Annotated in this window: 90 protein-coding genes and 4 tRNA genes (2 of these 94 cut by a window edge); 66 read left to right on the top strand and 28 right to left on the bottom strand. The window is 42.2% G+C overall.

Going from position 1 to position 115,343, the window contains the following annotated elements; all coding sequences use genetic code 11:
• The 5 genes from glmM to J3P37_RS16280 form a co-directional block, all read left to right on the top strand.
• Positions 1-1,078 carry the 3' portion of a phosphoglucosamine mutase gene (glmM, locus tag J3P37_RS16300; RefSeq protein ID WP_256012414.1) on the top strand. It extends 305 nt beyond the left edge of the window, so the window shows 1,078 of its 1,383 coding nt (coding positions 306-1,383); the start codon falls outside the window, past its left edge; its stop codon occupies positions 1,076-1,078.
• 152 nt (positions 1,079-1,230) lie between these two features.
• Positions 1,231-2,370: a cysteine desulfurase family protein gene (locus J3P37_RS16295; RefSeq protein ID WP_256012413.1), complete on the top strand. Its 1,140-nt coding sequence runs from the start codon at positions 1,231-1,233 to the stop codon at positions 2,368-2,370.
• A gap of 258 nt (positions 2,371-2,628) precedes the next feature.
• A complete protein-coding gene (locus tag J3P37_RS16290) occupies positions 2,629-3,204 on the top strand; it encodes a hypothetical protein (RefSeq protein ID WP_256012412.1) in 576 nt (191 codons plus the stop codon).
• A 10-nt stretch (positions 3,205-3,214) separates the two neighbouring features.
• Positions 3,215-3,394, top strand: coding sequence for a hypothetical protein (locus tag J3P37_RS16285; protein ID WP_256012410.1), 180 nt, complete (start codon positions 3,215-3,217; stop codon positions 3,392-3,394).
• A gap of 71 nt (positions 3,395-3,465) precedes the next feature.
• Positions 3,466-4,374, top strand: a complete 909-nt coding sequence (locus tag J3P37_RS16280; protein ID WP_256012409.1) for an MBL fold metallo-hydrolase — start codon at positions 3,466-3,468, stop codon at positions 4,372-4,374.
• 34 nt (positions 4,375-4,408) lie between these two features.
• Here J3P37_RS16280 and accD read toward each other — a convergent pair whose 3' ends face one another.
• Complete coding sequence (gene accD / locus J3P37_RS16275; protein ID WP_256012408.1) at positions 4,409-5,260, bottom strand: acetyl-CoA carboxylase, carboxyltransferase subunit beta; 852 nt, start codon at positions 5,258-5,260, stop codon at positions 4,409-4,411.
• A 141-nt stretch (positions 5,261-5,401) separates the two neighbouring features.
• On the opposite strand from accD, the gene fbaA reads away from it, so the two are divergent.
• On the top strand, positions 5,402-6,481 hold the full coding sequence (gene fbaA / locus J3P37_RS16270; protein ID WP_256012407.1) for a class II fructose-bisphosphate aldolase: 1,080 nt from the start codon (positions 5,402-5,404) through the stop codon (positions 6,479-6,481).
• Between the two features lie 207 nt (positions 6,482-6,688).
• Here fbaA and J3P37_RS16265 read toward each other — a convergent pair whose 3' ends face one another.
• The 4 genes from J3P37_RS16265 to J3P37_RS16250 form a co-directional block, all read right to left on the bottom strand.
• Entirely contained in the window at positions 6,689-7,993 is a 1,305-nt protein-coding gene (locus J3P37_RS16265) for an NAD(P)/FAD-dependent oxidoreductase (RefSeq protein ID WP_256012406.1), read from the bottom strand.
• A gap of 286 nt (positions 7,994-8,279) precedes the next feature.
• Positions 8,280-11,264: a protein translocase subunit SecDF gene (secDF, locus tag J3P37_RS16260; RefSeq protein WP_256012405.1), complete on the bottom strand. Its 2,985-nt coding sequence runs from the start codon at positions 11,262-11,264 to the stop codon at positions 8,280-8,282.
• A gap of 118 nt (positions 11,265-11,382) precedes the next feature.
• Positions 11,383-11,874 (bottom strand): dihydrofolate reductase, encoded by a 492-nt coding sequence (locus J3P37_RS16255; protein ID WP_256012404.1) that lies wholly within the window; start codon positions 11,872-11,874, stop codon positions 11,383-11,385.
• 10 nt (positions 11,875-11,884) lie between these two features.
• The gene (locus J3P37_RS16250; protein ID WP_256012403.1) at positions 11,885-12,679 is read right to left on the bottom strand and encodes a thymidylate synthase; all 795 of its coding nucleotides are present in this window, start codon (positions 12,677-12,679) and stop codon (positions 11,885-11,887) included.
• A 100-nt stretch (positions 12,680-12,779) separates the two neighbouring features.
• On the opposite strand from J3P37_RS16250, the gene ispE reads away from it, so the two are divergent.
• Positions 12,780-13,583 carry a 4-(cytidine 5'-diphospho)-2-C-methyl-D-erythritol kinase gene (ispE, locus tag J3P37_RS16245; RefSeq protein ID WP_256012402.1) on the top strand — a complete coding sequence of 268 codons (804 nt, stop codon included), beginning with the start codon at positions 12,780-12,782 and terminating at the stop codon, positions 13,581-13,583.
• Positions 13,584-13,585: 2 nt separating this feature from the next.
• Here the strand turns inward: ispE and J3P37_RS16240 are convergent, their stop codons facing one another.
• From J3P37_RS16240 to tgt, 5 genes are all read right to left on the bottom strand, one after another.
• The gene (locus tag J3P37_RS16240; protein ID WP_256012401.1) at positions 13,586-13,879 is read right to left on the bottom strand and encodes a hypothetical protein; all 294 of its coding nucleotides are present in this window, start codon (positions 13,877-13,879) and stop codon (positions 13,586-13,588) included.
• Positions 13,880-13,927: 48 nt separating this feature from the next.
• Positions 13,928-16,573, bottom strand: coding sequence for a TolB-like translocation protein (locus J3P37_RS16235; protein WP_256012400.1), 2,646 nt, complete (start codon positions 16,571-16,573; stop codon positions 13,928-13,930).
• Positions 16,574-17,222: 649 nt separating this feature from the next.
• A complete protein-coding gene (locus J3P37_RS16230; RefSeq protein WP_256012399.1) occupies positions 17,223-18,146 on the bottom strand; it encodes a DMT family transporter in 924 nt (307 codons plus the stop codon).
• Between the two features lie 5 nt (positions 18,147-18,151).
• On the bottom strand, positions 18,152-19,240 hold the full coding sequence (locus tag J3P37_RS16225) for an LptF/LptG family permease (protein ID WP_256012398.1): 1,089 nt from the start codon (positions 19,238-19,240) through the stop codon (positions 18,152-18,154).
• 4 nt (positions 19,241-19,244) lie between these two features.
• Positions 19,245-20,375, bottom strand: a complete 1,131-nt coding sequence (gene tgt / locus J3P37_RS16220; protein WP_256012397.1) for a tRNA guanosine(34) transglycosylase Tgt — start codon at positions 20,373-20,375, stop codon at positions 19,245-19,247.
• Between the two features lie 107 nt (positions 20,376-20,482).
• Here tgt and J3P37_RS16215 point away from each other — a divergent pair, with 107 nt between their 5' ends.
• The 4 genes from J3P37_RS16215 to dprA are packed head-to-tail and all read left to right on the top strand — an operon-like array spanning position 20,483 to position 23,919.
• The gene (locus J3P37_RS16215; protein ID WP_256012396.1) at positions 20,483-21,598 is read left to right on the top strand and encodes a glycosyltransferase; all 1,116 of its coding nucleotides are present in this window, start codon (positions 20,483-20,485) and stop codon (positions 21,596-21,598) included.
• A complete protein-coding gene (locus J3P37_RS16210; RefSeq protein ID WP_256012395.1) occupies positions 21,589-22,203 on the top strand; it encodes an RNA polymerase sigma factor in 615 nt (204 codons plus the stop codon). The genes J3P37_RS16215 and J3P37_RS16210 overlap by 10 nt, the downstream gene beginning before the upstream one ends.
• Positions 22,193-22,825: a 16S rRNA (guanine(527)-N(7))-methyltransferase RsmG gene (gene rsmG, locus J3P37_RS16205; protein WP_256012394.1), complete on the top strand. Its 633-nt coding sequence runs from the start codon at positions 22,193-22,195 to the stop codon at positions 22,823-22,825. Before J3P37_RS16210 ends, rsmG begins: the two co-directional genes overlap by 11 nt.
• Positions 22,825-23,919: a DNA-processing protein DprA gene (gene dprA, locus J3P37_RS16200; RefSeq protein ID WP_256012393.1), complete on the top strand. Its 1,095-nt coding sequence runs from the start codon at positions 22,825-22,827 to the stop codon at positions 23,917-23,919. Before rsmG ends, dprA begins: the two co-directional genes overlap by 1 nt.
• 11 nt (positions 23,920-23,930) lie before the next feature.
• On the opposite strand, the gene J3P37_RS16195 is transcribed toward dprA, so the two are convergent.
• From J3P37_RS16195 to J3P37_RS16185, 3 genes are read right to left on the bottom strand one after another with little or no spacing between them, the layout of a single operon-like run.
• Complete coding sequence (locus J3P37_RS16195) at positions 23,931-24,431, bottom strand: SixA phosphatase family protein (RefSeq protein WP_256012392.1); 501 nt, start codon at positions 24,429-24,431, stop codon at positions 23,931-23,933.
• A gap of 33 nt (positions 24,432-24,464) precedes the next feature.
• Positions 24,465-25,421 carry a glycosyltransferase family 9 protein gene (locus J3P37_RS16190; RefSeq protein WP_256012391.1) on the bottom strand — a complete coding sequence of 319 codons (957 nt, stop codon included), beginning with the start codon at positions 25,419-25,421 and terminating at the stop codon, positions 24,465-24,467.
• Entirely contained in the window at positions 25,418-27,100 is a 1,683-nt protein-coding gene (locus J3P37_RS16185; RefSeq protein WP_256012390.1) for a DNA polymerase/3'-5' exonuclease PolX, read from the bottom strand. The genes J3P37_RS16190 and J3P37_RS16185 overlap by 4 nt, the downstream gene beginning before the upstream one ends.
• 105 nt (positions 27,101-27,205) lie before the next feature.
• Between J3P37_RS16185 and J3P37_RS16180 the strand changes: the two genes are divergently transcribed.
• On the top strand, positions 27,206-28,285 hold the full coding sequence (locus J3P37_RS16180) for an AI-2E family transporter (protein ID WP_256012389.1): 1,080 nt from the start codon (positions 27,206-27,208) through the stop codon (positions 28,283-28,285).
• Positions 28,286-28,331: 46 nt separating this feature from the next.
• Here the strand turns inward: J3P37_RS16180 and sppA are convergent, their stop codons facing one another.
• The gene (gene sppA, locus J3P37_RS16175; RefSeq protein WP_256012388.1) at positions 28,332-30,098 is read right to left on the bottom strand and encodes a signal peptide peptidase SppA; all 1,767 of its coding nucleotides are present in this window, start codon (positions 30,096-30,098) and stop codon (positions 28,332-28,334) included.
• A 78-nt stretch (positions 30,099-30,176) separates the two neighbouring features.
• Here sppA and folK point away from each other — a divergent pair, with 78 nt between their 5' ends.
• Complete coding sequence (folK, locus tag J3P37_RS16170) at positions 30,177-30,656, top strand: 2-amino-4-hydroxy-6-hydroxymethyldihydropteridine diphosphokinase (protein WP_256012387.1); 480 nt, start codon at positions 30,177-30,179, stop codon at positions 30,654-30,656.
• Positions 30,657-30,720: 64 nt separating this feature from the next.
• Positions 30,721-31,098: an Hpt domain-containing protein gene (locus J3P37_RS16165; RefSeq protein WP_256012386.1), complete on the top strand. Its 378-nt coding sequence runs from the start codon at positions 30,721-30,723 to the stop codon at positions 31,096-31,098.
• A 27-nt stretch (positions 31,099-31,125) separates the two neighbouring features.
• On the opposite strand, the gene pssA is transcribed toward J3P37_RS16165, so the two are convergent.
• Positions 31,126-31,848 carry a CDP-diacylglycerol--serine O-phosphatidyltransferase gene (pssA, locus tag J3P37_RS16160; protein ID WP_256012385.1) on the bottom strand — a complete coding sequence of 241 codons (723 nt, stop codon included), beginning with the start codon at positions 31,846-31,848 and terminating at the stop codon, positions 31,126-31,128.
• A 100-nt stretch (positions 31,849-31,948) separates the two neighbouring features.
• On the bottom strand, positions 31,949-33,595 hold the full coding sequence (rho, locus tag J3P37_RS16155) for a transcription termination factor Rho (protein WP_256012384.1): 1,647 nt from the start codon (positions 33,593-33,595) through the stop codon (positions 31,949-31,951).
• Between the two features lie 230 nt (positions 33,596-33,825).
• Between rho and pyrF the strand changes: the two genes are divergently transcribed.
• From pyrF to J3P37_RS16140, 3 genes are read left to right on the top strand one after another with little or no spacing between them, the layout of a single operon-like run.
• Positions 33,826-34,653: an orotidine-5'-phosphate decarboxylase gene (gene pyrF, locus J3P37_RS16150; RefSeq protein ID WP_256012383.1), complete on the top strand. Its 828-nt coding sequence runs from the start codon at positions 33,826-33,828 to the stop codon at positions 34,651-34,653.
• A gap of 60 nt (positions 34,654-34,713) precedes the next feature.
• Complete coding sequence (locus J3P37_RS16145; protein ID WP_256012382.1) at positions 34,714-35,994, top strand: DUF2851 family protein; 1,281 nt, start codon at positions 34,714-34,716, stop codon at positions 35,992-35,994.
• A gap of 2 nt (positions 35,995-35,996) precedes the next feature.
• Complete coding sequence (locus J3P37_RS16140) at positions 35,997-36,218, top strand: PspC family transcriptional regulator (RefSeq protein ID WP_256012381.1); 222 nt, start codon at positions 35,997-35,999, stop codon at positions 36,216-36,218.
• A gap of 86 nt (positions 36,219-36,304) precedes the next feature.
• Here J3P37_RS16140 and J3P37_RS16135 read toward each other — a convergent pair whose 3' ends face one another.
• Positions 36,305-36,958 carry an ankyrin repeat domain-containing protein gene (locus J3P37_RS16135; protein WP_256012380.1) on the bottom strand — a complete coding sequence of 218 codons (654 nt, stop codon included), beginning with the start codon at positions 36,956-36,958 and terminating at the stop codon, positions 36,305-36,307.
• Between the two features lie 126 nt (positions 36,959-37,084).
• Here J3P37_RS16135 and J3P37_RS16130 point away from each other — a divergent pair, with 126 nt between their 5' ends.
• The 6 genes from J3P37_RS16130 (at position 37,085) to J3P37_RS16105 (ending at position 43,665) form a co-directional block, all read left to right on the top strand.
• A complete protein-coding gene (locus J3P37_RS16130) occupies positions 37,085-39,796 on the top strand; it encodes an FtsK/SpoIIIE family DNA translocase (RefSeq protein ID WP_256012379.1) in 2,712 nt (903 codons plus the stop codon).
• Positions 39,797-39,868: 72 nt separating this feature from the next.
• Complete coding sequence (gene lolA1, locus J3P37_RS16125) at positions 39,869-40,519, top strand: outer membrane lipoprotein periplasmic chaperone LolA1 (RefSeq protein ID WP_256012378.1); 651 nt, start codon at positions 39,869-39,871, stop codon at positions 40,517-40,519.
• Positions 40,520-40,639: 120 nt separating this feature from the next.
• Positions 40,640-40,915, top strand: coding sequence for a hypothetical protein (locus J3P37_RS16120; protein ID WP_256012377.1), 276 nt, complete (start codon positions 40,640-40,642; stop codon positions 40,913-40,915).
• Positions 40,912-41,679: an MBL fold metallo-hydrolase gene (locus J3P37_RS16115; RefSeq protein WP_256012376.1), complete on the top strand. Its 768-nt coding sequence runs from the start codon at positions 40,912-40,914 to the stop codon at positions 41,677-41,679. Before J3P37_RS16120 ends, J3P37_RS16115 begins: the two co-directional genes overlap by 4 nt.
• Before the next feature lie 181 nt (positions 41,680-41,860).
• The gene (locus J3P37_RS16110; protein WP_256012375.1) at positions 41,861-43,189 is read left to right on the top strand and encodes a PQQ-dependent sugar dehydrogenase; all 1,329 of its coding nucleotides are present in this window, start codon (positions 41,861-41,863) and stop codon (positions 43,187-43,189) included.
• Positions 43,190-43,197: 8 nt separating this feature from the next.
• A complete protein-coding gene (locus J3P37_RS16105; RefSeq protein ID WP_256012374.1) occupies positions 43,198-43,665 on the top strand; it encodes a TspO/MBR family protein in 468 nt (155 codons plus the stop codon).
• A gap of 46 nt (positions 43,666-43,711) precedes the next feature.
• On the opposite strand, the gene J3P37_RS16100 is transcribed toward J3P37_RS16105, so the two are convergent.
• The 5 genes from J3P37_RS16100 to J3P37_RS16080 form a co-directional block, all read right to left on the bottom strand.
• A complete protein-coding gene (locus J3P37_RS16100; protein WP_256012373.1) occupies positions 43,712-44,287 on the bottom strand; it encodes a DUF4256 domain-containing protein in 576 nt (191 codons plus the stop codon).
• A gap of 19 nt (positions 44,288-44,306) precedes the next feature.
• Positions 44,307-44,717, bottom strand: coding sequence for a DoxX family protein (locus J3P37_RS16095; RefSeq protein WP_256012372.1), 411 nt, complete (start codon positions 44,715-44,717; stop codon positions 44,307-44,309).
• Positions 44,714-45,181 (bottom strand): SRPBCC family protein, encoded by a 468-nt coding sequence (locus J3P37_RS16090; RefSeq protein WP_256012371.1) that lies wholly within the window; start codon positions 45,179-45,181, stop codon positions 44,714-44,716. Before J3P37_RS16090 ends, J3P37_RS16095 begins: the two co-directional genes overlap by 4 nt.
• Positions 45,182-45,187: 6 nt before the next feature.
• Positions 45,188-45,511 (bottom strand): ArsR/SmtB family transcription factor, encoded by a 324-nt coding sequence (locus tag J3P37_RS16085; protein WP_256012370.1) that lies wholly within the window; start codon positions 45,509-45,511, stop codon positions 45,188-45,190.
• A gap of 86 nt (positions 45,512-45,597) precedes the next feature.
• Positions 45,598-46,581: a GlxA family transcriptional regulator gene (locus tag J3P37_RS16080; protein ID WP_256012369.1), complete on the bottom strand. Its 984-nt coding sequence runs from the start codon at positions 46,579-46,581 to the stop codon at positions 45,598-45,600.
• A gap of 146 nt (positions 46,582-46,727) precedes the next feature.
• Here J3P37_RS16080 and J3P37_RS16075 point away from each other — a divergent pair, with 146 nt between their 5' ends.
• From J3P37_RS16075 to J3P37_RS16060, 4 genes are all read left to right on the top strand, one after another.
• Positions 46,728-47,663, top strand: a complete 936-nt coding sequence (locus J3P37_RS16075) for an SRPBCC family protein (protein ID WP_256012368.1) — start codon at positions 46,728-46,730, stop codon at positions 47,661-47,663.
• 108 nt (positions 47,664-47,771) lie between these two features.
• Entirely contained in the window at positions 47,772-48,644 is an 873-nt protein-coding gene (locus tag J3P37_RS16070) for an alpha/beta fold hydrolase (RefSeq protein ID WP_256012367.1), read from the top strand.
• Positions 48,645-48,694: 50 nt separating this feature from the next.
• Positions 48,695-49,201 (top strand): DinB family protein, encoded by a 507-nt coding sequence (locus J3P37_RS16065; protein ID WP_256012366.1) that lies wholly within the window; start codon positions 48,695-48,697, stop codon positions 49,199-49,201.
• Positions 49,202-49,291: 90 nt separating this feature from the next.
• Positions 49,292-50,179, top strand: coding sequence for a hypothetical protein (locus tag J3P37_RS16060; protein ID WP_256012365.1), 888 nt, complete (start codon positions 49,292-49,294; stop codon positions 50,177-50,179).
• A 112-nt stretch (positions 50,180-50,291) separates the two neighbouring features.
• Here the strand turns inward: J3P37_RS16060 and J3P37_RS16055 are convergent.
• Positions 50,292-50,367, bottom strand: a tRNA-Lys gene (locus tag J3P37_RS16055).
• 66 nt (positions 50,368-50,433) lie between these two features.
• Positions 50,434-50,506 (bottom strand) — tRNA-Lys (locus tag J3P37_RS16050).
• 291 nt (positions 50,507-50,797) lie between these two features.
• Between J3P37_RS16050 and J3P37_RS16045 the strand changes: the two genes are divergently transcribed.
• The 4 genes from J3P37_RS16045 (at position 50,798) to J3P37_RS16030 (ending at position 52,519) form a co-directional block, all read left to right on the top strand.
• Complete coding sequence (locus J3P37_RS16045; protein ID WP_256012364.1) at positions 50,798-51,115, top strand: hypothetical protein; 318 nt, start codon at positions 50,798-50,800, stop codon at positions 51,113-51,115.
• A gap of 97 nt (positions 51,116-51,212) precedes the next feature.
• A tRNA-Leu gene (locus J3P37_RS16040) sits at positions 51,213-51,299 on the top strand.
• Positions 51,300-51,327: 28 nt separating this feature from the next.
• Positions 51,328-51,411: transfer RNA gene (locus J3P37_RS16035), tRNA-Leu, on the top strand.
• Between the two features lie 262 nt (positions 51,412-51,673).
• Complete coding sequence (locus tag J3P37_RS16030) at positions 51,674-52,519, top strand: SRPBCC family protein (RefSeq protein ID WP_256012363.1); 846 nt, start codon at positions 51,674-51,676, stop codon at positions 52,517-52,519.
• Positions 52,520-52,591: 72 nt separating this feature from the next.
• On the opposite strand, the gene J3P37_RS16025 is transcribed toward J3P37_RS16030, so the two are convergent.
• Positions 52,592-53,467: a hypothetical protein gene (locus tag J3P37_RS16025; protein ID WP_256012362.1), complete on the bottom strand. Its 876-nt coding sequence runs from the start codon at positions 53,465-53,467 to the stop codon at positions 52,592-52,594.
• 457 nt (positions 53,468-53,924) lie between these two features.
• On the opposite strand from J3P37_RS16025, the gene J3P37_RS16020 reads away from it, so the two are divergent.
• From J3P37_RS16020 to J3P37_RS15995, 6 genes are all read left to right on the top strand, one after another.
• Positions 53,925-55,424, top strand: a complete 1,500-nt coding sequence (locus J3P37_RS16020; RefSeq protein ID WP_256012361.1) for a phosphodiester glycosidase family protein — start codon at positions 53,925-53,927, stop codon at positions 55,422-55,424.
• Positions 55,425-55,435: 11 nt separating this feature from the next.
• On the top strand, positions 55,436-56,173 hold the full coding sequence (locus J3P37_RS16015) for a T9SS type A sorting domain-containing protein (protein WP_256012360.1): 738 nt from the start codon (positions 55,436-55,438) through the stop codon (positions 56,171-56,173).
• 32 nt (positions 56,174-56,205) lie between these two features.
• On the top strand, positions 56,206-56,880 hold the full coding sequence (locus J3P37_RS16010; RefSeq protein ID WP_256012453.1) for a family 10 glycosylhydrolase: 675 nt from the start codon (positions 56,206-56,208) through the stop codon (positions 56,878-56,880).
• Positions 56,881-56,927: 47 nt separating this feature from the next.
• Positions 56,928-57,314, top strand: a complete 387-nt coding sequence (locus tag J3P37_RS16005; protein ID WP_256012359.1) for an alpha amylase family protein — start codon at positions 56,928-56,930, stop codon at positions 57,312-57,314.
• Between the two features lie 124 nt (positions 57,315-57,438).
• Complete coding sequence (locus J3P37_RS16000) at positions 57,439-58,614, top strand: copper amine oxidase (RefSeq protein ID WP_256012358.1); 1,176 nt, start codon at positions 57,439-57,441, stop codon at positions 58,612-58,614.
• 28 nt (positions 58,615-58,642) lie between these two features.
• Complete coding sequence (locus J3P37_RS15995; RefSeq protein WP_256012357.1) at positions 58,643-60,535, top strand: beta-N-acetylhexosaminidase; 1,893 nt, start codon at positions 58,643-58,645, stop codon at positions 60,533-60,535.
• Between the two features lie 8 nt (positions 60,536-60,543).
• Here J3P37_RS15995 and J3P37_RS15990 read toward each other — a convergent pair whose 3' ends face one another.
• Complete coding sequence (locus J3P37_RS15990; RefSeq protein ID WP_256012356.1) at positions 60,544-61,755, bottom strand: ROK family transcriptional regulator; 1,212 nt, start codon at positions 61,753-61,755, stop codon at positions 60,544-60,546.
• A 546-nt stretch (positions 61,756-62,301) separates the two neighbouring features.
• Here J3P37_RS15990 and J3P37_RS15985 point away from each other — a divergent pair.
• From J3P37_RS15985 to J3P37_RS15905, 17 genes are all read left to right on the top strand, one after another.
• Complete coding sequence (locus J3P37_RS15985) at positions 62,302-65,448, top strand: SusC/RagA family TonB-linked outer membrane protein (protein WP_369414089.1); 3,147 nt, start codon at positions 62,302-62,304, stop codon at positions 65,446-65,448.
• An 11-nt stretch (positions 65,449-65,459) separates the two neighbouring features.
• Positions 65,460-67,265 (top strand): RagB/SusD family nutrient uptake outer membrane protein, encoded by a 1,806-nt coding sequence (locus tag J3P37_RS15980; RefSeq protein ID WP_256012355.1) that lies wholly within the window; start codon positions 65,460-65,462, stop codon positions 67,263-67,265.
• A 27-nt stretch (positions 67,266-67,292) separates the two neighbouring features.
• Positions 67,293-68,201, top strand: coding sequence for a DUF5017 domain-containing protein (locus J3P37_RS15975; RefSeq protein WP_256012354.1), 909 nt, complete (start codon positions 67,293-67,295; stop codon positions 68,199-68,201).
• Between the two features lie 92 nt (positions 68,202-68,293).
• Positions 68,294-70,120, top strand: coding sequence for an FAD-dependent oxidoreductase (locus tag J3P37_RS15970; protein WP_256012353.1), 1,827 nt, complete (start codon positions 68,294-68,296; stop codon positions 70,118-70,120).
• A gap of 119 nt (positions 70,121-70,239) precedes the next feature.
• Positions 70,240-72,072, top strand: coding sequence for a sodium:solute symporter family protein (locus J3P37_RS15965; protein WP_256012352.1), 1,833 nt, complete (start codon positions 70,240-70,242; stop codon positions 72,070-72,072).
• A 131-nt stretch (positions 72,073-72,203) separates the two neighbouring features.
• Positions 72,204-72,860: a GDSL-type esterase/lipase family protein gene (locus tag J3P37_RS15960; RefSeq protein WP_256012351.1), complete on the top strand. Its 657-nt coding sequence runs from the start codon at positions 72,204-72,206 to the stop codon at positions 72,858-72,860.
• A 9-nt stretch (positions 72,861-72,869) separates the two neighbouring features.
• Entirely contained in the window at positions 72,870-73,541 is a 672-nt protein-coding gene (locus tag J3P37_RS15955; RefSeq protein WP_256012350.1) for a GDSL-type esterase/lipase family protein, read from the top strand.
• Between the two features lies 1 nt (position 73,542).
• Complete coding sequence (locus J3P37_RS15950) at positions 73,543-74,493, top strand: DUF4434 domain-containing protein (RefSeq protein WP_256012349.1); 951 nt, start codon at positions 73,543-73,545, stop codon at positions 74,491-74,493.
• Positions 74,486-75,673 (top strand): n-acyl-d-glucosamine 2-epimerase, encoded by a 1,188-nt coding sequence (locus J3P37_RS15945; RefSeq protein ID WP_369414088.1) that lies wholly within the window; start codon positions 74,486-74,488, stop codon positions 75,671-75,673. Before J3P37_RS15950 ends, J3P37_RS15945 begins: the two co-directional genes overlap by 8 nt.
• A 403-nt stretch (positions 75,674-76,076) precedes the next feature.
• The gene (locus tag J3P37_RS15940) at positions 76,077-79,127 is read left to right on the top strand and encodes a SusC/RagA family TonB-linked outer membrane protein (protein WP_256012348.1); all 3,051 of its coding nucleotides are present in this window, start codon (positions 76,077-76,079) and stop codon (positions 79,125-79,127) included.
• Between the two features lie 10 nt (positions 79,128-79,137).
• Positions 79,138-80,598, top strand: coding sequence for a SusD/RagB family nutrient-binding outer membrane lipoprotein (locus J3P37_RS15935; protein WP_256012347.1), 1,461 nt, complete (start codon positions 79,138-79,140; stop codon positions 80,596-80,598).
• 11 nt (positions 80,599-80,609) lie between these two features.
• The gene (locus tag J3P37_RS15930; protein ID WP_256012346.1) at positions 80,610-81,050 is read left to right on the top strand and encodes a hypothetical protein; all 441 of its coding nucleotides are present in this window, start codon (positions 80,610-80,612) and stop codon (positions 81,048-81,050) included.
• A gap of 583 nt (positions 81,051-81,633) precedes the next feature.
• Positions 81,634-84,396 (top strand): alpha-d-galacturonidase, encoded by a 2,763-nt coding sequence (locus J3P37_RS15925; protein ID WP_256012345.1) that lies wholly within the window; start codon positions 81,634-81,636, stop codon positions 84,394-84,396.
• A gap of 22 nt (positions 84,397-84,418) precedes the next feature.
• The gene (locus J3P37_RS15920; protein ID WP_256012344.1) at positions 84,419-85,966 is read left to right on the top strand and encodes an MGH1-like glycoside hydrolase domain-containing protein; all 1,548 of its coding nucleotides are present in this window, start codon (positions 84,419-84,421) and stop codon (positions 85,964-85,966) included.
• A 13-nt stretch (positions 85,967-85,979) separates the two neighbouring features.
• The gene (locus tag J3P37_RS15915) at positions 85,980-87,566 is read left to right on the top strand and encodes a glycoside hydrolase family 28 protein (protein ID WP_256012343.1); all 1,587 of its coding nucleotides are present in this window, start codon (positions 85,980-85,982) and stop codon (positions 87,564-87,566) included.
• Positions 87,566-90,367 (top strand): glycoside hydrolase family 95 protein, encoded by a 2,802-nt coding sequence (locus tag J3P37_RS15910; RefSeq protein ID WP_256012342.1) that lies wholly within the window; start codon positions 87,566-87,568, stop codon positions 90,365-90,367. The genes J3P37_RS15915 and J3P37_RS15910 overlap by 1 nt, the downstream gene beginning before the upstream one ends.
• Before the next feature lie 117 nt (positions 90,368-90,484).
• Entirely contained in the window at positions 90,485-94,003 is a 3,519-nt protein-coding gene (locus J3P37_RS15905) for a malectin domain-containing carbohydrate-binding protein (RefSeq protein WP_256012341.1), read from the top strand.
• Positions 94,004-94,180: 177 nt separating this feature from the next.
• On the opposite strand, the gene J3P37_RS15900 is transcribed toward J3P37_RS15905, so the two are convergent.
• A complete protein-coding gene (locus tag J3P37_RS15900; RefSeq protein ID WP_256012340.1) occupies positions 94,181-94,759 on the bottom strand; it encodes a 2'-5' RNA ligase family protein in 579 nt (192 codons plus the stop codon).
• A gap of 234 nt (positions 94,760-94,993) precedes the next feature.
• On the opposite strand from J3P37_RS15900, the gene J3P37_RS15895 reads away from it, so the two are divergent.
• The 4 genes from J3P37_RS15895 (at position 94,994) to J3P37_RS15880 (ending at position 98,636) form a co-directional block, all read left to right on the top strand.
• On the top strand, positions 94,994-96,502 hold the full coding sequence (locus J3P37_RS15895; protein WP_256012339.1) for a sodium:solute symporter family protein: 1,509 nt from the start codon (positions 94,994-94,996) through the stop codon (positions 96,500-96,502).
• 40 nt (positions 96,503-96,542) lie between these two features.
• A complete protein-coding gene (locus tag J3P37_RS15890; RefSeq protein WP_256012338.1) occupies positions 96,543-97,475 on the top strand; it encodes a dihydrodipicolinate synthase family protein in 933 nt (310 codons plus the stop codon).
• Between the two features lie 342 nt (positions 97,476-97,817).
• Positions 97,818-98,243 (top strand): hypothetical protein, encoded by a 426-nt coding sequence (locus tag J3P37_RS15885; protein ID WP_256012337.1) that lies wholly within the window; start codon positions 97,818-97,820, stop codon positions 98,241-98,243.
• Positions 98,244-98,273: 30 nt separating this feature from the next.
• On the top strand, positions 98,274-98,636 hold the full coding sequence (locus J3P37_RS15880; RefSeq protein ID WP_256012336.1) for a hypothetical protein: 363 nt from the start codon (positions 98,274-98,276) through the stop codon (positions 98,634-98,636).
• Positions 98,637-99,085: 449 nt separating this feature from the next.
• Here J3P37_RS15880 and J3P37_RS15875 read toward each other — a convergent pair whose 3' ends face one another.
• Positions 99,086-99,976: an AraC family transcriptional regulator gene (locus J3P37_RS15875; protein WP_256012335.1), complete on the bottom strand. Its 891-nt coding sequence runs from the start codon at positions 99,974-99,976 to the stop codon at positions 99,086-99,088.
• A 298-nt stretch (positions 99,977-100,274) separates the two neighbouring features.
• Between J3P37_RS15875 and J3P37_RS15870 the strand changes: the two genes are divergently transcribed.
• From J3P37_RS15870 to J3P37_RS15835, 8 genes are all read left to right on the top strand, one after another.
• Positions 100,275-101,891 (top strand): fucose isomerase, encoded by a 1,617-nt coding sequence (locus J3P37_RS15870; RefSeq protein ID WP_256012334.1) that lies wholly within the window; start codon positions 100,275-100,277, stop codon positions 101,889-101,891.
• 25 nt (positions 101,892-101,916) lie between these two features.
• Positions 101,917-102,579: a DUF3826 domain-containing protein gene (locus tag J3P37_RS15865; protein ID WP_256012333.1), complete on the top strand. Its 663-nt coding sequence runs from the start codon at positions 101,917-101,919 to the stop codon at positions 102,577-102,579.
• A 334-nt stretch (positions 102,580-102,913) separates the two neighbouring features.
• Positions 102,914-106,138, top strand: coding sequence for a SusC/RagA family TonB-linked outer membrane protein (locus J3P37_RS15860; protein ID WP_256012332.1), 3,225 nt, complete (start codon positions 102,914-102,916; stop codon positions 106,136-106,138).
• A gap of 13 nt (positions 106,139-106,151) precedes the next feature.
• Positions 106,152-107,957: a RagB/SusD family nutrient uptake outer membrane protein gene (locus J3P37_RS15855; RefSeq protein ID WP_256012331.1), complete on the top strand. Its 1,806-nt coding sequence runs from the start codon at positions 106,152-106,154 to the stop codon at positions 107,955-107,957.
• 73 nt (positions 107,958-108,030) lie between these two features.
• Positions 108,031-109,647 (top strand): DUF5123 domain-containing protein, encoded by a 1,617-nt coding sequence (locus tag J3P37_RS15850; RefSeq protein ID WP_256012330.1) that lies wholly within the window; start codon positions 108,031-108,033, stop codon positions 109,645-109,647.
• Between the two features lie 314 nt (positions 109,648-109,961).
• A complete protein-coding gene (locus J3P37_RS15845) occupies positions 109,962-111,617 on the top strand; it encodes a pectate lyase family protein (RefSeq protein WP_256012329.1) in 1,656 nt (551 codons plus the stop codon).
• Positions 111,618-111,693: 76 nt separating this feature from the next.
• Positions 111,694-113,319 carry a polysaccharide lyase domain-containing protein gene (locus tag J3P37_RS15840; protein ID WP_256012328.1) on the top strand — a complete coding sequence of 542 codons (1,626 nt, stop codon included), beginning with the start codon at positions 111,694-111,696 and terminating at the stop codon, positions 113,317-113,319.
• 266 nt (positions 113,320-113,585) lie between these two features.
• Positions 113,586-115,343, top strand: the 5' portion of a protein-coding gene (locus tag J3P37_RS15835; RefSeq protein WP_256012326.1) for a DUF6298 domain-containing protein. Its footprint extends 1,395 nt past the window's final position; the window shows 1,758 of its 3,153 coding nt (coding positions 1-1,758); it begins with the start codon at positions 113,586-113,588; its stop codon lies off the right edge, out of view.

Here is a 115,343-nt window from a genome sequence, read left to right as displayed (position 1 = left end):
TGCGAGTCATAATCCAAAACAATGGAATGCCCTGAAACTGTTGAACGAAAAGGGTGAATTTATAAACGATGCCGATGGAAGGTTAGTATTGGAAATGGCTGAAGATACGGATCTCGTATTTTCAGATGTCAACTCTTTAGGTACACTTACTTATAACGAATCTTACCTTCAGAAACATATTGATAAGATCTTAGCACTTCCGCTGGTCAATGTGGAGGCAGTTCGCAACGCGAAGTTTAAAGTGGCTATCGATTGCGTAAACTCCAGCGGTGGCATCTATGTTCCTGCTTTACTGAAAGCATTAGGGGTGGAAACCGTTTATGAACTCTACTGCAAACCTGACGGTCATTTCCCTCATAATCCTGAACCCCTGCCAGAAAACCTTGTGGCCCTTTCACAAGAGGTGCTGAGCAAAAAGGCAGACCTTGGAATTGCTGTAGACCCTGATGTTGACCGCCTTTGTTTTGTATGCGAAGATGGCACTATGTTTGGCGAGGAGTACACCCTGGTGGCTGTGGCTGATTATGTTCTGAAGAATACGCCCGGAAACACCGTTTCAAACCTGTCTTCGACCCGTGCTTTACGTGATGTAACAGAACTTGCCGGTCAGACATATAACGCTTCTGCTGTTGGAGAGGTAAACGTTGTTACTAAGATGAAAGAAAACAAGGCTGTGATAGGAGGCGAGGGTAATGGCGGTATCATTTACCCGGAACTGCACTATGGCCGTGATGCTTTGGTTGGCATAGCTTTGTTTTTAACGCATCTTGCTCAATCGGGCAAAACCATTTCAGCTTTACGAAGCTCATATCCTAACTATTTCATTTCCAAAAACAAGATCACTCTTACACCGGAAATGGATATCGATGGCTTGCTGAAAAAAGTAGAGGAAAAATACAAGAATCAACCGTATTCTACGATAGACGGATTGAAGATCGAGTTTGACAAACAATGGGTACACCTGCGGAGGTCTAATACCGAACCTATTATCCGTATATATTCAGAAGGCAGCTCCGAGACGGTGGCGGACAGCCTTGCCAACAAAATAATAGCTGATATTAAGGAAATATTACAATAATATCATATACCCACAAAAGTTATGGCTTAATTTAGCCATAACTTTTGTGTTTTATACGCTAGCTAACGTATGTTTGCGGCTGGTTGGCGCACGCGTGCCGCGTGTGCCAACCAGCCGCAAAATTTGTTGGACGTCTTTTTTATTCATATATAATGCCCAGGATCTATCTCGATAACGCAGCCACAACTCCTATTGATAATGAGGTTTTACAGGAAATGTACAATGTGATGGAAACCCACTTTGGAAACCCTTCGTCAATACATGCGCATGGACGCGAGGCGCGGACTGTTCTCGAGAAAGCCCGCAAAACCGTAGCTGGTCTTCTGAAAGTTTCGCCGGCAGAGATATTTTTTACTTCAGGAGGAACAGAGGCCGATAATATGGCCATAAGATCGGCGATTGTCGATCATGGCATCCGGCATGCCATTACCACCCGGATTGAACACCACGCGGTATTGCATACCCTGCAGGCCTTGGAGAAGGCTGGAAGTATCAGCCTGAGTTTCGTGGGAGTTGACGCTAAAGGCAATGTCAACATGGAGCATCTTCAGGATCTGCTTGCTACCAATGAACGAAGCTTTGTTTCCTTGATGCAGGCTAATAACGAGATTGGAACACTTACAGACATAGAAGCTATTGGAGAGCTATGTTCTCAATACGGAGCAATCTATCATTGTGATACGGTACAGACAATGGGTCACTACCACCATGATCTGAGGAAGTTAAAAGTGCATTTTATCACCTGTGCTGCACATAAGTTCCATGGTCCTAAAGGGACAGGTTTTTTGTATGTCAATCCTGCTATAAGAATTAACCCGATGATCTATGGCGGAGCTCAGGAAAGAAACATGAGGGGAGGGACAGAGAACCTGTATGGTATAGCTGGTTTGGCCAAAGCCCTGGAAATCGCTTACAGAGATATGGATCAGCATCAGGCTTATATCCAGGAACTGAAATCTTACATGATCAGCCGGCTCGTAGAGGATGTCCCAGGGGTCGAATTCAATGGCGAGATCGGCCCCGAAAAAAGTTTGTATACGGTGTTGAATGTTTCATTTCCAGTAATGGAGATGGCGGATATGCTATTGTTTAACCTGGATATCTCAGGGATCTCATGTTCGGGAGGAAGCGCATGCAGTTCAGGAACCAATATCGGCTCGCATGTGCTTGAGGGAATTGTTGCAAACCCTGACCGCCCTGCAATCCGTTTTTCTTTTAGTAAGTTTAATACCAGGGAAGAGATTGATTTCACAGTATCCAGGCTAAAAGAAATCAGTTCATCTCTTATTTAGCTCTGTCCAGAGGCTTTTGATGAATGTCTGAGATCTGCTCTTCAGAACTTACGTTCCGCTCTCGAAATCCCCTGCTCTCCAGAAATTACATTTCCTGCTGCTCCTGCTGTTCGAAGAATTGCCTGCTCTTCGGAAATTACATTTCCGAGCCCCTGTCGTAGGTTCTGTGAACCGATGACAGCACACCAGTTAAATTTTCTATAATTTTAAAACAAAGAGTATAAGGCCGGGTGTTTATAGATTAAAAGCTAAACACCTATGACATTATTTCGCGACGAATTTTTATCTATTCAGGATGAATATGTAAAAGTAGACCCTTCAAGAGACGAGCCTGAAGAAGACGATGATTTGGACTATAGCAATGACGATCTTGGCGAAAATACCGAAGTCACTCCATTGGGGGATGAAGTTGACGAAGACGACATTGATGATATGTACATAAATCCCGGGGAAGACGATGATGATCTCGTCGAAGACGACGATGATTTACTGTTGGATGATGATTTAGAAGAAGATGATGATGAGATTGTTGATATGCAATCCATTAATTCAATCGATGAAGATGATGATCTGGACGCTGACGACGATGAGCTCTTCGATGATGATGAGGAGGAAATTGAAAACCCTGATGTGATTCCTGTGGTACCTGATCCCGACGAAGACGATGAAACATGGACAGATGACGACGATGAGGATACGTATTTGGAGGATGGCGACGATGATGAAGATACAGGATCAACTACTGCAGGCCTGGACCCCAACTTTGAAGTTCGTCACCCTGAACGCCAAACCGGGCGTATGACAGACCATGAGCCGGGCACCGGCGGTATTTAAAAGAAATATAATGGAAGATAAAAAGGATTTGCATAATCATACGGGCCAGACTCCTTCTGATGTTCCCGGAAAAGATTTAATTAATCCACCCAAAAGAAAGGCTTCTAATAAGAAACCTGACAAGAGGAGCAACTTCAATACAACCGCCAAGGATCACAACCTTGGTAAGCGTAATGAAACCGGACGATAAAGCAATTAGAGGATATTCATAATTTTAATTAAATTCGAATATCCTCTTTTGATTTAACCCCCAGCTTCAAGATGGAAAGAAGACAATTTATAAGAACAGCAGGACTCTCCCTCGGACTTCTTGGACTGTTGCAGAATAATGCTTATTCTGAGTTTTTTAAAAGGGCTTATAACCTTAGGCTTCTTCGAAGAAATGTCGGTATTTTTACCGAACAAGGTGGAACAATTGCCTGGCTCGTAAATAAGGAGGGTATAGTAGTGGTCGATTCTCAATTCCCTGAGCCTGCAGGTCATTTAATATCCGAATTAAAGAAGCAGTCGGAAAAGCCTTTCAAATGCCTGATCAATACCCATCATCACGGTGACCATACGTCTGGAAATATTGCATTTAAAGGACTGGTCTCAGAAGTAATTGCACATGATAACGCTCTGAAGAATTTAAAGAGAGTGGCAGAAGAGCAAAAAACAGAAGATAAGATGTTATTCCCATCGAAAACTTTTAAAGATGATATGGACCTTAGGGTGGGAGATGAGAATATTAAATTATATTATTTTGGCCCTGGGCATACTAATGGCGATGCTTTGATCCATTTTACAGAAGCGAATATAATACACGTTGGAGATCTTGTATTTAATCGTCGTTTCCCATTTATAGACCGTCCAGGTGGTGCCAGTATCCGCAGCTGGATTAAAGTGTTGGATCGTACGTTAAAGACCTTCGATAAAGACGCTTTATATGTTTTTGGCCATGCTCTAAATCCCGAGAAAGTAACGGGTGATGCCGACGATCTGAAAGCATTCCAGAACTATCTGTCGCGGTTGTTAGTTCATGTCGAATCGGAGATAAAAGCCGGGAAATCTCTGGAAGAAATATTAAAAACCAAAGTAATTCCGGGAGCTATTCAATGGCAGGGGGCAGGGATAGAGCGAAGTTTGACGGCTGCTTATGAAGAGCTTAGCGCTGATGTAAGCAAGCCCTGACAAGAGATTTATCCTGTCAGAGGTTGCATTAAATTTAATTCCTGTAGTAAACCATTTTGATAAAGGACGCAAGACGCTCTTTCATTTGTCTACGATCTACAATGAAATCAAGGAATCCATGCTCCAGAACAAACTCTGAAGTTTGAAATCCTTTAGGAAGATCTTTCTTAATAGTTTCTTTAATAACCCTTGGTCCTGCAAAACCAATTAAAGCGCCAGGTTCTGCTATGTTAATATCCCCGAGCATAGCATATGAAGCTGTAACTCCACCGGTTGTTGGATCAGTCATTAGCGAAATGTATGGTATTTTAGCTTTCGATAACAAGGCTAGTTTCGCAGAGGTTTTAGCCATCTGCATCAATGAAAATGCAGCCTCCATCATCCGGGCGCCGCCGGATTTCGAGATTAACAGGAAGGGGATCTTATGTTCAATACAATAATCAATAGAACGAGCGATTTTTTCGCCTACTACCGAACCCATTGAACCTCCGATAAAACTAAAATCCATACAAGCTATCACCAGGTCCATACCGTTTATCTTTCCATGACCTGATCTAATAGCATCGGTAAGGCCGGTTTTAGCATAACTTTCCTCAAGGCGTTTAGTATATGATTTTGAATCGGTAAATGTCAGGGGGTCTCCTGAACGCAAACCGGGAAAGAGTTCCGTGAACTCGTTATTGTCGAACAGTATTGAAAAATATTCTTTTGAACCGACCCTTAAATGATAGCTGCAGTAATGGCAAACATATTTGTGCTCTACCTGCTCGGCATAGTGTAATGGCTTTTTGCATTGGGGGCATTTATTCCAGATGCCATCCGGTGCTTCTTTCTTTTCTTCCGTAGAAGTTATAATCCCTTTTTTCTCTCTTTTAAACCAAGCCATGTTTTTAAAATAAGCGGTACAAATAAACGAATTTTTTGAGAAACCGGGGCGATATTCTTGGATGTACTTAAATTTCTGATTTATATCATTTATACTCGGACTAAAATTTCTATTTTCGGCTTTTGTAAAGAGGAAATAAAAATGAATTTAAAAAATTACAAAGGCGTACTGTACGGGGATGCTGTTCAGGAGCTATTTGAACAAGCAAAAAAGCATCAGTTTGCTTTGCCTGCAGTAAATGTTATTGGAACTAACTCCATTAACGCAGTGATGGAAACAGCAAAAGCTGTTAATTCTCCTGTGATTATCCAGTTATCTAATGGCGGCGCTCAGTTTTATGCTGGAAAAACATTAGATAACTCTAAACTTGAGGCATGTATTTTAGGAGCAGTTTCTGCTGCTCGTCATGTTCATTTATTGGCTGAGCACTACGGTGTTGCCGTAATACTTCATACAGATCATGCCGCTAAGAAATTATTACCATGGATAGACGGCTTGTTGGCTCATGGCGAGCGTTTCCATCAGCAAACTGGTAAGCCATTGTTTTCTTCGCATATGCTCGACCTTTCTGAGGAATCCATAGAAGAAAACCTTGAAATAAGCAAGAAATACCTTGAGCGTATGAAAGCTCTAGGTATGACAATTGAAATTGAATTAGGTGTAACCGGAGGGGAAGAAGACGGTGTTGATAATTCAGATGTCGACAGCTCTAAGCTTTATACCCAGCCTGAAGAGGTTGCCTATGCTTACAAAGAATTAAGCAGCGTAAGCCACAGATTCACTGTTGCCGCCGCTTTCGGTAATGTCCATGGTGTTTACAAACCTGGGAATGTAAAACTTCAGCCGGTGATCCTTAAAAATTCACAGGATTATATTAAGAAGGAACTTGGTTTATCTGAAGAGAAACCAATCAACTTTGTGTTCCACGGCGGTTCCGGATCATCCCAGGAGGAGATCAGAGAAGCTATTTCTTATGGTGCAATAAAAATGAATATTGATACCGATATGCAATGGGCATTTTGGGAAGGTATTCGTGATTATTATGAAGCGAATAAAGATTATCTTCAAGGACAAATCGGTAATCCTGGAGGAGCTGATTCTCCCAATAAGAAATATTACGACCCACGCGTTTGGTTGCGTAAAGGAGAAGAAACTTTTGTTAAGCGCTTATCAAAAGCATTCGAGGACTTAAACTGCCTTGATGTTAATTCTAAGCTTTAAGAAAGAAAGATTGCTTATTTCTGTCCGCGAGAGTTAGCGTAGCGCTCTCCGGATTTAGCAATGAAAAAGAGTCTCTGACTCGCTAAGCGTTAAGAATGGCGCTTTAACGAGGCAGAGACTCTTTTTTTATAAATGAATCCATAGAAACCCTTCGGAATTCTATGGACAGTATATGTGCCTCTATGCACTTTTGAGTTTCAATCCCAATTATTTACCGGAAGTATCCTCCCGCATAGATTCCCGGTTAAATCTCCGAATGATCAATCTTGTTCCCCTGTCAAGGCTGAAATAACTCCATATCCAGTTCACAAGCACCACCAGTTTATTTCTGAAGCCTACAAGGCTCATCAAATGCACAAACATCCATACAAACCAGGCAAATACCCCCTGGAAACGGATCTTGCCAAGATCGACCACTGCTCTGTTTCGGCCGATAGTCGCCATCGATCCCTTGTCAAAATATTTGAACGGTTCGGGAGGTTCATTGTTGAGCACCTTAATAAAGTTTTTGGCCAGATGTTTACCCTGCTGAACTGCGGCCGGTGCCACGCCCGGATGGCCGTTAGGATATTCTTCGGTTTGCATAGAAGCAACATCGCCAATGGCAAAGATGTCTTTATATCCCTCTATCCTGTTGAACTGGTCAACTTTAATCCGTCCACCCCTCACAATTTTATCTTTTGGCACACCTTCAGGGACCTCTCCCTTAACGCCTGCCGACCACAATACGTTCTTGGTGATGATCTCTGTATTGTTAGATAGCTTGATCACCTGGCCGTCGTAAGAGGTCACAGTAACTCCGGTAATGACGTTTACTCCCATCTCTATAAGAAACTCTTTTGAGTGGCGTTGCGACTGAGGAGACATTGGTCCAAGCAATACAGGAGAGCCTTCGATTAGATAGATGTTGATCTCTGAGATATCAAGCTCCGGATAATCCTTTTTAAGGACATGCCTTTTCAATTCAGATAACGATCCCGAAAGTTCAACTCCGGTAGGACCACCACCCACAACAACGAAGTTCAAAAGTCCTTTTTTTACATCGGGATCGGTTTCTATCAGGGCTTCTTCCAGGTTCTGAAGGATCATACTCCTCAAATTCAAAGCCTCAGGGATGGTCTTCATGGGCATGGTAAAATGCTCCAGTTCCCGCGATCCGAAATAGTTCGAATCCGAACCCGTAGCCAGTACCAGGTAGTCATAACTATAGTCTCCTATATTGGTTGTGACGATTTTTCTTTCAGGATTAATAGATGTCACCTCTGCATTCCTGAAAAGGAAATTCTTCTGCCCTTTAAAGATTTTTCTTAAAGGAAAAGCGATAGAATCGGCTTCCAATCCGCCTGTCGCAACCTGGTACAAAAGGGGCTGGAAGGTGTGATAATTATGCCTGTCGAGCATTAAGATCTGTACTTCCTGATCACGTAATTTTTTAGCGAGCTGAATTCCACCAAAGCCACCACCCACTATAACTATTTTAGGGAAATTTACTGAAGGGCTATTTTTCTCCATTTTATATGTGCAATATATATCATAACCGGATTTTTAAGCTAAATGTTAGGCAAAAGGAGAAGCTTTTTTTGAGACCCGGAATTTTGGTGCAAGGTTAAGGAAATTTTTACAAATAACCGTCATGAGTAAGCACCGGGATGGTTGGTGTTTTGCAAGGGCGAGGATTGGCAAAGACATATAGAAACACACAATAGGCACACGCGGCACGCGTGCGCTTTTTAGACAATTATTCCATAAAAAAAGGCCTTTGCTTTTGCAAAGACCTTTTTTATGGAATAAAATATGATTATTTCTGCAATGCGGGAACTTTAGCACTTCTTTTTTCTCTGATAAGCTCAACCACAAACGGTGTAGCCACAAAGAGAGATGAATAGGTACCGAAGATCACACCTATAAGCATCGCAAATGAGAAACCTCTTAATATCTCTCCACCGAAAATGAAGATCACAATTAAAACGGCTATTACACAGACACCGGTTATTACAGTCCGGCTTAATGTGCTGTTTAGTGCGTTATTAATAACCGAAGGCATGTTTTCATCTTTTGAGTGATGCTGGTCGATATATTCCCTTACCCTGTCGAACACAACTACTGTATCGTTAATAGAGTAACCCATCACCGTCAGGATTGCTGCAATGAAGGCCTGATCAATATCTAAAGAGAAAGGAACGAAGCCATTCAAAAGAGAAAAAATTGATAAAAGTACCAGAACGTCGTGTGCCAAGGCTACAATTGCTGATACACCAAACTGCCATTTCCGGAAACGGATAAGGATATAAAGGAAGATTACAATAATAGAGAATATGACGGCGTAAATAGCTGAAATCTTAATATCGTTAGCGATTGTAGGACCTACTTTCTGTGAATCCTTTATCTCATAGTTAGGGCTAACCTTTTTTAAGCCCTCATTTAGCTTTTGCGATACCAGTGCTTCCGCTTCTTCAGACGTTTCGTCTATTTTGTAAGAAGTAGTGATCTTCACCTCGTTGCTTGAACCATAGGTTTTTACTTCAGGTGCCGATTCAAATTCATCTGATAGTGCTTCCCGTACATCGTTTGTACTTACCGGCTTATCAAACTGAACGAAATAAGAGCGTCCTCCTTTAAAGTCCACTCCAAGGCTGAAGCCGCGGGTAAACATTGATATAAGTCCCGCAACGATGATAATGCTTGATAAAGCGTAGAACTTCTTCCTTCCGGAAATAAAGTCAAATTTTGAATCTTTAAAAAGGTTTTGAGTTGCCTTTATCGAGAAGCTGATATTTTGTTGTTTTTCAAGGAACCACTCAAAAATAAGACGTGTGATGAAGATAGCCGCAAATAATGAGGTGATAATACCGATCATCAAAGTTGTTGCGAAACCAACAATAGGGCCGCTACCGAAGATGTATAAAATAACACCGGTTAAGAAGGTTGTGATGTTGGAATCAAGGATTGACGACATCGCTTTTCTATAACCCTCTGCTATCGCCAAACGCATTCCTTTGCCCTCGGCCAGCTCTTCACGAACACGCTCGTAGATTAGTACGTTGGCATCTACCGACATACCAAGGGAAAGTACGATACCGGCGATACCTGGCAGTGATAGTACGGCTCCCAGCGATGCCAGGATTCCCATAAGGAAGAACAAGTTGACAATTAAAGCGATGTTGGCAACCCATCCTGCTTTATTATAGTAAAGAGCCATGAAAAGAAGGATAATGATCACTCCCGCAATAGAGGATATCAAACCACTTTGAATAGACTCTAAACCTAAAGAAGGTCCGACAACGTATTCACTTACAATTTTTGCAGGAGCAGGAAGACGACCGGCTTTTAATACGTTGGCTAAATCTTTTGTGTCGTTAGCGGTGAAGTTCCCGCTGATTGACGAACTTCCGCCCGGAATCTCGTTTTGCACAGTGGGGGCAGAGTACACATATTGATCAAGTACAATAGCAATAGATCTGTTGTCATTTTTGTTTCCAGGATCTCCGGCTGCCTGAGCAGTAAGCCTTTTCCATTGCTGCGCTCCTGTAGCATTCATGTACATTAGCACTTCATTGTTACCACGTTGATCTACATCGGCTCTTGCATCTGTGATCACATCACCTTCCAAAGCAGCAGCGTTACCAAAACCGCTGGTCTTAAGGGCGTATAATTCGAGAACCTTGCTCTCATCACTGATCGGCTTAACAGCCCACAAGAACTTTACATTTGAAGGAATGATTGCTTTTACTTCTGGTAATTCCAAGTAGCGGTTAACCTTTGCTGTATCTTTCTGAGCTGAGTATCCTACCACCGGTCCCGGACGAAGACTTTGCTGTCCACCCTCTGCCTGATAAGTGGCAGGAGCAAGGTAAGTGAACAGCGGATTTTGTTTAGCTTGTTCGGCCTGGTTAAGTGCTAAGGAATCCTTTCCTTTAGCAGCACCTGGCTTTGCTCCAAGATTTGCAAGTTTTCCTCCGGCAGTATCCGCTTTTGCAGTTCCAGCTTTTGCAGTGGTATCAGCTGCTTTTTGTGTTGAAGCGATAACTTTGTTAATGTTTTCGATCAGAGGGAATATCTCCATGTTTTCATGAGTTTCCCAAAACTGCAACTTAGCGGAACCTTGTAACAGCTTGCGTACACGTTGTACGTCGGAAACACCCGGAAGCTCAATCAGGATACGATTGGTTCCTTGCTGGCGCTGGATATTTGGAGACGTCACACCGAATTTATCGATACGTGTGCGAAGAATGTTAAATGAACGGTCTATAGCATCGTTTGCCTGATTCTGTAAGAATGTAAGAACTTCTGAGTTGCTTGCATCTGGTTTAATAAATGAAGCATTTTCTTTAGTTGCAAAAAGGGCTGCAAGTTTTCCGTTAGGATTTAATTTTTCGTATTCTTCACCGAAAAGAGAGATGAAATCTTTCTGAGAAGACTTCTGCCTGTTGGTTGCATTTGTTAAGGCTGTATTAAAAGCCTGTTCCTGGCTATTGTTAGCCAGATTCCTCACGAGCTCGTTTAACGAGATCTCCATGGTAACGTTCATACCACCTTCAAGATCCAGTCCCAAAGGAATTTCATTTTCCTTTACGTACTGATAAGTGAATTTGGTGAATCCCAGGTTGTACACTGGCTGGGTAGCCATAGAGTCAAGATATGCTCTTTCCTTTTCGGGATCTCCTTTGGCGTACTCCTTCGCATCTTTTTCAACCTTGTTAGCCACCCACGTAAACGAAAGAGAATACAGACATCCAATCGTTAATGCTATCGCGGCGAATTTAATCAATCCTTTACCTTGCATTTTAAATTTAAGTATATTAATGTATTATATATGTGATATAGTTCTGATAAGACGGCAAATCTAAGTAAATTTTTAATTTATAAAATTCTTTTAGTATAGAAATCGTCGGAGGCTTATATTACCGCTTTTGGTAAGTAATAAAGGAGTAGGAAAATGGCGTTTTTTCATCAGGTTGAAAGTCGGTTCTCTCTGCTTCCCGCCAGCTCCGATTGCTTATATCCGGGAAAAAGGTATCGGCTTCGAAGCTTTTATGGATTCGTGTAAGGTATATCCTGTCGGTGATAGCGAACGCCTGTTTAAATATTTCGGCTCCTCCTATAATGAACACCTCATCCTCATCCCTGCATAAATTCAAAGCCTCTTCCAGCGAGCGGGCAATTTCGGCTCCTTCGGTTACCAGATCGGCTTGCCTGCTTATCACAATGTTTCTACGGTTTGGCAGTGCACGTCCCATACTGTCAAAAGTTTTCCTGCCCATAACAATGCTATGTCCAGTAGTAATATTCTTGAATCGCTTCAGATCAGCCGGGAAATGCACTAACAGTTTATTCTCTTTTCCGATGCCATTATTGGCATCTACAACAACTACTGCAGATATGATTTTTGACATTGTCTTTTTACTAAACGGCAACCGGCGCTTTGATATGAGGGTGATGTTGGTAGTTCTCCAATGTAAAGTCTTCAAATTTAAAATCAAAGATATTTTTGACTTCGGGGTTGAGCTTCATTGTCGGCAATGGTTTCGGTTCGCGGCTTAACTGGAGCCTGGTTTGCTCAAGATGGTTATTATACAAGTGTGCATCCCCCAGGGTGTGAATGAACTCTCCAGGTTTTAGGTTACAAACCTGAGCAACCATTAAAGTGAGCAAAGCATAAGATGCGATGTTAAAAGGTACGCCCAAAAAGATGTCTGCACTTCGTTGGTATAACTGGCAGCTGAGTTTTCCATCAGCCACATAGAATTGGAAAAAACTGTGGCAGGGAGGGAGTGCCATGTTTTCAATTTCGGCTACATTCCAGGCCGAGACGATTAGTCTTCTTGAATCAGGAGTGTTTTTAATCTGGGTAATCACCTGCGTGATCTGGTCGATATGTCTTCCATCCGGAGTTGGCCACGAACGCCACTGGTATCCATATACAGGGCCCAGTTCCCCCTTTTCATTTGCCCATTCGTCCCAGATACTTACGCCATTTTCTTTAAGGTACCGGATATTGGTATCACCCTTTAAAAACCAGATCAGCTCATGGATAATAGAACGGAGATGAAGTTTTTTGGTAGTAACCATCGGAAAACCTTCTTCGAGGTTAAAACGCATCTGATATCCAAAAACACTAATCGTTCCTGTGCCTGTACGGTCATGTTTTTGTGTGCCCGTATCCAGCACATGCTGCATTAAATCAAGATATTGTTTCATGTATTAGGGAAAGCGAATACAACCCGCTCTTGGCTACAAAGGAAATAAATGTATTTTTACCGTCCTACAATTATGGAAAAAACATTTATTGTTGAAAAAAATGATCGTCTTTCCCAACGCTAAAATAAATATAGGTCTGAATGTTATAAGCCGGAGAAGTGATGGTTATCACAATCTGGAAACGGTTTTCTATCCTGTAAAAGTTAAGGATGCGCTCGAAGCGATTGAATCAGATGAGTTTGCATTTACTTCAACAGGAATCGAAATTCCGGGCTACGCTAATGAAAATCTCTGTCTTAAAGCCCTCGATCTGATCCGTAAAGACTATTCTGTTCCCGGGTTGGCAATCCATCTTCATAAGGCAATTCCAATTGGGGCGGGTCTGGGTGGTGGATCGGCAGATGCGGCTTTTTTTATTAAACTCTTAGACCAGAAGTTTAATCTCTGTTTGAGCATCGAGAAAATGGAAGACTATGCAAGGCAACTCGGAGCAGATTGTGCCTTTTTTATTCGCAATCAACCTGTATTTGCTAGTGGAAAGGGAGACGAGTTTACTTCTATAACACTCGACTTGTCTAGATACTACATCATTCTGGTGATGCCTCCTGTACATGTATCTACAGGAGAGGCATATCGTGGTGTAAAACCTGCGACGCCTCCTTTTAGTTTAAAGGATCTGATCGGCCTGCCGATAGATCAATGGAAGGGGCAGATCAAAAATGATTTTGAGGAATCGGTGTTTAAAAATCACCCATCCATTCGTGGGATAAAATCGGCGCTATACGAAGCAGGTGCTTTATACGCTTCGATGAGTGGTAGCGGCGCTGCTGTATACGGAATATTCAAGGATCCGGCAGAGCTTCCCGGCCTTGAAAAAAACAACCAGGTTTTTTACGGGATGTAAGCCTAATTAATATAATCCCTGTCTTCGTCGCTTAACTTTGACCGGTTATCAGGTAATTCTTCCATTTCCTCTTCAGAATAGGCATTTGCTGGTCCAGCCTGTCTGGATTGTTTTCTACCCGGCGAACGCGCGACCATCCCCAACACAAAGCCAACCCCGAAAACAGAGGCAAGAACAACCAGCTTAGAAAACTTGTAAGTGCCAAATAGCCAAAAGTCCATTTCATCAGCATTCTGCGCCAGGATAAGAGTCAGCAATGCTGTTGTTGCTATAATAAAAATTGTTTTTGCGTTCATACACTCTGTGATTATAATGGTCCCATTTTAAAAATACGTAAATAAAACTTAAAAACTGTAAGTGCTGATTAATTCGAATACAGGTTTGTGATTGGCCTTCTCATTAATGAAAACCAGTTTGCCCCCCAGGTCAAAATTTGGCAGGTAGAATCGCAGCAGGTTCATGTCTCCTCTTAACTCCACTCCGTATGAGCGGGGAGAAAATGAATTGCCATGACCGACGTTTTCAAAATCAGCAAACAGGCCCGCTTTAATACGCTTGATGTATGCAAGCGGACCAAGTTCCCAGTCAGGGTAAAACAGAGGCAACCTGTAATTTAAAAACAAAGTATTGTAAGGATTACCAATAGCGCTCATGTAAGTGTATCCACTTACCCTTGGAATATCAATAGTGTTTTGATAATCGCCGGCTCCATGCTGCCAGTTGAATGCTGCCTGAAAGGAGTGATTCTTGTGAATTCCCGGGAAAAAGAACGAGCTTTTGAACACTAGCAGATCTCCCACTAAAACGTTGTCGAACGGAAAGTGCCGGTAGGTAAGGTTGAAACTTTGCCCCCATTTAGGCGCCAGGTCCCTTGCGCTTCTTCTGCTGCTTCTGCCAGCGTATATCTGGTAGTGCATAGGGAAGCTGATCTTTTCTACAAGCGCCGGAAAGGGCTGACTTACGGCATACCTGTTGGTATAACTCGTGCCTGCTTTAATTCCGGTTGAATAGGTATAGTTAAAGCGGTTGAAGGTGAAAGGAACGTTCGTCTCAGTTTTGATTTCGTTTTCCCGCCATGTTACAGGCGTTAGCACTGTCTGCCCATTAACCACAGCTCTTCTGTTTATCAGCCTTGCCCGGTTGATATAATCCACATTAAGAATAGGGTAGAAGCGTCTGTACGAAAATCCTGCAATATACTCGCTTTTTCTAAGCGAGGTATTGAACTGGTAGCCTGTATAGAAATTAAGGGTATTGAGTTTGTTATCTGACTGGATCTGTAAGCCCCTGGCATTGTCGTCCGTTACAGGATAAAAACTGTGAAAATAAAAGAGGTTAGAAAGTTCCCTGTATGGTTTGGACTTAAAATCTAAACTTGGAATAGAGTCAAAAACATTTGATCCACCCTCCTGAGAACTAAGCGGAGCTGCATAATTAACATAAGTGGTCGGGATTTTAGAGATTTTTTCCCCACCGTCCGGCTGCCATTTGACTGAGGCAATATCATAACCCTGAACCTGATAATCGTTAAAAAGTAACCGCTGTTGTCCCTCATCATATGAAGGATGATGAATTCCGAACCTGGCTGAAGTGATCTGATAGATCTCTTTGTCTGCGGGATTAAACCGGTAAAGGTTATCGATTCCGTTGAAGTGAGCTTTAAAGACAATCTGATCTTCTGCGTATACAGGCTTTAGTATCTCCTGGAGCTGGATAGGAAGTACCTGGGTGAATTCTCCGCTGCTGCGGTTAAGTTCAAGTAATGTTTTTCCGGTGCTTGCCACGCTTACTACAACGATCTTTTTTCCGCTGGCATCGAATGAAGGCATCTGAAGCATATTGTTTCCTGGACTGGTATACTGTCGGATTTCGTCTCCCGTTTCTGCATCTATTTCAACCAGCTGGACCTGGTTATTGAGCGCTACCTTGATCGCCGCTATTATTTTTCCGTCGGGCGATAATACCGGAGCGAAGAGTCTGCTTTTATGCGTAAGCTGCCTTGCTTTGGATGTGCTAAGATCGTAGATGTTTATGACGTTAAAAGATCTCTGCTGATACCGCTTATCATACCGGAATTCATCCCAGACAACTTTTCCCGCAGCATAATTGAACCAAGGTACTTCCTGGTATCCAATCCGGATAAGGTTGCTGACTTTGTCACTTTTATCCAACAGGCAAATCGCCGGAGGATTTGCTTTGCTGTCGAGAAGGAACAATACTTTGTCCCCTGGAATTGATACCGGCAAAAGGTAGCTTTCGGGTGTTTTATTTTTTCTTCCATTCAGGGAAACATATGTCTGATATTGTACCTTACTTAACTGTTGCTTCCAAAGGCTTTCTAAGTCGCTTACTGTCGAGTCATGCAGCAGCCGTGTGTTTAACCCAGTGAATTTTTTTATTGAGTTACTCAGGTTATAAGGGCGGATAGGGAACTGAGAAATACGGGTAAATATACTATCCATAATTCCTCTTCCATAATCTCTTCTGAGCTTACTGTTCATAAAGAATCCCAGTTGATAATAACCGGGGGTGAAGTCTTTTAAAGAACCGAAGAAGTCTTTTGAATAGCTGAATTTTTTCTCGCTTAAGGTGTTTGTCCGGATAGCTAAACTCCACTCCGGAAGTCGTCCTCTTCCCGCGCCACTTAGTGCCGTTTCGATAGTTACGGCATCCCCTTCATAGAACCATGGAGGAAGTATAATTCCAAAAACAGCGAGCGCAATTGACTCAAAAGGAGGACTGTTATATTTACCTGTAAGTTTGTCAAATTGCACTACATGACGTAGCTCATGTACGGCCAGACTGTTCAGCCAATTTTGATAATCAAAGCTCTGAGAAGGTGTCGTGAAAAACTCGGAGCGCCTTGGTGCCAATTGAACAAAACCGTTAGAACTCGTGCCCTGATTTTGTAGGAATATACTTATTTTTTTGGGGTCTTTATTTAGAGAATAGCTAACTCTTAAAATTAGTTTATCTAAAACATTTGCCATTCTTTTTGCTTCCGGTTCAAACTCTGACGGGTAAACTATTTGAAAGTTTTTTGTGTTTATTTGACGCCAGTTGAGAGTAGGAGGGTTCTGATTTGCAGAAAAAATTTGGGCGATTGCTTCGTTTGATAGAATAATTGATATGATAATGGTTAATTGTTTGATTTTTAGGTTTTTATATGTCGATTTAAAAGTCATTTTACTTGATTGCTAACTTTGTTAGTAATTTGCTGGTTTTGGATGTATCCTCTATTGTAGTTTAAATTCAGGTTGATTCGATTAAATATTTGATTAAGAGAATCGTATTATAAAAATTATTCGAAAATGTATCGATTTAAAGCACTTAAATTGTTACAGTCTAGGCTGCATATTTACCAAATGTATCGATATATGGGATCAAATAAAAATTTGATTGCCAATTGCTTCTTTCTAGACGATTAATTGGGCTAAGCTGAAAAGATTGTGGGGCCGATATATTCTTGGGCGTTTCCTGATTTTATCCCCGCTGTTGACCAGTAAAAAGCTTTAAGGACTAGGATATAAGTTCTAACAACCTTCCAATTCTGAGGATTTTTCCTGTCAGTTGAATGCTTTTTGATCGCGTATAAGAAGTGAAAATAGATAAGATCCGGGAAGGGTTAAGCTGATAATATTACTGTCCGTCAGGAATATATTTTGCTTTATTTTTTTGCTTTTCAAAATGTTTGTGGAGCAAGGGGTGAGCAAATACCGCGATCAAAATGATAGCGGCTCCGAGGTAGAAGTGGAAGCTCATCTGTTCGTCTTTTCCAAAGAATAAAAAGGCAAGCAGAATACCGTATATAGGCTCAAGGTTTGTTATTAGTGCCACCCGGAACGCTGATAATTCTTTCATTACTGATACCCCGGCTACATATGCTAATGAAGTGCATATGGTGCCTAAAACGATCAGGTAAAAGACATCACTTTCATTCAGTTTCATGGCTTTGTTGAAGCCTCCGACGGCAGCAAGGAAAATGCTGATCCAAACCAGTGCACCCATAAGTTCATAGAAACTTATTACCGGTGCCTCATGCTTTTTTATCTGTTTCGAATTGATGATTGAAAACAAACTAGCACATATTGCGCTAACCAGGCCAGAGATAATTCCAATGGTATATTTTGATTCAAATTCAAAAATAATATAGATCCCTGTGATGATCAGCAAGCCGATACCGATGTCTAATTTTGAAACTTTGGATCGATTGATCAATGGCTCAAGAAATGCAGTGAAAAGGCTTAAAGAAGACAGGCATACAAGTGTTACTGATACGGTCGACTGCTTGATGGCATAAAAGAAGAGTATCCAGTGTAAGGCAACAATTGCTCCAGTTGAAAAAAGTGTGATCAGGGAATTCCAGCTCAGCTTATAGTTGGTTTTTTTATATTTGAACCAAAGCCACAAACTTATTACGGCTATCAATACTCTATACCATACGAGGTGCGTTGCGTTAACTGATATAAGTGCTCCGAGGATGCCCGTAAAGCCCCATACGAAGACAGTAAAGTGTAGTACCAGCAAGTTACGGTTGCGGTGCCTGAAAGACTCTTGATCCATAAGATTTATTTAGGCGCTTTGGCCAGAAGGTAGAGACCTAGAATTCCAAAAATTACGTTTGGGATACATACGGCGATTAATGGGGGAAGATTGCCTTTCAGCGAAAACATTGTGGCGAACTGATTAAAAAGAATATAGGTAAAGCTTAAGAATATACCAATACCCAGCGGTAAGCCAACGCCTCCGCGTACCTTTCGGGATGACAGGGAAACTCCCATAAGGGTGAGGATAAATGCCGAGAATGGGTTAATGAATCGTTTATATTTCTCAAGAAGCAATCTTTCCATAACTCCGGTTCCCCTGATCTTCTCCTTTTCAATGCGGCTGTTCAGTTCGTTCATGTTCATGGCCTCATAGATATTGTCAAACAGTTCAAAGTCTGTCGGTCGCATATCAATTTTGATACGCTTTTTCTCCCCGTAGGCCATGCTTTCCTTAAGCCCATCCACCTTTCTTACGGAATATGTTTCCATGTTCCAGTTTCTCTTTACAGAGTCCCACACAATGCGTTCCGCCATCGTTTTTTCAACCAGTTCATCACCCTTAAATTTTTCAAGGGAGAACTTGTAGCCTATTTTCTGATTGTTATCGAAGTTTTCAATGTACACGTAGGTGTTTTGATCCAGCTGCATATGCGTGTACATTTTGTTGTTGTCTTTCTGAGGCTTGATGTAGATATTTTCAAAGTCGACCTTCAGCTGATTGGTCTCCGGTATAATAAAGAGGTTGAACACCAACGTTACGGCGAAGATCACAAAGGAAGAGAGGAAATAGGGCCAGAGAAATCTTCTGAATGTGACTCCGCTGCTTAGGATAGGAACTATTTCGGTTTGATCGGCCATCTTAGCAGTAAAAAAAATAACTGCTATAAAGTTGATCAGGGGCGATAGGAAGTTCAGGTAGAACGGAACAAAGCCCGCATAATATTGGAATACTACTTTTGAAAGAGGGGCATTGTTCTTGTAGAAATCATCAAGCTTTTCTGAAACATCAAATATTACGATGACCACTGAGAAAATGATCATAGTAAACAAGAAGGTACCCAAATACTTTCCGATGATATATCTGTCAATTAACTTGATGTGTTTAAACATAGTTCTATAAACGCTGTGCCAGGATTTTTACCATTTTATTTTTCCAGTCGTAAAAATCACCTGCAATAATCTTTTCCCTTGCCTCAGTAACAAGCCAAATATAAAAATGCAAATTATGAAGTGTAGCAATCTGCGCCCCTAAAATTTCTTTAGATGTGATCAGATGCCTCAGGTATGCCTTGGAATAATTTATGTCAGAAAAGAGGTCGCTGTCTTCCTCAATAGCAGAGAAATCATTTTTCCATTTTTCGTTTTTTATGTTGATAATACCGTTCTTCGTAAAAAGCATTCCATTCCGGGCGTTTCTGGTAGGCATAACACAATCGAACATATCTACACCTAAAGCGATGTTTTCCAGGATGTTTACCGGCGTACCAACACCCATAAGATATCTCGGTTTGCTTTCAGGCAATATATCACAGACAATTTCTGTCATTGCATACATCTCCTCTGCGGGTTCGCCAACAGATAAACCTCCGATAGCATTACCTTCCCGCTCAAATGAAGCAATTACTTCGGCCGACTTTTTACGAAGGTCTTTATAAACGGAACCCTGGACAATTGGAAAAAAGCTTTGCGAGTAATTGTATTTTGGTTCGGTACTATCAAAACGATCACAGCACCGTTTTAACCAGCGATGCGTCATATCCACTGACTTACGGGCATATTGATATTCACAAGGATAAGGTGTACATTCATCAAAGGCCATGATAATATCAGCTCCAATGGTCCGCTGTATGTCCATCACATTTTCAGGAGTGAAAAGGTGTTTAGATCCGTCAATATGTGAACGGAAAGTTACCCCTTCTTCTTTTATCTTTCTTACTTCGGTTAAAGAATACACCTGGTAACCACCGCTGTCCGTCAAAATAGGTTTATCCCATCCATTAAACCGGTGCAGACCTCCTGCTTGTTCAATGGTGTTTAAACCTGGCCGAAGGTAAAGATGATAGGTGTTTCCTAGAATGATCTGTGCCTTAATATCCTCTTTAAGCTCGCGCTGATGAATGGCTTTTACCGTGCCGGCAGTTCCTACTGGCATGAAAATAGGAGTTTTTATGCTGCCGTGGTCTGTAGTGATTTCTCCAGCCCTTGCTTTTGAGAATTTATCTGAAGCCTGTAGTTGAAATTTCATTAAGGATGCAAAAATAGCAAATTACGCCGGGCTTTAGTTTTAAAATATGCATGTTAAAAATATTAAGTAAAAATCAGACCTTTGCGGCTTGTTCTAAAAATTAAAATTTGGCAGACTATCTATATATCACAGTTTTTGCGCTCTTTCAATTAGCCTTTTTTTTACAGCTATACTATATTATAGTAGTTCATAGGAATCTGAGGAACTACAAGGCCAAAGAAAAAAGCCCTATGGAGCGGCCGGTTTCAATAATCGTTTGCGCCCGAAATGAAGAAAGAAACCTGGAGAAGAATTTGTCATATATTCTGGAACAGGAGTATCCTGACTTTGAAGTAATTGTAGTCAACGATTGTTCTGTTGACGAATCTGATCTCCTTCTCCGCAGATTTTCACAGAAATATTCCCACCTTAAAGTTGTTACTATCACAGAGCACGTACGTTTTAAACATGGGAAGAAATTCGCAGTGACTTTGGGAATTAAAGCAGCTAAATATGAGCATTTGTTATTTACAGATGCGGATTGTTGCCCTGCCTCGATGAACTGGTTAAAACAAATGCAGCAAAATTTTTCAGATTCTACGGAGATAGTTCTCGGCTACTCTCCTTACAATAGCACACCGGGTATCCTGAATAAGCTTATACGTTATGAAACGTTTTTTACTGCTCTCAATTATTTATCATACACTCTTGCCGGGAAACCCTATATGGGGGTAGGTCGCAATATGGCTTATACAAAATCCCTGTTTTTCCGGGGAAAAGGTTTTGCCTCACATATGCATATCCCGTCGGGCGACGACGATCTTTTTGTAAATCAAAATGCAAATTCCCTAAACACTGTAATAGAAATCCATCCGGAAACACATGTATGGACGGAGCCTAAAGCAACATTCAGATCGTACCTGTCGCAAAAAATAAGACATATGGGAGCAGGCAAGGCTTATAAGGCCGAACATAAGCGGATGCTAAGTTTTCAGGCCGGATCAGGCATTGCTTTTTATGTACTGCTTGTATTGCTTTTGCTACTAAATGCACAATGGTATGTAATTTCTTCATTTTATTGTATCCGGCTGCTCGCCCAGGTTGTTATTTATTATCCTGTATTTAAGAGGCTTAGTTATAAAGATCTAATTTGGTGGCTTCCGGCATTGGATTTGATTTATAATTTTTATATACTCGTACTTAGCATAATTTCGTCATTTAGGAAAACAGTCAAATGGAAGTAAACCCGAATTTTTCGGCAAATGCGCTTAACGATTTCAATCTGGTTGGAAAAGCAAAAGTGGGAGACCAAAAGGCATATGCCGAGTTAATGCAGCGTTACAAAGACTCGATATATTTCATGGCATTGAAGATGGTCAATAACAAGGATGATGCTATGGATCTCACGGTGGAGACATTTGGAAAGGCTTTTGAAAACATCGAAAAATATAAACCTGACTTCGCTTTTAGTACCTGGCTATTTCGTATAGCAACCAACAATTGTATAGATTTTATCCGTAAAAAGAGAGTAAGTCTGGTTTCTATCAATTCTATGGTAGACGACGAAGGAGATGACAGGCCTTTGCAGATCAAATCAGATTCTTTAAACCCCGAGGAAACCTCCATAAAAAAGCAGCAGCAGGAACAGCTCAAGTTTATTGTTGATAAGCTTCCTCAGCGTTATAAAACCCTGATCGTCTTACGTTATTTCGAAGAACAATCGTATGAGGAAATTGCCCAGCAATTAGACTTACCGCTGGGTACTGTGAAAGCTCAGCTTTTCAGAGCGAGAGATCTATTGTCTAATATTATTAATCGCAGGAAGAAAACCCCAGGAAGTGACTTCTGATCTTATATTTAAATATTTTCCCGGTCTGACGGATACGCAGAAGGAACAGTTTAATCAGCTTGAACAACTTTATACGTTATGGAACTCTCAAATCAATGTGATTTCCCGGAAAGATATTGAGAGCTTGTACCTGCGACATATCCTTCATTCACTGGGCATTGCCAGGGCGTTGAAGTTTTTACCGGGAGAAAAGGTGATGGACGTTGGCACAGGAGGCGGCTTCCCGGGCATTCCACTGGCAATATTATTTCCTGAAACAGAATTTCATCTTGTGGATTCAATCGGAAAAAAAATTAAAGTTGTTTCCGAAGTTTCAAAAGCCATTGGCCTGAAGAATCTTAAGGCGAGTCATGCTCGTGCTGAGCAGATCGATGATAAGTTTGATTTCATTGTATCCAGGGCGGTAACTCAGCTTAGAGATTTTTATCCCTGGGTGAGGGATAAATTTAACAGGCAGTCGCGTAATGTTCTTCCCAACGGTGTATTGTATCTAAAGGGGGGAGATCTGGAGCAGGAATTAAATGCAGCCCGTCTGAAGGATATTCAGCTGCTGCCATTAAACTCTTATTTTGACGAGGATTTTTTTGATACTAAATATGTAGTGTATTTCCCAGCGCAATAATGTCCGGTTTTTATGAAATAGCTTTATCTCTAACCTCTGGAATAGGGGCCGTCACGGCACGCTCCCTGATAGATCATTTTGGAGAGGCAGAAGCGATTTTTAAAGCAAAAAAAGCTCAGCTTACAGCTGTTCCGGGAATCGGCGTAAAAACTGCCGACAGCATCCTCAAACAACAGGCGTTTGCCCGCGCCGAAAAAGAACTTGCCTTTGCACAGCGGTATAAAATTGATGTACTTACCTATACCTCCGTTTCCTATCCCGCAAGACTCAAGAACTGCTATGATGCGCCGATGGTGCTTTACTATAAAGGGACGGCTGATTTGAACAGCAAGAAAATTGTCAGCATAGTTGGTACGCGCCGGGCCACTCCCTATGGGAAGGAACTTACGCAATCTCTGGTGGAAAGCCTGAAACAACAGGACATATTGATCATTAGCGGGTTGGCCCACGGCATCGATGGCATAGCCCATAAAGCATGTCTGAAAGCAGGGATACCTAACATTGGCGTTGTTGGACACGGGCTGGACCGGATCTATCCCGCCCAGCACCGGGCTATTGCAGAAAAAATGATCAGTAACGGTGGTTTATTAACAGAGTTTACCTCGGAAACCAATCCTGACCGGGAGAATTTTCCCAAACGTAACCGTATCGTTGCAGGCATGGCCGATGCCACGATTATTGTTGAAGCCAGCCTGACAGGTGGAGCCCTGATTACAGCTGAACTCGCAAATTCATATAACAGGGACGTTTTTGCTTATCCCGGCAGAGTGAACGATGAATTCTCTGCAGGCTGTAATTATCTTATTAAAACCCATCGAGCCAATCTGATGACTAATCCTAATGATCTCATGTATATAATGGGTTGGGCAACGGACAAACAATATTTACCTGCGAAGCAGATCAGCCTCGACCTGAATTTATCTGCTGATGAACAAAAGATCGTAGATATTCTGAAAGTAAAGGGCAGCCTGGCGTATGATGTCCTTAGTTTACAGGCAAACATGCCGCAAAGCAAACTTGCAATAACTGTACTCGCATTAGAAATGCAGGGAATAGTGGTAGCGCTGCCTGGAAAGATCTACAGACTGCTGTAGTATTTTTTGCTTCAGTCCTCTCCGGAGTTTTTTGGATAATCATATAATTTCTGCTCCCCAGTACCGTAGCTGACCAGTTTCCAATCGTCAAAAGGGAACTCTATCAGGATCATTCCGCAAGTAGGCATATTAAAAATATGACAGCCGCATAAACCAACTGCCAGGGTGGTGATAGAAGGGTTGTGACCGAAAAGAGCAATGAAATCAAACTTGTTCTCCTGTTGATTTATCACACGCAACAGTGTATCGGGGCTTGCCTCGTAAATATCAGGTCGTAATTCTATTTCGCTTTTGTCCATTCCAAACGTTTTTGCGAAATACTTTGAAGTTGTATAAGCTCTTAGTGCCGGGCTGCTTACAATATGTTGCGGAATGATATGTTTTTTCAAAAGGCGTTCAGCCATTTCAGGTGCAGCATTATGTCCCCTGTTATTCAAGGGGCGATCAAAATCAGCGAGGTTGATATCTGCCCAGTCGGACTTGGCATGACGAACCAAAAGGAGTTGCTTCATAAAGTCATAAAGGGTGAATGTGCTAAAAAAGTTTTAAAAGCCCGAAGCTATGGCTTCAATATCCTGATCATTCATACATTTAAAATGGCCCCTTGGACATTTCTTATAACCTATTTTTGAGCAGGGCCTGCAGCTTAGGCCTTTTACTTCCGCAATTTTTAGCTGACCTGTTTTATAGGGGTACATGCCTAGCTGAGGTACAGTATTTCCCCATACAGAAGTGATTGGCTTGTCGAAGGCAGCTGCTATATGCATGAGGCCGGTATCATGCGTTATAATCAATTGAGCTTCCCTGACTAAAAAAGCAGATTGGTCTAATGTGAATTTCCCACAACCATTGAACACATGAACGCCGCTGGCGGATGCAATTTCCGCTCCTCGTTCTTTGTCTTCCTTACCGCCAAGTAATACTACCGGACTTTTAATGCGCTGACATACCTCAATGAGCTTATGAGTTGGCAGGCGTTTGGTAGCATGCTGGGCGCCTATTACAAGGCCTGTATATTGCTGGTGACTTTGAGGCAGTAGAACAGTGAGATCGTGCTCTTCCTCCAGGAAATAGTCCAAACCTTTACCATCGTTCTTTACTCCAAGAAAAGAGGCCGTCTCAATATATCTGTCTACAATATGCTTTTCGGGCATAATGTCGACCTTGAGGTTTACCAATAGCCATTTTCGAAAATTTAACTTATCAAAAGCCGATGACTTTACACCAAGCTTAAACTTAATAATCCTTGTGCGGATATTGTTATGGAGGTCAATCACATAATCAAAGTGCTCTGCTCTGAGATCGTCCAGCGTGACGGCGAGCGGTTTTTTAAGAAAATGTAATTTGTCGATATAAGGATTATTTGCCAATACCGTGTGAAATGAACTTTTAGTAAGGAAATGGACTTCACATGCGGGTATTTGTTGCTTGATACAACGTATTGCCGGGGTGGTAAGTACAATATCTCCAATAGAGCTGAACCGGATGATCAATATTTTCAAGCTTTTATCCCTCGTTTTTGTTTTAAGTAAGCTGTGATTGCTTCAAGGTTTAAGGCATTTAGGCAGTTGGATGCTGATACGCCACCCTTTCTGGCCGCCAGGATTCCAAAATGAGTGTCATGAAAACCTTTTATGCTGTGTGCATCCGGGTTTATAGAAAGCATTACACCTTTTTCGAGCGCATACTGATGCCATCTCCAGTCGATATCCAAACGTAAGGGATTCGAATTTATTTCAATGATGACCTGGTTGGCAGCACAGGCATCAATTACTTTTTCATAGTTGATGGGGTAGCCCTTCCTGGAGAGCAGGAGTCGTCCGGTGGGGTGACCAAGTATAGTTGTGTAAGGGTTTTCAATCGCTTTAATTAAACGGCTGGTGGCTTTTTCTTCGTTCATTTTAAATGCCGAGTGAACGGAAGCAATAACGAAATCAAAAGTAGCCAAAAGTTCATCCGGATAGTCGAGCGAACCGTCAAAAAGTATGTCAGACTCAATGCCCTTAAGTATTCTGAAATTACTGATCTTCCCGTTAAGCTGGTCTATCTCCTGATGCTGAGCAAGTACACGCTCTTCAGAAAGGCCTTTGGCATATACTGCTGTCTTTGAGTGGTCGCTGATTCCCATGTATTCAAGTCCTAGTTTATCCCGGCAGTAAAGGGCCATTTGTTCTAAGGTATGAACCCCATCGCTCCAGGTACTGTGACTGTGCAGCGTGCCTTTCAGATCGTCCCATTCCACCAGTTTTGGCAGCATTCCCTTGTCGGCCAGTTCAAATTCGTTCCTGCCTTCTCGCAGCTCTGGTTCAATTAAAGGTAGGCCGGCCTTCAAATAAAGGTCTTTTTCGGATGAAACGACAAGTGGAACCTCTTTCAGCCGACTTTTAAGTTCGGCGAGATGTTCCGCTGTGCCCGTTTTCCATGCAAGCTCCGAATAAAAGGCCTCATGCCCGCAAAAATCAAGATAGATTTTAATTCCGGTGGAATGCTCAGATTCAATTCTCTTACCGTCAGTTTTAATCAATGACAGGAAACTCAGGCTATGGATCTTTGCGATGATATCCTCGTTCAAAGGACAGCCGATAAGGACATCCAGGCCGTCGACAATTTCACATTTCCGACGGTAATCACCCGTAAAAGAAATTAATTGTCCGGGCAGCACCTTTTTTAAGTCTAATAGCAGAGGTTCAGCAATTTCTTCAACCTGACGGTATAGGAACCGTCCATTACTGGCAATTTTAAACTCAATGGCCTTTCGGATTTCTTCCTGAGTTTTGAACCCGAAACCTTTCGCTTCAATAAGCCGGTTTTCATTGCAGGCGTAATAAAGTTCTCCCACAGTTTCAATTCCCAGTTCGTTCCAGATAGTAAGCACTTTTTTGGGACCCAACCCTTTAATGCTCATAATTTCAACAACGCCTGGTGGAGTCTTTTCAAATAAGCTCTGCAGTTCGGCGATAACTCCGGTTTTAATCAGCTCGTTGATCTTTGACGCAGTGCTTTTACCGATACTGTCAATCTTCTCAATTTCTTCAAGGTTTTTCTGTGCAACAGAAAAAGGCAGCTTATCAATTTTAAAGGCTGCAGCAGCCATTGATTTAACTTTAAAGGAATTCTCATTATGTAATTCCATCAGCTGGCTTAGAAGCCTTAAAGTTCTCGCTATGGTTTTATTTTCCATGTTAAGATTCAAAAATACACATATCCCTTATCCCGCGCCAAAAACATCTGCTGTTCTTTTCATGTTTCCCACATATAATGATATAAATTGATAAATATTTTTTCTATGCATAACCCTTCGCTTAACAGATCGGCAAATTTTCTTATTTTTTTGTTCCTCGTCTTTGCCGGACTGTATTTTGCCCGGCCGTTTTTAATCCCTTTCACGCTTGCCGCTATCATCTCTATGTTATTGCTTCCTCTGAGTAAGCGCATAGAAAGCAGAGGACTGAGCCGGCCATTTGCTGCAGGCATTAGCTTATTAATGTTGTTACTGGTTGTGTCTGGAATCATCGCCTTGCTTGTGTGGCAAATTTCAGGCATCGCAAAAGACTTTTCGGAAATGCAACAGAAGCTCTCCGAATTGTTACATCAGATACAGAGGTTACTTCACAACAAACTGGGCATCACAGAAGCGGAGCAGAAAAAGTTTTTGGAGTCGTCGCAACCCAAAGGTGGTGGGGGCATGACAAAATTACTTTCTAATACACTGGGAATGATGGTGAATCTTGTTCTTGTGCTGGTATATACATTTATCTTTATCTATTTCAGGAGCCATCTGAAAAAGTTTATATTAAAGTTGGTTCCAGCGGAGAATCTTTCAAGGGCCGAAAAGGTGCTTCATGATACCACACAGGTATCCTACAAATATTTATCAGGAATGGCTACGATGATTGTGATGCTCTGGATACTATACGGCATAGGCTTTTCGGCGGTTGGAATAAAAAACGCGCTGTTCTTTGCCGTTTTATGTGGTACGTTGGAGATAGTTCCTTTTGTAGGTAACTTAACTGGTACAAGCATAACAGTATTGATGGCAGTTACCCAGGGTGGCGGTGGAGGTATGATAATTGGGGTGGTAGCAATTTATCTGTTGGTTCAGTTTATTCAGAGTTACATCATAGAGCCAATGGTAGTTGGTGCTGAGGTGAATATAAATCCTCTGTTCACTATCATAGCTTTGGTTGTCGGCGAATTACTCTGGGGCATCGCCGGATTAGTCCTCGCAATACCATTGTTAGGAATGCTTAAGATCATCTGTGATAATATTGAGCCATTAAAACCTTACGGGTACCTTATCGGTGAAGATAAACCCAAAAGGGAAAGCCCCTGGATAGACAAGGTGAAAGCGTTTTTTAAGTTTTAAGTTATAAGTCTGCGCACTGAACTTATAACTTTTAACTTACTACTCTCTATCTCACCACTACATCAAACGGCATTCTTGCCTGAACCCCTTTAAACCTTAAGGCAGCTTTCACTTTTTGGTAATACTGGTACTGATCTCCCAGTTCTTGTTTGGCAAAATACTCCCTGATATCATCGCCTGACTTGTCAAAAAACGCATCCAGGGGATCTTTTTGGATTGGATAAGAGACAATCCTATAATCCTTAATCTTTGCCATGGTGGCAGCAGAGCGGATTGCATCATCAAAATCTCCCAGCTTATCAACCAGCCCTATTTTCAGAGCTTCAGAGCCGCTCCAAACACGTCCCTGACCAATCTCATCGACGTATTGTTGTGTTTTTTTGCGTCCTTCCGCAACTCTTTTTGTGAAAGAGTTATAAATTCGGTTTACTTCCTTCTGAATGACAAGCCTTTCCGTTTCAGTCAATGGCCGGGCAACACTTCCCAGGTCGGCATACTCGCCCGTCTTCACACGGTCGAAAGTAATTCCAAGTTTATTATTGAAAAATTTCTGCATATTCGGTATGATACCGAATACCCCGATGGAACCAGTGATGGTATTAGGCTGAGCAAAGATGGAATCGGCAGCGCAGGAAATATAATAGCCCCCTGACGCCGCCAGGTCACCCATGGAAACGATCACAGGTTTTACTTTTTTCGTCAAAACCACTTCACGCCAAATAACATCCGATGCTAAAGCACTTCCGCCCGGCGAATTAACCCTAAGCACAACAGCCTTTACTTTCTCGTCGGTTCGGGCTTTTCGGATTGCCCGGGAGATACGCTCAGAACCAATGCTTTCATCGTCGCCTTCTCCGCTGTTAATGTCACCGGAGGCGTAAACCACAGCAATACGGGTATCAAAATCACCATCTTCTCGCTCGTTATTTTTTATATAGCTGGCTAACGTAACCGATTTGACATCCTTATCCTTATCCGTTCCCGTTCTCGACTTCAGTTCATCTAAAATCTGGTCCTTATAACGTAAGCCATCCACCAGTTTATAAGTAAATGCGTCAGCTGCAGTCTTTACCTTGAGCTGGTTAGCGATACTAAACAAAGAATCTTTTGGAACGTTACGGCTTGCAGATATTCTCTGCAAGTAATGATCATACATTGAACCGAGAAACGATGTCACCTGCTGGCGATTTGCTTCGCTCATCTTATCGAGTATAAAAGGCTCGACGGCACTCTTATAGGTACCCACCTTTATTACCTGCGGCTCAATTTCCAGTTTTTCAAGTGCACCCTTAAAAAACATCAGCTCGGAGCTGAACCCGGTGAACTCGAGGATACCCTCGGGATTAAGGTATACTTTATCCGCCACTGATGCCAGGTAATACGAGTCTTTAGTATAGACTTCGCTGTACGCCAGAATAAATTTTCGGGATTTTTTAAAGTCGAGCAAGGCATTTCTAATCTCTTCTGAAGTGGCAAGTCCGGCCTGAATGTTTGTCAGATCCAGGTAAATGCCCTTAATTTTATCATCACTTTTAGCATTATTAATAGAAATCAGAATATCATTGAGCCCCATGCTGCGGCTGGCACCAATTCCACCAATATCTATATTATCAAAGGGACCTTTTGTACCTCTTTCAATTATCGGATGATTTAATGGCATGTGAAGCACCGAATTGGAATACACCCGTACTTTCTCGTCCTCTGCAGAAGATATGATTACGCCGACAATCAAAATCATCACGATGAGTAGTATAAAGAACGAGACAATGATACCCACCATAGAGGCTAATGCCATTTTAAAAAAACTTTTCATTGACGCTAAACTAAATATTGTATGCAAGTATACGTTAGATATAAATATATTTGAAACGTTACAAGGCTTATAAGGTTTATGCAGCGCATTTATTTATTATTAGGGAGCAATTTAGGTGAGCGCGATCAAGTTTTGCATAAAGCGGCCGAAGCAATTTCAGAAAGGGTGGGTGATATCCTTCAGAAATCTTCACTATATGAGACGGAGTCGTGGGGGAAAACCGGACAGCCGCATTTTCTCAATCAGGTAATCTGTATTGAATCGGGCATGAGTGCTTTGAAGGTTTTGAAAGAGTTACTAGAGATTGAAAACCTGTTGGGTAGAAAGCGGCTGGAAAAATGGGGTTCGCGGATCATTGATATTGATATTCTCTTCTACGGGAGTTCTATTATTAACGAACCCGATCTTACTGTCCCGCATCCCTATTTCCAGGAAAGACGTTTCGCTGTTATGCCGATGCTGGAGATAGCTCCTGATTTTGAACATCCGGTGCTGCACAAAACAATAAGTATAATAGCTCTTGAACTTACTGATGAATTATCCGTACACAAAGTATAGGTTTAGATTTGCTTTGCAAAACAAGTGAAATCTATTACCCACAACACATATAGAACAGATAGCAATGGCAGAAACAAACAATAGAGGGTTTGAAATAGATCTTACATACCTTAATGACGTTGCCGGTGGTAGCGGGGAATTCATCATAGATATGATCGATATTTTTATTGAGCAAACCCCTGTCTATTTTGACCAGCTGGAGCAGGCAATTAAAGCTAACGACTGGAAAGGAGTTGGAGATATGGCTCATAAGATAAAACCGACACTTGCATTTATAGGAATAAACGAAGCAAAGGAAAGTATGGCTGAAATTGAAAGGAAGGCACGTGCTATGGAAAACGTTTCTGAAATACCAGATATGTTTAGTTCCTTAAATCAGAAGTGCGCCGGGCTTTACGAAGATCTCAATAAAATCAAAGAAGAAATAAAGGCGAAACTCTAAGCGCCTTTATTTCTTCTTTGGTCAGTCTTATCTTATAAATCTGAATTGAATAATTGATAATATTATATATATAAATATAATAATCGGAACGGCGGCGAATTTGAAAATTAGGATCAGGACGGCTGCCGAGAGTATTAAAATATAGCGCAGTAAGTTCTCTTTGTAATCTAAGTTCTTGAATTTAAGAGAGATAAGAGGCAACTCCATTACCAATAAAAAGCTCATCCCCAAACTGAATATGAATAAAAAGAAGGGGTTGAGAATATACGCTCGCCAAAAGGGCCCGGAATGTGCAATTATTAAAGGCAGTGATGCAATAAGCATAGCGTTTGCAGGTGTAGGCAAACCTATGAAGTTTTCATTTTGCCGTACATCCGTATTAAACTTCGCTAACCGTAGCGCAGAAAATATGGCAATGGCGAAGGCCGAAAAATTCAGGTATCTGCTTAAATCTGTTATCTGGTCAGCCTCAAGAAAGAGGTGGTACACGATTACGGAGGGTAATACACCAAAGCTTACCATGTCAGCCAGCGAATCAAGCTCCTTTCCGATTTCGGAATAGGCATTAAGGCTTCTCGCCACCAATCCGTCCAGAAAATCAAAAACTGCCGCCAACAGTATAGTATAACCGGCGTAGATGATATTTTCGAAGCCTTTATCTATAAGCGAAGTGTCAAAAGCGAACACTATACCCAAACATCCGCAAAGCAGATTCAGGCAGGTGATCGCATTAGGTATATGTTTTTTCATTTATTAATCTGCATTAATGGTGATCGCGACTAACAGGTCTTATATAACCAATAAAGCGCATAGACGGTATCCGTTATGCGCTTTTATCAGGTTGATGCGATTAACTATTCATCGAAACCAAAAATTCCTCGTTGCTCTTGGTTCCTCTCATCTGGCTGAGCAGGAATTCCATTGACTCCTGGGAGTTCATATCAGCAAGGTGATTACGAAGTATCCAGATTCGTTGAAGCGTCTCCCTGTCAAGGAGAAGATCATCACGCCGCGTACTTGAAGCGGTAAGGTCGATAGCAGGGAAGATACGTTTGTTAGAAAGCTTTCTGTCTAACTGAAGCTCCATGTTACCCGTACCCTTGAATTCTTCGAAGATAACCTCATCCATTTTTGAGCCGGTATCAATCAATGCTGTCGCTAGAATAGTTAAAGACCCTCCGTCTTCGATGTTACGGGCAGCACCAAAGAAGCGCTTAGGTTTGTGCAATGCGTTGGCATCCACACCACCTGATAATATCTTGCCTGAAGCTGGCGCCACAGTATTATAAGCTCTCGCTAAGCGCGTAATAGAATCAAGAAGGATAACTACATCATGGCCACATTCTACCATACGTTTTGCCTTTTCAAGAACGATATTCGCGATCTTTACATGGCGCTCAGCCGGCTCATCAAAGGTAGAAGAAACAACCTCTGCACGTACACTACGTGCCATATCAGTTACCTCTTCGGGGCGCTCATCGATTAACAGGATGATCAGGTAAACCTCAGGGTGATTTTTTGCGATAGCGTTAGCCACATCTTTTAACAAGATTGTTTTACCTGTTTTAGGTTGAGCAACGATAAGACCACGCTGACCTTTACCGATCGGAGTAAACAGATCCATGATGCGGGTCGACTGATTGCTGGTATCAGCAAAAAGATTTAGTCTTTCTGTTGGAAATAGAGGAGTGAGGTAGTCGAAAGGCACCCGGTCTCTTACTTCAGCAGGAATTCTGCCGTTGATGGCTTCAACCCTTACCAAAGGAAAGTATTTTTCTCCTTCTTTGGGAGGTCTGATACTTCCTCTAACCGTGTCACCGGTCTTTAAACCAAATAGCTTTATCTGCGATTGAGATACATAAATGTCGTCAGGAGAGGTCAGGTAGTTATAGTCAGATGATCTTAAAAAACCATAGCCATCAGGCATGATCTCCAATACACCTTCATTCGCTATTACATTATCAAAGTCAAGGCTTGTAGCCGGACTTTGCTGCACTTCAACAGGTTTCTCCTGTACTCTCTCAGAGGGTCTCTCAGAAGTCCTCTCTGTAGTTCTTTCCGGACTTCTTTCCTGGTTTCTGGCCTGAGGAGTAAAGCGTTTTTCAAAACGCTGGCCTCTTTCCTGCTGGCGCTCCCTTGGAGAAGCTTCAGTAGCAACAGAACTATCTGTCTGGCTTTCCGAAGCTGTTGTTTTCGGACTGCTATCAGTATCAAAAAGAGTTTCACTCTGAATATTAGTATCTGCAACTGCAGTGGATGCTTCTGCTTTAGCCTTTACTGTGCGGGTGCGCTTTCTTGGTTTAGGATCGGCTTCTGCCTCTTCTGCCTGAGCATCAGGACTTGCTTCGCGTGCTGCAGCAATAAGAGCTTGTTGTTCAGTAATTTTATTAATTAATTCTTGTTTACGTAGGGAGTCTGCTTCTGCAACGCCGAACGATTTCGCAATCTCACGAAGCTCTGATACAAGCTTATCGTTCAATTCTGTATTGTTCACCATTTAATTGAAATATTATTTTGGATTTTTTTAATCAAATAAGAATTTATCAGTACTCTGAGAAAAAGATATCACCAATGTCGTCAAGAAAATTGAGATGATTTTTTCTTCGAATAGGAAGATAAAATTTTGAGATAACGCCACAATTGTACTGTATTAATTTGATAATAGCAAAAAATAAAAAAAGTTTTTACCGGGGGAATTGTTTTTGGTTACTTTGACAAGCTTAAATTATGGAACGGAAACAACTGATTGAACAAATAAAAAGCAAGAAATCGTTTTTGTGTATCGGACTGGATACGGATATAAAAAAGATTCCCCAACACCTTCTGGATGCCGAAGATCCAGTTTTTGAATTTAACAGGCATATTATTGACGCTACAAAAGATCTTTGTGTATCATATAAGATCAATACCGCATTTTATGAAAGCCGTGGTGTAAAAGGATGGGAAAGCCTGATTAAAACCTGGAAATACCTCCCTAAAGAAGCTTTTAGTATTGCCGATGCAAAGCGAGGGGACATTGGTAATACGTCAGAAATGTATGCCGAGGCATTCTTTAACGAAAATTCGTCAGGGATGAGTTTCGATTCAATAACTGTTGCTCCTTATATGGGTTCAGATTCAGTGAAACCCTTTCTTAAGTCAGCCAATAAATGGGTGATACTTCTGGCCTTAACATCTAACGGAGGCAGTGCCGACTTTCAGTATACACAGGTTACTGAAAATGAAATGCTCTTCGAAAAGGTATTAAAAACCGCTAATACCTGGGCAGGTGCTGATCAGCTGATGTTTGTAGTTGGCGCCACGCGGGGAGAAGGTTTTTTAACTGTTCGTAAGCATGCCCCTGATAATTTTCTGCTGGTACCGGGTGTGGGCGCGCAGGGCGGAAGTTTGGAAGAGGTTTGTAAATATGGAATGAATAAAGACTGCGGTTTACTTGTGAATTCCTCGCGCGCAATTATCTATGCAGCATCTGATCAGAATTTTGCTGAAGCTGCCCGTGCTGAAGCTTTGAAAGTTCAGAAGGATATGGCAGAAGCCCTGAAAAATATCTGGTAAAGATCATTGCTGTTGTGTAAGCAATTCTTCTATATTTAAAGGTCTTTTTAGTTCTTTAGAATGACCTTTAATGAAGATTTCTTGCACTTTGTATGGAAGTATCGTCTCTTCAATCATAAAGAGTTGTTTACTGATTTTGATGAGCCGCTCGAAATAATATCACCTGGTTTTCACAATACTCATGCAGGAGCCGATTTTGAAAATGTGAAGATCCGTATCGCTGATACCGTGTGGGTGGGCAACGTTGAAATTCATATAAAGTCATCAGATTGGGACAGGCATGATCATACATCAGATGAATCCTATAACAATGTTATACTGCATGTTGTGTATGACAACGACCGGACAGTTTTGAGAAGTGATGGCACCCGGATAGTTACATTTGTGCTTAAGGAACATATTCTTCCCGGTTTAGAGCAAAGATATGAAGATCTGATTGGAAACCTCTCCTGGATCCCTTGCGAAAAGATATTGCACAATGTAGAACGTGCTCATTATGGAAGCTGGTTAGCCCGGGTACTTGTCGAACGACTTGAAGATAAGTCAACCTTTGTGTTGAATTTACTGAATGAATGTAAGGGAAGCTGGGATGATGTTTTCTACTGGCTTTTAGCCAGGAATCTCGGGTTTAAAACGAATGCTGTACCTTTTGAATTGCTGGCCAGATCGCTGCCGCAACAGATCCTCGCAAAACACAAGAACAGTGCAAGACAGATCGAAGCGCTGGTATTTGGCCAGGCAGGATTTCTTAAGAATCCCCAGGATGATTATTCTCTTACTTTACAAAAAGAGTATGTTCATCTTCAGCGCAAATATCAGTTAAAACCGGTTGATATGTATTTATGGAAATTTATGCGTTTGCGCCCTCAAAATTTTCCATCCATCCGCCTGGCTCAGTTTGCTGCCCTGATCATAAAATCGCAGCACCTGTTTTCCAGGATACTTCACATGAGCAACAGCAAAGACATCGTTTCCATTTTCCGGGACCTGCCTGTAAATGACTATTGGAAAAAGCATTATCGTTTCGGAAAGATGTCAGAAAAGGTTTGCACAGACCTCGGCTTAGATTCGATCCATAATATTCTACTGAACACTGTCGTTATTTCCCTGTTCAGTTACGGTAAGTATACAGGAGACCAGCAGCTGATAAACCGGGCGCTGGAAGTGCTGGAAAACCTGCCTCCTGAAACAAATCAAATCATTAATCGGTTTAAGAGTTTAGGGATAAAGACAGATACGGCTGCCGATTCGCAGGCCTTGCTGCAGTTAAAGAAATATTACTGCGATCAGAAAAAATGTGTAACTTGTGCAATCGGAGCAAAGATTATAAAGGTAGTATAAATATGATACAGCAAATACTTGAATATTTCGAGAAGCGCTCTTTTGGAGTATCAACATACCTTGGTGAACGTTTCGACATGTCTATCTCTAAAATTCGTTTGTTTTTTATCTACTCGTCTTTTCTGGCTGTGGGTTTTCCCCTGATTTTTTATTTCTGCGCCGCCTTTGTGTTGGGCATCCGTAACTATATGAAACGCATCCGTACCCGCATCTGGGACTTTTAGCTTAAGCTTAGAGTTAAAGGGTTAGCTGTTCATTGCTTAGTGAAATCAACTCCTTTCCAAATTTATGCTCGATCGGGTTTAAATTCTTAAACTTCCAGTATTCTCGCAATCTCCAGATGTCCACTTGCAAGAGCAACATCTGCCGGTGTTTTGTCACTCTCTGTTCTGGCATCGATGTTCGCGCCGGCCTCCAGCAGCAGGATCAGTATTTCAATATTGCCATGCTGCGCAGCAGAATGCAGGGGTGTGAGACCAGAGCTTTGTGCTACGTTTACTTCGGCTCCTGCTTCCAGTAACATTTTTGTAATGTCATTGTTGTTCGCTGCGGTGGTCGAATTGAGAGGGTATACACTATAACCGTTCTGTGATGGTAAATTAACATCTGCACCTTTTAATAAAAGATGCCTGGCAACGTCTTCATGCCCAAAATAACACGCAAGGCCAAGCGGCGTAAACCCATCCCGGGAAAAGGAATTGATCAGGTCTGGCCGGTTGTTTAGGATAGGTACCAGATACTCGGGCTTACCGATTGCAGCTGCTTCATGTATGCTCAGGCCCCGCACATATTTTAATAATATTGATGATATCTCGGGTTTTTTATAATAACAAGAAAGCATCAAAGGGGATACATTAAAGCTTGTATTGCTGTTGGCGATTTCCGGATTTGCCTGTAACAATTGGCTCAAATCTGCCTGATTTCCCGTTTGAATGTACTCTTCAATTAATTCTGTCTGGCTCATCTAATAACAATATTAATAAAAAAGTAGATACCTTGTGCAACTAAAATTTGTAGCTTTAATAAAAAACAGGTTCCTACACCATGTAATTTATAAATATATTTGTCAGGTTAAACCCCGCAACAATCAATGCCGGTAAAAGGAAATCAGTTCAGGTCAAATAGTTTCAGAGGAGAGCCGGGTACAAAAGCCCCTGCCCGTGAGCGTATTGTAAAAGAGAGAGAGAAAACAGAAGTATTGCCCAGATTTGCATTCAATGATGGAAGGATTCTGAAGATAATCGGGTTATTCTTTTTGATCCTTTCATTATATTTTCTAGTTGCATTTACCTCTTATCTTTTCACCTGGCAGGACGATCAAAGTTATGTGATCGAAGCTAACGGGGGATGGTCTAATCTTTTTAAATCTGTAGAAGAGCTTTCAAAAGCTGGTGTCGTTAATCCGGCAGTTGAAAACTGGCTGGGGAAATTTGGCGCCTTATTGTCACACCAGTTTATTTATGAATGGTTTGGTATAGCATCCTTTATTTTTATCGGTGTATTTTTTGTTATCGGATACCGCTTATTGTTTAAAGTGCGTATTGCTTCGATTTCAAAAACGCTGGGTTATTCTTTTTTCCTTTTAGTGTTTACCTCTCTTCTGCTGGCATTTCTTCACGGTTTCGCCTCCGATTACCCGCATTTTCTCGAAGGTGAATTCGGCTTCTGGACAAATCGTCTCCTGCAGGCACAGATTGGAAATACAGGAACAGCCGGTATTCTGACATTTGCAGGATTATCTGCCTTAATAATTGCATACAATATTGATTTTAAAATCCCTCAGCGGGAGAAAAAGGTTGTGATGGGAACTATCCCTGATGCGATAGCTGATGAAGATATCGAAAATGAGGACGATTTCAGGACGCAGCCTGTTGAGTTTCCTCTGCGCGCAAATAAGGTGATCCATCAGGAACCTCAAATTGAAGAGAATGAAGAACCCGGGCGCAGAGATCAGCAAAAAGAGCAGCTCAGACAGGAAAGAGTTGTGCCTCCGATTGTCATTGACGAAGAACCGGAACCTGAGTTTGTAGTTCCAAAGCCTGTGCCTTTAGAAACAGTTGCGGCCGTTACCGGATCTGCTCTTGCTTTTAATACTCCTAAAGAAGAAGAGAAAGTGCATGAACTTACCCCGGTAGAGCATGAACTAAGTATTGAAAATACGATTCCGGATGAGTCCGAACACCAGCTCGTTTTAGAGACGGTTATTCCTGAAAAAGAATCGCCCGTATTAACGATTGAAAAAACTCCTGAAGAGCGTACTGCTGCAAGTTTGGTAGAGCAATTTGGCCAATATGATCCCAAGCTGGACCTTTCATCTTACAAATATCCTGTACTGGATCTTCTTGAAAATTATGGTACCAATAAGATAAATGTTAATGCGGAGGAGCTGGAGGCCAACAAAAACAAAATTGTTGAAACGCTCAATCATTATAACATTGAGATCGATAAGATTAAAGCTACTATCGGGCCAACCGTTACACTTTATGAAATTGTACCAGCGCCGGGTGTTAGGATCTCTAAGATCAAAAACCTTGAAGATGACATCGCATTAAGTCTTGCCGCTTTGGGTATCCGTATTATCGCTCCGATGCCAGGAAAGGGTACCATCGGTATAGAAGTGCCAAACTCTCATCCTGAGATGGTGGCCATGCGCTCGGTTTTAGCAACAGACAAGTTTCAGAATACCACCATGGATCTGCCTATCGCTCTTGGCAAAACCATATCCAATGAAGTTTTTATCGCCGACCTGGCTAAAATGCCACACTTACTGGTTGCCGGTGCCACCGGGCAGGGTAAATCTGTTGGGATCAACTCTATTCTGGTTTCTCTCTTGTACAAGCTTCATCCTTCACAGCTTAAATTTGTTCTGGTAGATCCCAAAAAGGTTGAGTTAACGCTATTCCGAAAAATAGAAAGACATTTCCTGGCAAAACTACCGGGAGAAGAAGATGCCATTATTACCGATACAAAAAAAGTGATCAATACCCTGAATTCTCTTTGTATTGAAATGGATCAGCGCTACGACCTTCTTAAGAACGGACAAGTTCGTAACTTAAAGGAATACAATGCCAAGTTTGTCAACCGTAAGCTAAATCCGGAAGAAGGACATCGCTTTCTGCCGTTCATCGTATTGATAGTAGACGAGTTTGCTGATTTGATGATGACAGCAGGTAAAGAAGTAGAAACACCGATTGCCCGTTTAGCGCAGTTGGCGCGTGCAGTTGGTATTCACCTTGTGATCGCTACTCAAAGACCCTCTGTAAATATTATCACGGGTACTATAAAAGCCAACTTCCCTGCAAGGCTTGCATTCAGGGTACTATCGAAGATAGATTCGAGGACCATTCTGGATTCCGGTGGTGCCGATCAGCTTATTGGTAGGGGAGACATGCTATTCTCGACCGGGAACGATTTGATCAGGCTTCAATGCGCCTTTGTTGATACTCCGGAAGTAGAGCGCATATCTGATTATATAGGAGAGCAGAGAGGCTATTCATCAGCCTGGATGTTGCCCGAATATGTTGATGAAAATGGTGAGGGTGGAAGTATTAAGGACTTCGATCCAAGTGACCGCGATCCGCTTTTTGAAGATGCTGCAAGGTTGATCGTTATGCATCAGCAGGGCTCCACCTCGCTAATCCAGCGTAAACTTAAACTGGGATACAATCGTGCTGGAAGGCTTATTGATCAGCTCGAAGCTGCGGGTATTGTTGGGCCTTTCGAAGGCAGTAAAGCCCGTGAAGTGCTCATTCCTGACGATTACGCTCTCGAGCAGTTTCTTGATAATATGAATGATAAATAGATTGAAAAACAGGTTTGGACTAAACCTTTAGCCAATTAAATTGTCAGACTATTAATTTTCATAAAAATCTACATGAATAAATACATTTTAACGTCACTGATAATTGTTGGAACAGGAATAGCCGCATTGGCACAAACTGATGCAAAAGCTAAGGCGATCCTGGCTCAGGTAAGTAAAAAATACAAATCTTACGACGTAATTAAAACAGATTTTGCGTTTACGCTAGATAACCCACAGGCGAAGATAAAAGAAACCCAAACGGGAACATTGTATGCCAGATCCAAGGCAAACAAGTATAGGGTCAGCATGAAAGATCAGGATCTGATCAGCGATGGAAAAACGGTCTGGACTTATCTTAAAAATGAAAAAGAAGTTCAGGTAAGTGATGTGAATAACAGTGCGGATGCTTTAAATCCCGCAAAGATATTTACCATTTATGAAAAGGGGTTCAAATATCTTTATACCGGTGATACAAAGCTTAACGGAAAGGTTCAGCATATTATCGATCTTACACCAACTGACTCAAAAAGCTCTTTTTTTAAGGTTAGGCTAAATGTCGATAAGGTTTCGAAGCAAATAAGCAATGCTGTGATCTTTGCTAAAAATGGTAATAAATATACCTATACCATAAAATCGTTTAGTCCAAACGTGAAGGTCTCCGATTCAATGTTCGCTTTTGATGCTAAAAAACATCCGGGTGTCAACGTAGAAGATCTCCGTTAAAATCTTGCGAATACCATATTTAGATAGATGAATTGTAAAGCGGTGAGCGATCATCGCTTTTTTTTATCCGGTCCCTGATTGTAAAGCCCGAACCACGTTTGTTTTTTCTATTTTTGAATTATGTCGCTTACATATACCCAATACACGCTGGAAAAGCTTGAAAGCTTGCTCAAATCTTTAAAGTACAAGGTTAGGTATGAAAAAGGAAGTTTCAAGACAGGGGCCTGTATGATTGAAAATAGCCGGATAGTGGTAGTGAATAAGTTTTCAAATATAGAAAGTAAGATCAACTCGCTCGTTTTATTGTTGCAAACTATTCCTGCAGATGAAAGTTTGTTGGATGAAAAGCAGATACAATTTTTATATTCACTGAAACAAACATCACTGCAGCTTTGAAAATAACTTTTTTAGGAACAGGAACCTCACAGGGAGTACCGGTAATAGGATGCGGCTGTGCTGTATGTACATCTCCTGATCCTAAAGATAACAGGCTGCGATCTTCCGCACTGCTTGAAATTGACAACAAGACAATAGTTATTGACACCGGCCCGGATTTCAGGTACCAGATGCTCAGGGCAAAAGTTAAGTTGCTGGATGCGGTACTATTTACCCATGAGCATAAAGATCATATTGCCGGATTGGATGATATAAGAGCTTTCAATTATCATCAGCAGGAGGCGATGAATGTTTATGCTCATAAAAGGGTGCAGGAGAGCCTGATGCGCGAATTTTATTATGCTTTTGCGTCCGTAAAGTATCCTGGTGTACCACTTATCAACTTAAACGAAATAAAAAACGAGCCTTTCGATGTAGAGGGTGTTACTGTAACTCCTATCGAAGTGATGCATTATAAATTACCTGTTTTTGGATTCAGGATAGGGGATTTCACTTACATCACTGATGCCAAGACAGTGTCACCTGAAGAAAAAGAAAAAATCCGGGGATCAAAAGTTCTTGTGATTAATGCATTGCAAAAGGAAAAGCACATATCTCATTTTATTCTTGAGGAGGCAATCGATTTTGCGAAAGATATAGATGCGGAACGCACGTACTTTACTCATATCAGCCATCGTCTCGGAAGGCATTTTGAGATCAATAAGGAACTTCCGCCGGGAATTGAGCTGGCTTATGACGGCCTGGTGATAGAGGTAGATGTCTGAGACTGTGAATACGTTCCGTTCTTCGAAGAGAACCTAAATCCCTTTCTTCGTCATCCTGAACTTGTTTCAGGACCTCTTGCCTAGGCAAGTCTTCCAAGTAATTCAAAGTGCCGAATCCGGCAAACCAGATCCCCTCAAAACAGTTATAGTGTGTGTTTAATACTTTTAAAACATAGCAAATATGAAATACATACTATTCCCAGCTTACATACTTATTTCAATCTCAATCTCGTGCCAAAGCGGGAGCGGGAAGAAGGAACAATCAGTTGCAGACACAGTCGCGTCAGTGGCAACCCGGTCCGGTAGCATTACACTTCCCGAGCCAGACACCACAGCCTCAAAGAATAAATTTTCAGACATTATAGGATGGCCAGCAGATAAATCTCCTGCTGCACCACAGGGATTTGTGGTAACACGCTTCGCTGATGGATTTCAAAGTCCCCGCTGGATGTACCAGGCCCCTAACGGGGATATTTTTGTAGCCGAAGCATCTACCGAAAAGTCGCTTTCAACAAAAGCCAAAGACCTGGTTTCAGGGAAAGCAAAATCACATCAAAAAGGCGGCAGTGCCAATCGTATCACCATTCTTCGCGACGCAGACAAAGATGGTAGGCCTGAATTCAGGCAAACATTTTTGGAAGGTTTGAAGCAACCGCTGGGAATGCTGATAGTTAATAATTCATTTTATGTAGCTAATACGGATGGTGTAGTGCAATATCCCTACACCCCTGGTCAATCCAAAATCACAGCTAAAGGGAAGCGAATACTGCAGCTTACTGCCGACGGATATAACAATCACTGGACGCGGAATATCATTGCAAATCGGTATGGTTCTAAAATTTATGTATCTGTTGGATCTGCCTCAAATGTAGCCGAGCACGGTATGGAACATGAGGTCAGACGAGCAAATATATTGGAAATAGATCCCGATGGCAGTGGCGAACGCGTTTACGCAAGTGGCCTGCGAAACCCGGTAGGAATGGATTGGTATCCGGGTTCTAAAACCTTATGGACAGCAGTTAACGAACGTGACGGATTGGGAGATGAGCTTGTACCGGACTATCTGACCAGTGTTAAGGAAGGAGGATTTTACGGATGGCCCTATGCTTATTTCGGTCAGAATGAAGATCCGCGCCTTAAGGGTGTCAGGCCGGATCTTGTAAAAAAAACAACCGTGCCTGATGTTCCTCTGGAAGCACATTCCGCTTCGCTGGGCCTGGCATTCTATGGTAAAAAAGCATTCCCGGCTAGATACCATAACGGTGCGTTTATTGGACAACATGGGTCTTGGAACCGCTCAGAACTTGTGGGATATAAAGTAGTTTTCGTGCCTTTCAAAAACGGAAAACCTTCAGGTAAACCCGAAGATTTCCTAACCGGGTTTATAGCAGACCAGGAAGAAGGAAAAGTATACGGCAGGCCGGTTGGTGTTAGCGTACTGAATGATGGATCCCTCCTGGTAGCTGACGATGCCTCTAACGTGATCTGGAGAGTGGCTGCAATAAAATAATCTGGAATATGAAAAACGTTATCAGGCTCATTTTAAGTATAGCACTGCCCTTGCTGGTAGGAGGGGTGGCTGGTTATGCAACATCTTCTAATATATCAAACTGGTATGTTTACCTGAATAAGCCATCATTCAATCCCCCGAATGAAGTATTCAGCCCGGTTTGGACTGCGCTATATATTTTAATGGGAATTTCCTTGTATCTAATTTGGAAGGCCGAACCAGGAAAAATAAGATCAACGGCACTGACAATTTTTTTTCTTCAGCTGTTGTTGAACTTTGCCTGGAGTTTTTTATTTTTTTATTTCCATCAAACCGGTCTGGCTTTGATTGAAATCGTTCTGTTATGGATAAGCATTATCTTTATGATCTTCTGGTTCCATCAGATTAGCAAGGTGGCAGCCTGGCTGCAGCTTCCCTATCTCTTGTGGGTAAGTTTTGCTGCATGTTTGAATGGAGCTATCTGGTATATGAATTAACGCGCGTTAATTCATATACCGATTTATGCAGGTGCAAATGCTGGTATTAAACTCTCAGCGAGCCCCGGAAACCCCTGGCAGCATAATAAGACTCTGCCCCATTATGATACAAGAAGACATGGTCATATCGACGATCGCAAAAGAGAGCCCCGCCTAGTTTTCTGATAGGAGCAGGAGTTTGTATCCAGCTGGAGGTTTTTTTGTCGAATTCTCCAAGTTGCTGCAGCGCCCGGTATTGCTCTTCAGAAAGAATTTCAATACCCATGTTCTTTGCCATATTCATAGCACTGTCGGCTGGCTTATGCTCTTTCCTTGAATTTAAAGCATCCTGGTCAAAACAAATACTTCTTCGACCCTTAGGGCTTTCAGCCGAACAATCATAAAAAATAATTTCACCAGTTTTCTTATCAAAATCAACAACATCCGGTTCGCCACCAGTGACTTCCATTTCATCAAGCACCCACAATTTTTCTGGACTGGCTTCCAGCTTTGCTTGTACTTTAGCCCATTCCATACCTTTATGCCGGTTCATGTTCTTTTCAAAACGGGATTTCAAAGTGTTCAGTAGTTCTTCACGTTGTTCCGGTAACAACTCCTTTTGGTTGATAATACTATTGTTCATCTTATAGATCTTTTGTAGTTTAGTGAGAAACGATTTTTCTATCTGCAGGCCTGAAAAACCAGGATACCACAGTTAGGGTTAGCAATAATACCGAAGGAAAGATTTCATTCATTGGGCTTCCCGCTGCTATATGTGAAACAAAGGCTCCTGCCATCGTATAAAAAAAGCCCGCATAAGCCCATTCCTTTAGTAAAGTAAATCTAGGAATAAGAACTATTATAACACCCAAAATTTTTGAAACACCCACGATCGTAAGTAAATAGTCGGGATAGCCCAAATTTAAAATAAATTCAATTTCTCCTTTAACTCGTAATAACTGCACTATTCCGGTGGATAGCATGCCGAGGGTAAGCCAGAGAGTAGCAATCCAATAGATTATTCTGTTCAGCTTTGCTGAGCTTCCAGACCCGGTTCTCTTTGTTATAGTCATTTTAATTTACTTACAATATTTTGCAATTTGTTATGAGCCATATTCAGGCCTTGTGCAAAAGGTAAAGCCAACATTTGGTTTCTAAGTTCTACAGATCTGAAGACAATGTGTGTGCTTAGTTTACTTGTGGTTTCACTAAGCAGCTCAAATTCCAGAAACTCGAGCTGCACGTCGAAAGGCGTGTTCTCCATTTCAAATGTCCTGGTGATCTTTTGATTTGGGATAAATTCATGGATCACACCATTGGCGCGAAATACTACTATCCCCTGATCGTTTCTTGTCTCGTACTGCCAGCCGCCATGCTTTTTGTTTTCCAGCTTCAGCACGTTTGTGCTCATCCATTGTTCAACAATCTCGGGCTCTGCATGTGCCTTAAAGAGAAGTTGAAGGGGCAAATCGAATTCTCTCGTTATCAAAAGGTCGTGTTTACCATCTTCTGCATGGATCTTCGTTTTTCTTTCCATTTGATTCTAATAGTTTGGTTTAAAGTTTTTCATAATATCCTCGAGTTTATTGAATCGATCATCCCACATTTTTCGGAAGGGTTCAATAAAGTCTGCTATTTCTTTCATTTTGCCAGGGTTTAACTGATAGTGAATTTCCCTGCCGTTTTGCTGCTGTTTGAGCAATTCACACTCCGTTAGTATCTGAAGGTGTTTAGAAACGGTGGGTCTGGCTGTGTCGAAGTTTGCAGCTATCGCACCTGCTGTCATAGATTGTGACGCAACCAATATAAGTATCGCCCTTCTGGTTGGGTCGGCAATGGCCTGAAATACATCTCTTCTTAAATTCATTACGTAGTTATTTGGCTACAAATATATGTGTAGTTATTTGACTACGCAATAGGGCGTTAAAAATTAGTGACTTAATAAATTTCCAATTAGAATAGAGACTCTTTATTATATTTTTTCCGGTAATCCAGCGGCGTCATCCCCGTAACCTTTCTAAATACCTCGCGAAATGCTTTCATATCCGAGTAGCCAACTTGATACATAACTTCGTTCACCGTCTTGCGGCTGGTTTCAAACTCATTTTTTGCTTTCTCAATCCGCACCCGTTGCATATATTCCACTGGAGTATTTCCGGTTTCCTTTATAAATCTTCTGTCGAAATTCCGTCTGCCTACAGCCAGCCTCTGCGACAATTCCTCAACAAATATTTTTTCCTCAAAGTGCGCCTCGATGTAATTTTGCGCCTGCATTACCACATCATCGTCGTGTGACTTCTGTCCTTTAAACATGATGAAGGAAGACTGGCTATCCCTGTTCATTTCTATCTGGAACACTTTGGAGCAAAAAATGGCTGTCGGCCGGTCGAAATACCTTTCCACGAGGTAGATAATCAGGTTTAAAAATGAATACGCGCCACCATTGGTATAAATGCCGCTTTCCGCCGTTATTAACCTGTCCGGCTCAATATCAACTTTTGGGAACATGGCTCTGAAATTATTAGCTGCCGCCCAGTGCGTGGAGCACTTTTTTCCATCCAGCAAACCCGATGCGGCCAACAAAAAAGCGCCTGTACATATACTGGCTATCTCTGCACCGTTTTTGTATTGATCAACGATCCAGTCAATGAGCGGTTGATTGGGTGCAACAACTTTATCATAATTATGGTTTAGTGAAGGAATAATAATAAGGTGGGTTTTAGCGATATCTGAAATGTTTTTATGCGGCTGCACTGAGAACAAGCCTTCATAGTATGAAATCTGGTTCGAAATGCCCGCCAGTTCTATCTTATACAAAGCGTTTCCGCTATTTTCCTTCCAAAGAGCATTCGCTCGTGTCAATATCTTATAGGCGCCAACTATACTGCTAAGGTTGTTGCTTTCCCCCTCGGGAACCAGGATGGTAATATGTTTCATCGCTATGCTTTTCACAAAGTTATGAGTCCTTCTTGTCCATATCAACCCTTCACAATGTCTATTTTGCACCCTCTGACGGAGCCTGTTTGTGCCGACATTTGACTTGAAGAAGTATTACCAGAGCATTTAACTTTAAACAAATCATTATGAAAACCGAAGATTTCTCAACCACACTAGTAGTAGACGCATCGCCAGCAGCAGTATTTAATGCAGTAAATAATGTCCGGGGCTGGTGGTCGGAAAATATTGACGGCGAGACAGGTTCTCTCGATAGTGAATTTGCCTATCATTACCAGGACGTCCATCGCTGTAAAATGAAAATAACTGAATTGATCCCTAATAAAAAAGTGGTCTGGACTGTGCTCGATAACCATTTCAAATTCACTCAGGACCAATCGGAGTGGAAAGGCGACCAGATCATCTTTGACATTTCTCAAAATAACGGTAGTACCCGTCTGAGCTTTACTCAAAAGGGTTTAGTGCCGGCAAAAGAATGTTACCAGGTTTGCCACGATGCCTGGACCCACTATATTCAGGACAGCTTAAAGCAATTAATTCTCACCGGAAAGGGTAAGGCAACACCAAAAATTGAAGCAGATTCAACTGTGGGAACATCTCATGATCCCGAAGCAAATTCAGACACCACATCAGAACAGAAATGTATTCGTCATCGCTTACTGATAAAGGTCCCGGTCGAAATCGTGTACGAAGCGTTGACCACGCAAAAAGGATTGGCTGGCTGGTGGACACCGGATACCATAGCAAAGCCGGAGCTTGGTGCCATATTGAGGTTTGCATTTGGTCCGGAATACTACAAGGAAATGAAGGTGACCGAACTCAAGCCTTACAGTAGTGTAGGGTGGTTATGTCTTAAAGCGTACGATGAATGGATTGGAACCACGCTTTCGTTTAAACTAGAAGCACACAGCAAAGGCTGCATTATGACCTTCCACCATGCCGGATGGAAGGCGTACACCTCCGAGTTTGAATCCTGCAGTTATGATTGGGCTTTGTTCTTCAGGAGTTTGAAGTTTCTTTGCGAAACTGGTAAAGGCTTTCCTTATCCGGAAAACGATAAGTGATAGTTAGTTGAATCGCAAAACGGAATGAATTTTTGAAGTAATGATAGTAAAAAGTCAGAAAGATTTCGGCTTTTTATTATCATTTTTACAGCTCTACCTCTTTACAAAATGAGCAACCCAATTCAAAATAAGGGCATTGAAATAAATGGTATCAAAATCTTTTACCGTGAGGCTGGCGATAAAAGAAATCCTTCACTCCTCTTGTTACATGGATTCCCGAGTTCGTCGGTTATGTTTAAAAACCTGATGATCTCATTGTCAGACAAATTTCATCTCGTAGCTCCGGACTATCCTGGTTTTGGTTTTAGCGATTTTCCCCAGATGAATGAGTTCGAATACTCATTCAGTAATATATCCGCCTGCATGGAGCAATTTGTTGAGACGATTGGCCTGGATACATTCGTTATTTATCTCCACGACTACGGATCCGCCATAGGACTTCGGCTGTGCATAAATAATCCGGAAAAGATTCTCGGTTTGATTGTTCAAAATGGGAACGCCTATGCAGAAGGCTTAGGCTCCCAATGGGACGAGACAAAAGATTTCTGGGCAAATCCAACCGAAGAAAAAAAGAAGAAAGTGATGTCCTTTTTAAGTGAGGACGGTACCAAAATGCAATATACTGCCGGACTTCCTGACAACTTGCTTTATCATCTTGGCCCCGAATTATGGACCCTTGACTGGGCGCTAATAAGCCGGCCCGGCAATATTGAGATGCAATTCCACTTGAATTGTGACTATCAGAGCAACCTGCAAATGTTCGAAAAGTATCAGTACTACTTCAGAAAGTATCAGCCGCCGGCAATAATCGTTTGGGGAAAATACGATGTCTTTTTCAGCATCGAAGAAGCTTATTGTTATCAACGTGACCTGCCTGCTGCACAGCTTCATATCCTGGAAGGAGGGCATATGGCGCTGGAAACTAATTTTGACGAGGTTCGAAGCCTGATAAAAAACTTTTTGCGTGAAAACACATTGTAAAAATCAATGTCTAACATGCATCTTTACTATCTTTATTAGAAACAATTTATATGATACTGCAATATTTGACTCAAGAATTTGAACACGAAGTAAGCAGCACCCGTAAACTGCTACAGGCCGTTCCCGAAAAAGATCTTGCCTATAAACCTTCTGAAACATCCTGGACAATGGGGGAGCTGGCACAGCATATTGCCACTATTTACTATTGGTACGTAGGTACAATCACCCAGGACGTTTACGATATCTCAACGGATAGTCTCGAACGGGGTGATACAAATGATATCAAAGCTACGCTGGCACTTTTTGAAAGCAACGTTGAAAAGGCCAGGGCTGCGCTAAAAACGCTTACCGAAGAAAAGTTATTAGATAATTGGACCATGACAGTAGGGGAGCAGGTAGTGCTTGGCCCAATGCCCAGAGGGATGGTGGCACGTGGCTTTCTTTTTAATCACATTTATCACCACCGCGGTGAATTGATCGTTTATCTGCGAGCTACGGGAAATAAGGTGCCGGGAATGTATGGGCCTGTGTATGAAGATGAGATTAAAACTAGTTAAGTTTTTTGCACTCTGGTAACTATCATCAAACTTGCAATTTATGATATTTGAATTAACTTCGGCTTGAAAATATCTTAAACAAAATTGCGAATGAAGGCTAAACTGAAGTACTTTATTGTAATTTTCCTGGCAGCAGTATCTTGTCAATCGGAAAAGAGAACCAGAAAAGCAAAGGATACAACGACCATAGAGGTTGAGACTCTCAATAACAAGGAAGTTCCCAAAAAAGCTATCAAAGGCGGGTTTCCCTCGGTGCTTAATGGTGACTGGGTTCAAACTGACTACGTTGAGTCGATAAAGGTGACAAAATCTCCTGCGCGTTCACATAACAAAATTGGAAAATATTCAAGTATAATTATTCAGGAGGCCGAAAAATCAGCCGACAGTCTTTATGTAGGTTGTAGCATGGGCAATCACGAAGGTTGGCAATTTACAATTTATCCAGGCCTGAGCGGGAAAGACACACTTTATAAAACAAATTTGATCGATTACGATGACAGAAGTAATTATTACTTGTTAGGCTACTCGGTGGGTGGGGACACAACACTTACTTTGTTTCATTACAATAAAAATAATAAGCTTATTGATAAAACTGAATACACCAGGATATTGAAGAGCTCGTCTTCAAACAGTGTCGAGAGTGGGATTCAATATTTAGCAAATAGGGAGGTCTTTGCAGGAAAGTACATTTGTTCTGATTCTTTGGGCCACAGCAAAACTGTAAGCTTTAGTCCGGAAGGAAATCTCTCGGGTTTCTCCGGGTATCAAACTTATCGTATAAATACCGATTTTGACGAGCCCGACGAAAATACCGCGGATCTTATTGGCTTTAATACCGATAAGAAGAATAACAGGTATTTCGTATTTGAAGGGAAACAAGGTGAAATCCTCTTATACAACTATAGTGATATTGATGGTCGAGGTATGGATATATCAAAAACTTCTCTTGTTTATACGCTGAGACCAGTTCGGAAGTGATGTTTACAGTGCCCTCAACTTTTCCGCTTGATCCCAGATTTTGGCACTGATCCGTTCTATGCTTGATCCGGGGTTAGTTTAAAGAAAAAACCCCGCATTTCTGTGAGGCTTTTGGTGATCCCGCTGGGATTCGAACCCAGGACCACTACATTAAAAGTGTAATGCTCTACCAGCTGAGCTACGGAATCGTATTCAAGAAAATTTAATAAAAAAGCCTCTCTTTCAAGAGGCTTTTACCTTGGAGTATCACTCCGTGATCCCGCTGGGATTCGAACCCAGGACCACTACATTAAAAGTGTAATGCTCTACCAGCTGAGCTACGGAATCAACTTTTTCAGAACGTTTAACCGTTTCTTTTAAAGTGATGCAAATGTACGGCTATAAACAATACGCTGCAAGCCCTTTGTTTTATTTTTTTAGATAAAATGGTTAAGCATTTAATTCTCAGATAGAAAATCTTCCTTAGGCGTTAGAAACTGCCCAAATCGTCTCAAAAATCAAACAATAAGACAAAAGAAACGGAGATTGAAAAGGTCTAAGCCTCCTGTATTTAATAATTTCAGGATAAATTTTTTAAAAACATTTTGAAAGCTTTGGCATTAATATCAAATAATACTTATGGATCAGTCTGTTTTTTTGTTGGTAAAAGATTCACATAATCCGTGCAGAGACGTAATCCGGCACAGAGATGGTGATCTGCGCATTAATGTATTTTGCCTCGACAAAGAAGAGTTCGAGCCAAATCCTTCCGAGCTGCAATTCTATGGCAACGACCATGGTCAGCTTCTTGCATTTGAGACATCGCACTACGACGGAAACGATCCTTTGCTGGTGATTGAAGCCATACGTTGGTATGCCGATTATATTGAAAATCCAAGGATGGAAATACTTGCCGAGAACCCCGGACTCTCTGATGCGGATAGTTTCCACCAGTAGGAGGAAACACCACTATTCAGCAAAATATTTGAATTCTACATTTTTCTAAATTAAGGCTGAAAGTTTGTTTTAAGGTTATATATTTGCGGACCTTTATGCCCGGGTGGCGAAATTGGTAAACGTTGCGGTCTCAGAAGCCGTTGGGAATTGTCCCTTGAGAGTTCGAGTCTCTCCTCGGGCACCAAGCATAAAGGTAATAAATCATAACAAAAGCCCGGGTGGCGAAATTGGTAGACGCACCATCTTGAGGGGGTGGCGCCTGTATAGGTGTACGAGTTCGAATCTCGTTCCGGGCACTTTTGGCTTAAAATGAAATTAGTAGTTTGAGCTCTTCTATTACTTTTTTCTTGCTGCTGGGGATAACTATTGCACATTCATTCACTCTCAATGGTTAAGCCGGGTTAAGTGAAAAGTTATTCTTTCAAGAATTTACATTGATTCTGAAAAGTTTTTGCGCACGCGTGCCGCGTGTGCCAGGAAGCCGGATACAAGCTAATTTTTTTTTTGTTGCTTCCTTAGATATTTATAACTTTATCTAATTCCCCTAAAACCAATCTTATGGAAACCAAACCACTCGTTGTTGAAGATATTTATAACGCACCAATTGAAAAGGTATGGAAAGCCCTCACCGACAAAGATCAAATGAAGGAATGGTATTTCGACATCTCCGGGTTCAAACCTGAGAAAGGATTTAAGTTCAGCTTTACGGGAGGAGATGAAAACGTACAATATCTGCATGAATGTGAAGTGTTACATGTAGAGGCCCCTAATAAATTAAGTTACACCTGGACTTATCCGGAATATGACAGACGTTCTGTACTAACTGTCGAGTTATTTGAGGAGGCGGAGAGACAAACAAGGTTGAGACTTAGCCACGAGGGTTTGGGCAGCTTTCAGACAGATGATCCTAACTTTTCTGTTTCAAGTTTCACAGGAGGCTGGAACTTCATACTGGGTGAGTCACTCAAAAACTACGTTGAAACCGGTGTTATCCAAAAATCGGTAGTGATATCGGCATCTGCGGAAAATATTTGGGATGTGCTGTTACATCCGGAGGACCAGTGGGGAAAGGCATTTGGCGGCGGAGCATCAGTTGAAACGGACTGGAAGCCAGGATCAGAGGTACGCTGGTTAGATTCGGAAGGAAATGTTGGCTCGGTGGGCAAAGTTAAAGAGCACCGCAACTTTGAATATTTGCAGGTGGATATGTATGATGACGTAGAGCCTGCACCAGGTAGTGAGACTGGAGAGTACGCTGAAAAGTACTCACTTTCTAAAAATAGCGACGGCAGTTATACACTTGCCGTTGAATCAGGACCACTTGCCAAAAAATATATTGAGGGGCATACTGCGATGTGGGATGAAGGTATTAAGCTAATCAAAGAATTTTCCGAATCTAAATAATTAGACGAGTGGCGCGACGAGGTTCTGCTTAGTGAGTCTATTCGGGTATTTCATTGACTGAGCTGGCTTCGGTTACAGCTTTCGCTTCGCTTTCAGCCCTCTCGTTTTTTTCTTAGTTTTAACCTTGTTCCTTAATTGGGCTATTTTGTCCAAATACTCGTTTCCATTATATGTTAGACCTAAAGGCTTGTTGTTAATTGCAACAGTTTCATCTTCCGGGCCACCTGCGGGAATATGCCAGGCTGCCAATATCTCTGAAGGGCTCCAGCTCGATGAGTTGATTGTTTGTACTCCTCCGAAATGATCATTGTGATAGCCATGCAGAGACATGCTTAACATTATAACCCTGCCTTTAAGCAATTCATCTTCAAGTCGGATCTCTCCGCCTTCAAGCGTTTCACCACGTCTTATGGTAATCTCTTTCAGACCATTGTAATGAAATGCCTTGTTTTTAAAGTGGAAGGCTATCACTACAAATCTAAGTAAGTAGTCGCCCGTGTGGCTGCTCTTGATGTCATAATATGAAAGCGAGGGAATATCTATGAGGATCTTGTTTTCAGCATCCAAATAAGCTTTTGGCTTTTTTTTGAATACTTTATCCGTAGGGGAATTATTATTAAACTGGAAGCCTTCGAGGTAACTCAGATCCGCGTCGTTCAGATCACGTTCACCTCTTTCTTTACTACTGGCAAGAATGCAGGAATACACTGCGGAATTCAGGCGGTTTACCATTTTTCCATCATAACCGGCATAGGTGTAGCCAAACGCGTGGCGTATTGCCATGGCCGTGGTGCTGGATAAGGAAAATTCAAGGTTGCCTTCCTGGCTATTCGGTGTTTGTTTAAACTCCTTTGGTTTACTCTGTATCACTTGCTTGCCCTGGTATTCCCTATAAACATCGTTTGCTTTTGATCCGTGAATGATTCCGTTTTTATCGATTCTTGCCATGGATTTTAAAATTGTATCTTCGGCATAAATCTAAACCATTGCCAGGTGGGCGTCAATGACTTAAGTCACTTTTTGCACTCTATCCGTATTTGCTTTTTGCAGACCACACTTAGGTATTCTAATATACAGGTGTATTGCCTTCTTATCCCTTGGAAAGATAAGCAGCTTGCCTGAACCCTCTTAATAGCCTCTAAGAGGCCACCTATTTCCCGGGAAAGGTGGACTAAACGTGGACTCATGGTGGGCTCTAGCTGGGGGCATGTGCAACTCAGGTGAAACCCAGGGATAGATTTGAGGAGTTTGATGTCGAGCGCAAAAGAGGTTTCAGTTAAAAGTCTAAAATAATAAATACATCAATATACCGCTCTATATTATTAATAAAAAATTGCGTAGTATTTAACTTAAATAAATAATTTAATAACTTAGGCAATGTTTAAATTATTTTATTATTTAAAGTATGAAAAAACGCTTACTCATTTTCTTTTGTTGCTTTTTGGGCGCCTATCTGAGTTACGCTCAAAACATTGTTGTCAATCGGATTTATAATAGCACCAGCGCAACTGGCGATTATGACGCTATCGAGCTTTTAGTTATTCGGGATCACCTGGATATCCGGAATTATATTTTAAAAGATTTTGGAAATAGTATTACGACTGATAATGGGGGAAAGTACAGGTTTGCAGATGTTGATCTCTGGAAAGATCTGAGGTCTGGAACTGCTATTGTTTTAAGGAAAAATGGATCAAGTGATGCAGCATGGAAAGAGGATGAAAACCCGGCTGATTTTATTGTTGATATTAAGTTTGAAAATAGCAAGCTTATTAACCTGAACGCTGCGCATTCGCTAAATCTGACCGCGACAGAAATGGTGCTTATCAGGTCGGGGGGAGCAGATGACGGCTTGGGAACTACTAATGCGGTTCATGCTTTTGCAACCGGGAATGGCAGTACAAATATTTTTTTTACTGGCCTTGCTTGCCCTAAAATCGTAACCAGCGCTACTGCGGCTGCGGGATCGTTTGTGTATGCAACTAACCCGGCCGTTGCGGTTTCTAAAGACGTGCCTTTGGTTAATCTGCCTTCTTATTGGTTAAAGGCAGAAGAATTGATGACTGGTTTCCCGGCAGGTATCCAGGTTTACAAAACGACTGCCCCTTACAATGGAAAGTCTATGAATGCCTATGCATTGGTCTTCGATCCGAGGTTGGTTGAGTTTAAGCCAGTTCTGTCCGCTACCACCAAAAAAGTTTCTTCCTTTTATAGTGATGAACCCGGAACAGCTTATGCATGTATAAACGGAGGTTTTTTTGGCTCGAATGCTTCGTATAGCCTCGTAGAGTATCGTGCCGTTGTAAGCGCTGTGAATATCAAATCTTTAAGCAGGAGCGTCTACAAATCGACGGCGAATACATATTATCCAACACGGGGAGCTTTTGGAATTACTGCTACTGATCAGCCTGATGTGAGTTGGATATATCATGTAGGTTCCAGCAACGGAACAATCTATTCTTATCCTCAGCCAAGTCCTAATGATGTTTCGCTTGCGCCGCAAGGCCTTCCCACTGCAACTTTTCCCAGCGGAGGTACCATTTGGAATGCTACAAGTGCAATAGGAGGCTCTCCTGTTCTTATTAAAAATAATACAGTGAATATTACGGATGTCCAAGAACTAATAGTTATTGATAACGCATCTTCGAGGGCCCGGTCTGCCATTGGGCACACTGCTGATGGAAAAGTGATAATCGTTGCTGTGGAAGGTGGGAACGCAAATGGGGGCATAGGACTGGACCTGCTTGAGTTGGCAAATTTAATGAAGGAGATGGGTTGCGTAGCTGCGTTGAATCTTGATGGGGGAGGTTCTACGTCCTTTACGATAAATGGTCAGAATACAGTCAGGCCATCAGATGGTACAGAAAGAGCAGTGGTAAGTGCAGTTATTGTTAAATCAAAGATCTAATCACAATTCAAATGAAAACGACTATCATTCTATCGGGTTTTTTGGTATTCTCCATGGCTGCGAAATCGCAGATATTAGATCCCTCAAAAGTTCTTTTAGATTATAATGGCCCTGACGCCTCAGCCAGCTCGGACGCTAGTCCGAACTGGGGGAATGGCTATGGCGCAAATAATGTCGCATTTATTGCGGCCCTCCGCAAACAGGTTCTGCCCGTTGAACTAATTTCTTTTTCCGGTAAAAAATCCGGGCAGGTAAATATATTGTCGTGGAAAACAGCATTCGAAATAAACAATTCCAGATTCGAGGTACTTCGGTCTGAAGATGCTAAGTCTTTCTCGCTGTTATCATTCGTTTTAGGAAAAGGGAATTCTTCTGTTTCCAGTAGTTATAACTTCATTGATCAAAACCCTCTGCCGGGAACAAATTATTATAGGTTGAGACAGGTGGATTTTAATGGAAAAGAGTCCTTGTCTGCTGTTGTTGTCATTGAAACAGGACTTAACTCTACTGAACTAACTGTTTTCTCGGCATGGGGGACGGGATTGGTAAAAGGCTCTGTATATACTCCTGTTAATTCTGCAGCCACGATACATGTTTTAGATGTGTCCGGACGGGAGTTGGGGTCTTTGTCTCTCAATCTCCAAAAGGGTGACAATGGATTTAGTATTCCTGTTAATCTGCAGAGTGGTATTTATATACTATCCCTTAGAAGTCCCTCTGTTGCTGTTCGCAAAAAGTTTATACAGTAAACCAATAAAAGAGTTTATCTAATGGTCAGTTTATTAGCGACTATGCTCCTCAGTTGACATCCATGGAAGGAAAGTTTCTGCCTCCCGGCTTCGATTATCTTGAATTTATCATAAGAGAGGCTTGGTTGCGCAAGATGAAAGTATTTGCTTCTACTATGGTTTTCGTCGAAGGAGACTATGTACGTAAAATGGGAAATGTGTTCGAAGATGCTGTTTTTAAAGATTTTTATCAATCAGTGGTTTGCGATGTCAACGGCATGCGTGTGCCGGTAACTTCCACAGGAAAAAATGGATTTGTGAATCCGGCCTTACCTGAAGTGCAGGATAGGGCGATTAACATTATGAAGGAGATAGTTGCCAGGTATGATGTCGATGGTATCATCACTGACTATTGCCGCTACGCCGACATAAATGCTGATTTTTCTGACTATAGTAAAAACGACTTTGTCGGGTTTCTGGAGCAGAAATATAATGACATGAATGCCAGAAATATGACTTTCCCAAAGGATATTGTACCATACTGGAAGAACGTTTCCGGGCAGATTGTTCCTGCTGCTACGGGTGTTTATTACAAACGCTGGCTTGAATATAGAGCCAACGTGATGCATGATTTTATTCAGCGCGCCAGGGCCGGCGTCAAAGTATCAGGCCGGAAATCAAATTTGGGTCGTATGTTGGTTCATGGTATGCCACCTATTATCAGGTAGGTGTAAATTGGGCCAGCCGATTATATGATCCTTACTCGGATCCTAGTGTGCGTTTCGACTGGGCAGTTCCTGGTTATAAAGATTCTGGCCTGGCTGAAGAGCTAGATCTTTTAATGACAGGAAATTATTTCACTCAATTGTTGATTAATGACAACCCGGCCTCTACTGGCCTTGCTTACCATTGGTGGAGTATCGAGGGTTCAATAAATGGTGGTAATTATGTGACCAAAGATAAATTGCCCTTATACGGAAGTATTGATATGGGAAATCTGAGCTGGGCAAGCCAGGGTGATCTATCAAAAGCGATTAAGCTAGTCCTTTCTAAGTCTGACGGGGTTATGCTCTTTGATGTGGTGCATGCTTATAGTCCCCCTTACAACAGAATGAAAGTAAGCTTATGGAACGCCATAAAAGCAGGGACAAGTGCTGATTAGTAGTCTTTGTAAAAATATTTAAAAAGTTGCTAAGTGTTAATAATAATTATATATTTACCATAGTTATTGCTTAGTCACATACACTTATATATTACAATAGATGATTCAAACTGTAACCTCTTTAATGAAAAAAAGAAATTTGCTTTTTCTTCTGCTTTCTTCGGGATTAACTATCAACGCACAAACAATCTCTAAAGAACAGAATCAACAGATTCTGTTAGCAAAGCAAGGTACGATAGTTAAGCTGGATGGGTTTCTCACAGAAAATCTACCCTTGATTAATTACCAGAAAGTTGTATTGCCCGGGCCTCAGTATATAATCTCTGACGATCCCGAATATATCCGCGTTCCCGAAGGGATAGCCTTGCAGGAAAAGGTAGTACCAGGTGCGGTCAGGTTATATGTTTATAATGTTAACGGTGTGGTTGAACCGGCAAAAATTGATCGCAAAATTACGGCTGTTATCAAAAATCTAGGTACATCAAAAATGAATATCCGGATGTTGAAGTATTCTTCTCAAAAGCCGAGTGCTAACTATTTCCAGATAGGTAAACAAGGATTAGCAGATTACTTTGCCTCAAAAGGGGATGATAAGATCAGGACGGTAAAGCCAGGAGAGGCAATTGCAATAGATGAAAAGCTTGAAAAGAACATAGTGAAGTATGATGAGCTGGTTCATGGGTTTTATGAATTTGTGATTGATCAACCTGCTGAAATCAGTATCATACAAACTGCCCCTTCAATAAGCGGTCCTGATGCGTTAAAACAAGTGAAGAATATTTTGCCGCCCAAAGGACAAAGTGGTGCAGGTAGAGGTTTGTTCGGTGTGAGTAACTATGAAGTTAATACTGAAGGAGTGCTTGATACCAAAAACGGTACATCTCATTTAATGCTTGCTGATGGTAAAATAGATCCATGGGTATTGGGAAAAGAGAGCAGTAGAGGACAGCAAGCGAAACTTGCCGGCAACTACGGAGTAATGTATTCAATAAATTTGAAATGGAAAAGTACTGACGGTAAAGGACTGGCATTGGTTACCTGGAATTCCCGTTCTTCTGATAATAAGTGGTGTAATGGCATGGCTGCCACTATGGTGGTAAGCAAAGGAAAGTTTGATGAAGGTATAATAAAATTACCTTCAGATAAGCTTACTACTAAAGGAGCGCCAGAAGCTGTATTAGTGCAGGTGTTTGCGCCGGCGGCTAATGGTGAAGAGCAAACGCTTAACATAACTTACTCTCCTCCCGGAGCGTCATGTTTGCCGACTCCATTGATTTTTATTCCTGTAGATATGAAATAGTTCATAGATCAAGAACATTTCTTTCGTTTTGAAAAAGTTCATATTGTCGACAAGTCTGCTTGTGCAGATGACGCTCGTTCTTGTGGGGCAAACCTTTGCGCAAAGACAAGTGGCCCTCATACCTGTTCCGGTTAGTATGAAGGTTCTCGAAAGGGAGTTCGAGTTTAAACCGGCAACCAGGTTTGTACTAGCTGCCAAATATAGCAGCCATCAGGCCTTAGTCGAGCAGTTTGCCTTACGCCTACGGGTTTCAACAGGTTTAAAGTTACCAGTTGTTGAACGAAATAAGAAGTCTTCGGTGGTGTTTGTGCTGAATGAAAGGCATGTAAAGGAACTGGGAGAGGAGGGGTATGGTTTGAAGGTATCCCGCAGTGAGATATTGATCAGTGCCAATAGTCCGAAGGGCTGGTTTTATGCTTTTGAATCATTGATGCAATTATTACCTGCAGCGGCAGAGAGTAGTAGGTTCTCTGCTGGTACCGGTTGGAAGGTGCCGTGTTTAAATATAACAGACTACCCGGCATTTTCATGGAGGGGCTTAATGCTGGATGTTAGTCGCCATTTCTTTTCAAAGGAAGTAATTAAGTCCTATATTAATCAAATAGCGAAGTACAAGCTTAATACTTTTCATTTTCATCTGACGGACAACCAGGGATGGAGGGTGGAATTGAAGGGCTTGCCTTTGCTTACTAAAGTTGGAGCCTGGCATGTTCCCCGAACGGGATATTGGAATGGCTTCAAAGAGCCTGAGCCTGGCGAAGCAGCTACAGATGGTGGGTTTTATTCCCTCGATGATGTAAAAGAGATTATTTCATATGCTGCAGATCGGTTTGTAACGGTGGTGCCTGAAATTGATGTCCCGGGACATAGCTTGGCTTTAATAGCTTCCTATCCTAATCTCTCCTGTACTAAGACACAGCAGCAAGTGTTGGCAGGCGACCCATGGAATATAAGCAGGACCAATGTGTTATGTGTTGGAAATGATTCGACCTACCAGTTTCTGGATAAGCTTTTTGAGGAAGTTGCATCGCTTTTTCCGTCTGAATACATTCATATTGGCGGGGATGAGGTTACCAGAACGTATTGGAAAAAATGTGCCGTTTGTCAGAAAAGGATTAAAGAAGAAGGATTAAAAAATGAAGAAGGACTTCAAAGGTACTTTCTGAACAGGGTTGCAAAAATCGTTCAGAGCAAAGGGAAAAAAGTGATGGGTTGGTATGAGAATTTGGATGGAGATCTGGATACAAGTTTTGCGCTTATTAGCTGGAAGGATATGAAAGGGGGAAAAGTAGCTTCGGTGAAGGGACACAAAGTGGTGATGGCTCCGGCAGCAAATACCTACCTTGATTTTTACCAGAATGATGTCGTTTTGGAAAATGGGCTTTTCTCAGTTTCAAGATTAACAAACGCTTACAACTGGGACTTGAGTCCCTTCGGTGTTAACCACGAGAATGTGCTTGGAGGACAGGGCTGTCTATGGACTGAACAGGTAGCCAATGAAAGAAAACTACAGTACATGACTTTCCCAAGAGCTATAGCGTTATCGGAAGTTTTTTGGTCTCCTAAGTCTGTACGGGGCTGGGATGGTTTCATCGCGCGATTAGAAGAACATCTTCCAAGGTTAGATTCGGCGAATGTGAATTATTCGAAGGCGTTTTATGAGCCAATAATCCGGGCTGCAAAAGCAGGGGACTCATTAAAAGTGGATATTTCAAATGAAATCGGTGGTTTAAGGGTTTTTTATAGCTTCGATGATACTGATCCGGATAGGTTTTATCCTGAATACCGCGGTGTCCCGCTGGAAATACCCAAAGGCGCGCATCATATAAGAGTAGTTTCCTATAAAGGTCGGAAACAAATGGGAAGGATTATTAATCTGCCACTAGCAGAGCTAAATAAGAGGATTAAGTCGAATAACTGAATTTCCTCTTAGTTTAAGGCTAGTAATCTGTTTCTCACCAGCAAGCAGGCGCCTATGACTCCGGCCTTTTCGCCTAATTTTGAAACTTTTAATTGCGTATCTGTATTTACCAGGCTAAGAGAGTATTTGTTTACAGCGCTCTTTATTGGTAATCTCAAAAATTCGCCTGTGGTAGCCAGGCTTCCGCCAAGGATTACCAGCTCTGGATTAAAAATGTTGATCAATAAAGCTATGCCGCGCCCCAGGTTTTCACCTATTTGTGCAATCAGTTCTATGGCTAAAGTATCGTCGTTGTTCGCTGCTTCCAGGATGTTTTCGAGTTCTATTTGTGTCGTCTTCGTTTTCAATACAGTAGTTGAACCTTCGTTGATCTTCTCTCTAAACATTCTGGTTAGTGCCCATCCTGAGGCTTCGGTTTCCAGGCAGCCTTTTTTGCCGCAATGACAAATGATCTCATTTTTAAAAATGGGCATGTGCCCAAATTCGCCGGCAAAGCCTGATTTGCCATAATATAACTGGCTATTTAGCATGATGCCCATGCCCAACCCGTAATCCAGATTTAGAAATAATACATTTTTTTCATCATTAACTACCCCTGAAGAAAATTCTCCGAATGCCATTGCTCTTGAATCGTTTTCGAGGAATACCTTTATACCGAGGAGTGATTCAATAACTTTACTTAAAGGTTCTTCATGAAAATGGAAGAAACTGTAACTGTAGCCCGTGGCATAATTTATTCTTCCCGATAAGTTTATTCCTATCCCCAGGATTTTATCTTTAGGTGCGGGGAATTCCTCGATAAATTTTGATATCAGAGAGCAAAGTTCTTCCAGAGACTCCTGGTTGTTATTTAGCCGGTATGGCAGGTCTTCAACCATGCGAACCATGTTTTTTTGGAGATCCGAAATGCCGATATTGATATGATTTTGTTTTACGTCAACGCCAACAAAGAAAGCGGACTCAGGTAATAAACCGTAGATATTGGGTCTGCGGCCACCCGTAGAGTCAACCTTGCCGTAGTCTTTTACCAAACCGTCTGAAATTAATTCATTGATCAGGTTGTTTACTTTAGGTGCGCTAAGGGTCAGTTCCTTGCATAGATCCGCAATAGTTGAATTTCCAGTATTAGCAAAAAATGAGATTATCGATTTTTTTAAATTGATGTTCTTATAGGCAACACCTGTAATACTCTCATTATTCAATTCTTCAAAAAAAGTCATTGCAAGATAAGTTCTGATTATATAGCATTACAATAGTAAGAATTATCCTCTAAATAATTAACAGCGGCAGATCTAATATTAATACTTATTAAAAAAAATATAAAAGTTGCTTGTCATTAACTAAAAATGATTTTATATTGCGCCGTACAAACTATAGACCATTTCAAAATTATCAAGTACGACTAAGATCTGAGATTATAATAATCGCCATTGGGGGATTTATTGGTATTTATTTAGCTAGTCGGACTATGGTGTCTCCATAAAAGTGCGTTTCTGGCGTGGCAAGTTTTGCTCGTTTTTCAAAAAAATAGACGTTTTTTTTAGGAATCGAGGTCTATATTGCTATTTACTGGTGAAAATGTTGAAAATATTATTAAGATATTAAGTTTTTCTTTTTAATTTTTTTTAAAAAGGTAGTTTTTTTATTTATATTTGTCTTATATCTGGATGTTTAAAGCCTGATGGGTGGTTTTCTTAAATTATTAATCTTAATCGTATGCTATGCAGCAATTAATTACTCAAAGACGAAGGTTAGCAAGTGTCATTATGACTATGATACTTATTTTTTGTCAGTATGCAGAAGTTAGGGGACAGAGTAACTCTGTTTCGGGTATTGTCAAAGATCAGGATGGAAGCCCCTTAATAGGCGTAACTGTTAAAGTGAAGGGAGGAACGAATGGTATTAGCACTGATGCTGGCGGGAAGTTTAAAATTCCGGTAGAATCATTTGATGAAACCTTGCTTTTCTCCTACTTAGGTTTCGAAAATAAGGAAGTTTCAATCGCTGGAAAGAGGACCCTAAACGTTGTCTTAACTGTAAGTTCTTCTAAATTAAACGAAGTGGTGGTCATCGGTTATGGGACGGTGCTTCGAAAGGATATTACCGGGGCTATTGGGAGTGTTGACATAGCTGATCTTAAAGGTGCCCCAGTGAAATCGTTTGATGAGGCTCTGGCCGGCCGGGTTGCAGGTGTGCAGGTGACATCAGCTGAAGGTCAGCCGGGATCAACCATTAACATCACGATCAGGGGTAATAATTCAATCACCCAAACTAACTATCCGTTGTTTGTTATCGACGGTTTTCCATTTGAAGATGCAAATAATGGTGCCGTGAATCCACTGAACACAATTAATCCAAATGATATTGAGTCGATCGATGTCTTAAAAGATGCATCCGCGACGGCTATCTATGGAGCGAGGGGGGCGAATGGAGTGATAATGGTAACCACGAAGCGGGGTAAAGCCGGGAAATCGCTCATTACATATAATGGCTATCTGGGTTCGCAAGAAAATAATAAGCGGCTTGCCGTTTTAAGCCCTTATGAGTTTGTGAACTTGCAGAATGAGATCGATCCTGTAAAAACGAAAGAATTATATTTCAAAGATGGCAGAACATTGGAGGACTATCGCAATGTTAAGGGAATAAATTGGGAAGATCAGGTGACCAGGAAGGCGCTTATGACCGATCATTATTTGTCTCTTGCCGGTGGATCGGACAAGACAAAATACAGTGCTTCTTTATCTCATACCAATCAAAATGGTATAATTATGAATTCAGGCTTTGCTCGTACCCAGGGAAGACTTTCTCTAGATCAGCAGGTTTCTGATCGTCTGAAAGTTGGACTTAATGCTAATTATGCTTATATTAAGACTTATGGAAGCCCTACCTCAACGGGAAATTTTAGTAATGAAATAAATTTGATGTTTAACGTTTGGGCTTTTCGCCCGCTTGCCGTTTCTCCTGAGGTGAATCTTCTTGACCTGGCAAACGACCCGGAGGTTGAACAAGCTTCGAACTTTACTTTTAACCCGGTATTAACCAGCAAAAACGAATTAAGAGAGCATTTTTCAAATAATCTGAATGCCAATGGCTTCGCAGAGTATAGTTTTTCTAAAGAACTAAAATTAAAAGTTCTTGCCGGTATAAACCGCGGAAATCGTGAATTTGAGCTCTTTAATGGCTCGATGTCCCGAAGTGGTATCGCTGGAAATTACCTGGTCAATGGAAGTAAGACGATCTATACCTCGAGCGGCTGGCAAAATGCGAACACATTAACGTATTCGAAACGCTTAAATGCCAGACATTATTTTGATGTGATGGGCGGATTTACTCTTGAAGGAGGCAAAAGCTCCGCTTTCGGTGCAACATCCGTACTTTTACCCAGTGAGAGCTTAGGTATCAGTGGTTTGGATGAAGGAACTCCTCTTGCTATAACTTCTTTAACCGGTGAATGGTCAGCAGCTTCGTTCATAGGGCGTGCAAATTACAAATTATCTGACAGATATCTATTTACCGCTTCAATGCGTGCAGATGGTTCATCCAGATTTATAGGTAATAATAAATGGGGGTACTTTCCTTCAGCAGCTTTCGGTTGGCAAATAAATAACGAAACATTCATGAAAAACCTGACTTATGTTTCTAATGCTAAGTTGAGACTTTCATGGGGAGTAACCGGAAATAATAGATTTAGCGACTTTGCCGCCTATCCGGCTTTGTTCTCCATCAACACGGATGTCTCATATCCGATCAATAATTCGCCGGGATATATGTTTAACAATGCAGATTCGAAAGGTGTTGTTTATACAAGTCTGGGTAATAAGGATCTTAAGTGGGAAGTAACTGGACAGACAAACCTCGGACTAGATCTCGGCTTTTTTAAAGACCGTCTTACCCTGGGAGTTGATCTCTATCGCAAGAATACAAGGGATTTATTGCTAAATGCTACTTTATCCCCTAGCACCGGATACAACAGGGGGATGAAAAATATTGGCAAGGTGAGAAATGAGGGACTTGAAATAAGTGCTTCTGTAACACCTCTTAAGTCTAAAAACTTCAACTGGACCTCAAATTTTAATATCGCCTTCAACAGAAATGAAATACTTGAGCTAGCGGAAAATCAGACGTATCTGCCATCTGTTCAATCATGGGGAGACGACTGGAAAAATATCACAGGATATGTAGCCAGAATCGGTGAGCCTATCGCGCAATTTTATGGCCTGGTGTATGATGGAGTTTATAAATATGAAGATTTCGTACAGGTTGGTAATACCTATACTCTGAAAGGCGATGTCACCGCGAATGGTGGCTCAGGATCGGCATCTAGCGTAAAACCGGGGGATGCTAAGTACAGGGACATGAACGGAGACCTGATCATTAATGAAAGTGACAAGGTTGTAATAGGCGATCCAAATCCAGTGCATGTTGGGGGGCTCTCAAATAATTTGAGATTTAAAAATTTCGATCTAGGTGTCTTTTTTCAATGGTCGTATGGAAATGATATAATCAATGCCAACCGTATCCTGTTCGAATCTGCATATAAGTATGGGTATAATCAGTATGCCACATATGTTAACAGATGGTCGCCTGAGAATCAGGATTCGGATATTCCGGGAGCTGGATCTATAAGAGGCTCTTCGTTAAAGTCCTATTCAACCAGAATAATTGAGGACGGTTCATTTTTAAGGCTGAAAACCGTATCACTGGGCTATACCTTACCGGCAAACCTATTAAAGCGGGTTAAAATAAATACTTTCAGAGTATTCGTGTCGGCACAGAATCTTTATACCTGGACAAACTACTCCGGTTATGATCCTGAAGTTTCTGTGCGAAACAGTGCCCTGACACCCGGTTTTGATTATTCAGCTTATCCAAGAGCTCGTACAATCACATTTGGTTTAAACACTAGCTTCTAAATTCAAAATTTATGAAACGTATTTTTAACACTATACTAATTGCATTTCTCGTAGTATCCACATCGTGTAACAAGTTTCTCGATGTTGTGCCAACAGATTCCTTGTCACCTAAGAATTTCTTTAAGAATGAAGCGGATGTAAATGCAGCTCTTTCCGGTGTATATGATGTCCTTGGTAAGTCGGCCACTTACGGCAGGAACTTGTACTTCGAGATGGATGTGGCAGATGACAGTTTTGTTGCCCTATCTACCTGGACCCAGGATATTGCATTATATAACTATAACCCTTCGGATACTAAGCTGACAGACACCTGGACTGCTCTATACAATGGAATCAACCGGGCCAATATGCTGCTCGAGAATATTGGAAATGCGAATATGGATGCAAATAAGAAAAAGGCTGCCGAGGGAGAAGCTTTGTTTCTTCGCGCCTATTATTATTTTCTTCTCGTGTCGAACTGGGGAAATGTTCCGCTGCGTTTAACTGCGACAGCATCAACATCGGAAGTGAATTTCCCGAATACTCCTTACAAAACTACCTATGAACAGATAGTTCGCGATATGGAAAAGGCTGCAGAGATGGTATATCCAATAGCTAATTATTCTTATGGAAGCCGTGTAACGAAATCCGTGGTTTGGGGAATCTTGGCAAGAGTGAATTTGAAAATGGCAGGGGCTCCATTAAGGGATGTGTCGAGATATGCTGAGGTTAAGAAATGGGCGGAAATGGTAAAAACGGCTGGGCATTCTCTTAATCCGGATTACAGGCAAGTGTTTATTAATATGTCGTCAAATAAGTATGACACTAAAGAAGTTATCTGGGAAGTGGAGTTCGGTCTCAGGAATGGAACACAGGATGAAGAGGGGTCTTTGGGATCGATAAACGGAATCGGTGCCAATGCAACAATTGGATATAGTTATGGTGCTAAACACACCACAGAAAAATACTATAAATTGTTTGACTCCAAAGATCTGCGCAGAGACTGGACGATAAGTCCTTTTTCCTATGGCACTACAGGGGCTAAAAACGCATATACTCCTGCTCAAATATATAATCGTTATGATGCAAAATGGCGCAGGGAGTTTGAGCCTTTGCCAAGATTTAATGGAACAACTCAAATCAATTTTCCAATACTTCGTTATTCTGACGTGCTGCTTATGCTGGCAGAGGCTGAGAATGAAATGAGTACTCTTGTTCCGCCTCAAACAGCCATTGATGCAGTTAATGAAGTAAGACGCCGTGCTTATGGAAAGAACCTCGGCCAGGAGCTGGTACGGGATGTGAAAATTGTCGATGGTGGTAGTGGTTATGTCTCAGTTCCGACTGTGACATTCACCGGCGGGGGCGGATCAGGAGCTATAGGCACCGCAGTGGTTGCCGGAGGTAAGGTGACCGCGGTATATATGAGTGAAATGGGTAGCGGCTATACTTCTGCACCTTCGGTATCATTTAGTGGAGGTTTGTCCGCTACAGGTGTAGCAGCCACCGCTACGGCCGTTATGACGGACAAAAACACAAACGACGCCGACCTCACGGCTGCTGATATAGCCACAAAAGAGGATTTCAGAAGAGCAGTTAGAAAGGAACGGGGTCTTGAGTTAGGATATGAGGGCTTGCGAAGATTTGATCTGATCCGCTGGGGCGAATTTTATTTAACAATGAAATCAATTGCGAATGAAATTGCGACCACAGCATTGCCTGCATGGACATATGCAGCAAGGTCTGGCCAAAATGTTACAGAAAAGGACACCCTGTTTGCGATCCCCGCAGCTGAATTGAATTCAAACCGGGATATTATACCAAACCGCGGCTGGTAAAATTAGGAACAACTTAATTGCATATTTATGTATAGGATAAAGTATTTATTAGGTCTGATGATATCTTCAACTCTGCTGTTTTCATGCAGTAATGAAGTAGAAGCCCCTTCTTTCGATGTAAAAACAGAGAAGCAGGAGTATAAGGTTGGTGACTCTGTCTCTTTTACGTTGTCGGGGCATGCAGATATTATCACATTTTATTCCGGAGAGAAAGGAAAAGAATATCAGTTTAAAAATAGAACTGAAGCAAGTGGTAAGCTTGAATTAGAGATGGAAACACAGGTATTATTTGGATCTCAGCCTGACAATTTGAGCGTTTTAGTATCGACCGACTTTAATAATGTTTATGATACTACAAACGTAAGGGCTGCTAAATGGTCTGACATAACTAAACGGTTTACTCTATCTACATCAGCAGCAGGTGCAAATGGCGTGCGTACTTCCTCTGGGAAAGTTGACATTTCAGACCTCATAGTTTCGGGAAAACCTTTGTATTTCGCTTACAAATACCTGGGACAACCAGTTAGTCCAACGTCCCAGAGGACATGGAGAGTATATTCTTTTAATCTAACGAATACATTGGAAGATAATACTGTACTAAACGGAGCTACAATAACTACGGCTGGATGGATAGGGTTGGATTTTGCCAACCCGGCGAATAAATGGACGATTCAAGCTGCTGCGCCATCGCTATTTTTCGTTCCGGCCAGCAGTGTGATAAAGTCTGAAGATTGGGTTGTTACTAAGGCATTGTTCCCTACCACAGTTACTCCCGATTTAGGCACTGGTATTAAAGCGTTTTTAGAGCCGATGAGAAAAACGTTTAAATATGCTTTTAGCGCCCCAGGGGTTTACACAGTCACATTTGTGGCGACAAATGCCGAAGATACTAATCAAAGGAAAAGTGTAAAAGAAGTGCAGGTCACGGTCAAGTAGACTTTTTAAAAAAATTAAAAAAGATATTGATCAATTGAGATAAATATCGTTATTTAGGTCCGAGAAATTCGGACCTACACACCATCAGTTTTATGATCAGATTGTTTTGCGGCTTATTTATTTTTTTCTCAGTCCAGTTATCGGCACAGGTAATTAAGACCGACCTGTTAATCATTGGTGGAGGAGCCAGCGGTACTACGGCCGGAATTCAGGCGGCCAGGATGGGGGTAAAAACAATAATTGCAGAGGAGACGGACTGGTTAGGAGGGATGCTGACAGCAGCTGGCGTATCTGCAATTGATGGAAATCATAACATGCCCTCTGGCCTATGGGGAGAGTTTCGTGAGAAATTGTATAATTACTATGGCGGACCGGCGGCCGTTGAAACCGGATGGGTGAGCAATACCCTGTTTGAACCTTCTGTGGGTAACCGGATTTTGAAAGAGTTAGCGAGAGAAAAGGATCTTTCCGTTTGGTACAAAACAACGTGGAAGGAGGTGAAAAGGAAAGATGGCAAGTGGAATGTTACACTGGTCTCAAACGGTAAGAAAAAGCTGGTGCAATCCAAGCTGTTATTGGATGCCACGGAATTGGGCGATCTGATGGCTTCCATAGGAGTGGAGTACAGAGTTGGAATGGATAGCCGCTTCGAAACAGGAGAGGAGTATGCGCCTGAAAAGGCCAATGATATCATCCAGGACATGACTTATGTAGCTATCCTGAAAGATTATGGTAAAGGCGTGGACAAGACTATTCCCGAACCCGCAGGCTATAGAGCGGCTGAATTTGCAGGAAGCTGCGACGTTTCTGATCCGGCGGCTTTTGATAATGCCAATAATAACTGCTATAAGATGATGCAGTATGGGCGACTGCCAAATAACAAGTATATGATAAACTGGCCAAAATTTGGCAATGATATCTACTTGAACATTATTAGTAAGACTCCCGCTGAACGGAAAGAGGTGTTAGAAGAAGCAAAGTTACACACACTTAGATTTGTCTACTATCTTCAAACAGAACTTGGTTACAAGAATTTGGGCCTGGCTGATGATGAGTTTCCTACGGCGGATAAACTTCCGATGATACCTTATCACCGCGAAAGCCGCCGGATGAAGGGGAAGGTTACTTTAACCCTGAATCATGTTTCAATGCCGTACAGTCAGAAGGAGGCTTTATATCGTACCGGTATAGCTGTAGGAGATTATACTATTGATCATCACCATTTGAAAAATCCTTCTGCTCCGCAAATAGATTTTGTAAAAATTAAAGTGCCGTCGTATAATATTCCTTTAGGAGCATTGGTTCCGGCAAGTCAGGAGGGTTTGATAGTAGCTGAAAAAAGTATCAGTGTTAGCAATATTGTAAATGGTGCTTCCCGCTTACAACCTGTGGTGATCACCATAGGTCAGGCAGCAGGAACTCTGGCAGCTATTGCAATAAAAAGAAACATTCAACCTGCTCAGGTGAACATTAGGGAGGTGCAGCAGGCATTGCTGGATGCAAAAGCTTACCTGATGCCATTTATTGATATCAAACCTGCAGATACGGATTTTCAGGCTATCCAAAGGATTGGTTCTACAGGAATCTTGAAAGGAACTGGTCTTCCATTTAAATGGGCTAATCAAACATGGTTTTATCCTGAAAGGGAAATAAGTGAATATGAATTTGTAAGTGGTCTAAAAACGTATTATCCGCAATTGAATACAGTGCAGGCATCAGGAGAACCTCTTACATTAAAGTTTTTGACAGAAACCTTTTTACTGATAGATAAGAGCATAACAGAGGCCCGGGTTCTGCAGGAAGAAAAAGGCTTTTTGACGGGGAAGCTTAACAGGAGGAATGCTGCGGTGCTAATTGATAAATACCTGAACCCCTTTAAACAGGAAATCGATTTTACAGGAAGTCTTATTAGTAAGTAGATCTGTAAAACTATAAATATGAAAAGATCGGTTAGTTAGGAAGTATTGAGGGAATTTTCACGCGCAGAAATATCTTCTGGCGAACCTAACTAGTCAGCACAACACACACCATTAAATAGATGAGCTTAAGTATACTCGATATCACAATTATTCTTGCTTACATTTTTGGAATTCTTTTGCTGGGATTTTATATCTCCAGGAAAGCTTCCAAGGATCTTAACTCGTACTTCCTCGGTGGCAATACCATGAAATGGTATTACCTAGGCTTAAGTAACGCCTCAGGTATGTTTGATACTTCGGGAACCATGTGGACGGTAAGTATCCTTTTTATTTATGGCCTGAAAAGTGCCTGGATTCCATGGCTCTGGCCTGTATGGAACCAGGTGTTCATTTTCGTTTACCTGGCGATTTGGATGCGACGTTCGGGCGTAATGACGGGTGCGCAATGGATAACTTTCCGCTTTGGAGATGGCAAGGGCGCGAAGCTCTCCCATATCATTATTGTAACTTTTGCTGTGATCAGTGTCATTGGTTTTATCGCATATTTTTTTGAGGGGATCGGGAAATATTGTACAGCGATCCTGCCATGGGATCTTTCAATGAATATAGGCTCATATCACCTGACGTCTGAAAGAAGTTATGCCCTGCTGATCTGCTTACTGACTACTATTTATACGGTTAAAGGAGGGATGTATAGCGTTGTGGCTACAGAAGTGCTGCAATTTGTGATTATGACTGCTTCCTGTTTTGCCATCGGATATATTGCTTACACGTCTGTAACTGCTGAGCAGATCCAGGCGGCAGTACCGGCAGGATGGGGGGATCTGTTCTTCGGCTGGAACCTTGACCTCGACTGGAGTAAGACTGCACTTCCAAATGTGAACGGAAAGATTGAAGCTGATGGCTTTGGGCTCTTCGGATTGCTGTTTATGATGATGCTCTTCAAGGGGATCTTCGCCTCTATTGCAGGACCTGTTCCAAGTTACGATATGCAGCGTATCTTATCAGCCCGTACTCCATCCGAAGCTGCAAAGATGAGTATCAGTACCATCTTTGTAATGTATATTCCCAGGTATCTTATGATCGCATCCTTTGCTGTTCTGGGACTGGTATATCTTGGGCCGGAAATGGGAAAGATGGGCAGCAATATCGATTTTGAAAAGGTGCTTCCTTTATCTATCAACCAATTTGTACCCAGCGGTTTAAAAGGACTTATCCTGGCGGGTTTCCTCTCGGCATTTATGGGTACCTTTTCAGCTTTCATAAATGCGGCACCAGCCTATATAGTCAACGATATTTATAAGAAGTATATCAATCCGAACGCTTCAAATGAGAGATATATAAGACTCAGCATTCTCTCTTCTGTATTGTTGGTTGTAGTGGGTATCATTTTTGGATTTAATGCTTCATCTTTAACGAAACTTACGCTTTGGCTCACTTCCGCTTTGTATGGGGGGTATGTGGCTGCCAACCTTTTAAAATGGGTGTGGTGGCGCTTTTCCGGTCTCGGCTACTTCTGGGGAATGTTGTTCGGTCTGGTTGCTTCTACTGTCAAATTATTTGTTTTTCCGGATATCGTGGACATCTATGTTTTTCCAGTGATCCTTGTTATCTCGGCGATCGGCTGTATTATCGGAACTTATATGGAGCCTCTTCCTAACCGCGAGGCAGTGAAAGATTTTTATCGTAAAACCCGTCCATGGGGATTCTGGGGGCCAATCAAGAGAGAGGTGATGGCCGAAGATCCATCTTTCGTCCCTAATAAAGATTTCAACCGTGACATGGCTAATATAGCCGCTGGTATTGTCTGGCAGATGGCTCAGGTGGTTATTCCGATCTATTTTATGATACGTGAAAATACCCAGATGGTGGTTTGGTGTGGCGTGCTGATCATCACCAGTATCTGGTTGAAAAAATTCTGGTGGGATCATTTAAAGGAAGCTGACAAATGATCTCTGCAATGAATGGTTGTTCAATAGGTTTGTTGTTATCGTCGAAGGGAGCAGTCTTGTTTTTTCAAATAAGATGCTTCCACCCGGCGAAAGGGGTAAGCCTATTAAGCGTGCTGTTAATCATACTGTGTATGGTGTCTTCGCATTCAGCGGTTTGCCAGCAGGCAGCCTCCGTTGATAGCAGTTATGCAAACGGTTATTATAAACAGCGGCTGTCGTTTTTCAAACAAATTCCCGATCGAAAAAATGAAATTGTTTTCCTGGGAAACAGCATTACAGAGGCAGGAGAGTGGCAGGAGCTTATTCATCGAAAAAATGTACTGAACAGGGGAATTAGCGGCGACAATTCTTTCGGTGTGTTTTACAGGCTGGATGAGATATTGGCATCCAAGCCAAAAAAGATTTTTTTGATGATTGGCGTAAATGACCTGAAGCGGGGGACACCTCCGGCTGTTATCGTAAACAACTACGAACGGATAGCCAGGAAGATCCAAAAGGATTCGCCTAAAACAAGGTTATACTTTCAGAGTGTGCTGCCTGTTGCCGAAACCATCCTGTCATCTTCGTATTCTAAGCTGACGAATGAAAAGATACGAGAACTGAACACCCAGTTAAGATCGCTGGCTCTTAGGTACGGGCTGCCTTTTATAGATCTTCACACGGATGTGTTCGCTGATCTGAATAATAGTGCTCAGATGAAAATCAATCTGACTACGGACGGAATTCACTTACAGCCAGTGGCTTATATTTTATGGGCGCAATATCTAAAAACGAATAATTATTTATAGAAGAAGCTAATGAACAAACTACTTATTCCTCTTCTGTTTTTTGCTTGTGTATCGGTAAAAGCACAAAGCGCTAAAATAGATAGCAATTATAATAATACATATTACCAGGGCAGGATGGAACTCTTTAAAAGCTTGCCTTTGCCTCAAAGATCAATAGTGTTCCTGGGCAACAGCATCACGGAAAGAGGTATGTGGCATGAACTGCTGCCTGGTAAAGTCATCATGAATCGTGGGATTGGAGGAGATAACACCTTCGGTGTAAGGGCCAGGCTTGCTCCAATTGTCGAGAGTCAACCTAAAAAAATATTCCTCCTTATTGGTATCAACGATTTAGGGAGAAATCTTCCTATTGAAGTGATCATTTCCAACTACCGGAAAATTATTGAACACATAAAAAAGGGTTCGCCTAAAACCAACTTATATGTGCAGAGCGTGCTGCCGATGAATGAGAATATTCTCACAGCAGCATATCTTAAGAATAAAGGGCATCTCGTTACCCAACTTAACAAGGAAATCCAAAAACTGGCTGCTGAGTACCGTTTAACTTATATCAATCTGCACGAAGTATTTAGCGACAGTCAGGGAAAGTTGAGAGCTGAATTGACAATGGATGGTATTCATATCAAACCTGCTGCTTATGTGTTGTGGGTGGACTATTTGAGAAACAAAAAATATTTATAAAATGAAGATTACAGGAACATTCCTGGACGAAATATCCCACGATATCCCCCACCAGAATTGGGGAATGGCTGAGTGGGACAGGGATTTTGCTTATATGAAGGCTGTAGGAATAGATACGGTGATCCTGATCAGAAGCGGCTACCGGAGGTTTATTACCTATCCCTCTGCATACCTGCAAAAAGAATTTGGTTGTTACCAGCCGCCGGTCGACCTGGTAGATATGTACCTGCAGCTTGCGGAGAAATATGATATGAAGTTCTACTTCGGCTTGTATGACAGCGGTCATTATTGGGATACAGGAAATTTATCCTCAGAGATAGATTCTAATCGTTTCGTCATCGATGAGGTCTGGCAGCGATACGGTCACTATAAAAGCTTTGGAGGCTGGTACCTGAGTATGGAAATAAGCCGCCGTACGAAAGGGGCGACAGAGGCATTCCGTACCCTGGGAATGCAATGCAAGGAAGTAAGTAATGGCTTGCCGACGTTCATTTCCCCATGGATAGATGGTAAAAAGGCGGTTATGGCGGCTTCTGGTGAGCTTACCAAGGAGGATGCGGTTTCCTTGTCGGAACATGAAAAAGAGTGGAGCGAAATATTCGATGGAATACAGGGTGCAGTAGATGCTGTAGCTTTTCAGGACGGTCATATTGACTATCACGAGCTAGGCGACTTTTTTGCGGTAAACAAGGGAATGGCCGATAAATTTGGCTTGCAGTGCTGGACGAATGCTGAAAGTTTCGACCGTGATATGCCTATAAAATTCCTGCCTATCAAATTTGAAAAACTTCGCTTAAAGCTGGAAGCTGCGCGAAAGGCCGGTTACGAAAAAGCCATCACATTTGAATTTTCACATTTTATGAGTCCGCAATCGGCATATCTGCAGGCCGGGCATTTATATAACAGATACAAAGAATATCTCGAATACCTTGAACATTTGGAAAATGGATAAGATGAAGAAATACAGCGAACTATACAAAGAAGAATTACTTGGAAATATCATTCCCTTTTGGATGAAACATTCAAAGGATAATGTTGGAGGAGGGTATTTTACCTGTCTCGATCAACATGGGAAAGTATTCGATAAGGATAAGTTTATTTGGTTACAGGGGCGTCAGGTGTGGATGTTTTCCATGCTGTATAACAATGTGGAGGCCAGGCAAGAATGGCTGGAAATGGCAGAGCACGGGGCGGATTTTTTGAAAAAGTACGGCCGTGACGCAGAGGGAAATTGGTATTTCTCTCTGGATCAGCATGGAAAACCATTAATACAGCCGTACAATATTTTTTCCGACTGTTTCGCTTCGATGGGGTTTGCGGCTTTATATAAAGCGAATTCAAAAGACGAATATGCAGACATCGCCAAAAACACCTTTGAGAACATCATAAACCGCCGCAATAATACGAAGGGCAAATACAACAAGATCTACCCGGGAACCAGGGATCTGAAAAATTTCTCTTTGCCAATGATACTGAGCAATCTTTCGCTGGAGTTGGAGCATATCCTTGATCCTAAGTTGGTAAATACACTCATAGAGGATGTGATCCATGAGGTGATGGAGGTATTTTATCAGCCGGAAAGTGGTTTGATCCTGGAAAATGTGTATCAGGACGGTACTTTCGCTGATTGCTTTGAAGGTCGTTTAGTGAATCCCGGGCACGTTATTGAGGCTATGTGGTTCATTATGGATCTGGGTATCCGGATTAAAAGCCAACCATTGATCGATAAAACGATTGAAATTGCCTTGAATGCAATTGAATACGGTTGGGATAAGGATTTTGGCGGTATACTGTATTTTAAGGATATTAAAGGTTATCCGCCTCAGCAGCTTGAGTGGGATCAAAAATTATGGTGGGTTCATGTGGAGGCTTTGGTATGTATGGCAAAGGCTTACCATGTGAGTGGAAATGAAAGGTGTAAAATTTGGTTTGAGAAATTACATGAATATACCTGGAAGCATTTTCGTGATGCCGAATATGGAGAGTGGTTCGGTTACCTTAATCGCAAGGGGGAAGTACTGCTTCCATTAAAAGGTGGTAAGTGGAAAGGATGTTTTCATATACCCAGAGCTCTTTATCAGGTTTGGAAGACGCTCGAACACGAGCCTGCAAATCTTGTGGCTTTGAAATAGTTTCTTATTTCTCTATATAGTCAATGTTTGAAAGCAGCGGCCGGAAACGGTCGCTGCTTTTTAGTTTTGGGGTATAACCACGGAGGGCACAGAGGTTTACACAGAAGGAAATGCTGATCTTTCTGGTCCTCCGTGCCTTCTCTGTGTTTTCTGTGATTATCAAGGAGCTCGGCATGAATTGTAAACTAGGCTGTACCCACAGTTTACAATCAGCATCCCCAAGGTTTGGTAACTTAGTTGTAAATACTGGTTTAGTTTCTGACTGATTGCGTATTTGTGCGTTTTTTAAAGAAACTAAGCTTAAACGTGCTGTGTGAACGTAATAAGAATAATAAAATTTATTCGAAACAAAAATCTGGTATAAAGGATTCTACATATAGGTTTCACCCAAAATCTATCTATTATGAAAAAACCATTTACACTTTTCCTAAGTATGGTTTTCTTGTCTCTGCATGTTCTTGCGCAACCCCGGTTAATAAGAGGCAGCGTCACTTCAGCTGAAGACGGATCCCCCTTGCCAGGGGTTTCAGTAACCATTAAAGGAGAATCAACAGCAACATCGACAGATGCAAATGGCAACTACTCCATCAGAGCGAGCGAGGGCCAGGTACTCGTGTTTACATTTATTGGTACTACAACCCAAGAGAGGACGGTTGGGACCGCAGACCAGATTGACGTGGTGCTTCGCCGTGATACAAAAGCCCTGAGCGAGGTAGTAGTTACGGCCCTGGGAGTGCGGCAAGACAGGCGCTCGTTGGGGTATTCGGTTCAGGAAATACGATCCGAAGATATCACCAGCACAAATCAGCCTAATGTGCTTAATGCATTGAAGGGGCAAGCGACAGGAGTGCAAATTACAAGCGCCGGCGGCGCTGCGGGGGCTGGAACCCGTATACAGATCCGAGGGATCAATTCACTTAATCCTTCCGCAAATAATCAGCCACTATTTATTATCGATGGTATTCCTGTATCTAATAATACCGATCAGTTCGGAGGTTCGGGAGGCGACCAGTTTCAGAATACCAATCGTTTTTCGGACATAAATCCGGATGATATTGAATCGATGACCATTCTAAAGGGACCGGCAGCCTCAGTATTATACGGTCTGAGAGCCGCTAACGGAGCCATAGTGATCACCACGAAGTCAGGTAAAGCAGGAAAAGCAACCTTCAGCTTCAAAACCTCCTATAGCTTTGATGATGTACGGAAAACTCCGCCTATTCAAACTACTTATGGTAACGGGAATAACGGAGCTCTTGTAAGCAGCGTAAATACCTGGGGGCCCAGGATCGAACCGGGAACTTCGGTTTATAATCCTTACGACCAGTTCTTCAAGACAGGTCACATAGCTCAGCAGTCGCTGACCTTTAGCGGCGGAAGCGAGAATGCTACTTATTTTACATCCATAGCTCGGGCTGACCAGAATGGCGTGGTTCCAAATTCGAACTACGACAGAACTTCGATTCGTTTGTCGGGAACTTTGAAAGCGTCGAAACAGCTCAAGTTTGATGCTTCAGCTAATTATATCAATTCAGGAGGTAAGAATCCGCGTACAGGAGTTGGTTCCGGAACGATTTTTTACCTTATGCGTCATACCAATACCGTTGACGTTACGGATTACCTGAATCCCGACGGTACACAGAAGGTTTACAATGCGGCGCTTCAAAACCCTTTTTATTTTTCAGAAAACTCATTCTTAAAAGACAATGTGAATCGTATACTAGGCACCATCGGTACGGAATATAACCCGCTTAGCTGGTTGTCGGTGAATTACAAGGCAGGTATTGACCATTATACAGACGAACGCTCTGCGTATAACGAAACGGGTCTTTTAATCACTCCTTTGGGTTCAATGACCCAATCTTCACAGGGCTATACAGAAATCAATTCGAATTTAATTGTTCGTGCCACAAAAGACCTGACCGATAAATGGGGCTTAAATGCCCTGGTGGGACACACGTTTACTAATATCAGGCGTACCAGTTTATCGAGTGCCGGGACTCAGGCTATTGTTCCTGGCTTAGAAAGTATAAATAATTATACAGTTTATACAACAACCAGTTTCCCTTCCGAAAGAAATATCATTGGGGTCTTTGCTGATTTAAAAGCAAGCTTCGATAATACTCTGTTTTTAGGAGTAACCGGCAGAAATGACTGGTCATCAACCCTGCCTAAAAATAACCGCTCGTTCTTTTATCCTTCAGCCAGCATTGCTTATGTGTTTAGTGAAACGCTAGGTTTAAGTGAAAATCCCATTATCAATTTCGGAAAGCTAAGGGCATCATACGCGGAAGTTGGTAAAGATGCAGATCCTTATCAGATAGGTTCTTATTATTCACCCCTTCAATCTTTTAGCGGAGTGAGCGGTATAGCCAGAAATCTTAACTTCGGGGCCGGGGACCTGCGACCTGAAAGGACCAAAGGGCTAGAATTCGGCGGCGAATTCCGTTTCTTTCGGGATAAGGTATCTTTGGATGCCAACTACGCGATAACCAATAGTATCGATCAGATCGTACCTGTGCCGGTTAGCTTCGCTTCAGGTTTTGATCTGTTTGTAACAAACGCAGGTGAAATAAGAAACCGCTCTCTGGAGTTTTTGGTAGATGCCTCTATCATCAATAAAACAGATTTTAAGTGGAATTTAAAGGCAAACTGGGCGAGAACAAAAGGACGGGTATTGTCTATGCCTCCGGGGATCAACGAAATCACATTTAATCCTGAGACTCCATGGTTGAAACAGATCATCAAAACGGGCGGTAGGCCCGGCGACTGGTATGGCTGGCCTTATCTCCGCGTGGAAGACGCAAGCAGCCCTTACTATGGTCAGCTCATCCTAAACGGAACTACAGGTTTACCCGGGGTTACAACCGTCCTTGCGGATAACTTCCTGGTTGGAAATGCTTATCCTGACTGGAGCGGCGGCCTGGGAAGTAACCTATCATACAAAGGCGTTAATCTTTCCTTCCTGTTTTCATTCAGAAAGGGGGGAGATGTATTTGATATAGCCCGGTGGCAGCGTTATGTCACAGGTATTGGTGCCGAAACGGAACTCAGGAATACCCAGGTGATCTTCAAAGGAGTTAAAAATGTGGGTACAGCTACAAGTCCTCAGTATGTGCCAAATGACATTCCCGTTGTTATAGATCAGGCCTTTTATAATAACGCTTTTGCTTACCGGCTGGCATCAGAAAATAACGGGTTTCAGGATGCATCATGGATACGCCTGCAAAATATCTCCTTATCGTATGACCTGCCAAGGTCTGTACTTGGTAATACGAGAATTAAAAGTGCATCAGTTTCGGTGACCGGCAATAACCTATGGGTAAGCACACCGTTTGTTGGTTTTGATCCCGAGTCGAGCACCTACGGCGCGGGGTCCAATGCAGCAGGTTATGTAGGCACTGGTATTCCAACCACCAGAAGCTTTTTTTTAGGATTAAATGTTAATTTTTAGAGCAACAAACATGAAAAAGAATTTAAGAAGCAGCATTATTTACTACCCGGTTTATTGTTTGCTCGCAATAACGTTGTTAGCCTGCAATAAGCAATTGGATATAAATGATAATCCCGCCAGGCTCACCAGGGAGCAGGTGAGTCTGGCAGGTTTGCTGGCCGCAACTATCGAGTATACTGACTCCACTTTTTTTAATGTGGGTCAGTACGGGAACTACTATCCGCAATATTTTGCCGGTAGCGCAAATCAGGAAGCCAATATTGATTCCTATAATCCCTATGGTTTTGATAATATCTGGAGATCAGCGTATCTGAATGCGATGCCCAACCTAAAAGAACTCACAGAACGCTCTGAAGCACAGGGGGCACCTCAATATGCGGGTATCGGTAAGTTATTAATGGCCTTAAACCTGATGCAGGCTACCGATATATGGGGCGACTTGCCTTATTCGGAAGCTTTTCAGGGCGCGGCGAATTTGAGTCCCAGATACGATCCGCAGGAACAAATATACATGGTGCATTTGAAAGGCCTGTTGGATGGTGCCATTGCTGATCTTCAAAAGCCCTTGCCTGAATCGACTACGCTACGGGTTGGAACGAGTGACCATATTTACAAGGGTAATATTGCTAACTGGCTGAAAGCGGCTTACGCCACTCGGGCAAGGTATTATCTTCACCTGACTGAAAAAGATGCTGCCAATTACCAAAACGCTGCCAATGACGCTGCATTGGCGTTCGATGATAAAACCGGATCATTAGATCTTCAGCTCAGGTATACAACCGATAGGCCAAGTCCCTGGTTCACCCACCTGGGAAACACAGTGCAGGCCAGCAAACATGCCCGGCCTTCAACGTATTTTATTAATCTGCTGAACGGCACATTCTATCCGGGCCTGCTTGATCCCAGGATTTCAAAGTTCGTCGATAATGCCGGCGCTGCAACTTATGTGGGTCGACCGGTAGGTTCCCTCGGAAATGAAAATGGAGCAAACCTGGCTAATACCGATATTACCGCTAATACGTACTATGGCGCCCGCACTGCAATTGTGCCCATCATCACTTATTCGGAAACACAGTTTATCCGTGCGGAAGCCTTATTGAACACTAACAGGGCAGAGGCGTATACTGCTTATCGCAATGGAATTGAAGGAAGTTTGTTGAAACTGGGTATCACTAATCCCTCCGTTTACCTGGACGATCCCAGGATAGCTGTAGGTGCTGCTAGTCTTACATTATCAAACATAATGCTTCAGAAGTACATTGCTCTTTTTATGCAAATGGAAACATGGACCGATCTCAGAAGGCATGAATACAGTACCAGTATATATCCTGGCTTTGCACCGCCTCTTAGGAATTTCCTGGGTTCTAGCTTTGTGCAAAGAGCGAAGTATGCTGATAACGAACCAGGGCGGAACGCTAATGTTCCACGAATTCCTGATCAGGCACAGAAAATTTGGTTGTTTACTAATTAAAGACTCTCAAAATGAAATCAAACATATATTTACCCTTACTTCTTTTATGTTTTCTTGGTGCCTCTTGTGAGAAGAATGCCCCCGATGAATGGTTAAAGGATAATATCGAAATAGTAGGAAAGCTTCCTGTTATAGCTAGCCTTTCAGTAGTGCCACCACAAACTTCCAGAGTGCCTGCTGGCAGCTCGCTTCAATTGGATTTACGGTATTGGTCGGACGACCCCGTAGATAAAATAAACCTCTATGCAACTGTTGGAACAGGCGCACGGCAAGCTGTTTCGACGAGTGCTTATGCTAAAGCTTATTCAGCAGTTAGCAGAACTGACTCTTTACTGTTGCCTTACCAGGTGCCTGCCGGGCTGGCGAGCGGAACCAGTATCAAGCTCGATGTGGAAGTTCTTAACCAGAACACGCTTAGCAGGACTTCGAGCGTTACGCTAACGGTTCAGTAAAGGTTGCAAAGCAGTCAGAGACTGCTGTTCATTGGCTAATCCGTAGACTCCGCTTCGCTCAGTCTACGGACAGCAACCGGTGTTGAAGGACGTTTGGCGCATAAAAAGTAGTTCTGACGTACAAAATTGTTTCTTCGTCACCCTGAACTTGTTTCAGGGCCTCTTGTGTTAAACATAGTTCAAGGGGTGCCGAAATGGATTCGGCATGACGTTTGGCGCATAAAAAGTAGTTCTGACGTACAAAATTGTTTCTTCGTCACCCTGAACTTGTTTCAGGGCCTCTTGAGTAAACCCCTGCCTGTCCGACGTACCTTCCTGTCCGGAGAGTTTAGCGCAGCGCTCTCCGGATTCAGTAATGAAAAGGAGTCTCCCGACTCCGCATAGGCAGCAGGTTTATAACATATTCCTTACTTTGTAACCACTTTATTTCAGACGGCGCTAATATCCTATAATAGATAGAAAAGATTTTATAATTATCTCTCCCTTATTGCTCCTACTTTTGATCATCAAAACTAACCAGACTTTTTAAGTCTAACCAGTTCACACGCACGCACACGCATACATTTAAAAAGACAAGCAACGAATGAAAAGACTTCTTTACGTTCTGGCAAGCTTTATTTACCTACTATCATTTAGTTCAGGCAAAGCATTCGCATCCAACAATCCCCCGGCCCGGAAAGTAATTTCAATTGTAATACCTGTAAATGCTCACGAGCGGATTTCGTTCGGCTCAGAAAAGCTTTCAGCCGCTTTAAAAGAAGCCGGCTACACAGTTACCATACTCAAACAGAATACTCTTCCTAAAGCGAAAGCTGTTATTGTTGCCGGAGAGACAGCAAGCCAACTAGTAAGAGCATCCAAAGAAAAATACAGTTTAAGCATTAACGAAAATCCCGGAAAAGAGGGCTTTTCAATTGCATCGAATCTAAACAACACCATTATTGGTGGTGCAGATAATACAGGTGTTCTATACGGATGTCTTGAATTGGCAGACAGGATTCTTGCTGAGAAGAAACTTCCTGTGCAGCTGAATATTAGCGATAAACCAGAGATGGTACTTCGTGGCACCTGTATCGGTATTCAAAAGCCTTATTATCTTCCAGGGAGAACGGTTTATGAGTATCCGTACACTCCAGAACAATTTCCATGGTTCTACGATAAGTCGCACTGGCTCAAGTACCTGGATATGATGGTAGAGAATCGCTACAATTCCCTGTACCTCTGGAATGGACATCCTTTTGCTTCATTGGTGAAGCTGAAAGAGTACCCTTATGCGGTAGAAGTTGACGATGCTACTTTCAGAAAGAACGAGGAGATGTTTAAGTTCCTCACCGAAGAAGCTAATAAGCGTGGTATCTGGGTGATCCAGATGTTCTATAATATTATTGTTTCGAAGCCTTTCGCCGAAAAGCATAACATAAAAACGCAGGACAGGAATCGTCCGATCACTCCTTTAATCTCAGATTACACCCGCAAATCTATTGCTGCTTTCGTTGAAAAATATCCTAATGTAGGATTGCTGATCACTTTAGGTGAGGCTATGGAAGGAGTGGGTCAGGATGACGTCGATTGGTTTACAAAGACGATCATTCCGGGTGTTAAGGATGGTTTGAAAGCCCTGAATCAGACAACTGAGCCACCCATTGTACTGCGTGCTCACGATTCAGATGCGCCTCGTGTTATGAAAGAGGCCTTGCCTATTTATAAGAACCTTTATACCATGGCGAAATATAACGGTGAAGCTTTGACCACTTACACACCCCGTGGCAAGTGGGCTGAACTTCATAGAAGCTTGAGCAGGATCGGCACCGTTCATATTCAAAATGTACATATTCTTGCCAACCTCGAACCCTTCCGCTACAGCTCGCCTGACTTTATACAAAAATCAGTGCAGGCAATGCATAATGTGTATGAGTCGAACGGTCTTCATCTGTATCCACAGGCATCTTACTGGGACTGGCCTTATACTGCCGATAAGGTAGAAGGACAACGGTTGCTGCAGATAGACCGCGACTGGATGTGGTATAAAACCTGGGCACGTTATGCCTGGAAAGCTAATCGTAACAAAGATGAAGAAGTGAAATACTGGTCCAATTCCCTGGCGGATACTTTCGGACTTAAGCCTGAGCAGGGAAAGAATGTGCTCGAAGCACACGAGGAAGCTGGAGAGATATCTCCTAAATTGTTAAGACGCTATGGCATTACTGATGGTAATCGTCAGACCCTTACCCTGGGGATGTTGATGACACAGCTTATCAACCCTTTCCGCTATGGGCTGTTCACTTTGCTTTATGAGTCGGAAGCTCCGGAAGGTGAAATGATCATCGAGTACGCCGAGAAGGAAGCAAAAAATCAGAAGCACATCGGTGAAACTCCGATACAAGTAGCTGATGAAGTAGTGGCTCATGGAAGAAAAGCGGTGGAAGCTATAGACAAGGCTGCTCCTTTTGTAACCAAAAATAAAGAGGAGTTTGCACGCCTTAAGAACGACATGTATTGTTATAATGTGATGGCAAACTTCTACGCTCAAAAGGCGAGAGCTGCTGTGGCAGTGCTTCGGTATAAATACTCTGAGAATGTTGCCGACCTTGAGAAGGCACTTCCCCTGTTAGAAAGCAGCGTTAAACACTATGCTGAGCTGGTTAAGCTGACGAAGGGAACTTATCTTTATGCAAACAGTATGCAAACTGCTCAACGTAAGATCCCTATGAGAGGAGTAGATGCTACCTATATTAACTGGTTTGAAATGATGCCCGTGTTTGAGAAAGAACTGGCTCAGTTTAAGAGTAGCATTGATTCCTTAAAGACAAATAAAATAAGCGGCGCTGCCAAAAAAGTTCCTTTCAAAAATGCAGACGTGAAAATACTTTCTCCTAAAGCCAGCTTTTATACTGTTGCACCGGGACAAGCTATTTTCTCAGATACAACCCTGCAAGTTAAAGATGCAGCTATCGAGCTGCAAGGCTTAAAAGGATTGAAGCTTTCACGCGCCAGCCAGATCACTAGTGGAACAAGTATTAAATTCTCCACTTCTAAGCCAGTGAAACTCCTTATAGGATATTTCAACAAATTGGATAATGCTTTTGCTAGAGCCCCGGAGTTGGAAACCGACGCCAGCGCGAATGATTATGGACAGGGTGAGATTAAAATCTCTAATGCAACGTTAATAGATGGAATGCCACCTGTAAACGTTCACTCTTATGCTTTTGCTGCCGGTACACACACTTTAAACCTGCCAAAAGGATCCTTACTTGTATTAGGGTTTATAGATGGCAATAAAGAAATCAAAATCTACAACGCGGGCTTAGGAGCTCACGGTAAAGAAATAGATTGGTTATTTGAATAGTTTGATTAGAATAAAAACAGAAATGAATTACAGAATTTGCATTATAGCGTTCTTATCAATTTTAGCTTTTAAGCCTGCTTCGGCTCAGCAGAACACTTTTCCAGCGACTGCCGATCTGAAGAGATATGTAGAAGAATTTAACGCTGACGACCGGGAGGAAGCAGTAATAAACATGGTGCCGAATGCACAGTCGTTGGAATGGCTTTCGCAAAACATCCCTTTGTTCGACTGCCCTGATTCGGCCATCGAGCGCATTTACTATTTCCGTTGGTGGGCATACCGCAAACATATCAAGCATACGCCAGAAGGACATGTCGTAACAGAATTCATTACTCCGGCAAATCATGCAGGAAAATACAACGCGATCAGCAGTGGTCTGGGGCACCAGATCAATGAGGGCCGGTGGCTACGAAACCCGCAGTACATTAAAGACTATATAAATTTCTGGTTTTATATCGATCCGAAACACAAAGTGCAACGTTTTCATGCCTTCAGCAGCTGGATCCACGATGCGGTTCTTGACCACTACAAAGTGGTTTATGATAAAGCCTTCCTTACCAAGTTAGTACCCGAATTGGATGCAGACTACGGCAAATGGGAACAGGAAAAGCAGGCTCCAAACAAGATGTTCTGGCAGTTCGATGTGCGCGATGCAATGGAAGAGTCCATAAGTGGAAGTCGCAAGGAGAAACATATTCGCCCAACCATCAATAGCTATATGTATGGAAATGCGAAAGCGATGGTTGAAATTGCTGAGCTGTTCAAGATAGATTCATTGAAGAGTAAATACCAACCCAAAGCTGACTTCCTGAAAAAAGCGGTGCATGAGAAACTTTGGGACGATACTGCTTCATTCTTTAAGGTTCTTTACGAGAAAGGTGGCTTATGTGATGCTAGGGAAGCTATCGGTTTTATTCCATGGTATTTTAATCTTCCGGAGGATAAAGCAAAATATGCCAAACAATGGGATCAGATCCTGGATACTAACGGGTTTAACGCTCCCTGGGGACTAACAACCGCAGAAAGGCGTCATCCTCTGTTCAGAACCCATGGTTCCGGACATGGTTGCGAGTGGGACGGCGCGGTATGGCCTTATGCAACTACACAAACACTTAAAGGATTGTCGAATTTGCTTACTAATTACAAGCATAAAGGAAACATGACGAAGCAGGTGTTTTATGATGAATTTCATAAGTACGCCATGTCTCACAAAATGAATGGAAAAACTTACATCGGTGAATACCAGGATGAGAAAAATGGTGAGTGGTTGAAGGGTGATCATCCGAGAAGTAAGTTTTACAATCACTCCAGCTTTGCTGATCTGATCATTAACGACCTGGTTGGTCTGAAGCCTCGTGCTGACAATACCCTGGAAATAAACCCGATACTTCCTGAGGGACAGTGGGACTGGTTCTATCTGGATAAGGTTCCATACCATGGAAAACTGCTGACCATTGTTTGGGATAAAACAGGTACCAAATACGGAAAAGGAAAAGGATTCCGGGTATTTGCGGACGGTAAAGAAATCGCGAAAGCAAATAAATTAAAGAAATTAAAAGGTAAGATCTAGTCAAAACATATAAATGAAATACATACAGAGGATACTGCTATTCTGCTGCCTGACAGGAGCAACACTCACGACATCGGCACAGGATTATTATAATGTTTTAAAGTACGGTGCAAAAAACGATAGTTCCAGGCTAGCAACGCAGGCAATAAAAAAAGCCATTGAGGCAGCGTCAAAGGCAGGCGGTGGTACCGTCTATTTTCCCGCCGGAAAATATCTGACAGGAGCTATTCATCTGAAAAGTAACATTACCATTTTTATCGATGCCGGAGCAGAACTTCATTTCAGTGATAATTTCGACGATTACCTTCCTATGGTGAAAAGCCGGTATGAGGGTGTGGATGTCACAAGTTTCTCTCCCTTGTTTTATGCCTACAAGGCGGAGAATATTGCAATCAAAGGTCGCGGTATCATTGATGGCCACGGCAAGAAATGGTGGGATTTTGTGGAAGGGTATAAGCAAGATCAGCCGCGCTCTAAGTGGCAGCACATGTTTGATGACTTGAATAAAGACATTCTTTTGCCTGATGAGCCAAAGCAAATGAAAAGAGGATTCCTTCGCCCTCCTTTTATTCAGCCAATGTATTGTAAGAACGTTTTGATCGAAGGTATTACCATTCGTAATTCTCCATTCTGGACAGTAAATCCACAGTTTTGTGAGAACGTGACTGTTAATGCAGTTACTATTTTTAATCCAGCCAGGTTCGCTCCTAATACTGACGGCATCAACCCTGAGTCCTGTTACAATGTTCACATAGCTAACAGTCATATCAGTGTGGGCGACGACTGCATCACAATTAAGTCAGGTAAAGACAAGCCGGGAAGGGCAATGAACACTCCTGCTGAAAACTATACCATCACTAATTGTACGATGTTATCAGGCCATGGTGGTGTGGTGATTGGAAGTGAAATGTCTGGCGGCGTCCGCAAGATCGCGATTTCAAACTGTGTATTTGATGGCACCGATAGAGGAATTCGTATTAAGTCGGCTCGTGGAAGAGGAGGAGTGGTTGAAGAAATCCGGGTGGATAATATTGTGATGAAAGACATCAGGGATCAGGCGATCGTGCTTGACCTTCAATATGCAAAAACTAATCCTGAGCCGGTATCGGAAAGGACCCCTCAGTTCCGCAATATACATTTCAGCAATATTACCGGCTCAAATATAAATGAGGCCTGCTTCATTAATGGTCTGGAGGAGATGCCTGTCGAGAATATCAGCTTTAATAATATTAACATAGACGCAAAAACAGGTTTCAACATTAAACAGGCAAGAAGAATTGAGTTTCATAATGTTCAGATTAACACCGAGACCGGTCCTTCAATAAAGGCTGAGAACGTAAAAACATTGGAGATTGACGGTGTAAAATCGTTCAAACCTCATGCTGGCGTTCCCATTGTTGAGCTCACTAACGTAGAAGATGCTTTCTTATACGATTCATTTCCAGCTGCCGGCACAGATGTGTTTTTACGTTTGAAAGGTGAAAGAACTAAAAGCATCACACTTGATGGCAACAACTTTAAGAATGTAAAAACCCCTGTTATCAAGGAAGCTGGTGTTGCTGAAACTATTCAGGTTGAACCAAGAAATATTGTGAAATAATGATCCATACCCGTAAAATAGTTTTCCTGCTGCTGGCAGTTTGTTGTCTTTTTACTGCGCCTTTCGGCGCTGGTGCTCAGGATTATAAGCTCTGGTATAACAAACCCGCTGTAAAGTGGACCGATGCACTTCCTTTAGGAAACGGCAGGTTGGGGGCGATGATCTTCGCTGGTCTGGAGAGCGACAGGATACAATTTAATGAAGAGACCCTCTGGACGGGTGAGCCGAGAGCTTACCACCGTGAAGGTGCGGCTCAGTATCTTCCTCAGCTGCGGCAATTACTTTCCGAGGGAAAGCAAAAGGAGGCTGAACAGCTCGCCGCTGAGAAATTTATGGGTTTAAAAAGTACGGAAGGCCAGAGAGAAAAATGGATAAGTGATATGCGTACATTCAAAGGGATGGATGGCAATCCTTCTCTTTCGGAGTACGATGATAGTAAATGGTCATCCTTTAAGGTTCCAACCTATGAAGGCTGGGAGACCCAGGATCTTGAAATCGACGGTGCAGTTTGGTTCAGGACTAGCTTTAATCTTCCCAAGAACTGGAAAGGCAAAAACCTTGTTTTGGATTTAAACAGGATAAGGGACCAGGATTTTACTTATGTGAATGGAAAGCTGATTGGAAGCACCGACAATACCGAAGGTAGGAAGTACATTATTCCCAAAGAGGTACTGAAGAAAGGGACTAACACCATCGCTATCCAGGTATTGAATTTTTTCGATAAAGGGGGCATCGCTGGTTATAAAGACACTTCCCGCCATATCGGTATTTATCCGGAAGGCGGGGATGTAAAAAATGGGATTTCGTTGGTGAAAGCCTGGAAATATAAGATCCAGAATGATGAGCCGCCCGCAGTAGCAAAGTTTCAGGCGGACTATCAGCCTTTCGGCGATGTATTTTTAAACTTCAAAGGGCTAGCTTCTGCTACAAACTATAAAAGGGAACTCGACCTTAATACTGCCATTTCCCGGACAACCTATACCCTGAACGGTGTAAATTATACACGTGAATACTTCGCGAGTCAGCCAAACCAGGCCATAGTGATTCATATTAAGGCTGATAAACCGGGAAGTATTAGCTTTGAAACCTTGCTAAACAGCCCGCACAAATATTCCAGTACCAAAAAAGTGGATAATAACACACTTGGTCTTTCTCTTAAAGTCAGAAATGGAGCATTGCGCGGTGAGAGCTTACTGAGAGTTGAGTCAACCAAGGGAAATGTTTCTGTTACGAACGATAGAATTATCGTCAATGGAGCGGATGACGTTACTTTGTATTTAACTGCTGGTACTAATTATGTTAACTATAAAGATGTCTCAGGCAATCCCCTGGCTAAATGTCAGAGCGCTCTTGAAAGTATAAAAGGAAAAAAGCCTGAGCAGATCCGGGAAGCTCATGTAAACGAATATCAGCAGTATTATAAAACATTTAACATTGCATTTGGCCGGGAAGACAACAGTCTTCCAACGGATGTACGTCTTGCAAATTTTTCTAAAACCAGCGACCCTTCATTTGCAGCATTATATGTTCAGTTTGGGAGATATCTGTTGATTTCCAGTTCACGGCCTGGCACAAATCCGGCGAACCTTCAGGGGATATGGAACGATCTGCTTACACCTCCCTGGGGAAGTAAGTATACCACGAACATAAACGCGGAAATGAACTACTGGCCGGCAGAGCTTCTTAATCTGTCACCGCTTCACGAGCCATTTTTCAAAATGGTAGAGGAACTTTCCCAGGAGGGAAGGAAGACCGCAAGAGCTCATTACAATGCTTCCGGATGGGTTCTGCATCACAATACAGATGCCTGGAGGGGAACTGCTCCGATCAATGCTTCTAACCACGGTATATGGGTTGGAGGAGCCGGATGGGTGAGTCTGCATCTCTGGGAGCATTTCCTGTTTACGCAAGATAAAGAATTTTTGAAGTCAAGGGCTTACCCGATAATGAAGGAAGCATCAAGATTTTATGCCGACGTCCTCGTTCTGGATCCTAAGACGGGCAGACTGATTAGTACGCCGTCTAATTCTCCTGAAAACGGAGGTTTGGTTGCTGGTCCGACGATGGACCACCAGATCATACGGACATTGTTTCAATCGACGATCAAAGCTGGCGAATTGCTAGGGGTAGACGCTGCTTTTCGCGATACTTTAAATCAAAAACATGGCCTTATCGCACCTAACAAGATAGGCAAGTTCGGACAGTTGCAGGAATGGCTGGAAGACAAAGATGATACAATAAATAAGCATCGTCACGTATCGCATTTGTGGGGTGTTCATCCTGGAAATGATATTACCTGGGACACGAATCCTGAGGTAATGAAAGCCGCCCGCCAGTCGTTAATTTACCGTGGGGATGAAGGGACAGGCTGGAGCCTTGCATGGAAGATCAATTTCTGGGCACGATTCAAAGATGGAGAACATGCCATGAAGATGGTAAAAATGCTGATCCGTCCCGCTACCGGAAACGGCGGATCGTATCTGAACCTTTTTGATGCGCACCCTCCTTTCCAGATTGATGGGAACTTTGGAGGCGCAGCCGGAATAGGAGAGATGCTTATCCAGAGCCATACGAAGTATATTGACTTGCTGCCAGCTTTACCATCCGATTTTAAAGATGGATCTGTTAAGGGTATTAAAGCCCGTGGCGGTTTTACCTTTGATCTGAGCTGGAAAGATGGTAAGCTGCAGAGCGTAGAAGTTATTTCAGAGGCAGGAAATAACTGCGTGCTGAGATATGCCGGTAAAGTGATTGATTTTTCTACCCGCAAAGGGAAGAAGTATAAGTTTAATAAGTGGTAAGCTGTTTAACCACAGAGAACACAAAGTTCTCACAGAGGGCACAGTGCTAATTTCTTTGTGTTCTCTGTGGTGCCTCCGTGCCCTCTGTGGTTGATTCAAACTTTTTTATAATTGCGAATGAAGATATTACACATACTCTCCCTCTTCATAGGGATATCCATATTCCAAACCTCCAAAGCCCAAACACGTACTGACATTTCTCTCGATGCCAACTGGCAAACCATCGCCCATGAGGAAGACAAGAACGCTTACTCTGGCTTCGAAAAACCAGACTATAAAACACAAAACTGGAAAACTGTAAACGTCCCTCATAACTGGGATCAATATCACGGTTACCGTCGCTTAATGCATGGAAACTTCCATGGCTATGCCTGGTACCGCAAAACCTTCAATCTCAAAAACAACAGATCCGGAAAACGCTTTTTCCTCTACTTCGAAGGCGTAGGATCATACGCTACTGTATATCTTAACGGCAAAAAGGTTGGCTACCACCCCGGCGGACGCACCACTTTTACCCTTGATGTTACCGACGTTATCAAACTCGACAATCAAGCAAATACCCTTGCAGTACGCGCCGATCACCCTCCTCATATCCAGGACCTGCCTTGGGTTTGCGGCGGATGTTCTACTGAAAGAGGTTTCTCCGAAGGTTCTCAGCCGCTGGGTATATTCCGCCCCGTACATTTGATCGTTAGCAACGATGTCCGAATTGAACCTTTTGGCGTTCATGCCTGGAATGATGCGACAGTAACAGAAAGATCAGCCCGGGTAAACTTCAACACAGAGATCAAAAACTACGGGAACAAATCCCGGAAAATTACGCTGCTTACCCAAATTCTTAATAAAGATGGAGTGAAAGTCGCTGAAGTTAGTAAACAGCAAACATTGTCTGCGGGAAACAAGATCATCCTAAACCAGCAATCACAGCTTAAAGACGTTACCTTATGGTCCTTAGAAAACCCTTACCTCTATTCCATTGTAACAAAGGTCGTAGAAAAAGGAAAACTTTTGGATGAGCAGGTTACCCCTTATGGAATCCGCTGGATCAGCTGGCCGATCGGAAAAAAAGATCAGAAACAATTCTTTTTAAATGGTAAGCCGGTGTTTATAAACGGTATTGCTGAGTACGAGCATCTTATTGGAAATGGCCATGCTTTTTCTGCAGAACAGGTGAGATCACGTGTAATGCAAATGAAAGGTGCAGGTTTCAATGCCTTCCGGGATGCCCATCAGCCTCATAACCTCCGTTATCATGAATATTGGGATAAGCATGGTATCCTCTGGTGGACCCAAATGGCTGCGCATATATGGTACGATACTCCTGAATTCAGGAAAAACTTTAAGGACTTGCTGACAGATTGGGTGAAAGAGCGAAGAAACAGCCCCTCCATTGTGCTTTGGGGCTTGGAAAACGAAAGTACCCTGCCGGAAGATTTTGCCCGCGAATGCACCGAACTCATAAGAAGCCTTGATCCTACAGCATCCTCCCAGCGCCTGGTAACAACCTGTAATGGCGGGAAAGGAACGGACTGGGATGTGCCGCAAAACTGGACTGGTACATACGGAGGCGACCCTAAAACGTACGACAAAGATGTGGAGCGGCAGGTACTTATCGGTGAGTATGGAGCCTGGAGAACGCTGGACCTGCATACAGAAGGTCCTTTCGTTCAAAACGGATCGGCTTTAAGCGAGGATCGCATGACTCAGCTGATGGAAATGAAGGTAAGACTTGCTGAATCTGCAAAGGATAAAACCACCGGACATTTCTTCTGGCTATTTACTTCTCATGATAATCCGGGTCGTGTACAAGGAGGTGAGGGCTTACGTGAACTTGACAGGGTCGGGCCCGTAAATTATAAAGGCTTGCTTACACCATGGGAAGAGCCTTTGGATGTGTACTATATGTTCAGAGCAAATTATGCTCCTAAAGAAACAGATCCGATGGTCTATATCGTTTCGCACACCTGGCCAGACAGATGGACCAGCCCGGGTAAAAAGGATAGCATTACCATTTATTCCAACTGCGACGAAGTGGAGCTTTTTAATGATGTTAATCATGCTTCATTAGGTAAACGTAAAAGGAACGGTGTAGGAACCCATTTTCAGTGGGATGATGTGAATATTAACTACAATGTGCTGTATGCAAAAGGTTATGTAAATGGTAAAGAGGTGGCGACTGATTATATCGTGCTTCACCATTTACCCAAAGCGCCGCATTTTGATGATTTTCTGAAAGGTGCTAAGCCGCTTACTGCTCCTGAAAAAGGGTATAACTACTTATACAGGGTAAACTGCGGTGGTCCCGACTTTAAAGACGGCCAGGGAAATACCTGGTCGGCCGACAGGCAGCGGACCAGTACACAAACCTGGGGCTCAAATTCCTGGACGAAAGATTTCCCAGGGACACCCGCATTTTTTGCCAGTCAGCGCCGTATTCACGACCCTATCGCAGGAACTACCGACTGGAAGTTATTCCAGGACTTCCGCTATGGAAGGGACAAGCTTAATTATGAGTTTCCTGTTCCTGATGGCGAATACCTGGTAGAGCTATATTTTAACGAACCCTGGCTTGGAACAGGAGGTGGAATGGATTGCAAAGGCATGCGTTTGTTTGACGTGGCTGTTAACGGTGAAGTGCTTATTAAGGACCTGGACATCTGGAAAGAAGTCGGGCATGATGCTGCTTTGAAGAAAACTGTAAAAGTGAAAGTAAAAGGCGGTTTGTTGCTGATATCATTTCCAGAGGTGAAGTCTGCCCAGGCTGTGATATCGGCTATCGCGATAGCAAGCCTGGATAAAAAGACTGCTCCTGCACCGGCTTCAGCCCTGGCCATACAGGACCTGTCTCCTGCAGGGACCCCAATGAGCTGGATGGATACAGGTGATAAGATCTATTCGGATGACGATGCTGCATTTGTTTCATTGCCTTCGAACCTTTATGGTGCGGAGTGGATCCAGACCGCTAAAGCCGGTAAAGCAGGCTTGTCGTTTAAAGTAGGGTCAGAAGCTGACGTTTTTGTGGCCTACCCCGGGGTTAAAGAGGTGATACCTGCATGGCTGAAAGATTATGAAGCTACAGGCGGAATGATCACAAGTACCTACAAGGGCGGCCAGCAGTATACGGTTTACCGGAAGAGATTCCAGCCCGGACAGCCTGTTACTACCGGCAGCGCTTCTTCAAAAGCGATGTACATAGTTGCAGTACTACCTGCCAGCGCCCTTGAACCAGCACACGACTTAAAGAAAGTTATTTCTTATAAAGCTGTTGACGCCGCACTGATAGGGAAGGGCATTGGTAAAGAAGCCCTCATGGGCCGCGAGCGGGTGAAATTCAACAAACCATCCGGAAATGTTTTAGAATGGACGATCAACACCGGCGTAGCGGACACATATTCACTGACCGTTAAATATCACAATCCTTTCAATAGAATTTTAAAAGCCCAGATTGAAGTCCTGGCCGCCGACGGCACTATGATGAAAAGTCCCGAAACATTTGATCTGACTCCAACCAGGGAAGGCAAATGGAATTACTTCACAACTAACACCGGAACCATGATCAATGCAGGTACTTACAAAGTACGTTTAACTGCGATAGACATGGAAGGTGTGAGTGTGGATGCGTTGGATGTACAATAGTGGTCTGTATGGCTTCTTTGCATGACGCCTGGCGAGTCAGAGACTCTTTTTTATTACTGAATCCGGAGAGCCTTTCAGAACTCTCCGGACAGTGCTGACAGTGCTGTAAACTCGTTTTATGGCCGCTCTACGGATTCATAAATGAAAGGGAGTCTCCAGACTCCCCGAAGCATCCATTTAATTCAACAACGCTTCATAGATCTTTACATACTTTGTATCCGGATCATCATTAATAGGTTTCTTTAGCACCGTAACCTTTGTGCAGAAAAAGTTATCATGGTAATTATACTTACTTAAATCATATTCAATCTTGTTCATCTTACTGTTTGCGATAGCTTTCACCACTGTTAGGCGCGGCATAAAAGGTCTTTCCTTTAAACGAAAAGCAGACAGCAGTCTTTTGTAGATATGCACGATAGGTTCCGGATTAACGATATTTAGAAAGACACTCTTCTTACTCTCGCCATGTTTGAAAAATCCTACCCCATTTAACTCGACCTTAAACCTCTTAGAATAAAGTAAAGCTTGTTTGAAATTCTCAAGAATATAATCTTCATTGTCAACCGATTCCATCTTGAAAAGCGAAATGTGCGGCACAGAATATAGATTCTTAGCATCGAGACCAATCCTTTCATTGATCTGTTGCTTAAAATTATAGACGTAGTTCTTAATCCGGTAAGTGGGAGAGATGAGAATATTGAATTCGTAGTTCTGTGTATCAAACAACGCCAGTTGGTTATTTATAGCTGATTTCATATTGTATACTTGCATCTAATTGATAATAAAGGTAGTAAATGAAAATAGAAATACTAATATTTTTAGTAAAATATTATAAGTAGCTAAAATCATACAATAGCTGGGAAAAATGCTATAGTAAAAAACCTGTGCGCAGATAGATATTTGTTAGACTAACAAACCACAACCAATTATTTATTGATGAATAGCCTGCCAATATTTGATTTAGCTGTAATAATTTTATACCTGATTGCTATGGTTTTTGTAGGATATTATTTCTCCCGCAAGAACAAAAACTCAGAGCAGTTCACTAAAGCATCGGGAACGATCCCTGGCTGGGCCATTGGGTTATCTATATATGCCACATTTCTTAGCAGCAATACCTTTCTGGGAGTGCCGGGAAAAGCATTTGGAGGAAACTGGAATGCATTCGTGTTCAGTATCTCCATGCCACTGGCAGCCTGGGTGGCCGCTAAATACTTTGTGCCATTTTATCGTAGCACCGGTGAGATCTCAGCTTATACACATCTCGAGCACCGGTTCGGAGCATGGGCAAGGACCTACGCAGTAGTATGCTTTCTGCTCACTCAGCTAGCCCGTATGGGTTCAATCTTCTTTGGGATAGCACTAAGTCTTCAGGCGCTGACCGGTTATTCCATGCAAATCATTATGCTGGTGATGGGCATCGTAATTATCATCTATACCGTAATGGGAGGGATTGAAGCTGTTATATGGACTGAAGTTGTGCAGGCTGTGATCAAAACGTTTGGAGCATTCCTCATACTTTACCTGATTGTACAGGGGATGCCTGGTGGAGTCTCAAGGATTATAGATATAGGGTCCTCCAACGGAAAGTTTAGCCTGGGTACCTTTGCGCCCGACTTCACACAGGCGTCGTTCTGGGTGATCTTGCTTTACGGCTTTTTCATTAACCTGAATAATTTCGGTATGGATCAGAACTATGTGCAGCGCTACCACACGGCCTCGTCCGAGAAAGCCGCCTCAAAGTCTATCTGGCTATGTGTTTGGCTGTACGTTCCGGCATCACTGATATTTTTTGTGATCGGATCTTCGTTGTTCGCCTATTACCAGGTTCATCCGGAACTGGTTGAGACAATCAAACACCAGGTGGCAGTAGAAAGAGCTGGCCTGGGAGCTTCGGCAGCTCAAGTTACTTCTCTTGCAGCTACTCTCAAACCTGAAGACTATGGCGATAAAATAATGCCACATTTTATGGTAACCAAGATCCCGGCAGGTTTAGTAGGCTTAATTGTTTCAGCAATCCTATCGGCTGCCATGAGTACCATCAGCTCTGGAATGAATGCCTCGGCAACGGTGTTTACAGTGGATATTTATAAGCGATATTTTAAACCGGAAATCAACGAAAAACAAACGCTACGCTTATTGCATGTCGCAACTACCATAGCAGGCTTTGCAGGTTTGGCAGCAGGAATAGCGATGATCGGCGTAAAAAGTATTCTGGATATATGGTGGGAATTGTCCGGGATATTTGCCGCCGGAATGCTCGGCTTGTTCCTGTTGGGAATCATCAGCAAGCAGAGTAAGAATCACGAAGCTTTGACCGCTACTATCATTGGCGTACTGGTTATATTGTGGATGACCTTCTCATCCAGCATACCGTCACAATACGAATTCCTGCGAAGCCCGCTTCATAAGAATATGATCATTGTGATCGGCACCCTCACTATTTTTCTGGTCGGGCTACTTTTTACAAAGATCCGTAGAAAGGCACTCGTCTACTAACAATAATCACATCTATTATAAAATATTATCATCAACAAAAATGAACAACTCAGAAAAAGGATTTATACCGGTAATGCTTACTCCGTTTAAGGACAACGGAAATGTTGATTTTGATTCCCTTGGCAAATTGACCGAGGTATACCTGGATGCAGGTGCCAAAGGTTTGTTCGCAAACTGTCTGTCCAGCGAGATGTTTGAGCTGACAGACGAAGAAAGACTGGAGGTAATTAAACATGTAATAAAGGTTACAGCAGGCAAGGTTCCAGTTGTTGCGACAGGTACCTTCGGCGGGCCGGTGGAAGCTCAGGCGGAATTTGTTAAGAAAGTTAGTGATACGGGCACGGATGCTGTGATATTGATCACTGGTTTGCTTGCTGATGAAGATGAAGCAGACGATGCTTTCAACGAGCGGGTATTCCGTCTCTTGGATCTGACGCCAGGAGTACCAGTTGGTTTTTACGAATGCCCGGTTCCTTACAAGAGACTTATATCGCCCGAGCAATTGCAGCAATTTGTGGCTACAGGGCGCGTGATCTATCATAAAGATACTTCGCTGGACCTTGAACAGATCAAAAAAAAGCTGAAGCTTACGGACGGCTATAATTTTGGTCTATACGATGCTTACATGGTGCATGCAGTTGAATCACTAAAGGCAGGATCTGCAGGACTTTCATGTATACAAGGGAACTATTTCCCCGAACTGATAGTTTGGCTGTGCGATAATTACGACAAAGAGGACTTAAAGCTGGAGGTAGAAAGAGTACAACAGTTTTTAATTGAAAATATGGACGTGATGCACAACGTATATCCAATCGTTTCCAAGTACTTCCTCCAGAAGAGAGGGCTGGACATTTCCACGTTCACACGCCGTAAAGTAGGTGCATTTACACAGACAGTCAGCTCGCAGATTGAAACCCTGTTCAAGGATTTCGACCGTCTTCAAAAAGATTTGGAGATACGTCTGGCACTGTAAAAACTAAGCAGCTTTAAATTATTGGTTTTGGCATATCGGGCACGCGTGTGTGACCTGATTTGCTTTAGTCTTCTTCATACCATCTCCTGAACAGGCTTTAACAATCTATTGAGATCGTTAGGGGGTCGATTGGAGATGGTTTGGGACCTCATTGGCTATCCCCTATCAGCTGCCTCTCAAGTTCCTTGCTGTCTCATATAAATCCTTGAACGTGATCAGGAGATGATTAAAAGAAGGACAGAGGGTGGTTGGGTGAGTATCTTTCATATCAAGAGAATGAATGATACTAATCATACCCCTGACAAATGTTTGCTATTATCTTGGCTTGATGATTGACAAGCCATGCCCCAAAAATCCACCAGCCGGCGACAGGCCAACCAGTATGACAAAATAATAAAGGAACATCTGGAAGTAACCCTTCCAATGATCATCCGGGACGTCCTGGGCCTCGATATTGTTAGTAGCGAAGAGGTCCCTGATGATATTCAGCACACTAAGGAAAGAACGCCAGACTCTCTAAAACGCGTAACGGATAGCTGTAGGAAAACTTATATGCTACAAGTTGAATTTCAGTTGGAGGATGATGATGGAATGGTATACAGAATGGCTGATTACAGTATTATGATTATGCGGAAATACCGCCTTCCCGTGAAGCAGTATGTTATTTTTCTGAGGGACGTCAAGCCTTCCATGCCTGTGCTAATAGATACTGAAAAGCATAAGTACAGTTATGAACTGATTTGTCTTTCGGATGCTAATTACAAATAATTTCTAAACTCAGACAATCCTGAAGTTAAAATGTTATCTATATTGGTTAATTTTGGTAATGAGGATCCATACAGCGTTGTAAAGACCATCGTTGACGAAGTAAGAGCAAGTGCCGGTGGAGATTTCGCTGAAAGCCGGTATTTTAAGCAATTACGTATTTTTGTGCAGCTACGCAGCAGCCTTGAGCATGAATTAGAAAAAGTTATGAAAGCAATATCAAAATATTTTAAAGAAGAGAATGACTTCCTTTACCGTAAAGGAGAAGTAAAAGGTAAAGCGGAAGTCATCGAAAACCTGATTTCAAAATTAGGACTATCAGACATCCAGGCCGCAGAGATAGCCAATGTTTCTGTCGAATTCGTAAAAGAAATCCGCCAGAAACTTCAATCGTAGCTTAGCCGTTACTAAGCAAAGCTGGAAAAACTCTTGGTTGCTAGCGCACGCGAAACCTCTCATCCTTCCGCAGAATCCCCAATCTGTCCGTCGAGTTCCCGCAGGGGTCTCTACGGATTCATAAATAAAAAGGAGTCTCCGACTCCGTTAAAGCGCTTTACTAAACGCCTAAGGAGTCGGAGACTCGCTTTCATCGGTTGGCACTTTAAAACTTTAGGACAGCTGCTAATTAGTGATTGTTTAGCATTCCGTCCTAGACATCTCCTAGACACAGTCTTATCTCCAAGCGACCTTCGCCAGGATTGTGGGCGCCGTTTGGGAGCCGAGTAGGAGAAGGCCCTACTTATGTGCGGTTCGGAGAACCTACGATAGGGCTTCGGGATAAATATCTCGAAGAGCCTGGAAATGTGGGCAGCTTAGATTATTGGTTTTCAAAAAAAGCAGAGCTTCTAGGCAACATTCTGCTTCACTTTATTCAGATACTTTCTCTTATACTCAAGAGGCGTAATACCCGTCACTTTTTTGAAGTGGCGGTAAAAGTTTGAAACATTATTAAAACCGCAGTCAAAGCAAATCACCTCGGTGGGTAACTTGTCCTCAACGAGGGCTCTGCATGCATGACTGATCCGTATTTCAATCAGAAAATCATAATAGGTTTTCTTGGTCATCAGCTTGAAGTACCTGCAAAAGGAGGTCACACTCAGGTTACTGATGGAAGAGATCTCCTCCAGGGTGATATCTTTTTTGTAATTAGTTAAGGTGTAATTACAAACTTTATTCAATCGCAAGGTATCGGTTTCATTAGACTGATAGAACGTACTTTGACCGGATACGATGGTTTTAAACTCGGTAGTTTCTGCAAGGGTTTTAAGGATCTTCAGCAAAACGATCACCTTGTCAAGGTTAGTTGCGCTAAGAGCTTCACGCATAAGCTCAGCCAGCCTGGTTTTGGTTTTGCCGCCTATAACCATTCCACTTTTAGCTTTCTCAAACAGCTTCGGTAACAGATAGGCTTCCGGAAGATTTAAAAGGAACTTTCCGAGGCAGTCAGGTAAAAAATGTATTACAATCACCTCGATCTCATGATCGGGGCTGTTTTGGAAGTATTCTTCCGTACATCTCCAGGTATGAGGAAGGTTTTCACCTAACAGAACCAGATCACCAGGAGAGAAATTTCCAATATTATTTCCAATAAAGCGCACACCTTCGCCTTTAATTACATAGTGTAATTCCAGCTCCGGATGATAATGCCAGATACCCACAAAATTCGGTTTCCTGTCGTGGCGAATACTAAATGAGCTTTCGGGTTTTACAGGAACTTTGTGAAAAAGAGGTTTCATACTAATACTTTAATAATAGTTTACTGATAACTCCTAAAGGGAATCGTTTATTGTAATCTGATAAGTTTGTTACTTGAACATGATTAGTTTGATCAAAGATAGACAAATATCACAAATCCAATGATAACATCCTACACTAAGTTGATAAGAAGCAGGAAAGTTTGCCCTAACTGATTCTTCAAATTTGTGTGGCCGATTATTCGTAACACTGAAATTATAGACTTATCAATTTCCTTTTAATGCAATTGGCAAGCGGATGATGTGCAGCCACGAATTAAAGGAGCTAAAATTATCTTATATGAAAGAGACTAACCCAAAAGAAGTTCTACTCGTAGCAAGTGGTGATCTACGGCTTTCAGCAAATCAAAACTGCTGGGCAGCGCAGGCTGATATGGAAAGTATACTTATCTCTGCAGTTGAAAGCCAGGGATGGACTGTGAAACGGGCACATCCATATGATGAGGAGAAAAAACACGGATTTATCGATTCGCAAAAAATGGGAATGGAAGTGTTTAGAAATATTGATAAAACACAGCCTTTGATAGTAGCCGAAAGTGTGTGGCAGTACTCTCACCACGTTTTAGCCGGACTAACTACGCATGAGGGGCCAATACTAACGGTGGCAAACTGGAGCGGTCAATGGCCGGGCCTGGTAGGAATGCTGAACTTAAATGGTTGTTTAACCAAAGCGAATGTAAATTACAGTACCCTATGGAGTGAGAATTTCGATGACGATTTCTTTATCCAGGGTCTGAAAGAATGGTTAGCAACAGGTCGTGTACAACATGATCAGAGCCACGTAAAAAGTTTTGATCTTGCAAAAGTTCGCTTTGAGGATGAGCAAAGGGGCAGGGATTTTGGCAAACGTTTAAAAGAAAACAAAGCCATCATGGGAGTTTTCGATGAGGGGTGTATGGGAATGTACAATGCTATCATTCCGGATGAGTTACTTCATAAAACCGGAGTGTTTAAAGAAAGACTAAGCCAATCGGCCCTATATGCATCTATGAAAACAGTGAATGATAACGAATCAGGTAAAGTGCTTGATTGGCTTCTTCACAAAGGGATGCAATTTAACTGGGGGACTGACCCCGAGACAGAATTAACACGCGAGCAAACTCTGGAGCAATGTAAAATGTATATAGCCGCTGCACGTATTGCAGATGAGTTTGGCTGTTCAACCATAGGTATCCAATATCAGCAGGGATTAAAGGATTTGACGGTTGCCAGCGACCTGGTAGAAGGTTTGCTAAACAATCAGGACCGTCCTCCGGTTTATACTCCGTCAGGTACAGAAGTTTTCGCCGGTGAAGCATTGCCACATTTTAATGAGGTTGATGAATGTGCCGGACTGGATGCGTTGCTTACTTACCACTTATGGAAAGAGCTGGGAATGCCAGGTGAAAACACGCTGCATGACATTCGATGGGGTGAGGATTACAAAGGAGAAGGTATAGATGATTTTGTATGGTTATTCCTTATTTCCGGCGCTGCTCCGCCTGCGCATTTTATAGATGGATACCAGGGAGCTTCCAGCGACAGACAGCCTCCCATGTATTTTCGCTTGGGTGGCGGAACACTTAAAGGAATAAGTAAACCGGGATATATTGTTTGGAGCAGAATTTACGTTATGAATAATATTCTCCAATGCGACCTTGGCGTAGGAGAGGTTGTCAGGTTACCAGAAGACGAAACAAAACGCCGCTGGAACCTTACTACACCTCAATGGCCAATTATGCATGCAGTGTTGAAAGGGGTGAAGAGGGATCAGTTGATGGCAAGGCATAAAGCAAATCATATTCATGTAGTTTATACTCCGGATGAGGCATCGGCTCATCAGGCTTGCAGAATCAAAGCTGCGGCACTGACCGAGCTTGGACTTCAGGTCCATTTCTGCGGAGATATAGAATTATAGTTGTAGTAAATAATCAATTAAACATATGTTCAAATCAGTATTAAAAACAGTAGTTTGTTTGTTAGCAGTAGGAATAGTATCGGTGAGTACTGTTTTTGCCCAAGATAAAGCAGCAGAGTACAGGCAAGTTGTAACCGGACGTGCTGCAAAAATCATAACTCCATTAGGCCTTGCTGATAGCAGCAAAGCAATTAAAGTACGTGATATCATAGCTCAGCAGTACATCGACCTTAACACGATACATGACGCCCGTAACGCAGCTGTTAAACAAGTAAAGGAAGCCAATAAGGACAATAAAGAAAAAGCGGAGCAGGAAGTTAAAGGACTTCAGGAAGATGCTGATAAGAAGTTAGCTAAGCTGCACAAGCAGTACATTTCTAAACTGTCAAAACATTTGAACCAGCAACAGGTTGAACAGGTGAAAGACGGTATGACCTATGGCGTGTTACCGATAACCTACAAGGGATACCAGGAAATGCTGCCTTCGTTGACAACAGAACAAAAGAAGCAAATATTAGAATATCTTACCGAAGCACGTGAACATGCGATGGATGCAGAATCCTCTGAAAAGAAGCATGCCTGGTTTGGAAAATATAAGGGCAGAATTAACAATTATTTATCAGCGGCGGGTATTGATATGAATAAAGCTAGTAAAGAATGGCAGGCAAGGATTAAGGCGGCGAAATAAAAATAAGAAAGCCAGTAACTTTGGCGATGGTAACATCGTACAAATTCTTGAGAAAATGCTATAGGAATTTATTTACATATAAATATAAATTTGATATACGAATAAACCGTACTAAGAACTCTTATGTACTTATTAGCATAACATCTTTTAGGTTTATTTAATTAGATGAATGTAGCCAATTTAAAAACCAAATCAGTATGAAGAATTCAAGAAATATGCTAATAGAAACCAGTTAAGCGTAATCAACAAGTAATTAATTTTTAATGCCCATTGAGAACTCATAATTATGAGTTAGGGTCTTTTTTTGTCTTTATTTTTAACGAACCGAAAAATTATGAACTTATTTTTACACACGCAGCATTATTTGAGTAAAGGTTCAAGGATGGCCTGCACTCCTTTATTGGCCGCGTTAATGTTATCAGCAACGTCTTATGCTGCCAATCGGGAAACATCCTTAGCGACTGTAAAAAATATAAATATTAAAGAAGCCGCTCGGATTAACGTAACCGGCACGGTAAAAGATAGTAAAGGAGAGCCTTTACCTGGAGTTAGCGTTAAAATTAAAGGTACAACAACAGGCACCAGTACTGATGTGAATGGTGTATTTAGGTTGAATTTGCCGACTGGTAATGAGACGTTGGTATTTAGTTTTTTAGGGTTTACAACTAGAGAGGTAGCCGCTAAAGGTGCAACTAGCTTCAACATTACTCTACAGGAGAGTGCTTCTGAACTTAATGAAGTGGTGGTTGTTGGATATGGAACTCAGAAAAAAGCTTCACTAACTCATGCGGTTGAAAATATAAAGATGGAGGCTATTCAGGATCTTCCAGTAGGAAGTTTGGCTGCAGCTTTGCGTGGGCAAGTGGCAGGTGTCTCTGTAGCAGGCGGCCAGGCTAGACCTGGAGAAAATGCCAGGATCACTATCAGGAATCCATCCTTATTATCTAAAGACGGAGGAACTACAGAACCTATCTATATAATAGACGATGTGGTAAAAACTTCTGATCAATTTAATCTTTTGGATGTTACTGAGATTGAAAGTATTTCAGTGTTGAAAGATGCTGCTGCGGCTATCTATGGAGTTAGCGGTAATAACGGAGCTGTATTGGTGCGTACAAAGAGAGGAAAAGTTGGTCCTCCACAAATTAGTTACAGTGGATCTGTTGGTACTTCAGATGCGCTTATGTTGCCCAAGATGATGAACGGTTATGAATTGGCTACTTATCTGAATGATTACAATATTGCACGCGGCCAGGGTACTAGTGGTGACATATACACTCCCGATGAACTAGAGTATTTTAAGGCTCATAATTATAACTGGCTGGATATGGCCTGGAAATCATCAATGGTCTCCCGCCATACATTAAGCGCAAGTGGAGGAAGTGATAGGGCTACATACTTTGGGAGTATAACATATAATGCCCAGGATGCTAACTTAGAAAATATAGATGCCAGTCGTTGGACTTATCGTGCAAGCACCGACATAAAAGTAACGAAAGGGCTAAAACTTGGATTACAAGTCAGCGGAGATTTGTACAATAAAAAAATGTATTGGCTAAAACAAGGTGGAGAAAGTGTAGAGAAAGACGTGTTAGCTTTACTGCAGACACCGCAGTTTAATCCTCCTTATATAAATGGTCTGCCGGTTTTATTGGGAACAGCGACCAATTCTACCACCGAGAATTTCCATTTTTTTGAAATTCAAAATTCAGATAACTACACAAAAACTAGAAACTCAGGGTTAAATGTAAATCTCAACTTAGATTACGAGGTCCCTTTTATAAAAGGTTTAAAAGCAAGGGCTGTTTATAACAAACGCGAGGATAACTCTTTTGGGAAACAATATGGAACATCTTATCCGGTTTATCGTTTCTCAATGCTAGGCACAAATAAGCATATTTACGGTGGAGATGTATTGAACTCGGTCATTCTAAAAAATGGTAACCAAGTCCGCTTTAATCCTACTTACGCCGAAAACTATCAAATAAATGGATCTTTAAACTACGATCGTACCTTTGGCAAGCATACGATTTCAGCTCTTGCGATGGTGGAACAAAGAGAGAGTTATACCGATGGAGTGGCAACATATATAGAAGATCCAATGCAAGGAGGATCAGACAATATGAATTATGCTACTGGCGTTTCCGTGTTGCAAAGCGAGTCTGAATCAGAATCTGGCTATCTATCTTATATCGGCCGTCTAAATTATAACTATGCTGATAAATATCTGGCAGAGTTTACGTTGAGAGCAGATGCGTCTTCTGGTTTTGCTCCTGAAAATCGTTGGGGCTACTTTCCATCGTTCTCATTTGGTTGGGTAGTCAGTGAAGAAAATTTCTTTAAAAACAATGTCAGATTTATGAACTTTCTGAAGATCAGAGGTTCTGCAGGTTTTGTTGGAGCAGATCGTACACGGCCGTTCCAATGGTATGATAAATACAAGAAAGAAACAGGCAAAGGAGCGGTGTTTGGTGGAGACGCAGACAGAACTCTTACCATAATTCAGGATGGAATTACGAATCGGGAAGTGGTTTGGGATGATGCAACGAAATTGGGATTAGGGTTGGAAGCTAGATTCTTAAAAGATCGATTATCACTTACTGTGGACGGCTACCATGATCGTAACTACAATATGTTGACTCAATTAACTTCCTCCGTTTCGGCTCTAGTTGGTCAGCAATTACCATCTGAAAATTATGGGGAGATGAAAATGTTTGGTACTGAAATTTCCCTTGGGTGGAGAGACAATATCAATACCGATTGGAAATATGGAATCAACACTTTCTTTAGTTGGAATGATAACAAAAACGTAAAGGTTGATGTAAGTCAAGGCTTAGTCGGTTCAATACAGGATCCTAATGGCCGGTCGACAGATATGGGCATCTGGGGGTACAGATACGTAGGGATGTTTAGAACCGAAGAAGATGTAACGAATTACTTGGCGCAGCATCCTGGCTATAAGCTTTTTGGTAAAGACCCAGAGCCTGGGATGTTGTATTACGAGGATATTTCTGGCCCGAGATTAAATGGCAACCCCACAGATCCCGACGGTGTTATCACGGAGGACGACGTGGAATTCTTGACTAAGAAGGCAAATAATCACTATGGTCTAGGGTTTAATTTCAATGTAGCCTTTAAATCATTGAGCCTATCAGTAACTTCGGGCGCATCTTGGGGTGGACAGGACGTAGTGGAAGGAGACGCAAGAAAGATTGCAAAAAACACATTAAATCGTCCAGCATTTTGGGCAGATCATTGGACTCCTGAAAACACTGACGCAAAGTACCCTAACCCGTACTATACGGATACTTACGATAGAGTCTCTTCCTTTTGGTTTAGAAGTTCAACGACGTTCAATATTTCTAATATAAACGTTTCTTATTCTCTGCCAAAGACCGTCGTTAGCCGTGTGGGTCTAAGCAGTGCACGGGTTTATCTAGTGGGTACTAATCCATTTATAATAAATAACCCCTATAGTGATTACCGATATAGTACTGGAGTTTACAACGCATATCCGGCATTAAAATCTTGGTCTTTAGGTCTTAATGTTGGGTTTTAACTAATTACAGAATATGAAACTTTCAAATAATTTATTCATCTGTGCTGCGCTGCTTTTAGGCTTGAGTAGCTGTGAAAAAGTAATGGATAAGACTAATTTATCCACTATCGATGGTTCATTGATTTACAGTGACTCGACACTGGCTTTTTTAAACCTTAGCTATATTTATAACGATAATTTGCCGGGCTGGTTTGGCAATACCGGAGGTGCAATATCTGGATCAGGGGCTTTTTCGGACGAATCCTATGGTGAGTCCAAGTTTTTTGAGGGCACAGTAGATCAAGCTACGGTAGCCGATTTTGGAACCGGATTAAGCACTTCAAATAACTGGGCGAAAATAAGGAAGATTAACGAGTTTATTAGAGATGTGAACAATGGTGACCTTCCTCAATACACAAAGAATAAATTATCAGGTGAAGCTCGGTTCTTTAGAGCTTTCCGATACTTCGACTTGGTACGGTTGTATGGAGGGGTTCCTTTAGTTTTGGAACCACTTAATCCTGTTGGTGCAGAACAAAAGGAAAGCAATTTTATGCCCAGAAACTCTACTAGCGAGAGCATTGCTCAGATAGTTGCGGATCTAGATTTTGCCATTGCAAGTTTACCAGGCAGATGGTCATCAACAGCAGATTGGGGAAGAATTACAAAAGGAGCGGCTGCGGCCTTTAAAGGCAGAGTATTGTTAACATGGGCTAGTGCTCAATTTAATCCTGGCGATCTTACTGATAGATGGGAAGCCGCTTATAATGCGAATTTACAAGCTAAAAAAATTCTTGATGATAACAGTTTTGGGTTGAATAGTTCGTATGAAAATATGTGGTTTACTGAGGTTAATAACCCGGAGGCGGTATTGATTACGGGATACAATACCAAAACGTCTGATCAGGCTAAGAAAACTAATACGTACGATAACCAAACCAGACCTTCTTACCTGGGTTCGGCCGGAGGTTCAAATCAACCATCATGGGACATGGTTAAGGCCTATCCGATGAAAGATGGAAAGAAACCAGGAGAGTCAGCATATGGTTATTCAGATCAGCTGTTTTATAAAAACAGGGATCCAAGATTCGAAAAAACTATCGCTTATAACGGTTCAACTTGGGCAATTAACGGTGATGCGTCTTATAGGTTGTGGACGTATTTTGCGAAAAATTCTTCAGGAACCTATGTAACTACGGAGACTAAAGCAAGTAATACCGGCTTCTATCTTAGGAAAGCAATCGACCCCAATATTTCCGCAAGTAATGTGGCAAACTCTGGTACCGATTGGATGGAAATACGCTATGCCGAGGTCCTTCTTAACCTTGCAGAAAGTGCTGCGGGTTTTAACAGGTTAACTACGAGCGAAGAGGCCTATCAGGGACTAATAGCCGTGAGAAGACGTGCTGGAATAGAGCCAGGATCTGATAATTTATTTGGTTTGGACAATGATATGACGAGGCCAGAGTTGTTCGATGCCATTTTGTACGAGCGTCAAATAGAATTTGCTTTTGAGGGTAAGCGTTTTTGGGACCTTAGAAGGACGAAAAAGATTGAACAAGTGCTCAATGGTAAGAAAAGGCAAGGCTTAAGAATTGAGTTGAAAACAGGTACTGGTATCCCTACTCCCGCTGAGTTTGCAAGTAACAGGAACTCTGTAAACCTTGATGAGGCCTATACCAATTATTTTCAACTTGTACCTGAGGATAAGGATACCAAGTATGCCATAAACTGGAAGCCTGAATATTATTTCTTTGCATTACCTAACGCAGCAATCATTAACAATCCTAAGCTTCAACAGAATAATACTTGGGGTGGTACTTTTGATCCGCTAAAATAACTAAAATGAAAAAGGTAGGTGTACGCCTACTTTTTTCTTTGTAAAACGGTGTTAAATTCTATATATAGAAATTATGAAAGCAAAAACGCTTACTTTATTAACTTTTACGGTTGCGTTGATAACCATTTTCACCTCATGTGAGAAGGCACTTGGACCCGATCCTAAATATTATGTCCCGTCGCCAACTATTTCAAATATTGTATCCAAAGAAACATCAATAGATGTTCAATGGGAATATAGTACACCTGATAATCGTGTTGTTAATTTTGTCACACAGTTGTCGCTTGACAAAAATTTTACGACGATCTTTAAGTCAGATACAGTTGACGCTACTGCAAGATCCACTTCCTTTGAGGGGGTAAATCTTGTTAATGAATATTTTGTGCGAATTAGAGCTATTGCATCTGATATGGTAGAAAGTTCACCATTTGTGTCTAAAGTTCTAACGTTAGAGAGCATCTTCTCTACTCCCGAGAGGATTGACATTCAGGCAACTTCTGCGAAATTAAAATGGACTGCTCCGGCAACAGGAACAGTAACACATATAGTAGTTATACCAATGAACTCTGCTCCAATGAGTCCTATACAACTTAGCGCTACGGATATTGCAAATAAGTCTATAACGATAAGTAATTTGAGTGGAGCTACCAGGTATTCTGCGCTGATATACGAAGGTGAAGTGAGAAAGGGAGTAGTAACTTTCATGACTAGAGATGTTAATGAAAAAATTACGATCAATTCAGGTTCAACTGTTTATGAAACTATTCAAGATGCAGTCAATGCAGCAGTATCTGGCGATATCATATACTTTGGTGGCGCTGCTTATGACTTTTCAAGTACAGCATTAAGTACAGTGACCGTCAATGGGAAATCGTTAACATTCAAAGCTGCGCTAAATAGTACAGTCACGCCTAGTATAACCATGAAGAATTTTGATCTAAAAGGTAATATTTCAAATTTCACGGTTTCCGGATTGAAAATAATCAGTATCAGCAAAGCAAATACAGCCGGTAATACTGACTACAACAAACATGTTTTCGGTCTATCCTATGTGACTGGACCGTTAAATTTAACAATTGAAAATTCCGACATTTCCGGTGCTGAATCTGGCTTAGCCTTCAGTCAAACAGTTGGTGCGGCTTCTGCTCCATCTGCCATCCCTGGAACAGGAACTTTCAACATAACAATCGACAACTGCTTGTTACACGATTTCGGTAATGCTGGTGGCGATTTCTTAGATTTTCGTTCTGGAACAGTAGGTAATATTAACTATAAGAACACTACTTTTTGGAACGGTGCACGTGCATTCTTCCGAATTGATGCCACTGCTTCCATCTTAACTGGTGCAATTATTAAGGTTGAAAATAGCACATTCTATAATTTCTCTAATGGGGGAATATTCTTAAGAACTGCTGCTCCCGGAACCGCATTTGTATTGAATAATAATATTATTATGAATAAGATTTCAAATAATGGTAATTCAATCGGCGGTACAGGGTCTACTTTGAAACTGAATAACAACAATATTTCAGGAACAAATGCAGGTAACATTACCGGAGGTGTTACTTCAGGGTTTAATATTGGAACTACTGCACTCGATCCAACTTTCACGAATCCAACGGCCGGAAACTTTACGGTCGGCAATGCAGCTGTAAAAACTGCAGCTCAGGGTGATCCGCGTTGGTTGTAACGTAGAGCAATTCTATATAAAAGAGGGTGTCCAAAAGGCACCCTCTTTTTTTATATAGCGATTTTGATTTTCAAGGTGGTGTTAAATAGACTTCAATTGTACCAACTAAAAATCTAAAATGTAGAATCGATGTTGGAGATGTTTTTTGAAAACGGATATACGTCAGAAGATTACGGTTACTGCTAACATCCTACAATCTTCTGAAAAAATTATACAGAAACTTCCCACCACAAAGCCCCATATTTGAATTATTATACTTTCTAACCAAAGTAAATAATCCAATCTATTAAAGATTACACACACGAATAATGTACATGAAGAAGAATATTTTACCGCTATTGGTTGCCGCATCGCTATTCGCGACAACACAAACAGCTTTAGCTCAGTATCCTAAGATTCCTGCGGATGTAGCGAAAGCAAGCAACGAGATGATGGAGCAAGCCCGCAAGCAATCTGATGCGGCATGGTTGAAAGCGTTACCGATTATTGAGAAAGAAGCGAGGGAAGGTAAGCCGTTTATTCCATGGGCGGGTCGTCCGTATGATTTACCGCAGGCGGATATTCCTGCATTTCCGGGAGCTGAAGGTGGCGGTGCTTTTTCTTTTGGCGGACGTGGCGGTAAAGTGCTGGTAGTAACCAGCCTGGCTGACAATGGCCCAGGTTCTTTGCGTGAAGCTTGTGAGCAGGGCGGAGCAAGAACGATCGTTTTCAACGTGTCGGGTATTATCCGCTTAAAAACTCCTTTGATCATTCGTGCTCCTTATATCACCATCGCAGGACAAACGGCTCCCGGAGATGGAGTTTGTGTAGCTGGTGAATCTGTATGGATCAACACTCACGATGTGGTGATCCGTTTTATGCGTTTTAGAAGGGGCGAAACTTATGTTGGCCGTCGTGACGATGCTATCGGTGGCAACCCTGTTGGAAATATCATGATCGACCACGTTTCCGCAAGCTGGGGCTTAGACGAAAACATGTCGATGTATCGTCATATGTATAACGACAGCACCGGAAAAGCTGAAGAGAAGTTAGGTACTGTGAATATCACTATTCAAAACTCAATATTCTCTGAAGCATTAGATACCTGGAACCATGCTTTCGGAAGCACCCTTGGCGGAGAGAACTGTACGTTTATGCGTAACCTTTGGGCTGATAATGCAGCAAGGAACCCCTCAATTGGCTGGAACGGAATATTCAATTTCGCGAACAACGTAGTGTTTAACTGGGTGCATCGCTCAACCGATGGTGGCGATTATAAGGCCATGTTTAACATCATTAACAATTACTACAAACCAGGACCTCTTACACCTGCTAGCGAACCGATCAGCTACCGTATCCTTAAACCGGAGTCGGGCAGAAGTAAGCTGAAATATGTAGTGTTCGGAAGGGCTCACATAACGGGAAACATCATCGAAGGAAACGATAAAGTAACAAGAGACAACTGGGATGGAGGTATTCAGCTTGAAGGGAAAGATGGCGAGTTAATGCCTTTTGCTAAAGCGCAGGAATATTTTGCTGCGATGAAAGTGAACAAACCTTTGCCAATGCCTGCAATCACTATTTTGCCAACGAAAGATGCATACAATTACGTTTTGGCTAATGCAGGAGCAATACTTCCTAAAAGAGATCCTGTAGATACCAGGGTGATCGAGCAGGTTAGAACCGGTAAGATCAATTACAAAGAAGGTGTTAAATTACCTGCTACTCAGTTTGAACATCGCCGTTTACCGATTGATTCTTACAAAATGGGAATTATTACAGATATAAGCCAGGTAGGTGGTTACCCTGAGTATAAAGGTAAGCCTTATAAAGACAGCGATAATGACGGTATGCCGGATGCCTGGGAAACCAAAAACGGTTTAAATCCGAAAGATGCGTCTGATGCAAGTAAGGACAAAAATAACGACGGCTACACCAATATTGAGGACTACCTCAACAGCGTGGTAAGTCTTGCGACAGTAAAACCGTAAATATTTTCTAAGCATAAGTATCGGGGGCAATAGCCCCCTTTTTTAATGCTAATATAAAATTAACCATATAAACAAGATGAGAACTTATAAATCGCTTTTAGTAATGGCCCTGCTGGGTAGCAGTTCTGCTTTTGCACAGTATCCGGTTATTCCACCTCACCTGGAAAAAGCAGGCGACTCTGCTTTAAATGAAGTGAAACGTTTGTCGGATGAAGCCTGGCAAAAGGCATTACCTGTCGTTGAACGTGATGCAAAAAATGGTAAGCCATTTGTGCCATGGGCTAAAGCTCCTTCTGATCTTAAACAATCTCCTATTCCGGCTTTTCCTGGTGCTGAAGGTGGTGGCGCTTACTCGTTTGGCGGTCGCGGAGGTAAAGTCTATGTAGTTACCACTCTTGCAGACAGCGGTCCGGGTTCGTTCAGGCATGCCTGCGAACAGGGTGGGGCCAGGATCATTGTTTTTAACGTTGCCGGTATAATTAAGTTAAAGAGTCCGGTCATTATTCGTGCTCCATATATTACTATTGCAGGTCAAACAGCTCCTGGCGACGGGGTATGTATTGCAGGAGAATCGGTTTGGATAGATACTCATGATGTGGTTGTGCGGTTTATGCGTTTCCGCAGAGGCGAGACTGTCGTAACCAGACGGGATGACGCATTGGGTGGAAATCCTGTAGGTAATATTATCATTGACCACGTTTCTGCAAGCTGGGGCCTGGATGAGAATATGTCCATGTACCGCCATGTGTATGAGCGGGGTTCCGAAAAGCCACAAAAACTACCAACCGTAAATGTGACGATACAGAATTCCATTTTTGCAGAGGCTTTAGATACCTACAATCATGCTTTTGGAAGTACCATCGGGGGCTTGAACAGCACCTTTATGCGAAACCTTTGGGCTAATAATATCGCCCGAAATCCATCCATAGGTATGTATGGGGACTTTGGTTTTGTGAACAACGTTGTCTTTAACTGGTGGAACCGGTCTGCTGATGGAGGCGATAATAATTCATTGTATAATTTCATCAATAACTATTACAAGCCGGGACCGATTACTCCTCTTGATAAGCCAATTGGTCACCGTATCCTGAAGCCAGAATCTGGTCGCTCACAGGATAAGAGAACGATGTATGGCAGGGCTTATGTTAACGGCAATATCGTTGATGGAAATGAGCGTGTAACTAAAAATAACTGGGATGGAGGTGTGCAGATAGAGGATATGCGGGATGCGGGAAGGTATACTGATAGTATTCGTTCGGACAAGCCATTCCCGATGGCTAAAATTTCTACTGTTTCTGCTAAGGATGCTTACAATTATGTGCTGGCAAATGTTGGTGCAACTTTGCCGAAAAGGGATCCTGTGGATACTCGTATCGTTGAAGAAGTAAGAACCGGTAAGATCGTTTACAAGGAAGGTGGAAAAACTGGTGTGGGCAAAGAGTTTATAAAACGCAGATTGCCTGAAGACTCTTATAAAAAGGGTATCATTTCCGATATCAGCCAGGTTGGCGGGTATCCGGAGTATAAAGGTACTCCGTATGGGGATTCTGATAATGATGGTATGCCAGATAGCTGGGAACTGAAAAACGGCTTAAACCCGAAAGATGCTTCTGATGCAAGCAAGGATAAAAACAATGACGGCTATTCTAATATAGAGGACTTCCTGAATAGTGCTGTTTCTCTCAAGAATGTTAAGCCATAAAAAGCCTCTTAACAATTAAGTCCGCAGTTGCGGTTTAGGGGAGGTAATTATATACTCCCCTTTTTTGTGAATTTAAAGCGCTTTGGCAATATTGTATAATACATAGAAAAAATGCTATAACATCAGGCCTCTTTATCGCTTAATTTTGTAAGACAATTATAAATCTTACCATAAATAGTAAAGAACTGGTGTATAATTACTTTACCTGAAAAAGGATTTAATATGTTTTACTCACCATTTTTGAACGAATAAAGAAACAGCTAATTGTGATACAAACTTATACAAGATATTATCATTCAGTCCGTTCACTGGCACTGTTGCTACTATGCTCTTTCTCAGCATTAGCTCAGTCTGACAAGGCGAAGAAACCTGAACCTCCAATTTATACCACTAAAGAAGGCAAGCTTCAATACACTCCCGATGAAAAAGGAAACCGTATTCCTGACTTTTCTTACGCCGGCTACAAGGGGGGAGACGAGGCTATTCCTTTTGTTCCTGTAAAAGTTACTGTTCCTTATAGAGCCGGAGATGCTACTTTGAGGATCCAGTCGGCTATCGATTATGTAGCATCTTTGCCTATGGACAAGAATGGTTTCAGAGGAGCCGTTCTATTGGAAAGAGGGGTATTTGAGGTTCAGGGAGCCCTTAGAATGGATGCTTCAGGAATTGTACTTCGCGGTAGCGGGGTAGCTGATAAAGGAACAGTTATTCTTGGTGCCGGCAGCAGCAGGGAAACTTTAATCAGGATAGCAGGAAAAAATGATCAGGTTCTTTCGCCTGAAACTAAAGTTTCAAGTGCTTATGTTCCGGTAAACGCAATGAAGATCAGCCTGACTAATGCCGGGCCCTTCAAGGCTGGTGATCAGGTACAGATCCGCCGCCCTTCTACTCAAGCATGGATTGACTTATTAGGCACTGATCACTTCGGAGGGGGTGAAACTGCTCTGGGATGGAAGCCCGGTCAAAGGAATATTTTCTGGGACAGGAAGATAACTGCAGTGAGCGGTTCCACCATCACGCTGGATGCGCCATTAAGCACTGCTCTTGATGCTGCTTTTGGTGGAGCCACTGTTTCGAAATATACCTGGAACGGAAGAATTTCGAATATCGGGGTAGAAAACCTGGAGCTTCGATCAACTTATGATGAAAAGAATCTTAAGGATGAAGACCATCGCTGGATGGCTATCAGCTTTGAAAACGCAGAGGACGGATGGGTTCGCCAGGTGAATTTTAAGCATTTTGCAGGATCGGCCGTTTTCGTTCAGGCTTCGGCAAAACGGATCACTGTAGAAGATTGCAAATCACTTAGCCCGGTCTCGGAAATTGGGGGACAACGTCGCTACACTTTTTATACTAACGGACAACAAACGCTGTTTCAACGTTTATACGCGGAAAACGGATACCATGATTTTGCTGTAGGGTTTTGCGCCACAGGGCCGAATGCTTTTGTACAATGCGAATCTCGCCTACCTTATAGTTTCAGCGGAACTATAGATAGCTGGTCTTCAGGAGTTCTGTTCGATATCGTAAATGTAGACGGTCAGGCTTTGAGTTATTTGAATCGCGGTCAGGACGGCCAGGGTGCAGGTTGGACTGCAGCTAACAGTGTGTTCTGGCAGTGTTCGGCCAGCCGGGTCGACAACTATGCTCCTCCGGGAGCTCAGAACTGGGCCTTTGGTACATGGGCACAATTTGCGGGAAATGGTTACTGGGCTATGTCGAATGAACATATCCAACCAAGGAGCCTGTATTATGCGCAGCTGAAAGAGCGTCTTGGGGACAAAGTGAATCCGAGAATCCGCCTGGTCGATATAGGTTCGGAGGCGTCCAGCAGTCCGAAAGTGGAGGTTGCTATGGCTTTAACAGCTTTGGCTGTGAAACCTGCTGCCCAATTAACTGAACTGATCGACGCTGCTTCTAGACTCGAACCGATCAGTACAGATGCTAAAGGAGCAAAAACTATTGAAAGGATCGGGCTTAGAAAACCATTAAATACCGTAAAAGCGGAAGAATTTCATGTTCAA

Source organism: Desertivirga xinjiangensis, from assembly GCF_024436435.1.
GTDB lineage: Bacteria > Bacteroidota > Bacteroidia > Sphingobacteriales > Sphingobacteriaceae > Desertivirga > Desertivirga xinjiangensis.
The sequence above is the reverse complement of the archived record's forward strand: the minus strand, read 5'-3'. Positions and strand labels throughout refer to the sequence as shown.

What these genes read in the sequence shown, in the direction of transcription:
- J3P37_RS16295 (WP_256012413.1), top strand. Translation starts at nt 1,231, where the DNA reads ATGCCCAGGATCTATCTCGATAACGCAGCCACAACTCCTATTGATAAT.
- J3P37_RS16290 (WP_256012412.1), top strand. Translation starts at nt 2,629, where the DNA reads ATGACATTATTTCGCGACGAATTTTTATCTATTCAGGATGAATATGTA.
- J3P37_RS16285 (WP_256012410.1), top strand. Translation starts at nt 3,215, where the DNA reads ATGGAAGATAAAAAGGATTTGCATAATCATACGGGCCAGACTCCTTCT.
- J3P37_RS16280 (WP_256012409.1), top strand. Translation starts at nt 3,466, where the DNA reads ATGGAAAGAAGACAATTTATAAGAACAGCAGGACTCTCCCTCGGACTT.
- accD (WP_256012408.1), bottom strand. Translation starts at nt 5,260, where the DNA reads ATGGCTTGGTTTAAAAGAGAGAAAAAAGGGATTATAACTTCTACGGAA.
- fbaA (WP_256012407.1), top strand. Translation starts at nt 5,402, where the DNA reads ATGAATTTAAAAAATTACAAAGGCGTACTGTACGGGGATGCTGTTCAG.
- J3P37_RS16265 (WP_256012406.1), bottom strand. Translation starts at nt 7,993, where the DNA reads ATGGAGAAAAATAGCCCTTCAGTAAATTTCCCTAAAATAGTTATAGTG.
- secDF (WP_256012405.1), bottom strand. Translation starts at nt 11,264, where the DNA reads ATGCAAGGTAAAGGATTGATTAAATTCGCCGCGATAGCATTAACGATT.
- J3P37_RS16255 (WP_256012404.1), bottom strand. Translation starts at nt 11,874, where the DNA reads ATGTCAAAAATCATATCTGCAGTAGTTGTTGTAGATGCCAATAATGGC.
- J3P37_RS16250 (WP_256012403.1), bottom strand. Translation starts at nt 12,679, where the DNA reads ATGAAACAATATCTTGATTTAATGCAGCATGTGCTGGATACGGGCACA.
- ispE (WP_256012402.1), top strand. Translation starts at nt 12,780, where the DNA reads ATGATCGTCTTTCCCAACGCTAAAATAAATATAGGTCTGAATGTTATA.
- J3P37_RS16240 (WP_256012401.1), bottom strand. Translation starts at nt 13,879, where the DNA reads ATGAACGCAAAAACAATTTTTATTATAGCAACAACAGCATTGCTGACT.
- J3P37_RS16235 (WP_256012400.1), bottom strand. Translation starts at nt 16,573, where the DNA reads ATGGCAAATGTTTTAGATAAACTAATTTTAAGAGTTAGCTATTCTCTA.
- J3P37_RS16230 (WP_256012399.1), bottom strand. Translation starts at nt 18,146, where the DNA reads ATGGATCAAGAGTCTTTCAGGCACCGCAACCGTAACTTGCTGGTACTA.
- J3P37_RS16225 (WP_256012398.1), bottom strand. Translation starts at nt 19,240, where the DNA reads ATGTTTAAACACATCAAGTTAATTGACAGATATATCATCGGAAAGTAT.
- tgt (WP_256012397.1), bottom strand. Translation starts at nt 20,375, where the DNA reads ATGAAATTTCAACTACAGGCTTCAGATAAATTCTCAAAAGCAAGGGCT.
- J3P37_RS16210 (WP_256012395.1), top strand. Translation starts at nt 21,589, where the DNA reads ATGGAAGTAAACCCGAATTTTTCGGCAAATGCGCTTAACGATTTCAAT.
- dprA (WP_256012393.1), top strand. Translation starts at nt 22,825, where the DNA reads ATGTCCGGTTTTTATGAAATAGCTTTATCTCTAACCTCTGGAATAGGG.
- J3P37_RS16195 (WP_256012392.1), bottom strand. Translation starts at nt 24,431, where the DNA reads ATGAAGCAACTCCTTTTGGTTCGTCATGCCAAGTCCGACTGGGCAGAT.
- J3P37_RS16185 (WP_256012390.1), bottom strand. Translation starts at nt 27,100, where the DNA reads ATGGAAAATAAAACCATAGCGAGAACTTTAAGGCTTCTAAGCCAGCTG.
- J3P37_RS16180 (WP_256012389.1), top strand. Translation starts at nt 27,206, where the DNA reads ATGCATAACCCTTCGCTTAACAGATCGGCAAATTTTCTTATTTTTTTG.
- sppA (WP_256012388.1), bottom strand. Translation starts at nt 30,098, where the DNA reads ATGAAAAGTTTTTTTAAAATGGCATTAGCCTCTATGGTGGGTATCATT.
- folK (WP_256012387.1), top strand. Translation starts at nt 30,177, where the DNA reads ATGCAGCGCATTTATTTATTATTAGGGAGCAATTTAGGTGAGCGCGAT.
- J3P37_RS16165 (WP_256012386.1), top strand. Translation starts at nt 30,721, where the DNA reads ATGGCAGAAACAAACAATAGAGGGTTTGAAATAGATCTTACATACCTT.
- pssA (WP_256012385.1), bottom strand. Translation starts at nt 31,848, where the DNA reads ATGAAAAAACATATACCTAATGCGATCACCTGCCTGAATCTGCTTTGC.
- rho (WP_256012384.1), bottom strand. Translation starts at nt 33,595, where the DNA reads ATGGTGAACAATACAGAATTGAACGATAAGCTTGTATCAGAGCTTCGT.
- pyrF (WP_256012383.1), top strand. Translation starts at nt 33,826, where the DNA reads ATGGAACGGAAACAACTGATTGAACAAATAAAAAGCAAGAAATCGTTT.
- J3P37_RS16145 (WP_256012382.1), top strand. Translation starts at nt 34,714, where the DNA reads ATGACCTTTAATGAAGATTTCTTGCACTTTGTATGGAAGTATCGTCTC.
- J3P37_RS16140 (WP_256012381.1), top strand. Translation starts at nt 35,997, where the DNA reads ATGATACAGCAAATACTTGAATATTTCGAGAAGCGCTCTTTTGGAGTA.
- J3P37_RS16135 (WP_256012380.1), bottom strand. Translation starts at nt 36,958, where the DNA reads ATGAGCCAGACAGAATTAATTGAAGAGTACATTCAAACGGGAAATCAG.
- J3P37_RS16130 (WP_256012379.1), top strand. Translation starts at nt 37,085, where the DNA reads ATGCCGGTAAAAGGAAATCAGTTCAGGTCAAATAGTTTCAGAGGAGAG.
- lolA1 (WP_256012378.1), top strand. Translation starts at nt 39,869, where the DNA reads ATGAATAAATACATTTTAACGTCACTGATAATTGTTGGAACAGGAATA.
- J3P37_RS16120 (WP_256012377.1), top strand. Translation starts at nt 40,640, where the DNA reads ATGTCGCTTACATATACCCAATACACGCTGGAAAAGCTTGAAAGCTTG.
- J3P37_RS16110 (WP_256012375.1), top strand. Translation starts at nt 41,861, where the DNA reads ATGAAATACATACTATTCCCAGCTTACATACTTATTTCAATCTCAATC.
- J3P37_RS16105 (WP_256012374.1), top strand. Translation starts at nt 43,198, where the DNA reads ATGAAAAACGTTATCAGGCTCATTTTAAGTATAGCACTGCCCTTGCTG.
- J3P37_RS16100 (WP_256012373.1), bottom strand. Translation starts at nt 44,287, where the DNA reads ATGAACAATAGTATTATCAACCAAAAGGAGTTGTTACCGGAACAACGT.
- J3P37_RS16095 (WP_256012372.1), bottom strand. Translation starts at nt 44,717, where the DNA reads ATGACTATAACAAAGAGAACCGGGTCTGGAAGCTCAGCAAAGCTGAAC.
- J3P37_RS16090 (WP_256012371.1), bottom strand. Translation starts at nt 45,181, where the DNA reads ATGGAAAGAAAAACGAAGATCCATGCAGAAGATGGTAAACACGACCTT.
- J3P37_RS16085 (WP_256012370.1), bottom strand. Translation starts at nt 45,511, where the DNA reads ATGAATTTAAGAAGAGATGTATTTCAGGCCATTGCCGACCCAACCAGA.
- J3P37_RS16080 (WP_256012369.1), bottom strand. Translation starts at nt 46,581, where the DNA reads ATGAAACATATTACCATCCTGGTTCCCGAGGGGGAAAGCAACAACCTT.
- J3P37_RS16075 (WP_256012368.1), top strand. Translation starts at nt 46,728, where the DNA reads ATGAAAACCGAAGATTTCTCAACCACACTAGTAGTAGACGCATCGCCA.
- J3P37_RS16070 (WP_256012367.1), top strand. Translation starts at nt 47,772, where the DNA reads ATGAGCAACCCAATTCAAAATAAGGGCATTGAAATAAATGGTATCAAA.
- J3P37_RS16065 (WP_256012366.1), top strand. Translation starts at nt 48,695, where the DNA reads ATGATACTGCAATATTTGACTCAAGAATTTGAACACGAAGTAAGCAGC.
- J3P37_RS16060 (WP_256012365.1), top strand. Translation starts at nt 49,292, where the DNA reads ATGAAGGCTAAACTGAAGTACTTTATTGTAATTTTCCTGGCAGCAGTA.
- J3P37_RS16045 (WP_256012364.1), top strand. Translation starts at nt 50,798, where the DNA reads ATGGATCAGTCTGTTTTTTTGTTGGTAAAAGATTCACATAATCCGTGC.
- J3P37_RS16030 (WP_256012363.1), top strand. Translation starts at nt 51,674, where the DNA reads ATGGAAACCAAACCACTCGTTGTTGAAGATATTTATAACGCACCAATT.
- J3P37_RS16025 (WP_256012362.1), bottom strand. Translation starts at nt 53,467, where the DNA reads ATGGCAAGAATCGATAAAAACGGAATCATTCACGGATCAAAAGCAAAC.
- J3P37_RS16020 (WP_256012361.1), top strand. Translation starts at nt 53,925, where the DNA reads ATGAAAAAACGCTTACTCATTTTCTTTTGTTGCTTTTTGGGCGCCTAT.
- J3P37_RS16015 (WP_256012360.1), top strand. Translation starts at nt 55,436, where the DNA reads ATGAAAACGACTATCATTCTATCGGGTTTTTTGGTATTCTCCATGGCT.
- J3P37_RS16000 (WP_256012358.1), top strand. Translation starts at nt 57,439, where the DNA reads ATGAAAAAAAGAAATTTGCTTTTTCTTCTGCTTTCTTCGGGATTAACT.
- J3P37_RS15990 (WP_256012356.1), bottom strand. Translation starts at nt 61,755, where the DNA reads ATGACTTTTTTTGAAGAATTGAATAATGAGAGTATTACAGGTGTTGCC.
- J3P37_RS15985 (WP_369414089.1), top strand. Translation starts at nt 62,302, where the DNA reads ATGACTATGATACTTATTTTTTGTCAGTATGCAGAAGTTAGGGGACAG.
- J3P37_RS15980 (WP_256012355.1), top strand. Translation starts at nt 65,460, where the DNA reads ATGAAACGTATTTTTAACACTATACTAATTGCATTTCTCGTAGTATCC.
- J3P37_RS15975 (WP_256012354.1), top strand. Translation starts at nt 67,293, where the DNA reads ATGTATAGGATAAAGTATTTATTAGGTCTGATGATATCTTCAACTCTG.
- J3P37_RS15970 (WP_256012353.1), top strand. Translation starts at nt 68,294, where the DNA reads ATGATCAGATTGTTTTGCGGCTTATTTATTTTTTTCTCAGTCCAGTTA.
- J3P37_RS15965 (WP_256012352.1), top strand. Translation starts at nt 70,240, where the DNA reads ATGAGCTTAAGTATACTCGATATCACAATTATTCTTGCTTACATTTTT.
- J3P37_RS15960 (WP_256012351.1), top strand. Translation starts at nt 72,204, where the DNA reads ATGGTGTCTTCGCATTCAGCGGTTTGCCAGCAGGCAGCCTCCGTTGAT.
- J3P37_RS15955 (WP_256012350.1), top strand. Translation starts at nt 72,870, where the DNA reads ATGAACAAACTACTTATTCCTCTTCTGTTTTTTGCTTGTGTATCGGTA.
- J3P37_RS15950 (WP_256012349.1), top strand. Translation starts at nt 73,543, where the DNA reads ATGAAGATTACAGGAACATTCCTGGACGAAATATCCCACGATATCCCC.
- J3P37_RS15945 (WP_369414088.1), top strand. Translation starts at nt 74,486, where the DNA reads ATGGATAAGATGAAGAAATACAGCGAACTATACAAAGAAGAATTACTT.
- J3P37_RS15940 (WP_256012348.1), top strand. Translation starts at nt 76,077, where the DNA reads ATGAAAAAACCATTTACACTTTTCCTAAGTATGGTTTTCTTGTCTCTG.
- J3P37_RS15935 (WP_256012347.1), top strand. Translation starts at nt 79,138, where the DNA reads ATGAAAAAGAATTTAAGAAGCAGCATTATTTACTACCCGGTTTATTGT.
- J3P37_RS15930 (WP_256012346.1), top strand. Translation starts at nt 80,610, where the DNA reads ATGAAATCAAACATATATTTACCCTTACTTCTTTTATGTTTTCTTGGT.
- J3P37_RS15925 (WP_256012345.1), top strand. Translation starts at nt 81,634, where the DNA reads ATGAAAAGACTTCTTTACGTTCTGGCAAGCTTTATTTACCTACTATCA.
- J3P37_RS15920 (WP_256012344.1), top strand. Translation starts at nt 84,419, where the DNA reads ATGAATTACAGAATTTGCATTATAGCGTTCTTATCAATTTTAGCTTTT.
- J3P37_RS15915 (WP_256012343.1), top strand. Translation starts at nt 85,980, where the DNA reads ATGAAATACATACAGAGGATACTGCTATTCTGCTGCCTGACAGGAGCA.
- J3P37_RS15910 (WP_256012342.1), top strand. Translation starts at nt 87,566, where the DNA reads ATGATCCATACCCGTAAAATAGTTTTCCTGCTGCTGGCAGTTTGTTGT.
- J3P37_RS15905 (WP_256012341.1), top strand. Translation starts at nt 90,485, where the DNA reads ATGAAGATATTACACATACTCTCCCTCTTCATAGGGATATCCATATTC.
- J3P37_RS15900 (WP_256012340.1), bottom strand. Translation starts at nt 94,759, where the DNA reads ATGAAATCAGCTATAAATAACCAACTGGCGTTGTTTGATACACAGAAC.
- J3P37_RS15895 (WP_256012339.1), top strand. Translation starts at nt 94,994, where the DNA reads ATGGTTTTTGTAGGATATTATTTCTCCCGCAAGAACAAAAACTCAGAG.
- J3P37_RS15890 (WP_256012338.1), top strand. Translation starts at nt 96,543, where the DNA reads ATGAACAACTCAGAAAAAGGATTTATACCGGTAATGCTTACTCCGTTT.
- J3P37_RS15885 (WP_256012337.1), top strand. Translation starts at nt 97,818, where the DNA reads ATGCCCCAAAAATCCACCAGCCGGCGACAGGCCAACCAGTATGACAAA.
- J3P37_RS15880 (WP_256012336.1), top strand. Translation starts at nt 98,274, where the DNA reads ATGTTATCTATATTGGTTAATTTTGGTAATGAGGATCCATACAGCGTT.
- J3P37_RS15875 (WP_256012335.1), bottom strand. Translation starts at nt 99,976, where the DNA reads ATGAAACCTCTTTTTCACAAAGTTCCTGTAAAACCCGAAAGCTCATTT.
- J3P37_RS15870 (WP_256012334.1), top strand. Translation starts at nt 100,275, where the DNA reads ATGAAAGAGACTAACCCAAAAGAAGTTCTACTCGTAGCAAGTGGTGAT.
- J3P37_RS15865 (WP_256012333.1), top strand. Translation starts at nt 101,917, where the DNA reads ATGTTCAAATCAGTATTAAAAACAGTAGTTTGTTTGTTAGCAGTAGGA.
- J3P37_RS15860 (WP_256012332.1), top strand. Translation starts at nt 102,914, where the DNA reads ATGAACTTATTTTTACACACGCAGCATTATTTGAGTAAAGGTTCAAGG.
- J3P37_RS15855 (WP_256012331.1), top strand. Translation starts at nt 106,152, where the DNA reads ATGAAACTTTCAAATAATTTATTCATCTGTGCTGCGCTGCTTTTAGGC.
- J3P37_RS15850 (WP_256012330.1), top strand. Translation starts at nt 108,031, where the DNA reads ATGAAAGCAAAAACGCTTACTTTATTAACTTTTACGGTTGCGTTGATA.
- J3P37_RS15845 (WP_256012329.1), top strand. Translation starts at nt 109,962, where the DNA reads ATGAAGAAGAATATTTTACCGCTATTGGTTGCCGCATCGCTATTCGCG.
- J3P37_RS15840 (WP_256012328.1), top strand. Translation starts at nt 111,694, where the DNA reads ATGAGAACTTATAAATCGCTTTTAGTAATGGCCCTGCTGGGTAGCAGT.